General features: G+C 48.6%; 115 protein-coding genes and 2 pseudogenes (1 of these 117 only partly in view). 48 read left to right on the forward strand and 69 right to left on the reverse strand.

What is annotated here, in order from left to right:
- Both CHL76_RS06260 and iolC read right to left on the reverse strand, forming a co-directional pair.
- Window positions 1–175, reverse strand: a 175-nt coding sequence (locus tag CHL76_RS06260) for an aldehyde dehydrogenase family protein (protein WP_143747445.1), incomplete at its 3' end; no start/stop codon positions are given.
- An 85-nt stretch (window positions 176–260) separates the two neighbouring features.
- Complete coding sequence (iolC, locus tag CHL76_RS06265; protein WP_079474620.1) at window positions 261–1,262, reverse strand: 5-dehydro-2-deoxygluconokinase; 1,002 nt, start codon at window positions 1,260–1,262, stop codon at window positions 261–263.
- Window positions 1,263–1,520: 258 nt separating this feature from the next.
- Here iolC and iolG point away from each other — a divergent pair, with 258 nt between their 5' ends.
- The 3 genes from iolG to CHL76_RS17185 all read left to right on the forward strand — a co-directional run bounded on the left by iolG (window position 1,521) and on the right by CHL76_RS17185 (window position 3,611).
- Entirely contained in the window at window positions 1,521–2,546 is a 1,026-nt protein-coding gene (gene iolG, locus CHL76_RS06270) for an inositol 2-dehydrogenase (RefSeq protein WP_079474619.1), read from the forward strand.
- 15 nt (window positions 2,547–2,561) lie between these two features.
- Entirely contained in the window at window positions 2,562–3,359 is a 798-nt protein-coding gene (gene iolB / locus CHL76_RS06275; protein WP_079474618.1) for a 5-deoxy-glucuronate isomerase, read from the forward strand.
- Between the two features lie 99 nt (window positions 3,360–3,458).
- A complete protein-coding gene (locus CHL76_RS17185; protein WP_179124021.1) occupies window positions 3,459–3,611 on the forward strand; it encodes a hypothetical protein in 153 nt (50 codons plus the stop codon).
- A 19-nt stretch (window positions 3,612–3,630) separates the two neighbouring features.
- Here CHL76_RS17185 and allB read toward each other — a convergent pair whose 3' ends face one another.
- The 10 genes from allB to CHL76_RS06325 form a co-directional block, all read right to left on the reverse strand.
- A complete protein-coding gene (gene allB / locus CHL76_RS06280; protein ID WP_079474617.1) occupies window positions 3,631–4,965 on the reverse strand; it encodes an allantoinase AllB in 1,335 nt (444 codons plus the stop codon).
- Between the two features lie 15 nt (window positions 4,966–4,980).
- Window positions 4,981–6,234: a pyridoxal-phosphate-dependent aminotransferase family protein gene (locus CHL76_RS06285; protein ID WP_079474616.1), complete on the reverse strand. Its 1,254-nt coding sequence runs from the start codon at window positions 6,232–6,234 to the stop codon at window positions 4,981–4,983.
- A gap of 14 nt (window positions 6,235–6,248) precedes the next feature.
- Window positions 6,249–7,490, reverse strand: a complete 1,242-nt coding sequence (gene allC, locus CHL76_RS06290) for an allantoate deiminase (protein WP_079474615.1) — start codon at window positions 7,488–7,490, stop codon at window positions 6,249–6,251.
- 27 nt (window positions 7,491–7,517) lie between these two features.
- Window positions 7,518–7,868 (reverse strand): hydroxyisourate hydrolase, encoded by a 351-nt coding sequence (uraH, locus tag CHL76_RS06295; protein WP_079474614.1) that lies wholly within the window; start codon window positions 7,866–7,868, stop codon window positions 7,518–7,520.
- Window positions 7,869–9,446 (reverse strand): factor-independent urate hydroxylase, encoded by a 1,578-nt coding sequence (gene pucL, locus CHL76_RS06300; protein ID WP_079474613.1) that lies wholly within the window; start codon window positions 9,444–9,446, stop codon window positions 7,869–7,871. It abuts the gene before it with no gap.
- A 14-nt stretch (window positions 9,447–9,460) separates the two neighbouring features.
- Window positions 9,461–10,771, reverse strand: coding sequence for a nucleobase:cation symporter-2 family protein (locus tag CHL76_RS06305; protein ID WP_079474612.1), 1,311 nt, complete (start codon window positions 10,769–10,771; stop codon window positions 9,461–9,463).
- Window positions 10,772–10,928: 157 nt separating this feature from the next.
- Window positions 10,929–12,548 (reverse strand): PucR family transcriptional regulator, encoded by a 1,620-nt coding sequence (locus CHL76_RS06310; protein ID WP_158219089.1) that lies wholly within the window; start codon window positions 12,546–12,548, stop codon window positions 10,929–10,931.
- A gap of 146 nt (window positions 12,549–12,694) precedes the next feature.
- A complete protein-coding gene (locus CHL76_RS06315) occupies window positions 12,695–13,303 on the reverse strand; it encodes a TetR/AcrR family transcriptional regulator (RefSeq protein WP_079474610.1) in 609 nt (202 codons plus the stop codon).
- Window positions 13,304–13,331: 28 nt separating this feature from the next.
- On the reverse strand, window positions 13,332–14,936 hold the full coding sequence (locus tag CHL76_RS06320; protein WP_079474609.1) for an ABC transporter permease: 1,605 nt from the start codon (window positions 14,934–14,936) through the stop codon (window positions 13,332–13,334).
- A complete protein-coding gene (locus CHL76_RS06325; protein ID WP_094908137.1) occupies window positions 14,933–15,832 on the reverse strand; it encodes an ABC transporter ATP-binding protein in 900 nt (299 codons plus the stop codon). Before CHL76_RS06325 ends, CHL76_RS06320 begins: the two co-directional genes overlap by 4 nt.
- A 165-nt stretch (window positions 15,833–15,997) precedes the next feature.
- Here CHL76_RS06325 and uvsE point away from each other — a divergent pair, with 165 nt between their 5' ends.
- On the forward strand, window positions 15,998–16,957 hold the full coding sequence (gene uvsE, locus CHL76_RS06330; protein WP_079475051.1) for a UV DNA damage repair endonuclease UvsE: 960 nt from the start codon (window positions 15,998–16,000) through the stop codon (window positions 16,955–16,957).
- A 36-nt stretch (window positions 16,958–16,993) separates the two neighbouring features.
- Here uvsE and CHL76_RS06335 read toward each other — a convergent pair whose 3' ends face one another.
- A complete protein-coding gene (locus CHL76_RS06335) occupies window positions 16,994–17,968 on the reverse strand; it encodes an NAD(P)H-quinone oxidoreductase (protein ID WP_079475050.1) in 975 nt (324 codons plus the stop codon).
- A gap of 195 nt (window positions 17,969–18,163) precedes the next feature.
- Between CHL76_RS06335 and CHL76_RS06340 the strand changes: the two genes are divergently transcribed.
- Together CHL76_RS06340 and CHL76_RS06345 are read left to right on the forward strand one after the other, a co-directional pair.
- Entirely contained in the window at window positions 18,164–19,255 is a 1,092-nt protein-coding gene (locus CHL76_RS06340) for a nitric oxide synthase oxygenase (RefSeq protein WP_079474607.1), read from the forward strand.
- 111 nt (window positions 19,256–19,366) lie between these two features.
- Window positions 19,367–19,696: a four-helix bundle copper-binding protein gene (locus CHL76_RS06345; protein WP_079474606.1), complete on the forward strand. Its 330-nt coding sequence runs from the start codon at window positions 19,367–19,369 to the stop codon at window positions 19,694–19,696.
- 45 nt (window positions 19,697–19,741) lie between these two features.
- On the opposite strand, the gene aroA is transcribed toward CHL76_RS06345, so the two are convergent.
- The 8 genes from aroA to CHL76_RS06385 all read right to left on the reverse strand — a co-directional run bounded on the left by aroA (window position 19,742) and on the right by CHL76_RS06385 (window position 26,848).
- Window positions 19,742–21,088, reverse strand: a complete 1,347-nt coding sequence (aroA, locus tag CHL76_RS06350) for a 3-phosphoshikimate 1-carboxyvinyltransferase (protein ID WP_079474605.1) — start codon at window positions 21,086–21,088, stop codon at window positions 19,742–19,744.
- A gap of 77 nt (window positions 21,089–21,165) precedes the next feature.
- Complete coding sequence (locus tag CHL76_RS06355) at window positions 21,166–21,462, reverse strand: DUF3995 domain-containing protein (RefSeq protein WP_079474604.1); 297 nt, start codon at window positions 21,460–21,462, stop codon at window positions 21,166–21,168.
- Window positions 21,463–21,530: 68 nt separating this feature from the next.
- Window positions 21,531–21,872: a YolD-like family protein gene (locus tag CHL76_RS06360; protein WP_079474603.1), complete on the reverse strand. Its 342-nt coding sequence runs from the start codon at window positions 21,870–21,872 to the stop codon at window positions 21,531–21,533.
- Window positions 21,873–21,991: 119 nt separating this feature from the next.
- Complete coding sequence (locus CHL76_RS06365) at window positions 21,992–23,320, reverse strand: 6-phospho-beta-glucosidase (protein ID WP_094908138.1); 1,329 nt, start codon at window positions 23,318–23,320, stop codon at window positions 21,992–21,994.
- Window positions 23,321–23,392: 72 nt separating this feature from the next.
- Entirely contained in the window at window positions 23,393–24,787 is a 1,395-nt protein-coding gene (locus CHL76_RS06370) for a glycoside hydrolase family 1 protein (RefSeq protein ID WP_079474601.1), read from the reverse strand.
- 90 nt (window positions 24,788–24,877) lie between these two features.
- A complete protein-coding gene (locus CHL76_RS06375) occupies window positions 24,878–25,183 on the reverse strand; it encodes a PTS lactose/cellobiose transporter subunit IIA (protein WP_079474600.1) in 306 nt (101 codons plus the stop codon).
- A 21-nt stretch (window positions 25,184–25,204) separates the two neighbouring features.
- Window positions 25,205–26,524: a PTS cellobiose transporter subunit IIC gene (gene celB / locus CHL76_RS06380; protein ID WP_079474599.1), complete on the reverse strand. Its 1,320-nt coding sequence runs from the start codon at window positions 26,522–26,524 to the stop codon at window positions 25,205–25,207.
- 12 nt (window positions 26,525–26,536) lie between these two features.
- A complete protein-coding gene (locus CHL76_RS06385; protein ID WP_079474598.1) occupies window positions 26,537–26,848 on the reverse strand; it encodes a PTS sugar transporter subunit IIB in 312 nt (103 codons plus the stop codon).
- Between the two features lie 227 nt (window positions 26,849–27,075).
- Here CHL76_RS06385 and CHL76_RS06390 point away from each other — a divergent pair, with 227 nt between their 5' ends.
- The 6 genes from CHL76_RS06390 (at window position 27,076) to CHL76_RS06415 (ending at window position 34,495) form a co-directional block, all read left to right on the forward strand.
- Entirely contained in the window at window positions 27,076–28,911 is a 1,836-nt protein-coding gene (locus CHL76_RS06390; protein ID WP_233133236.1) for a BglG family transcription antiterminator, read from the forward strand.
- A gap of 258 nt (window positions 28,912–29,169) precedes the next feature.
- A complete protein-coding gene (locus tag CHL76_RS06395) occupies window positions 29,170–29,730 on the forward strand; it encodes a copper resistance protein CopC (protein WP_079474596.1) in 561 nt (186 codons plus the stop codon).
- A complete protein-coding gene (locus CHL76_RS06400) occupies window positions 29,727–30,818 on the forward strand; it encodes a copper resistance D family protein (RefSeq protein ID WP_094908139.1) in 1,092 nt (363 codons plus the stop codon). Before CHL76_RS06395 ends, CHL76_RS06400 begins: the two co-directional genes overlap by 4 nt.
- Window positions 30,819–30,924: 106 nt before the next feature.
- A complete protein-coding gene (locus CHL76_RS06405; RefSeq protein WP_079474594.1) occupies window positions 30,925–31,563 on the forward strand; it encodes an ABC transporter ATP-binding protein in 639 nt (212 codons plus the stop codon).
- Entirely contained in the window at window positions 31,560–32,348 is a 789-nt protein-coding gene (locus CHL76_RS06410) for an ABC transporter permease (RefSeq protein ID WP_079474593.1), read from the forward strand. The genes CHL76_RS06405 and CHL76_RS06410 overlap by 4 nt, the downstream gene beginning before the upstream one ends.
- 137 nt (window positions 32,349–32,485) lie before the next feature.
- Complete coding sequence (locus CHL76_RS06415; protein ID WP_079474592.1) at window positions 32,486–34,495, forward strand: methyl-accepting chemotaxis protein; 2,010 nt, start codon at window positions 32,486–32,488, stop codon at window positions 34,493–34,495.
- Between the two features lie 39 nt (window positions 34,496–34,534).
- Here CHL76_RS06415 and CHL76_RS06420 read toward each other — a convergent pair whose 3' ends face one another.
- The 5 genes from CHL76_RS06420 to CHL76_RS06440 all read right to left on the reverse strand — a co-directional run bounded on the left by CHL76_RS06420 (window position 34,535) and on the right by CHL76_RS06440 (window position 39,832).
- Window positions 34,535–35,332: a sulfite exporter TauE/SafE family protein gene (locus CHL76_RS06420; protein ID WP_233133238.1), complete on the reverse strand. Its 798-nt coding sequence runs from the start codon at window positions 35,330–35,332 to the stop codon at window positions 34,535–34,537.
- 120 nt (window positions 35,333–35,452) lie between these two features.
- Entirely contained in the window at window positions 35,453–36,022 is a 570-nt protein-coding gene (locus CHL76_RS06425; protein WP_079474591.1) for a DJ-1/PfpI family protein, read from the reverse strand.
- Between the two features lie 90 nt (window positions 36,023–36,112).
- Window positions 36,113–37,114 carry a LacI family DNA-binding transcriptional regulator gene (locus CHL76_RS06430; RefSeq protein ID WP_079474590.1) on the reverse strand — a complete coding sequence of 334 codons (1,002 nt, stop codon included), beginning with the start codon at window positions 37,112–37,114 and terminating at the stop codon, window positions 36,113–36,115.
- An 18-nt stretch (window positions 37,115–37,132) separates the two neighbouring features.
- A complete protein-coding gene (locus CHL76_RS06435) occupies window positions 37,133–38,638 on the reverse strand; it encodes a UDP-glucose--hexose-1-phosphate uridylyltransferase (protein ID WP_079474589.1) in 1,506 nt (501 codons plus the stop codon).
- 15 nt (window positions 38,639–38,653) lie between these two features.
- Window positions 38,654–39,832 (reverse strand): galactokinase, encoded by a 1,179-nt coding sequence (locus CHL76_RS06440; protein ID WP_079474588.1) that lies wholly within the window; start codon window positions 39,830–39,832, stop codon window positions 38,654–38,656.
- A gap of 144 nt (window positions 39,833–39,976) precedes the next feature.
- Here CHL76_RS06440 and CHL76_RS06445 point away from each other — a divergent pair, with 144 nt between their 5' ends.
- Together CHL76_RS06445 and CHL76_RS06450 are read left to right on the forward strand one after the other, a co-directional pair.
- Complete coding sequence (locus CHL76_RS06445; RefSeq protein ID WP_079474587.1) at window positions 39,977–41,014, forward strand: potassium channel family protein; 1,038 nt, start codon at window positions 39,977–39,979, stop codon at window positions 41,012–41,014.
- Window positions 41,015–41,113: 99 nt separating this feature from the next.
- Window positions 41,114–42,079: a Gfo/Idh/MocA family protein gene (locus CHL76_RS06450; RefSeq protein WP_079474586.1), complete on the forward strand. Its 966-nt coding sequence runs from the start codon at window positions 41,114–41,116 to the stop codon at window positions 42,077–42,079.
- A 60-nt stretch (window positions 42,080–42,139) separates the two neighbouring features.
- On the opposite strand, the gene yidA is transcribed toward CHL76_RS06450, so the two are convergent.
- On the reverse strand, window positions 42,140–42,955 hold the full coding sequence (yidA, locus tag CHL76_RS06455; RefSeq protein WP_079474585.1) for a sugar-phosphatase: 816 nt from the start codon (window positions 42,953–42,955) through the stop codon (window positions 42,140–42,142).
- A 226-nt stretch (window positions 42,956–43,181) separates the two neighbouring features.
- On the opposite strand from yidA, the gene CHL76_RS06460 reads away from it, so the two are divergent.
- On the forward strand, window positions 43,182–44,201 hold the full coding sequence (locus CHL76_RS06460; RefSeq protein ID WP_079474584.1) for a zinc-dependent alcohol dehydrogenase family protein: 1,020 nt from the start codon (window positions 43,182–43,184) through the stop codon (window positions 44,199–44,201).
- A 278-nt stretch (window positions 44,202–44,479) separates the two neighbouring features.
- On the opposite strand, the gene CHL76_RS06470 is transcribed toward CHL76_RS06460, so the two are convergent.
- Together CHL76_RS06470 and CHL76_RS06475 are read right to left on the reverse strand one after the other, a co-directional pair.
- The gene (locus CHL76_RS06470) at window positions 44,480–45,271 is read right to left on the reverse strand and encodes an SDR family oxidoreductase (protein WP_094908140.1); all 792 of its coding nucleotides are present in this window, start codon (window positions 45,269–45,271) and stop codon (window positions 44,480–44,482) included.
- 35 nt (window positions 45,272–45,306) lie between these two features.
- Window positions 45,307–46,005 (reverse strand): TVP38/TMEM64 family protein, encoded by a 699-nt coding sequence (locus tag CHL76_RS06475; protein ID WP_079474581.1) that lies wholly within the window; start codon window positions 46,003–46,005, stop codon window positions 45,307–45,309.
- Between the two features lie 205 nt (window positions 46,006–46,210).
- Between CHL76_RS06475 and CHL76_RS06480 the strand changes: the two genes are divergently transcribed.
- The 3 genes from CHL76_RS06480 (at window position 46,211) to CHL76_RS06490 (ending at window position 50,433) form a co-directional block, all read left to right on the forward strand.
- Window positions 46,211–47,419, forward strand: coding sequence for a multidrug effflux MFS transporter (locus CHL76_RS06480; RefSeq protein ID WP_079474580.1), 1,209 nt, complete (start codon window positions 46,211–46,213; stop codon window positions 47,417–47,419).
- 209 nt (window positions 47,420–47,628) lie between these two features.
- Complete coding sequence (locus CHL76_RS06485) at window positions 47,629–49,341, forward strand: bifunctional metallophosphatase/5'-nucleotidase (protein WP_079474579.1); 1,713 nt, start codon at window positions 47,629–47,631, stop codon at window positions 49,339–49,341.
- A gap of 123 nt (window positions 49,342–49,464) precedes the next feature.
- Window positions 49,465–50,433, forward strand: coding sequence for a S8 family peptidase (locus CHL76_RS06490; RefSeq protein WP_079474578.1), 969 nt, complete (start codon window positions 49,465–49,467; stop codon window positions 50,431–50,433).
- A gap of 61 nt (window positions 50,434–50,494) precedes the next feature.
- Here the strand turns inward: CHL76_RS06490 and CHL76_RS06495 are convergent, their stop codons facing one another.
- From CHL76_RS06495 to CHL76_RS06500, 3 genes are all read right to left on the reverse strand, one after another.
- Window positions 50,495–51,214, reverse strand: a complete 720-nt coding sequence (locus CHL76_RS06495) for a Na-translocating system protein MpsC family protein (RefSeq protein WP_079474577.1) — start codon at window positions 51,212–51,214, stop codon at window positions 50,495–50,497.
- A 277-nt stretch (window positions 51,215–51,491) separates the two neighbouring features.
- On the reverse strand, window positions 51,492–51,656 hold the full coding sequence (locus CHL76_RS16980; RefSeq protein WP_158219090.1) for a hypothetical protein: 165 nt from the start codon (window positions 51,654–51,656) through the stop codon (window positions 51,492–51,494).
- Window positions 51,657–51,753: 97 nt separating this feature from the next.
- On the reverse strand, window positions 51,754–52,083 hold the full coding sequence (locus CHL76_RS06500; protein WP_079474576.1) for a hypothetical protein: 330 nt from the start codon (window positions 52,081–52,083) through the stop codon (window positions 51,754–51,756).
- Between the two features lie 233 nt (window positions 52,084–52,316).
- Here CHL76_RS06500 and CHL76_RS06505 point away from each other — a divergent pair, with 233 nt between their 5' ends.
- On the forward strand, window positions 52,317–53,513 hold the full coding sequence (locus CHL76_RS06505) for a DUF418 domain-containing protein (RefSeq protein WP_094908141.1): 1,197 nt from the start codon (window positions 52,317–52,319) through the stop codon (window positions 53,511–53,513).
- 33 nt (window positions 53,514–53,546) lie between these two features.
- On the opposite strand, the gene CHL76_RS06510 is transcribed toward CHL76_RS06505, so the two are convergent.
- Window positions 53,547–53,735, reverse strand: a complete 189-nt coding sequence (locus tag CHL76_RS06510) for a hypothetical protein (protein WP_079474574.1) — start codon at window positions 53,733–53,735, stop codon at window positions 53,547–53,549.
- A gap of 18 nt (window positions 53,736–53,753) precedes the next feature.
- Window positions 53,754–53,996, reverse strand: a complete 243-nt coding sequence (locus CHL76_RS06515) for a hypothetical protein (protein WP_079474573.1) — start codon at window positions 53,994–53,996, stop codon at window positions 53,754–53,756.
- 118 nt (window positions 53,997–54,114) lie between these two features.
- Between CHL76_RS06515 and CHL76_RS06520 the strand changes: the two genes are divergently transcribed.
- From CHL76_RS06520 to CHL76_RS06535, 4 genes are all read left to right on the forward strand, one after another.
- Window positions 54,115–54,888 carry an ABC transporter ATP-binding protein gene (locus CHL76_RS06520; RefSeq protein WP_079474572.1) on the forward strand — a complete coding sequence of 258 codons (774 nt, stop codon included), beginning with the start codon at window positions 54,115–54,117 and terminating at the stop codon, window positions 54,886–54,888.
- Window positions 54,885–56,546, forward strand: a complete 1,662-nt coding sequence (locus CHL76_RS06525; protein ID WP_094908142.1) for a putative ABC transporter permease subunit — start codon at window positions 54,885–54,887, stop codon at window positions 56,544–56,546. Before CHL76_RS06520 ends, CHL76_RS06525 begins: the two co-directional genes overlap by 4 nt.
- A gap of 143 nt (window positions 56,547–56,689) precedes the next feature.
- Window positions 56,690–57,571: a TetR/AcrR family transcriptional regulator gene (locus tag CHL76_RS06530; RefSeq protein ID WP_079474570.1), complete on the forward strand. Its 882-nt coding sequence runs from the start codon at window positions 56,690–56,692 to the stop codon at window positions 57,569–57,571.
- Complete coding sequence (locus CHL76_RS06535) at window positions 57,568–59,043, forward strand: MDR family MFS transporter (protein ID WP_079474569.1); 1,476 nt, start codon at window positions 57,568–57,570, stop codon at window positions 59,041–59,043. Before CHL76_RS06530 ends, CHL76_RS06535 begins: the two co-directional genes overlap by 4 nt.
- 46 nt (window positions 59,044–59,089) lie before the next feature.
- Here CHL76_RS06535 and CHL76_RS06540 read toward each other — a convergent pair whose 3' ends face one another.
- Window positions 59,090–59,959, reverse strand: a complete 870-nt coding sequence (locus CHL76_RS06540; protein ID WP_079474568.1) for an NAD(P)-dependent oxidoreductase — start codon at window positions 59,957–59,959, stop codon at window positions 59,090–59,092.
- A 147-nt stretch (window positions 59,960–60,106) separates the two neighbouring features.
- Between CHL76_RS06540 and eutB the strand changes: the two genes are divergently transcribed.
- Entirely contained in the window at window positions 60,107–61,069 is a 963-nt protein-coding gene (eutB, locus tag CHL76_RS06545; RefSeq protein WP_094908143.1) for a hydroxyectoine utilization dehydratase EutB, read from the forward strand.
- A gap of 18 nt (window positions 61,070–61,087) precedes the next feature.
- Here the strand turns inward: eutB and CHL76_RS06550 are convergent, their stop codons facing one another.
- On the reverse strand, window positions 61,088–61,675 hold the full coding sequence (locus CHL76_RS06550; protein WP_079474566.1) for a hypothetical protein: 588 nt from the start codon (window positions 61,673–61,675) through the stop codon (window positions 61,088–61,090).
- A 168-nt stretch (window positions 61,676–61,843) separates the two neighbouring features.
- Here CHL76_RS06550 and CHL76_RS06555 point away from each other — a divergent pair, with 168 nt between their 5' ends.
- Complete coding sequence (locus CHL76_RS06555) at window positions 61,844–63,055, forward strand: cytochrome P450 family protein (RefSeq protein ID WP_079474565.1); 1,212 nt, start codon at window positions 61,844–61,846, stop codon at window positions 63,053–63,055.
- Window positions 63,056–63,111: 56 nt separating this feature from the next.
- On the opposite strand, the gene speB is transcribed toward CHL76_RS06555, so the two are convergent.
- The 6 genes from speB to CHL76_RS06585 all read right to left on the reverse strand — a co-directional run bounded on the left by speB (window position 63,112) and on the right by CHL76_RS06585 (window position 68,770).
- Window positions 63,112–63,987 (reverse strand): agmatinase, encoded by an 876-nt coding sequence (gene speB / locus CHL76_RS06560; RefSeq protein WP_079474564.1) that lies wholly within the window; start codon window positions 63,985–63,987, stop codon window positions 63,112–63,114.
- Window positions 63,988–63,989: 2 nt separating this feature from the next.
- Window positions 63,990–64,829, reverse strand: coding sequence for a polyamine aminopropyltransferase (speE, locus tag CHL76_RS06565; RefSeq protein WP_079474563.1), 840 nt, complete (start codon window positions 64,827–64,829; stop codon window positions 63,990–63,992).
- A 60-nt stretch (window positions 64,830–64,889) separates the two neighbouring features.
- A complete protein-coding gene (locus tag CHL76_RS06570; RefSeq protein ID WP_079474562.1) occupies window positions 64,890–65,438 on the reverse strand; it encodes a YwhD family protein in 549 nt (182 codons plus the stop codon).
- A gap of 52 nt (window positions 65,439–65,490) precedes the next feature.
- Entirely contained in the window at window positions 65,491–65,994 is a 504-nt protein-coding gene (locus tag CHL76_RS06575; RefSeq protein WP_079474561.1) for a YwgA family protein, read from the reverse strand.
- 71 nt (window positions 65,995–66,065) lie between these two features.
- Entirely contained in the window at window positions 66,066–67,379 is a 1,314-nt protein-coding gene (locus CHL76_RS06580; RefSeq protein WP_079475048.1) for an HD domain-containing protein, read from the reverse strand.
- A 146-nt stretch (window positions 67,380–67,525) separates the two neighbouring features.
- A complete protein-coding gene (locus tag CHL76_RS06585; protein WP_079474560.1) occupies window positions 67,526–68,770 on the reverse strand; it encodes a dicarboxylate/amino acid:cation symporter in 1,245 nt (414 codons plus the stop codon).
- 214 nt (window positions 68,771–68,984) lie between these two features.
- Between CHL76_RS06585 and CHL76_RS06590 the strand changes: the two genes are divergently transcribed.
- From CHL76_RS06590 to CHL76_RS06600, 3 genes are all read left to right on the forward strand, one after another.
- Window positions 68,985–69,851 carry a lipoate--protein ligase family protein gene (locus tag CHL76_RS06590; protein WP_416171860.1) on the forward strand — a complete coding sequence of 289 codons (867 nt, stop codon included), beginning with the start codon at window positions 68,985–68,987 and terminating at the stop codon, window positions 69,849–69,851.
- Between the two features lie 133 nt (window positions 69,852–69,984).
- Window positions 69,985–71,331, forward strand: coding sequence for a sugar porter family MFS transporter (locus CHL76_RS06595; protein ID WP_079474558.1), 1,347 nt, complete (start codon window positions 69,985–69,987; stop codon window positions 71,329–71,331).
- A 109-nt stretch (window positions 71,332–71,440) separates the two neighbouring features.
- Entirely contained in the window at window positions 71,441–72,307 is an 867-nt protein-coding gene (locus CHL76_RS06600) for an MBL fold metallo-hydrolase (protein ID WP_079474557.1), read from the forward strand.
- A gap of 46 nt (window positions 72,308–72,353) precedes the next feature.
- Here the strand turns inward: CHL76_RS06600 and pta are convergent, their stop codons facing one another.
- The gene (pta, locus tag CHL76_RS06605) at window positions 72,354–73,358 is read right to left on the reverse strand and encodes a phosphate acetyltransferase (RefSeq protein ID WP_079474556.1); all 1,005 of its coding nucleotides are present in this window, start codon (window positions 73,356–73,358) and stop codon (window positions 72,354–72,356) included.
- Between the two features lie 360 nt (window positions 73,359–73,718).
- Here pta and hemQ point away from each other — a divergent pair, with 360 nt between their 5' ends.
- Window positions 73,719–74,468 carry a hydrogen peroxide-dependent heme synthase gene (hemQ, locus tag CHL76_RS06610; RefSeq protein WP_079474555.1) on the forward strand — a complete coding sequence of 250 codons (750 nt, stop codon included), beginning with the start codon at window positions 73,719–73,721 and terminating at the stop codon, window positions 74,466–74,468.
- Between the two features lie 402 nt (window positions 74,469–74,870).
- Window positions 74,871–75,476, forward strand: coding sequence for a trimeric intracellular cation channel family protein (locus tag CHL76_RS06615; RefSeq protein WP_079474554.1), 606 nt, complete (start codon window positions 74,871–74,873; stop codon window positions 75,474–75,476).
- A 139-nt stretch (window positions 75,477–75,615) separates the two neighbouring features.
- Here CHL76_RS06615 and CHL76_RS06620 read toward each other — a convergent pair whose 3' ends face one another.
- The 3 genes from CHL76_RS06620 to CHL76_RS06630 are packed head-to-tail and all read right to left on the reverse strand — an operon-like array spanning window position 75,616 to window position 77,893.
- On the reverse strand, window positions 75,616–76,773 hold the full coding sequence (locus tag CHL76_RS06620; protein ID WP_079474553.1) for a cation:proton antiporter: 1,158 nt from the start codon (window positions 76,771–76,773) through the stop codon (window positions 75,616–75,618).
- 5 nt (window positions 76,774–76,778) lie between these two features.
- Complete coding sequence (locus CHL76_RS06625) at window positions 76,779–77,276, reverse strand: cation:proton antiporter regulatory subunit (protein ID WP_079474552.1); 498 nt, start codon at window positions 77,274–77,276, stop codon at window positions 76,779–76,781.
- A 32-nt stretch (window positions 77,277–77,308) separates the two neighbouring features.
- The gene (locus tag CHL76_RS06630; RefSeq protein WP_079474551.1) at window positions 77,309–77,893 is read right to left on the reverse strand and encodes an NADPH-dependent FMN reductase; all 585 of its coding nucleotides are present in this window, start codon (window positions 77,891–77,893) and stop codon (window positions 77,309–77,311) included.
- A gap of 170 nt (window positions 77,894–78,063) precedes the next feature.
- Between CHL76_RS06630 and CHL76_RS06635 the strand changes: the two genes are divergently transcribed.
- The 3 genes from CHL76_RS06635 to adhP all read left to right on the forward strand — a co-directional run bounded on the left by CHL76_RS06635 (window position 78,064) and on the right by adhP (window position 81,142).
- On the forward strand, window positions 78,064–79,362 hold the full coding sequence (locus CHL76_RS06635; protein WP_079474550.1) for an arsenic transporter: 1,299 nt from the start codon (window positions 78,064–78,066) through the stop codon (window positions 79,360–79,362).
- 266 nt (window positions 79,363–79,628) lie between these two features.
- On the forward strand, window positions 79,629–79,910 hold the full coding sequence (locus tag CHL76_RS06640) for an iron-sulfur cluster assembly accessory protein (protein ID WP_079474549.1): 282 nt from the start codon (window positions 79,629–79,631) through the stop codon (window positions 79,908–79,910).
- A 215-nt stretch (window positions 79,911–80,125) separates the two neighbouring features.
- Window positions 80,126–81,142 carry an alcohol dehydrogenase AdhP gene (gene adhP, locus CHL76_RS06645; RefSeq protein ID WP_079474548.1) on the forward strand — a complete coding sequence of 339 codons (1,017 nt, stop codon included), beginning with the start codon at window positions 80,126–80,128 and terminating at the stop codon, window positions 81,140–81,142.
- A gap of 90 nt (window positions 81,143–81,232) precedes the next feature.
- Here the strand turns inward: adhP and CHL76_RS06650 are convergent, their stop codons facing one another.
- The 5 genes from CHL76_RS06650 to CHL76_RS06670 form a co-directional block, all read right to left on the reverse strand.
- Window positions 81,233–82,612: a sigma-54-dependent transcriptional regulator gene (locus CHL76_RS06650; RefSeq protein WP_094908145.1), complete on the reverse strand. Its 1,380-nt coding sequence runs from the start codon at window positions 82,610–82,612 to the stop codon at window positions 81,233–81,235.
- 270 nt (window positions 82,613–82,882) lie between these two features.
- On the reverse strand, window positions 82,883–83,689 hold the full coding sequence (locus tag CHL76_RS06655) for a ZIP family metal transporter (RefSeq protein WP_244897337.1): 807 nt from the start codon (window positions 83,687–83,689) through the stop codon (window positions 82,883–82,885).
- A 139-nt stretch (window positions 83,690–83,828) separates the two neighbouring features.
- Complete coding sequence (locus tag CHL76_RS06660; protein WP_079474545.1) at window positions 83,829–84,176, reverse strand: YflT domain-containing protein; 348 nt, start codon at window positions 84,174–84,176, stop codon at window positions 83,829–83,831.
- An 88-nt stretch (window positions 84,177–84,264) separates the two neighbouring features.
- A complete protein-coding gene (locus CHL76_RS06665) occupies window positions 84,265–84,717 on the reverse strand; it encodes a hypothetical protein (RefSeq protein WP_079474544.1) in 453 nt (150 codons plus the stop codon).
- Window positions 84,718–85,229: 512 nt separating this feature from the next.
- Window positions 85,230–85,490, reverse strand: a complete 261-nt coding sequence (locus CHL76_RS06670; RefSeq protein WP_079474543.1) for a metal-sensitive transcriptional regulator — start codon at window positions 85,488–85,490, stop codon at window positions 85,230–85,232.
- Window positions 85,491–85,721: 231 nt separating this feature from the next.
- Here CHL76_RS06670 and CHL76_RS06675 point away from each other — a divergent pair, with 231 nt between their 5' ends.
- Window positions 85,722–86,357 (forward strand): class I SAM-dependent methyltransferase, encoded by a 636-nt coding sequence (locus tag CHL76_RS06675; RefSeq protein WP_233133247.1) that lies wholly within the window; start codon window positions 85,722–85,724, stop codon window positions 86,355–86,357.
- Window positions 86,358–86,376: 19 nt separating this feature from the next.
- Here the strand turns inward: CHL76_RS06675 and CHL76_RS16985 are convergent, their stop codons facing one another.
- The 10 genes and pseudogenes from CHL76_RS16985 to CHL76_RS06710 form a co-directional block, all read right to left on the reverse strand.
- Window positions 86,377–86,544 carry a hypothetical protein gene (locus CHL76_RS16985; RefSeq protein WP_158219092.1) on the reverse strand — a complete coding sequence of 56 codons (168 nt, stop codon included), beginning with the start codon at window positions 86,542–86,544 and terminating at the stop codon, window positions 86,377–86,379.
- Between the two features lie 33 nt (window positions 86,545–86,577).
- Window positions 86,578–87,126: a DUF2812 domain-containing protein gene (locus tag CHL76_RS06680; RefSeq protein ID WP_079474541.1), complete on the reverse strand. Its 549-nt coding sequence runs from the start codon at window positions 87,124–87,126 to the stop codon at window positions 86,578–86,580.
- Between the two features lie 172 nt (window positions 87,127–87,298).
- Window positions 87,299–87,502 (reverse strand): helix-turn-helix domain-containing protein, encoded by a 204-nt coding sequence (locus CHL76_RS17250; protein WP_233133248.1) that lies wholly within the window; start codon window positions 87,500–87,502, stop codon window positions 87,299–87,301.
- 49 nt (window positions 87,503–87,551) lie between these two features.
- Window positions 87,552–87,854, reverse strand: a pseudogene (locus CHL76_RS17445) (hypothetical protein); the annotation flags it as partial.
- A gap of 148 nt (window positions 87,855–88,002) precedes the next feature.
- A complete protein-coding gene (locus CHL76_RS06690; RefSeq protein WP_307725199.1) occupies window positions 88,003–89,025 on the reverse strand; it encodes a sodium:calcium antiporter in 1,023 nt (340 codons plus the stop codon).
- Between the two features lie 223 nt (window positions 89,026–89,248).
- On the reverse strand, window positions 89,249–89,668 hold the full coding sequence (locus tag CHL76_RS06695) for a DnaJ family domain-containing protein (RefSeq protein ID WP_079474538.1): 420 nt from the start codon (window positions 89,666–89,668) through the stop codon (window positions 89,249–89,251).
- Between the two features lie 62 nt (window positions 89,669–89,730).
- Window positions 89,731–90,798 (reverse strand): NAD(P)H-dependent flavin oxidoreductase, encoded by a 1,068-nt coding sequence (locus tag CHL76_RS06700; RefSeq protein ID WP_079474537.1) that lies wholly within the window; start codon window positions 90,796–90,798, stop codon window positions 89,731–89,733.
- 156 nt (window positions 90,799–90,954) lie between these two features.
- On the reverse strand, window positions 90,955–91,476 hold the full coding sequence (locus tag CHL76_RS17450) for a methyl-accepting chemotaxis protein (protein WP_371862269.1): 522 nt from the start codon (window positions 91,474–91,476) through the stop codon (window positions 90,955–90,957).
- 15 nt (window positions 91,477–91,491) lie between these two features.
- Window positions 91,492–91,869 (reverse strand): annotated as a pseudogene (locus CHL76_RS17455) (PAS domain-containing protein); the annotation flags it as partial.
- Window positions 91,870–92,000: 131 nt separating this feature from the next.
- Complete coding sequence (locus CHL76_RS06710; protein WP_079474535.1) at window positions 92,001–93,095, reverse strand: GGDEF domain-containing protein; 1,095 nt, start codon at window positions 93,093–93,095, stop codon at window positions 92,001–92,003.
- Window positions 93,096–93,270: 175 nt separating this feature from the next.
- On the opposite strand from CHL76_RS06710, the gene CHL76_RS06715 reads away from it, so the two are divergent.
- The 10 genes from CHL76_RS06715 (at window position 93,271) to CHL76_RS06760 (ending at window position 100,214) form a co-directional block, all read left to right on the forward strand.
- Entirely contained in the window at window positions 93,271–93,801 is a 531-nt protein-coding gene (locus CHL76_RS06715) for a TetR/AcrR family transcriptional regulator (protein ID WP_094908148.1), read from the forward strand.
- A complete protein-coding gene (locus CHL76_RS06720) occupies window positions 93,801–94,112 on the forward strand; it encodes a DMT family transporter (protein ID WP_079474533.1) in 312 nt (103 codons plus the stop codon). The genes CHL76_RS06715 and CHL76_RS06720 overlap by 1 nt, the downstream gene beginning before the upstream one ends.
- 16 nt (window positions 94,113–94,128) lie before the next feature.
- Entirely contained in the window at window positions 94,129–94,494 is a 366-nt protein-coding gene (locus tag CHL76_RS06725) for a DMT family transporter (protein ID WP_079474532.1), read from the forward strand.
- Between the two features lie 170 nt (window positions 94,495–94,664).
- Window positions 94,665–95,705, forward strand: coding sequence for a DUF6612 family protein (locus CHL76_RS06730; RefSeq protein ID WP_143747446.1), 1,041 nt, complete (start codon window positions 94,665–94,667; stop codon window positions 95,703–95,705).
- 131 nt (window positions 95,706–95,836) lie between these two features.
- Window positions 95,837–96,577: a class D sortase gene (locus tag CHL76_RS06735; protein WP_094908150.1), complete on the forward strand. Its 741-nt coding sequence runs from the start codon at window positions 95,837–95,839 to the stop codon at window positions 96,575–96,577.
- A gap of 155 nt (window positions 96,578–96,732) precedes the next feature.
- Window positions 96,733–97,038, forward strand: a complete 306-nt coding sequence (locus CHL76_RS06740; RefSeq protein WP_079474529.1) for a PadR family transcriptional regulator — start codon at window positions 96,733–96,735, stop codon at window positions 97,036–97,038.
- 17 nt (window positions 97,039–97,055) lie between these two features.
- Window positions 97,056–98,231: a chromate transporter gene (locus CHL76_RS06745; RefSeq protein ID WP_094908151.1), complete on the forward strand. Its 1,176-nt coding sequence runs from the start codon at window positions 97,056–97,058 to the stop codon at window positions 98,229–98,231.
- Window positions 98,232–98,354: 123 nt separating this feature from the next.
- The gene (locus CHL76_RS06750) at window positions 98,355–99,281 is read left to right on the forward strand and encodes a prenyltransferase (protein WP_094908152.1); all 927 of its coding nucleotides are present in this window, start codon (window positions 98,355–98,357) and stop codon (window positions 99,279–99,281) included.
- Between the two features lie 96 nt (window positions 99,282–99,377).
- Window positions 99,378–99,569, forward strand: a complete 192-nt coding sequence (locus tag CHL76_RS06755) for a YwbE family protein (protein WP_079474526.1) — start codon at window positions 99,378–99,380, stop codon at window positions 99,567–99,569.
- Between the two features lie 96 nt (window positions 99,570–99,665).
- Window positions 99,666–100,214: a GNAT family N-acetyltransferase gene (locus CHL76_RS06760; RefSeq protein WP_094908153.1), complete on the forward strand. Its 549-nt coding sequence runs from the start codon at window positions 99,666–99,668 to the stop codon at window positions 100,212–100,214.
- Between the two features lie 160 nt (window positions 100,215–100,374).
- On the opposite strand, the gene CHL76_RS06765 is transcribed toward CHL76_RS06760, so the two are convergent.
- Window positions 100,375–101,508 carry an alcohol dehydrogenase catalytic domain-containing protein gene (locus tag CHL76_RS06765; protein WP_079474524.1) on the reverse strand — a complete coding sequence of 378 codons (1,134 nt, stop codon included), beginning with the start codon at window positions 101,506–101,508 and terminating at the stop codon, window positions 100,375–100,377.
- 93 nt (window positions 101,509–101,601) lie between these two features.
- Window positions 101,602–102,660, reverse strand: coding sequence for a sulfotransferase family protein (locus tag CHL76_RS06770; RefSeq protein ID WP_079474523.1), 1,059 nt, complete (start codon window positions 102,658–102,660; stop codon window positions 101,602–101,604).
- A gap of 241 nt (window positions 102,661–102,901) precedes the next feature.
- Here CHL76_RS06770 and rpiA point away from each other — a divergent pair, with 241 nt between their 5' ends.
- A complete protein-coding gene (rpiA, locus tag CHL76_RS06775; protein WP_094908154.1) occupies window positions 102,902–103,585 on the forward strand; it encodes a ribose-5-phosphate isomerase RpiA in 684 nt (227 codons plus the stop codon).
- Window positions 103,586–103,643: 58 nt separating this feature from the next.
- On the opposite strand, the gene CHL76_RS06780 is transcribed toward rpiA, so the two are convergent.
- Entirely contained in the window at window positions 103,644–105,674 is a 2,031-nt protein-coding gene (locus tag CHL76_RS06780; protein ID WP_094908155.1) for a heavy metal translocating P-type ATPase, read from the reverse strand.
- Window positions 105,675–105,812: 138 nt separating this feature from the next.
- Here CHL76_RS06780 and CHL76_RS06785 point away from each other — a divergent pair, with 138 nt between their 5' ends.
- Both CHL76_RS06785 and CHL76_RS06790 read left to right on the forward strand, forming a co-directional pair.
- Window positions 105,813–106,349 (forward strand): macro domain-containing protein, encoded by a 537-nt coding sequence (locus tag CHL76_RS06785; RefSeq protein ID WP_094908156.1) that lies wholly within the window; start codon window positions 105,813–105,815, stop codon window positions 106,347–106,349.
- A 172-nt stretch (window positions 106,350–106,521) separates the two neighbouring features.
- Window positions 106,522–106,842 carry a hypothetical protein gene (locus tag CHL76_RS06790; RefSeq protein ID WP_094908157.1) on the forward strand — a complete coding sequence of 107 codons (321 nt, stop codon included), beginning with the start codon at window positions 106,522–106,524 and terminating at the stop codon, window positions 106,840–106,842.
- A 41-nt stretch (window positions 106,843–106,883) separates the two neighbouring features.
- Here CHL76_RS06790 and CHL76_RS06795 read toward each other — a convergent pair whose 3' ends face one another.
- The 5 genes from CHL76_RS06795 to CHL76_RS06815 all read right to left on the reverse strand — a co-directional run bounded on the left by CHL76_RS06795 (window position 106,884) and on the right by CHL76_RS06815 (window position 111,068).
- Window positions 106,884–107,780: a DUF5996 family protein gene (locus tag CHL76_RS06795; protein ID WP_094908158.1), complete on the reverse strand. Its 897-nt coding sequence runs from the start codon at window positions 107,778–107,780 to the stop codon at window positions 106,884–106,886.
- A gap of 53 nt (window positions 107,781–107,833) precedes the next feature.
- The gene (locus CHL76_RS06800) at window positions 107,834–108,241 is read right to left on the reverse strand and encodes a VOC family protein (RefSeq protein ID WP_094908159.1); all 408 of its coding nucleotides are present in this window, start codon (window positions 108,239–108,241) and stop codon (window positions 107,834–107,836) included.
- Window positions 108,242–108,278: 37 nt separating this feature from the next.
- Entirely contained in the window at window positions 108,279–108,692 is a 414-nt protein-coding gene (locus CHL76_RS06805; RefSeq protein WP_094908160.1) for a VOC family protein, read from the reverse strand.
- 59 nt (window positions 108,693–108,751) lie between these two features.
- Window positions 108,752–109,552, reverse strand: coding sequence for a helix-turn-helix domain-containing protein (locus tag CHL76_RS06810; RefSeq protein WP_094908161.1), 801 nt, complete (start codon window positions 109,550–109,552; stop codon window positions 108,752–108,754).
- Window positions 109,553–109,712: 160 nt separating this feature from the next.
- Window positions 109,713–111,068, reverse strand: coding sequence for an aspartate aminotransferase family protein (locus tag CHL76_RS06815; RefSeq protein WP_079474516.1), 1,356 nt, complete (start codon window positions 111,066–111,068; stop codon window positions 109,713–109,715).
- Window positions 111,069–111,294: 226 nt separating this feature from the next.
- Here CHL76_RS06815 and CHL76_RS06820 point away from each other — a divergent pair, with 226 nt between their 5' ends.
- Window positions 111,295–112,353 carry the 5' portion of an MFS transporter gene (locus CHL76_RS06820; RefSeq protein WP_094908162.1) on the forward strand. Its footprint extends 189 nt past the window's final position, so only the first 1,059 of its 1,248 coding nucleotides appear in the window; its start codon is at window positions 111,295–111,297; its stop codon lies off the right edge, out of view.

Below are 112,353 nucleotides of genomic sequence, written 5' to 3' on the forward strand. Positions count from 1 at the left end.
GGTACGCCGCTTTCGACGCCTCCACGGCCTCGTTCACTTCGTCCTTCGAGGAAAGCGGGACGCGGGCGATCACCTCACTGGTGGCCGGATTGTACACCTGGTCGGTGGCGGACCGGGAGGTCACCCATTCGCCGCCGATAAAATTTTTTAAGGTCGTTACTGCTTGTTCCTGCATATCTTCATCGTCCTTTCTATATAAACGGATTGTAGAATTGCTTTTTGAAGTATTTCATATGATTATACCTGAGCACCCTGCCTTCTTAAGACTTTATGGTGCCTTTTCTCACACTTTCATCAATAAATTTCTGTACTTCTTCTGCGTTCGGCATTGCTTCTGAGCAGCTGTGCCGGGAAATGACAATGGCTGCGGACGCTCCGCCAAAATCCATCGCCCGATTAACTTCCCACCCCTGCATCAGACCGTAAACAAAGGAGGAGGCGTAGGCATCTCCGGCCCCGAACGTTTTCAGCACTTCGGTTTCAAAGGTTTTCCCGGTGAAATAGTCTCCGTCCTTCGTGTAGGCAAATGAACCTTCGGCCCCGTGTTTAATCAGCACAATTTCTGCCGAATGGTTAAACCATTTTGCAGCGGTCTTATCGTCGCTGCCGTCCATTTCGGACTCCATATTTTCCATCATATTGAACTCGTCTCTTGTGCCAATAATTAGATGGCTTTTTTCAGCCAGCAGGTTGTAGTACGTGGCGGTTTCTTCCTTGGATTTCCACGTTGCCGGGCGAAAGTCAATATCAAACAGCACCTTCGTTCCGTGCTTGTGCGCATATTCTGCCGCCAGGAAGACCGCTTCCCGGGAAGGGCTCGCAGCAAGCGCCGTACCGGAAAACATGACCGCGGATGTATTTTTAATGTATTCCTCGGAAATTTCGAGCGGACTGATTTTCAAGTCCGCCACGTTGTCTCTGTACAGTAGTATGCTGCAGTCCTCCGGACTGATGATTTCCGTGAAGGCAAGCCCGGTGACCGCCCCCGTATTGTCTGTTTTTACATTTTCCGTATTAATGTTGTTTTTTTCAAAGTAGCTGCGAATAAAATTACCCATCTGATCGTCTGCTACCTTGCCGATGAAGCCGGTGCTAAGACCCAGTCTCGAGGCTCCAATCGTAATGTTGGCCGGAGAGCCTCCCACATATTTCGTAAACGTCCGCGTTTCTTCCATCGGACGGTTGATTTCGTTCGCGTTCATGTCAATCGTCAGCCGGCCCATGCCAACCAGATCCCTTGAACGGTTTTTTGGAAATTCCATTAAAACATAACCACCCTTCGTTGTTTTAATCGATTTATGGTTAAGCGCTTTCCTACTCTATACGTTTGATTCTAAAGAAAGCGCATTCAGATGTAAAGTATTTTTTTGATTTTTCTTTAATTTACATTTAGAGGCATACGACTGCTATATGTTTTCTGAGAAATCTCATTCTTTGATTGATGTAAGCGATTCATTAATGTATAATTCACATTAAAGTTAAGCGCTTTCTTCAAACTACATTTTATGGGGGCCCCGCATATGGTTAATATAGGTGTTATCGGCGCCGGCCGCATCGGCCGGCTGCACATTGAAAATCTTCACCTCCTTCCTGCCACTGTCCTCCGGGCAGTCGCAGATATCAACGCCTCTGCTCTAGAAACGATCGAGCAGGCTTTCTCTCCGCAATATGTAACTTCCAGTGCCGAGGATATTCTTCATGACCCTGAAATTGATGCCGTTCTCATATGCGCTGCCACCTCAGAGCATATTTCTCTGATTGATAAGGCCATTCAAAACAAGAAACACATTTTTTGCGAAAAGCCAATCAGCTTTGACATTAAAGAATCACGCCGGGTCGTCAAGGCGGCCAAAGAAGCAGGGCTCGTGTTTCAGATTGGCTTCAACCGCCGTTTTGACCCTTCCTTCCAGCAGGTGCGGATGATGCGGCTTAACGGCCAGGTTGGCACGCCTGAAATGCTGCAGATCATTTCACGCGATCCTTCCCCGCCTCCAATGGAATATGTGGCAACATCCGGTGGGTTGTTCGTGGATATGACCATTCACGACTTTGATATGGCACGCTATATTATGGGAGAAAATATTGCAGCGATTTCCGTGCACGGCGGTGCGCTGATCGACAAACGGTTCAATGATTACGGTGACATTGATACGGCTGTTATTTCTTTAACGTTTGAGAGCGGGGCCGTCGGCGTGATTGAAAACAGCCGGCGCGCGGTCTACGGCTATGACCAGCGTCTTGAGCTGTTTGGCTCCAATGGGGCAGCCACGGTGCCAAACCAGCCGACCCATCAAGTGGAATGGTGGCAGGACGATTTTATTAAATCGGAAAAGCCGGTGCACTTTTTTCTGGAACGGTATCAGACAGCGTTCGAGCGCGAGATTGCGATGTTTACTGAATCCGTGCAGTCCGGCACTCCGGCTGTGTGCACCGGTGATGACGGCATTGCCGCCCAGACGGCTGCCCTGGCTGCAGCACAGGCCTGGAAAGAAAAGAAAACCGTATATATTGCTGATGTAGAATCCGAAACAATTGAAATCTCTTAGAAAGGAAGTTTATGTATGCCAAATTTAGTTGTAAAACCAGACATCACTGCACAAAAAATTCACGACGTCACCCCGGAAAGCGCCGGCTGGAAATATGTCGGCTTCCAGGTATACCGTGTGCAGGAGGGTGAAAGCATTCAGGCTGACACTGGCGATAACGAAGCATGCCTCGTGCTTTTGAGCGGTAAGGCAGACGTCCAGACTAACAATGACTCCTTTGAAAATCTTGGAAAACGCATGAGCGTGTTCGAAAAAATTCCGCCGTATTCGGTATATGTCCCGGCTAAGGACCGCTTTGAAGTAAAGGCGAATACAGATATTGAACTCGCCGTCTGTAAGGCCCCGGCAACCGGAAAGTATAACGCCCGCCTGATCGGCCCGGATGATGTAGGAACAGAAGACCGCGGCTCCGGCTCGATGTCCCGGAGAGTGCATAATATCCTTCCGGACTCTGAAGAAGCCGAGAGCGTGCTGGTGGTGGAGGTATATACGCCGGAAGGGAACTGGTCGAGCTACCCGCCACACAAACACGATACTGAAAACCTTCCGCACGAGTCCTATCTCGAAGAAACGTATTTTCATAAAGTGGACCCCGAACAAGGCGGATTCCTGATTCATCGCGTTTACGATGATCCGAGGGACCTTGATGAAACGATGGTAGTAAACAGCAACGATGTCGTGATGGTGCCCAAAGGCTACCACCCGGTGGCGGCTCCGGCAGGCTACCAGGCTTATTATTTGAATGTAATGGCCGGACCGGTGCGCAAGTGGAAGTTCCATAATGACCCGGATCACGAGTGGCTGTTGAAATAAGTTTTTCCGCTTCCAAATGAACATTCATTTGGAAGCTTACTTTTGGGCAAATAAGGATATATACTATACAACGATTGTTTCATGGAAAGGAGTGTTCAGATGGCTTTTCAAAAGCTCGCACGTACGATTTTAAAGGCAAACCGTGTTTCCGGTGATGTAAAGGCAGCCAAAAACGGCTCCCTGGGAAAACGCCTTGCGCGCCGCTCCGCCAACCGTGCAGCACGTAAATTCATTAACCGCCTTCTGCGCTGAAAAAGTGGCTGCCGGATTATTATTCCTGCAGCCACTTTCCTTTTCTTTTTGTAAATGTATCAGTTTTTCCGTTATAAATTTCCAGGCCCCGCTGCCATACCGAATGGATCCGGTACGGAAAACGATGTCCTTCAAACAAGCTGTGTTTATGACGCATATGCATCGTTTCGCGCCCTACTGCCGTTTCTTCATGAAGATCGACCAGCACAAGGTCTGCATCCTTCCCTTCTTCGAGGCTCCCTTTCTTATGCAGGCCAAAACGCTCCGCGGGCTTCTCTGCGGTCCAACCTGCTGCCTGTTCCCACGGCAGGCCGTGCTTCGCCGTGAGCTCGAGCACGCTTAACAGCGTGTACGGACCACTCGAAATACCTCCCCACGCTTGCCACAGTCCACCTTCCTTCAACTTCACCGGACACGGGGAATGATCGGAGGTCACCATATCTATGTCTCCCTGCTTCCACCTGGACACCAGTTCCTGCTGCACCGGGGCCTCCCGTAATGGCGGCGCGCATTTTGCTTCAGCCCCGTGCGTTCGCAGCGCTTCGTGGTCAAACATCAAATAGTGGGCACAGGTTTCGAGCGTCACGTCCTGCCCGGCTGCTCTCGCACGTTGAATCACCTCCACCGCCTCAGCAGAGCTGATATGCACGAAGTGCAGCGGACAGCCTGTCTGCTTCGCAAAAACAAGGGCACGTTGCACTGCTTCAAGCTCTGCTTCTACCGGCCTCGAGGCTAAATAATCATCCGCTTCCGTACGCCCCTCTTCCTCAAGCTGCCGGCTGAGCACACTCACTACCGGTGCACTTTCTGCATGAAGGCCAAGTATCCCGCCGTGTTCCGCGATTACCTGCATTCCCTGGAAGAGCGTTTCATCATCCGCCCGTTCAAACTCCGGGTTGCCGCTCGGCGACATGAAGGCCTTAAACGCACGTATCCCCTGTGCTGCCATAGCTGGAATATGCTCTATTCCGCCAGGCACCAGCCCGCCCCAAAGCCCAAAATCCAAAATAGATTTCTTCTGGCCGAGAGCTGCTTTTTCTTCTGCGTTTTCGGTGGTGATTGTAGAAGGAATACCGTTTAACGGCATATCCATATAAGTAGTAATGCCACCCGCTGCAAGCATCCGGGACCCTGTTTCAAAGCCTTCCCAGTCCCGCCCAGGCTCACTGAAATGAACGTGAATATCCACCGCTCCCGGCATTACGAGCATTCCATCAGCGTCTACTACGCTTTGTGCTTTGGCTTCATCAAAAACGCCATGGGCTGCTATTTTTCCGTCCGTGACCGCCACTGTGGTTGCTTCTGTCCCACCGGGGCGGACGACGGTTCCATTTTTAATCAGCAGATCATACATTTCTTAAGTGTCCCCCTATACTTCAGCCGCTGCTTTTGTATCTTCTTTCTGCATGTAAAAGGAGAGCGCTGCCTGCTGGGAAGTGCCGGGGTTTACCGGGGCTCCGGCGTATAAAAGCACGGATTCGAGTGCTCCGAGCACGGCCAGGACATTTTCCTTCCGGCAGCTATAGCCCATGGAGCCGATGCGCCAGATTTTCCCGTGCAAAGGTCCGAAGGACGAAGCAATTTCAATTCCAAACTGACCGAGCAGTATTTTGCGTACCTCATCTGCATCAATGTCTTCCGGCACGTTGATGCAGGTGACGACTGGAAGCTTCGACTCACCTTCTACAAATAGCGACAGACCCATTGCTTTTAAACCAGCCGTCAGCGCTTCCTCGTGATAGCGGTGCCGGGCGAAACGGGCCTCAAGCCCTTCGTTGACGATCAGCCTTGCGCCTTCATGAAGCGCATAAACCATCGACGTTGCTTCGGTATGGTGATTCAAACGGCGCGGGCCCCAGTAGTCCTGCAGTTGGCTCAGATCAAAATAATTACTCCGGATCATCGGTGCCTCCGGCTGTTTATCCGCTTCTGTCGCAATTCCCCGCTCCACTTTTTTACGTGCCTGAAAGCGGCGCCCGAGACGCTCATTGTACGTAAGCGGAGCCATTCCGGACGGGACGCTGAAGCATTTCTGCGTACCGCCGATGACCGCATCGAGACACCATTCATCTGTTTTAACCGGCACTCCACCGATCGTTGCCACTGCATCCACCACAATATAGATTCCGCGTGCCCGGCAGGCGTGCCCGATTTCTTTAAGAGGCTGAATGCAGCCAGTCGACGTTTCGCCGTGCACCATCGCGACGATATCTGGCTGCACTCGATCCATTTCCTCGATGATTTCTTCCGGGGAAAAGACCGTGCCCCATTCCTTTTCAAGCGTGTGGATCTCTGCGCCGTACCGTTCGGCGATCTCGGTCAATAAATAACCGAACCGACCGTAAATAGGCACGAGCACGCTGTCCCCCGGGTGGATCGCGCTCGCAAGCACTGCTTCAATACCAGAACGGGAAGTACCGTCCACCGGAAAGGCCCATTCATTTTCGGTTTGAAAGATGCGGCGCAACAGTTCCATCGTTTCATTCATAATATTTGTAAAAGCCGGGTCAAACTGTCCGACCACCGGGGTGCTCATGGCACGGAGCACTCGGGGATCTGCCTCCACCGGGCCCGGAGTCATGATCGTGCGGAGCGGCGGCTGGATTTCGTGATGATAGTCCATACTTACTCTCCTTTCTAATACGCTAAACGAAACAGGGTTTCTTCAAGCACTTTTACTCCCTGCTCTAAATCACTGGATTTGGTATATTCCTTTGGCGAATGACTTACACCGGCTTCGCTTGGCACAAACAACATCGCGGTCGGATAATAGCTGCCCATGACCTGGGCATCGTGCCCGGCCCCGCTAATCATCAGCCGGGAGGGAATATGAAGGCTTTCAGCAGCTTTGTACATCGTTTCATATACATCTTTGCTCATCGGCACCGGCTCCACTTCCATCCAGCAATCTGAAGAAACTGTCATGCCAAACGATTTTCCCGTGGTGGTATACAGTTGTTCAAGCTCCCGTTCAAATTCATCGAGCAGCGTATTGCTGTGATGACGGACATCCAGGCTGAAAACGACTTTAGAAGCGATCACGTTCGGTACATTTGGCGTAATTTCCATTTTGCCTACCGTGGCCACCATGCTTTCATCTTTCCGCCTGGCCATGGCGGTAATATTTGTAATCAGTTCACTTGATAACACTACCGCATCCTTGCGTTCCGGCATGGGAGTGGTTCCGGCGTGATTGCTTTCTCCTTCCACGGTAATGTGGTACCTGCGCTGCCCGACAATATCTGACACTACTCCCACCGAAGCATTCGACTTTTTCAGTGTGCCTCCCTGCTCTACATGAAGCTCAATGAAGGAGTCTATGTCTTCACGCTTGAGCGGAAGTGATGCCGGGGCTTCAAATTCGCATGCCCGCATCGCCTGGCCGATAGAAATACCGTCTGCATCCTTTAGGGCCTCCGTTTCACCTTCTGGCAGCCTCCCAGTGATATGGCCCGATCCCCAGAACGTGATCGGAAAGCGGCTGCCTTCCTCCTCACAGAAGGATACAATTTCAATGCTCTGTTTCGGTCTCCCGTAGGCCTGCTTTAGCCTTTCTACGGCCAGTACAGCAGCAGCCACGCCGTACGCACCGTCATATTTACCACCGTTTACGACCGAATCAATGTGAGAGCCGGTCATGATGACCCTATCCGTTGTTTCTGTGCCTTCAAAGCGTCCAAATACGTTTCCCACAACATCATAGCGGGCTTCAAGGCCCATGGCCTCCATTTTTCCCTTTACTGCTTCCTGTGCCTGCTGCCATGAGTCATCGTATAACAGCCTTGTCACACCGCCGTCTTCTGTTTTCCCAAATCCGGACAGCCACTGCAGCAGCTGATCGATTTGATCCTGCATTATGTTTGAAGATTGAACAGCCATACGTTCCCTCCTTGGTCTGGCTCTGGATCAGCTTCCTCTATATGTCTGGTAGCCGTAGGGAGATAACAGGAGCGGAAGGTGATAGGACGTTTCGTCCACCGAAAGCGTGACGCGGAGAGCCACCGTTTCCAGAAAATGCGGCTCTTCCTTCGTCCATCCTTTTTGCCGGAGATAGTTCCCTGTTTGAAATTCCAACTCGTATGCGGATGTTTGAATATCATCTGCCTGCAGCAGAGGTTCATCCACCCGGCCATCTGTATTGGTAACCCGTTCGGCCTCTTTAATTTTCCGGCTGCCGTCCAGGCGGTACAGCGTTAACGCTATACCAGCGCCTGGGGTTCCGGATGCCAGATCAAGCACATGTGTAGTGAGTCCCATTTATTCCTCTCCCCCGTGGTTCAGGTCTTCCCGGTGTACAGAAAAGCGCTGGAACCCATACGGCCGTCGCGGCTCCGTATAAACCTTACCATCACTTCCCGGAATGTCTTCGACGACAGTATCCCACGTATGGTTCTGTGATTCGAAGGAAACCTCCTGAAGCTGCGGGAACCGCTCAAGCACTCTGCGCCCAATGTAATAAATCAGCTGTTGAATCGAAGCCGTCTGTGTTTCGTGGAAGACAGCAGCTGCAATATCCTTCACCTGTTCAGCTGCTACGTAGCCCGGGCCGTTCTGGCCAAAGGCCGTCTCCGGCGTTTCATAGATCCAGCCAATGTTCAAATAAATAAACAGCGGGCGGTTGGCATCTTCGGGGAGCGTCGTATATTCATCCCGTATAAAGCCGACAAATGAATTGTCTACTACTTTAACGAGCTGGACATCCTTTACATAACTCTCCTGGTCGATAATTTCCGGAGCCCCAAACGATGTCCGCCCTACTTTCACCATCGCTGCCGTATTTTCGTTACGAGACTTCTTAAATACTACGCCACTTTTGTATCCCGTATTGTCTACGTTCACTTTTTCAAATGGAAGATGGTCGGCGTACACTTCCGCAGTTTCGACATGATCATATTTTTCGAGAAACGCTTCCCCTACATAAGCCAGGAACCCTTCCACTGTAGCGCCCTCGTAGCTGCCCAGATGACGCTGGATAAAGTTTTTCATCGAATCTGTGGCGATGACCATACTGTTATCTCCTTCAGTAAAACTAGGCAGAAAGGCTTCACCGGTGATATTAACAGAAACATTCAAGCCAAAGATGGTGTTATTTGTGCCTTCGTAGGGAGATTCCGGTATTGGCGTGATATCTGTGAAAGGTATGGAGAAGGTCCGGTAGGCAAATACATCGCCTTTGCCGTAGCTCATTGTTCTCCGTTTTTTACTTCCTGTTCTTGTGGCCGTCTGCGATATGCTGGCCGGCTCCGCCGCAAGTGCTGCAGAAGGGCCGCTCTGCTCTCCAGTCCGGACCTCTTCTGTTCCGACTCTATCTTTTGATTCAGTTTTCGTTTCCATTTGTTCTCCTTCAATGATAGCCTCGAGCCGCAAAAGAGCTATTCGGTGAATTTCCCGGACAGCCTGGCGCTCTTCTTCCTCCTGGGAATGCTCCATACGCGTTCGTACTGCCTCCAGGATATCCTCTGTAGTTTTTCCTCTTACCGCCATAATAAACGGCATGCCAAATTTGTCCTGATAACGCTCGTTCCATATACGCAGATCTTCCCGCTGTTCTTCTTCCATTTCCGTTAAACCCGCACTTTCCTGCTCGGAGGTGGATTCTGCACTCATCGGTTTCTGTTCTCCAAGGGAAGGGTGCGCCTGGATCAAGGCCCGCCGGTTTTCTTCTCCGGACGTCATGACTACGCCTGCCATACGCTGATGCAGGTCTTCTACAGATTCCATTGGCCTCACTGGCTCAACTGCTTCAGCCACCCATGGAGAATTTTCATACACTCCTCCGAAAGTGTCGATAAATTCCCGGCGGGATAATTGGTTTACTTGTTCAATAGTTAGCATACACTACTCCTCCTTCAAGCTTTGCTTTGTTTTTCTTCATTATATACATGTTCCCCCTTCCACTGTGTGTTAAATAAGAGATTAATGAAAATTGCGGCTAAACTACCAGTGATAATACCGTCCCCGAAGATAATAGCGAGCCCTTCCGGCAGGCTTGAAAACAGCTCAGGCACTACTGTAGCCCCCAGTGCAAGCGACACAGAGCAGGCAACCACCAGCTGGTTCGACTGTTCGTTAAAATCGACATCGCGGAGCATCTGCAGGCCAGCCACGACAACCATGCCAAACATCACAACGGTCGCTCCGCCAAGCACCGGCGTTGGAATGATGACAACCAGAGCGGCAACCTTCGGAATTAGGCCCAGAACGATCAGCGTCACCGCCGCAGAGAAAATTACGTTTCTCGTTTTTACTTTTGACAGCTCCAGCAGGCCTACATTCTGGGCAAAAGTGCTGTAGGGAAAAGCGTTGAACAAGCCGCCGATAATGACTGCGAGCCCTTCGGAGCGGTAGCCCCGGACCAAATCGTCTTCGTTCAGCTCACGATCTGTGATGCGCGCGACCGCATAGTAAGCGCCGGTCGTTTCAACAACGATTACGCTGCATACAAGGATCATCGTGATAATCGGCCCAAGTTCAAATGTCGGCATGCCGAAGTACAGCGGCTGCGGAAAATGGAACCACGAGGCTTCCATCACTTCACCAAAGGAGACCTGCCCCATCACCGCTGCGGCTGCCGTGCCGCCGGCAATTCCGATCAACACTGCGAGCGATCGCATAAACCCGGTAAACATCCGGAATAAAAGAATAATCACCGCAAGTACTCCAACGGATAAAAGCAGATTGAAAAGGGAGCCGAAGTTTTCGCTTCCCTCGCCGCCAGCCATATTTTTAATGCCGGTAGGAATAAGCGAAAGCCCGATAATTGTTACGACTGTGCCGCGGACAATCGGCGGGAACAACTTTTGTAATTTTCCAAAAAATCTAGCGAAGATAACGACAAACAGCCCGGCTGCTAGAATCGATCCGTAAATAGCTGTCACGCCGTAATTGGTGCCAATACTAATCATTGGTGTCACTGCTACAAATGATACCCCGAGCATCACAGGAAGCCCGATACCGATATGTTTTCCCCTCCACAGCTGCAGCAGGGTCGCTATACCACAGGAAAGCAGGTCGATTGCTACTAAGTATGCCAGTTGTTCTGCTGAAAGCTCCAATGCGCGCCCTACGATAAGCGGAACGAGTATCGCTCCGGCGTACATTGCAAGCACATGCTGAAGTCCCAATGAAAAAGTCCGAAGCCCGTTGGTTCCGTTAGCCATGATTAGGTGTTCCTCCTTTTATTGATATCTTACTATCCATCTTATAGGAGGCCCGGACACGATTCATCAGGCGTTTTATATAAAATTTTGAAAAATATTTAGTTATTCTGTCCATAATCTTCAAGAAAGCAACGCCCTCTGCGCAGATTATCTTACATTACTCCGAGGAGAGAACGTTCTGGACCCTTAGCGCCAAGCGCAGCCGCATCGTCGTTTCGGGATTTTTCAATGATACCCCTAAACGCTCCTCGCATTTTTCCAGGCGGTACAGCACCGTATTGCGGTGAATGTAGAGCCGTTTTGCCGTATCAGCCACGTGGCAGTGCGACTCAAGATAGACAGATAACGTCTGCACGAGCCCCTGGTCCTCCTGGCTTCCCTCAGTTAGTTCTTGCAGCACCGAGTGGCTGAACGAGGCCAGTTCTTCGGTAGGCAGCAGGCGGAGCAGCTGGGCGATATCTTTTGTGTAATAGGAGCGGATAAAGCTTCGTTCCCCGGTGAGCTGGCTGTTATACAGGGTGTTTTCTGCCTCTTTGTAGGACCCCGGAATATCAAGAAACGATCTCGCTGTATTTCCAATGCCAAAGGAGATCGAGCGCCCAAAAAACAATTGAATTCCCTCCTGCAGCTGCTCCAGAGCTTCAATCGAAGCTTCTTCTGCTTCTGTCTGCAACTGCTCTACTTCCCATAAAATAACGCACTGTCGCTCTTTTTTAAAAAACCAGGCCGGAGTGCGCCATTTGTCCAATTCGCCTTCAATGTATTCATACATATGATCCATTTCCCGCTGCTGCTGGGTGTAGGTGACTGGAAGCCGCGGCTCGGAATCAAGCATGCCGACTGCGCAGCCGTAATTACGATTGTTGGGAAGACCCATTTCTTCCGCACGGTTTCGGGCTTCTTCGTCGGATGAATAACCTCCATTAATGAAATTTTGAAAAAATTCATCACGGGCTCTTCGTTCATATTGAGCGATGGCGCTCTGTTTCATGCGTTCGAATCCAATAACGTTCACGGCCTGGTCTATGATAAGTACAAGACCGTTATCATAAATAGGAATTTCGCCGCCAATTACCAGGCAGCCGCTGCGCTTTTCGTGCGTTCGCACCGGAAACAGCGTATACGTCCGCCCTGTGTCCCACACGCAAAAGCTGCTGTACGTACTGCCATTTAAAAATAAGTCCTGTTTTGCCCGCCGATGCGCTTCGAGCACTGCCTGTACGCTCTTCATTTCTTCGTCTGCATAGATCGAACGGTCATATGCATCCAGCAGCAGCACTGGAAAGCCTATGTAGTCGCATACTTCTTCAAGAAGTGCTGTCAGGCCTTTTCCATGCATAACATGATCAGTGAGCCGCTGATGAATATTTAACGCTTCGCGCAATTCTCTTGTCCGTACCGAAAGCATATCATTGAGCATATCATTAACCATCGCCCCGAGACCGATGTCTTCCGGCAGGGCAATAATAGGAAACTGCAGTTCATCTGCTTTTTCGATCACGCTCTCTGGCAGCTTCTGCAGAAACCGCTCAATTTTGAGGCCAATGCCCGCGCATCCCACAGCGTCCATCCGCTCGATGAGCAAACTCAATTCTTCGGGACGGTCTTTGTAATGATACCCGGTCGTCACCAGCAGATCGTCCTCCTGCAGATAATCGACAATATCCGGCGCGTCCATCATGTTCACCTGCCGGATCTCCCGGATCTCCCCGTCTTTTCCGGCAAGCAGTGTTGCATCTTTCCAAACCGGGCGCTGCAGCGTTTCTCCTATGTTCACCGTTTCCGCCTCCTTGTGATACATATCCAATCATTTTTAATACGATTGGTTATTTTGTCTTTTACTGTAGCAGAAAAAGTGAACCGGCCGCCAGTGCAAATATCAGCTGTTAAAAAAAGGCCGCCGGGACCCGGCAGCCTTGTCGCTTATCTTTTGACGATACCGTACAAAAACAAATCGTAAAAATGGGTCTGGTATTCTTCAAGCGTCATGCCGCCCTGCACATCCTCCCCCTGCTGAATCCGGTAGGCAATCATCTGCCGAAGCGAGATCGCGTACGACATAAAAAAATCAATATTTATATTTTCCCGAAGAATCCCCTGTGCTTTTGCCACCTCCACCAGCTCCCGGAACACCGGCATGACTATTTTTTCGCCCCGGCTGCTGTAATCGGACAGTACATGCGGATAATCCTGCATTAATTCCGTAAGAAAGCTCGATTGAAAAAACGATTCGTACTCCTTCATATCAAATATCTTCAAAAGCATATCCTCGGTCATCCCGTGCTTTCTGCTTTGCTCAATCAGTGCTTCCATCTTAGCTTTGGATTCCTGCATCACTCCATCGAGCATTTCGCTTAAAATGCCTTCTTTGTCTGTAAAGTATTTATAAAATGTGGCTTTGCTTGTACTGGCTTCCGCGCACAGCTGCCCAATAGTGACCACTTTTATCCCTTCCTGCAAAAACAGACGGTGCGCGGTTTCGACCAGATCTTCCTTTTTTCTCGTAGACCGTCGTTTTTTGTTATATGTCACTGCTTATTTCCCCATTTCTTTCCTCTCTTTAAATGATCAAATCTCTTTTTCTAATTGTATACATTCCGACGACCGTAAAAACAGCGAATACCGAGAAAAGAATTACCGTCGACCATGCTGTCCAGTCCTCTGCAGGCACGCCCGGGATTTGGGCATATGGCGAAACGTCATTCACCCAATCCGGGAGTTGAAGCAGCGGTCCAATCAACCCGATCAGGGTAAACGCCGTATACACAAGCCACACGAGTGACAGAGCTTTCGGCCACAGGCCCATCAGCAAGGCTGCCAGTCCAATGAATACCCAGACAGCCGGCGTCTGCGCGATAGCAGCGAAAAATACCTTCCACGCGCCTTCTGCGCTGTCAGTGTAGTAGCCGTAAAGCGTTCCGGCGCCGATGCCGCTGATCACGAGCAGCATGAAACTTCCTGTGCAGGAAATGAGAAGATAATCAAGCATCCACCGCGGACGAGGTACAGACTGAACCAGCAAAATTTCTCCCCGGCCGCTCTTTTCCTCCCGGGTCATTCTGGTCATTACCTGCAGAGCATAGCCCGCCGCGAGCATCGCGAGAAATGCCATATAGGTGGCAAATAGTGATTCGGCAAGCGTAGCTCCTTCTGCCTGCACGAGAAATTCTTCCCCAATTGGATTATCTGCAAAGAAGTCAGCAGCTTCTTCACTTACAGCCCCCATCGCCACTCCGTACAGCGCCGCACCGGCTGCCCAGCTAAGAAAAACCCATCGAAACAAAAAGCTCTGCAGCCCAAGCAGGTGCGTTAATCCGCTTCCCGCCCGGGCCTTCCCGCCCTGGACGCGTAAGACCCCGGCTGCGTCGTCCCGGCGGTAGTCTATATACATAGCTGCCGCTGCAAGTAATACAATGCCGCCGGCAAACAAGCCGAGCGGCCACCAGCGCTCATCCACAAAAGCCCGCATCGCCTGACCCCACCCAATTGGAGACATCCACCGCCATGCATCCACCCCGGCTACATCACCAATGGCCCGAAGCAAAAACGCCAGTCCAAGCAATGCAGAACTGATACCGGTTGCCGCTCCGGCACTTTCACTCATTTGTGCCATAAACAGACTGACAGCACCGAATATAATTCCAACGCCAGCGACCCCAAGTCCAAACGCCAACGACCCGTTCCAGCTGAGCCCCTCTATCGTATATGGCATACCAAAAATCACAACAGCAGCGACAAAAAGATTCGCAAGCACCATCAGCAAAAAAGCGGCAGTGGTTACACTGATCCGGCCCACAACGCCCGCTTTTATAAGCTCAGAAAGTCCGTTCTCTTCTTCTGCCCTTGTGTTGCGGACGATCATGAAGATGCTCATAAATGCAACAGCCACCGCCACGTATAAAAACATTTCATTCGTAATCATCGCGCCGAACGTATAATTCTCAAGGCCGTACCCCGGACCAGCCATTGCCCGCAGAGCCGGACTTTCCAAAAGCAGGGCCCGTCCCTGCCGGTCTTCCTGCGTGGGATACGTTTCCGGAAAGCTCAGAATACTGAGCAGAAACAGCACTGAAATTGAAACGGCCCAAATGGGCAGCCGCACTCTTTCTTTCCGGAGCATTACCAGAAACAGCCTTCCCGTTCCTATGAACATTGACATGTTCATCGTCCTTCCCCTGCCTTCGATTCATAATGGCGAAGAAAAATCTCTTCAAGCGTCGGCGGCCTTGATTCCAATGAAACCACGCCTGCCCCCGCGAGCTCCTGCATGACCGGTGCAAGGCCTTCCGCATCTACATAAAAGTGTACCTTTGCCCCGTCTGCTTCCCACTGGTGGACATCGCTGCGCCCCGGTAAAGACGTCACCGGCTGCTTCGTTTCCGCCGTAATAGAAATACGCGTTAAATGCCGCAGCTCCTCAAGCGTGCCGGTTTCGATAATTTTTCCCTCTTTAATGATACTCACACGGTCACACAGCTCCTCCACCTCTGCGAGTATATGGCTTGAAAGGAGCACCGTTTTTCCTTCCTCCTGCAGCTCCCGCACGCATTCCCGGAAGATGGAAGCCATTAACGGATCCAGACCCGAGGTCGGCTCGTCAAATATATATAAATCCGCCTCCGAGGCGAATGCTGTAATAAGGGCAAGCTTCTGCCGGTTACCCTTTGAATACGTTTTACTTTTTTTCCGCGGATCAAGCTGAAAACGCTCAATCAGCTGCTGGCGCTTCTCTTCATTAAAATCACCGTGCAGCTTCCCAAGAACATCGATCACCTGGCCGCCGGTTAGATTCGGCCAGACGTTTACGTCACCGGGTACGTAAGCTATCCGTTTATGAATATCTACTGCCTCGGTCCACGCATCTTTGCCAAACAGCTTCACTTCACCGCCGCTTTTTTTCAGCAAGCCAAGCATCACTCGGATCGTCGTAGACTTCCCAGAACCGTTCGGGCCTAAAAATCCTACTGTTTCTCCGCGTCGGATCGTCAAATCCACATGCTCAAGCGCTACGTGCTTGCCAAAATATTTTGAAACACTCTCTAATTTTACCAGCTCATCCATGTTCGCACCCCTAAATTGAACTTTTTAATCATTATCGTTTAAACTATTTTACTATATTCGTTCAATTAAGTCACGATTATTTAATGGATTTTCTGCTTTGAAGACTACGGCCATAAGTTTTTGGGTATGTGTAACAGAGAAATGAAATTGGAGGCAGTATGTATGATCACTTTACGGCTCGGATACGTCTCCCAGGCTCTGGCTCTCTGGGACGCTTCTCCGGGGAAAACAATGACACTGACGCGTTGGAAAAAAATGGACCGGCACAGCGGAGAAGAAAAGCTGCGGGAGGTCACTCGTTTAAATCTGGAGCACACCATCCGCATGCTTCATTACAATATCGCCCACGATATTCCTTTGTACCGTTTTTCTTCCTCGCTTGCCCCTCTTGCTACTCATGACGACGCTGCCTGGGATTATATAACCCCTTTTAAAGATTTGTACGGAGAAATCGGCAGACTCGTGCGTGAACACAATATCCGTTCCAGCTTTCATCCGAATCAGTTCACGCTGTTCACAAGCGACAAACCGGAAGTCACTGCCAATGCCGTGCAGGATATGGAGTACCATTACCATATGCTTGAAGCAATGGGGCTGGAACAAAGAGCGTGGATTAACCTGCACGTCGGGGGAGCCTACGGGGATAAAAAAGCGGCAGTAGCGCGTTTTCACGAAAATCTAAAGCAGCTGCCGGAAAAGATTAAAGCACGGATGACACTGGAAAATGATGATAAAACCTACACAGCAGAAGACGTGCTCGCTGTCTGTGAACAGGAAAAAATCCCAATGATGTTTGATTATCATCACTTCGAGGCTAATCATTCCGAGAATGAACGTCTAGAGGAGCTGCTGCCCCGATTTATCGATACGTGGGCACATACCGACAGCCGGCCGAAGGTTCATCTTTCCTCGCCGAAATCGTCTGAGGCCTTTCGCAGCCATGCCGATTACGTGGATCCGGAGTTCAATCTTCCGTTTCTGCAGGCCTTAAAGCAGATCGGCGAGCCCATTGACGGGATGATTGAAGCAAAGCAGAAGGACTACGCGCTTCTGCAGCTCGTCCAGGATCTCGCTTCACGTCGGAATGTAACCCGGACCGGCGGGGCAGAGCTCCAGTGGAAATAAAGAGCTAAAAAAAGAGCCTGGACGCAGGCTCTTTTTTTACCATTCCAATATGATTTTTCCAATGTTTTTATTGTCCTGCATATGGCGGTGCGCATCCGCAATCTGTTCAAATGAAAACACCGTGTCGACAATAGGGCGGATGGAGCCGTCCTCAAGAAGCGGCATTGCGTGCTTCACGAAATCCCTGCTCAATTCGGCTTTATACTCATCGCTCCGCGGCGTAAGCAGCGTCCCGGTCAGCTGCACGCGCTTCATCAGCAGCTTCATCAGGTTTACGTTTGGCACATTTGCCCCGCCAAGCACGCCAATCAACACCCAGCGCCCGTCGGTTTGAATGCTCTTCAGGTTCTGCTCCCAGTAGGAGGCTCCGACAAAGTCCAAAATTACGTTGACGCCCTGATTGTCAGTAGCTGCAAGCACTTCTTCGTCAAAATTCTGTTCTTTATAGTTAATGCGTACTTCTGCGCCGAGCTTTTGGGTAAATTCCAGCTTTTCCGCTGATCCGGCAGTGGTGAGTACACGGGCTGAGGAAAGCTGGCTGGCCAGTTGAATGGCCGCCGTGCCTACACCGCTCCCGCCGGCATGAATTAGGACGGATTCATCCTGATTCAGGTGCCCGATCCAATAAAGCGTCTGGTAGGCCGTTAAGAACACCTCCGGCACGGCGGCTGCTTCGGCATACGTGAATGCTTCCGGGATTCGCATTACCCGGTCAGCCCGCATGACAGCATACTCCGCGTAGCCGCCGCCATTTACCAGCCCCATTACCCGGTCGCCCGGTGAAAAAGGGTTCTCAGTGCCTGCTTCTTCCACCACGCCTGCCACTTCGATGCCGAGCACCGGATTTTCAATATATCCAGCCTTACCTTCCCGGTTTAAAATATCGGTCCGGTTCACAGCTGCTGCTTTTACCTTGATCAGCACCTCATCCATCTCCGGCTTCGGTGCTTCACGGTCCTGAATCTGCAGTACCTCTGGCCCGCCGGTTTCTGTGGTAATTACTGCCTTCATTGCTATCACTCACTTTTCTTCAGTCTTCGCTTACAGTATTCGCTTCCTTAAAGCACGTGTCAACTCACAAGTTTATCTGTCGGTGCTACAGCTATTTATTACCCGGGAAATTGTTTTTGTAAGATTGATTTTTCGATAATAGCAGCTAATACCTTTATACTGAAAAAAAGGCAAAAGCTGAGGTGCAGACAAATAATGACCAATATCAAAGCATTAAAACAGGACGCATACACATTTTTGGAGCAGTATTACCGGGAAACAGACCAGCCCCTGGAAACATTTCAGGCGCGCTGGCAGGAGGTAGAGCAGGAGATTGAAGCCACCGGACATTATGAACATACGTTCGAAGAGCTATCATTCGGAGCGAAGGTCTCCTGGCGCAACAGCAACCGCTGCATCGGGCGGTTCTTCTGGAAAAGCCTGCAGGTTCTTGACTACCGGAACGTGCGTACTGGAGAGGAGGCGGCTGAAGCGCTCCACCACCATATTCGTTACGCAGAAAACGGCGGGAAAATTATTCCCACGATCTCTGTCTTTCCTTCTGTCAAAAACGGGCTGGAGCGGATGCGCATATGGAACTACCAGCTGATCCGATACGCCGGCTATGAGCAGGACGGGGAAATCATTGGCGACCCGCAGTCCGCTGCTTTCACAAAATACTGTGAATCACTAGGGTGGAAAGGGGCAGAAACATCATTTGACCTTCTTCCCCTGGTTATTCAGGTAAACGAAGGCGCCCCCCAGTGGTTTCCGTTAAAAGCCGAAGAAGTACTCGAAGTTCCGATTGCCCATCCGGATAGCAATGCTTTTTCCACACTCAATTTAAAATGGTATGCCGTGCCGATTGTTTCGGATATGAAAATGGAAATCGGCGGTATCACGTATACGGCCGCCCCGTTTAACGGCTGGTACATGGAAACGGAAATTGGCGCCCGGAACCTCGCAGACGAGGAGCGCTACAATATGCTTCCACGGGTTGCAGATGTGCTTGGCATCGACCGGACGTACGCGGGCAGTTTATGGAAAGACCGGGCGCTTGTCGAGTTGAACCGGGCCGTGCTTCATTCGTACAAAAAAGCAGGCGTCAGCATGGTGGATCATCACACGGCCTCTTCGCAGTTTAAACGATTCGAGCACCAGGAACAAAAAGCGGGCCGGGAAGTAACCGGCGACTGGACATGGCTGATTCCGCCGGTATCCCCTGCTGCTACTCATATTTTTCACAGCTCCTACCGCAATATCATGCACACGCCAAACTTCTTTTACCAGCAGCATCCCTATAAATAATGATCTAAAGAAGCAGGCAAAGCCTGTCTGCTTCTTTGTATTTTACGTTTGAATAAATACCCCTTCCGGGAACCCCTATACCAACACCTGATACTAGAAAGGATGATAAAGATGAACGCTGCCCAGAAGGAATGCCTCGAAGCCTGCATCGAATGTATGAAGCAGTGTAATCAATGCTTTAACGACTGCCTGCAGGAGGACGACGTGAAAATGATGGCCGAATGCATACGTCTCGACCGCGAATGTGCAGATATTTGCGCCCTGACGGCTAAAGCCATCCAGTCCAGCAGTCCATTGATGAAGGAGACCGCTCAGTTGTGTGCAGAGGCGTGCAAAGCATGCGGGGATGAATGCGCCAAGCACGACCACCAGCATTGCAAAGACTGCGCAGATGCCTGCTACCGCTGTGAAAAAGCCTGCCGGGAGCTTGCTGCCTCTTAATGCCATGCACGAAAGCCCTCTCCAAAAACAGAGAGGGCTTCTTTTTTATGAAAATTTAATCGGAACACCGGCTGCTTCAAACAAATCATAGAAGGTTGGACATGTTTTCGACACGCATCCCGGGTCTTCAATATAGATTCCGGGCACCTTCGCTCCCACTAGCGAAAGCGCCATAGCTACCCGGTGATCATCGTACGAATGAAGCGATACGCCGATCGGGGTGCCCGGATATACTTTCAGCCCATCCGAGTATTCATCCACACGGATGCCCATCTTCTGAAGCTCTGTACACGCTGCGTGGATGCGGTCGGATTCATGGTGACGAATATGCTCCACATCCCGGATGGTAATCGGCGCGTCAGCAAACGGAGCGAGCGCCGCAACAGTCAACGTCTGATCAGACATTTCCTTCATGCTGAGCTCAAACCCGCCTGACAGCTGTTCCGGGCCTGTAACTTCGATGTAGGTGCTGCCTTTTTCCACATGGCAGCCCATTTTTTCAAACACGTCCACCATACCTATATCCGGCTGGTTCGTGTCCATTGTTAAATTATTAATACGGACCGTTCCGGCTGTCAGCGCTGCCAATGCCATAAAATAACTGGCCGTCGAAGCGTCTGCTTCAAGCGCCATGCTCCGGCCTTGAAAATTCTTTGCCGGCACCTGCATGTCGGTTAAATCCTCATTGTACGTGACCGGGACGCCGAACTGATTCATTAAATCGAGCGTAATGTGCACGTAGGCATGCTGCACAATGTAATCCGGGATTCGGATACGCAGGCCTTCCTGTGTACAAGCGCCCGTCAGCAGCAGGCCGCTGATAAACTGGCTCGATAATTTACCGGAAATGGTTACTTCTTTTCCAGGCAGCCCGCCCGCGTGAATTTCAAGCGGATAGAATCCTTTTTTATCTATGTAATGAACGTCTGCCCCGAGCTCCTCAAGGGCTTCCATCAACGGCTCTACTGGTCGTTCGCTCATTCGCTTGCTCGCTTCAACCTTGTAAACGCCGTTTCCGGCTGCTGCAAGCGGGCCTGGAAGAAAACGGGCCGTGGTGCCGGCTGCGCCAATATAGAGCTCGGCTTCCTCCTCGGGCCACCGGCCCCCGCATCCGTGAAGGGTGACCGTATCTCCGTCCACTTCGGATTTCACGCCAAGCGCACGCAGAGCGCCAAGGCACCAGTACGAGTCATCGCTTTTTAAAATTCCGGCCAGCGTGGACGTGCCTTCTGCCAGTGCTGCCATAATCAGCGCCCGGTTTGTAAAGCTTTTACTGCCCGGCACTGTTAAAGAGGTCTGAATCGAGCCGGGCGAAACTGGAGACACGTGCACCTTGTCTACATCCGTTAATGAGGCCCACGGCGAGCGGGCCCGAAAATCTGGTGTACTCATTAAGCATCCGTCCTCTACATCTTTTTCTACATTACACCATGAACCAGTACCGTGCGCAACCAGCGTTTTTTGAAGATCTACACCACACCGGTAAGTGCCGGGCTGACCATAAACCAGAGCAGCAGCACTGCCATAATAATCCAGCCGCTCAGCTTCATCCATCCCGGCTCACGGCGCGAAAAAGCAATCATGCTCATGAATGCACTGAGCGCAAGCAACAGAATGCCAATCGTCAGCAGCGACCCAAATAACGGCACAAAGGGGCTGTTGTCGGGAAGAGAAAATACGGCAGACACAATGACAGATACAGCAATCAGTCCGACGCCTCCCAGGGAAGACGTTAAGGAAATTCTGCTGAATTTTTTATCCTTCATTTCATTCGCTCCCTTTTGGTTTCTTTTCTTGTCTTCCTTTCCCTTACGCCTATTTCAAAAACGTGCTTTTACGTTTCCACATCCATAATGTCCTGCACGCCTACATACTGGATGCCCCCGCCTGCTTTCATTTTTATTGTTTTATTTAATGCATCAAGATGGAGGATCTTTCCCCTCATTTTTATTTCCGCATAAGGGTCAAACACGTGAAGCGTTACTGTCGAGCCGGACACCAGAGCGTCCTGAAGACGGCGGGAAAACTCTTCAAGCTGCTGCTCATCCCAAACGGGCCTGAACTTCATCCGGTCTTCTTTTTGATGACGCAGCCACATTTCCCGGTGTTCCGGCAGAATCATCCGGCTGGATTCCCAGCGCATATTCGACCCCGGGGTCAACTTGTTTTCTTTCATCCATAACGCCTCCCTTTGTTTCAGTATACACGAACATTTGTTCTTTTTGTGCTTTATCTTTAAAAACAGGAACTTTTCTCTAACAAAAAAGGCCCCCGCTTCAGGAGACCTTCACTGCTTCATACCTTTTCGCTTTGAAAGAACTGCGGCAGATGCTCCCGATGGGCTTCGAGCATGTCATCAAGTATCTGCTTTGCTTTTGTATCAGACGGAACGAGAGGATTAATCGTCATGGCCAGAAGAGCTGTTTCGTAATTTCCCGTTACCGCCGCTTCGGCAGCGACCCGTTCAAACGATTTGATCTGCTGCACCAGTCCGTGGACAGCTACCGGCAGCTCATCAACAGCAATCGGCCTCGGGCCATCTTTGGTAATAACGGAGCTGATTTCCACCGCTGACTCCGCCGGTATACCGGCAACAGCGCCACGATTCCTCGTATTGACTGGCTGAATATCCCGGGTGTCATTATAGATTGAATTGATCAGGCTGCAGGCCGCTTCGCTGTAATAGGCCCCGCCGCGTTGTTCCAGCTGCTCCGGCTTTGTCCGGAGCGTTTCATCAGCATAGAGGGCAAACAGCTCCTCCTCCACCCCCTGGACGACCTCAGCCCGGGTGCCGGTTTCCTCGGCAGCTGCCTGTTCCTCGGCCAGCATTTCTTCTGTTTTATAGTAGTACCGGTGATACGGGCATGGCAGCACCTGCAAAGCCCGGATAAATTCGGGCTCCCACCCGAGTGCCGCAATATTTTTCATGGTGGAAACGTTCGCCGGATCCGCTACTGCTTCGAGCGCCTGCTGCTTTATATTGTTGCCATCGAGATAGATATTAAGTCCGTAAACCATATGGTTCAGTCCGGCAAAATCAATACGTACACGGTCGCCGTCTACTCCAAGCGCTTCAGCCACTCCCATCTGCATTCCCACCGGGACGTTGCAGAGGCCGACAATGCGTTCATGGTTCGTATAGCGCAGCACCGCTTCTGTCACCATGCCAGCCGGATTCGTAAAGTTCACAAGCCACGCATCCGGGCACAGCCGCTCGATGTCATGCACAATGTCAATAATAACTGGAATGGTCCGCAGTCCTTTAAACAGCCCGCCCGGCCCGTTCGTCTCCTGGCCGATCACGCCGTAGGAAAGCGGGATCCGCTCATCCTTCGCCCGGGCTTCAAGCATGCCAACCCGAAACTGAGTGGTGACAAAGTCCGCGCCCGGCAGCGCTTCCTCCCGGCTGTAGGAAAGGTGCACGGTCATATCGATACCCGCTTCAGCTGCCATACGCTGGGCGAGTTTTCCTACGATCTCCAGCTTTTCTTTTCCTTCCGGAATATCCACGAGCCACAGCTCTTTCACCGGCAGTGCGTGATGCCTTTTAATAAATCCCTCCACGAGCTCAGGCGTATAGCTCGAGCCCCCGCCGATCGTTACAATCTTAATACCTTTCTTCATCGTCTCGCTCCTTTTTTCTGCGTGTTTCTATACAGACCAGGCCGCCTGCGGATAGACAGACGGCCCGTAATGCTATTTTTCAAATCCGTTATTTTTGTGGACGGCAGTGATCCAGTAGGCACTCTTTTTCGGCGTACGCTCCTGCGTGTCGATATTGACGGAAAAATAGCCGTAGCGGTTTTTGTAGGCATTCATCCACGACCAGTTGTCGATAAACGACCAGAGATGATACCCTTTGGCATTAGCCCCCTCTTCGATAGCCCGGTGCAGCCATTCAAGATGGTCCTGGATGAACTCAATACGGTAATCGTCCTGAATCATGCCGTTTTCCATAAAACGGGCCTCGTCCTGGACCCCCATCCCGTTTTCAGAAATGAACGACGGAATATTTCCGTAGTTATCACGGAGATTGATCATAATGTCGTATACACCTTTCGGGTAAATCTCCCATCCACGATAAGGGTTCATTTTCCGGCCAGGCATTTCGTAGTGGTCAAAAAACCATTCGGGTAGTATCGGAGCACCCGGGTTCGGCAGGTTTTCCTTCGCTTTGACCCGGCGCGGCTGGTAATAGTTCACGCCCAGCAGGTCGACTTTCCCCTCTTTAATCAGTTCTTTGTCTCCGCTCTCGGTATCCGGAAGCACTCCGTGCTCTCCGAGCAGGTCAATCAGCTCTTGAGGATACTCCCCGAGCACTGTGGGATCGAGAAAGCTCCGGTTAAAAAATAAATCGGCAATCCGGGAAGCCTTCAGATCTGCCGGATGGCTGCTTCTTGGATAGGAAGGGGTCAGGTTCAAAATAACGCCGATTTCCCCGCCGGTTCGGTCTTTTTCACGAAAAGCTTTCACCGCAAACACGTGAGAGAGAAGCGTATGATAGCCCACCTGGGCCGCCCGCTTCATGTCGACCACGTTAGGATAGTGAAAGTCGTACATGTAGCCGCCCTCCACCGGAACAATCGGTTCATTGTGGGTAAACCACTTTTTTACCCGGTCGCCGAACAGATCAAAGCAGATGCTGGCGTAACGGCCAAAGTGTTCCGCTACAGCTCTGTTTTCCCAGCCGCCCATCTCCTGCATCGCCATCGGCATATCAAAATGATATAAACAGACAAACGGTTCTACGCCCTTGTCGATCATTTCGTCGATAACGTTGTTATAAAAGTCGACCGCTTCCTGATTCACTTCTCCGGAGCCGTCCGGGATCAGCCGGGACCAGGAGATCGACAGGCGAAAGGAATTAAAATGAATGTTCTTCATCCGGGCGATGTCGTCCTTGTACTGATGATAAAAATCGGATGTGGTGCCAGGGCCCACCCCGTCAAAAAAGCGATTCGGCTCTTCGTCAAACCACTGGTCCCAAATATTCTTTCCTTTGCCGCCTTCCTTCGCGGCGCCTTCAATCTGCGTGGCGGATGTGGCCGCCCCCCACCAGAATCCTTTTGGAAACGTGAACTGTTCTGCCATGGTTAGTACCTCCTAGAATAATCGTTCCTGTATGTTTATCACAAAAAGCAGGGCCCCGGCTTTTCTCTTTCTGCCGGGTCCCCAGGATACTTAACGCGTACGGTAGACTTCTACAATCTCTTCCGCCAGGTCTCGGACCGTCATGGAGGTCATCAAATGATCCTGCGAGTGAATCAGCATGACGTTGACGGAAAAATCCTCACCGCTTGCTTCTTTCGTGAGCAGGTTGGTCTGGTAGGAATGTGCTTTCCCGAGCTCTTCCCCTGCTTCCTTGATCAGTTCTTCTGCACGGTCGAAATTGCCGGCCTTTGCTTCCTGGATCGCTTCCATGGCGTTTGCTTTGCCGTTGCCAGCGTATAATATAATTTGAAACGCCGTTTCTGTTAACGCTTCCATAGTTTCCACTCCTATCCTGATTTAACCGCTTTTTTGCTTGTTGTCTGCATTTGTCGTTTCTTTTTCTGCTTCTACTTCGTTCCGGAAATACTGGCGGTCCAGAATCCGAAGGAACGGGAACCAGATGATAAACACCACGGCCAGGTTAAACAGCTGCAGCACAGCTCCCTGCCAGGCGTTTCCAGTAGCTAGAAATCCACTTAAGAAAATCGGGGTGGTCCATGGAACGATGATACCTGCCGGCTTTGGCACCAGGCCGATCGACATCGTTACATACGTTATGACTGCAATAACGACCGGAGCTACCAGCCACGGGATTAATATTAACGGATTCATGATGATCGGCAGACCGAAAATAATCGGTTCATTGACGTTAAAGAACCCTGGAGGGCCGCCGACTTTGCCGAGCTGTTTCGCCTGTTTACTGCGGGCGAGCATAAACAGCCAGAGCACAATCGCAAGCGTCATCCCGGAACCGCCCATCCCTACAATAAAGGTATCAATGAACTGTTTGGTGACCACGTTTGGCAGTTCTTCTCCTGCCTGGAAGGCACTCAAGTTCTGTTCATTCAGCGCGTACCAGATTGGGTCGAACACAGAGTTAACCAGAATCTGCCCGTGCAGGCCGAAAAACCAGAAGATCTGGATCATCAGAACAGCAATGATCGTCGCCGGGAGTCCGCTGCCAAGCGCGGTTAACGGCTCCTGCAAAACGGTATAAATAAAGTTCTGGGCAGAATCAAACGGGGTAAGGCTGAACAAAATACGGATAGCGAGAAAAACTGATAAGGTCAGAGCGATAGGAATCAGCGCACTGAACGATCTTGACACTGCCTCCGGAACCCCGGCCGGCATTTTAATCGTCAAGTTTTTTTGTACGAAGTAGCGGTACAGCTCAGCCGCGAGGAACGCGGTCAGTATGCCAACAAACATGCCTTCGGCTCCGAGGGTGGATGTTGGTATAACCCCTTCTACACCCTCGAAGGTCTGCGGTGTTAGTATGATAAAACCAGCAAGGGCTACAACCCCGCCGTAAAGTGCTTCCACGCCGTAAGAAGCTGTTAATTTATACCCTATACCGATGATAACAAAAAGCCCCATAATACTGAGCGTGGATGCCGACGCCGGGCCAAGCGCTGCCTGATAGGCTGCATAGGCGTCTTCCCCAATCAGCTGGTCCAGAAAAGGAAAATTAGCGATAACAACTAAAATAGAGCCAAAAATGATTAACGGCAGGGCAATCAAAAACCCGTCGCGCAAAGCCGTCAAATGACGGTTGTTATTTAATTTCTCCGCGATCGGCATCAGAATATTTTCCAATACCTCCATAAAACGATTCATGTGTCTTCCTCCCTATTTTTGCTCGTTTAACAGCTTCATGGCGTGATCAAGTACAGCTTTTCCGTCTACACGTCCGTAAGCAACGGCATCAATAATATCAAGCGGGATCCCCTGCTCGTCGGCAACCTTGCCGAATTTTTTCTTCATAAAGCGCATCTGCGGACCGATCAAAAGTACATCAGCCTTTTTAATTTCTTCCGGTGCTTTATCCTGGGCTGCTGCCCATATTTCTGCCTGAACCCCCTGCTCATCAGCGGCTTCTTTCATTTTTGAAACAAGAAGGCTTGTCGACATTCCGGCGGAGCATGCTAATAAAATATTCATTGATATTCCTCCAATTAAGATAAAATGATGTGCGGTTGATATATTCAATATAATAAAAGAGCGCTTTCATAGATAGGGAAGGTTCTTCCGCTAGGAAGCGGAAATGATTTGTACTTCTTTCCTGCTTCTTTTGTGCTACTTTTATAGTATCCCTACTTGTGCGCTGTAGATAATGAAAATTTCTATAGCGCTTACATACATGTTTACCTTAAGGGGGTTAAAGAGACATGACTACACGTAGCAACAGTATTTTAAGAGAATTAGTTGCAAGCGGTATCCCGGTGACTGGAAGCTATCTGGCTTCTTTGCACGAGGTGTCAAGCCGGACTATCCGGGAGGACATCAAAGGACTTCAGACAACGCTCGAGTCCCATGGGGCAAAAATCGAAGCCATTAAGGGGAAAGGATACCAGCTGAAAATTATAGACAATGATAAGTTCCGGGCATATGTAAAGGAGTATTTACAGCCGGCAGCTCCCGACTCGCAGACTCTCCCTAATCTTCCTGAAGAGCGGGTTGCGTATTTGATACAGCGGCTTCTTCTCGCCAGTTCCTTCATCAAGCTGGATGAGCTCGCCGATGAAATGTTTGTCAGCCGGTCCACCGTGCAGAACGATTTGAAAAAGGTACGGGACATTTTAAAGAATTACAGTATTGCCCTGGAGCGGACGGCCAATGACGGTCTCCATCTTCAAGGAAGCGAGATGCGCATGCGGTTTTGTATCGCGGAGTATATCTTTGACCGCCAGAACGAACAGCCTCGCCACGACCAGTCGTTGCCGTTTCTCCATCTTTCCGAAGAAGAACGAAAAAGCATCTGGAGCATTATTTTAAAGCAGATAAAAATGCAGCATATATCCCTATCCGATATTGCCCTGCACAATTTATTCAACCATATCCTGATTGCCTACCAGCGCATTCAGGACGAGTATTACGTATCGATGTATCACGCAGAATTTGACGAACTGACGCAAAAGCGTGAATACCAGGTAGCCAAAAATATGGTCACAGAAATCAACCAAACCTGGGAGGTGTCGTTCCCGGAGGAAGAGATTGCCTATATTACGCTTCATCTGCTTGGCACCCGTCTATTTGACAATGAAGCAGGAACAGCAGAAGCAGTAAAAAATTCCCTTGATACGGATACCTACAAAATGGTCGCTTTTCTGCTCCAGCATATCGATAGGGAACTGCATTTAACACTCCAGCACGACCAGGAGCTCGTCATTGCCCTGGCCCTTCATCTGCAGCCTGCGATCAGCCGATTCCGTTACAATATGAATGTGCGCAATCCGATGCTTGCTGATATTAAGGCTGGCTACCCGCTCGCCTTTGAAGCCGGGGTCATCGCCGGCATCGCTCTCGAAGAGCATTACGATATTCGTATTGATGAAAACGAAATCGGCTATTTGGCCCTCCATATCGGTGCCGCGCTGGAACGCAGTAAAATGGAAACAGCTCCTGCACGCTGTCTGATCGTCTGCGCCTCTGGCCGGGGAAGCGCCCAACTCCTCTACTACCGGCTTCAGGCAACATTCGGCAGGCGGCTTCACATTCAGGGGACGACAGAATATTACCGTCTGCGGGAGATGGATTTTGATCATATCGACGTCATCATCAGCTCGGTCCCCATTTATGATGACCTGCCGGTGCCCGTGCTTCAGGTCAATACGATTTTAAGCGAAACGGATCTTCGTATTATTGAAGGGTTTATTTCCAAAGAACCCGCCATCCGTATGTATTTACGGGAATCACTCGTCTTTTTGCATCAATCATTTTCCACCACAGAGCAAATACTCCAATTTTTCGAACGGGAGCTGGATGAGCGGAATTTAATTGATGATGGTTTTCTTGATTCTGTTCTTGAGCGGGAAAACGTGGCTCCGACAGCCTTCGGGAATCTTGTGGCCATCCCTCATCCAGTTACGCCAAAGACCGAAGAAACCTTTTTAGCCTTCTGCACGCTCGACAAACCTGTCCGCTGGGGTGAGCGTCCCGTCCAGCTTGTCTGCCTGCTGAATTGTAAAAAAAGACAGCACCGAAGACCTGCAGGAAATGTATGAGCTGCTGGGCCGGGTTATTGAACAGCCCAAGTTAATCCAGCGACTGTTAAAAGCAGAAACGGCCGAAGGATTTTTGCAGCTTCTTTCCTCCTCCTGAATTGTGCAGGCAAAGAAATTCCTTGCCCTGCTTTTTTTCTGCCTGAAAAACGATTTTCGTAAATTATTCACATCTTTTTCTCCTTTTCGAACTTATTCTTTGGTATAAAGGGAGAAGAAGTTAATAATCACGGTCTCGTTTATATAAAAGGAGGAAAATTTATGCGCCGATTAATTGCCTGCCTAGCCGCCGGCTTTCTGCTCTCTCCTGCAGTGGCCGATGCCCATACACACCTCGAAAGCTCCGAGCCTGAAGAAGGAGCCACCGTGGAAGCACCGGAAGAAATCACGTTTTATTTTGACGGCCCTATTGAAGACTACAACGGAGTCACGGTCAAAGACGCAGAAGGAAATGATGTGGAAACTGCTGACGTTTTCATCGAGCCCGAAGACCAATTGAATGTGACCATGGAAGATCCGCTCGATGCGGGAGAATACGAAGCATCTTTTGATATTGTCAGCGAAGACGGCCACATTATGGAGGACAGCTCTTCCTTTACTGTAGAAGAAGCATCCGAAGAAGAAACGGCCACCTCTGATGATGCCTCCTCTTCTGAAAACAACGCGGAAGGAGCGGAGGAAAACGCCGACGGTGAAACCGAAAGTGCCATTAATGAAGAAGAAGCCGGCTCCGGGTTCGGCATAACCATTGGAGTAATCGGCCTCGGTCTCGTAGTCGCCATTGTGGCCCTATTCCTGTTCCGCCTTAAGCGCCGGACATGATTCTTGCAGCAGGTAACGCTCTGCAGTATTTGTTTTTTGCTGTGCTCGCCGGTACGCTTGTGCTTCAGCTTATCCCTGCAACGCACCGGCCGGCTCTTTCTATTCCATTTTTCGTTCCGGCGGTTGCCGCAGCCCTGCTTCCTGTCGTTTCTTTTGTGCCTATCGCAATGCTCGCACAAACGGTGGCTGCAGGTAGAGACATGCCTTTTTTTGGCGCCCTCGAGCGCATACTGTTCCAGTACGAAGTAGGCCAGAGCTGGGTAGTGCTGTTTGTCCTGAGCTTTTTCCTCCTCGGGATATTCATTCTTTTTTTTCATTCCACCGGAATGTCCAGAGCTTCTGCCATCGTTGGCCTGGTTCTTATCATGGGTATGATCGGAGCTTTAGGTGCCTCCGGCCACGCCGCCAACGCTATCCCGCTCATCGGCGGGACGCTTCATTTTTTCCATCTGCTTGCGGTGAGCCTGTGGATTGGCACGCTTTTAATGGTCAGCTGGTTTGCCATTTCCTATAAACAATGGGCTTCTTTTTTGGAATGGTTCACACTGATCGCTATCATGTGTGTCATCATCATTGCCTTTACTGGCGTAATCATGGGGCAGCTGCTGACAGACCCATTTATCGGCTCCTGGGCTCTTCCTTACGGCGAAGCCCTTGTCTGGAAGCATTTGTTTTATATAGTTATCCTTATGTTTGCACTTTTTAATGGCATATTTATCCGCAGGCGCCTGCAGCAGGTCACAGATTATAATCCACGACAATGGCTGCGGGCAGAAAGTCTGACGGCCGTACTTATCTTTGTTATTACTGCTTTTATGACCGAACAGGAGCCAAGCGGCAGCCTGCATTATGAAAACCCGGCCTTTTTATTTCATGTGCTCTACCCTGCTTCCGTGCCCGACAGTGCTTCCTTCCAGCTGCAGCTGCATCCCATCACCATTTTAAGTGTGCTGTTATCCATCGGGTTTTTATATTTGATGGTGCAGAGCTTTCATCGCGGACGCTCGCCGCTCAGCGTTTTTGCTCTCGGCTGTATGTTTGTGCTGAGTGCATATACCGGCCTCGTATATATTCTCGATTTTGTCTGAGCAGGCATTCTGTCCAAGCGCTCATGGAAATATTCATGAGTGCTTTTTTATTTACGCATCGATTATTTCCCGGCAATAATCTAAATTAATGAAAGGGGGCCGTTTTATGTTTCAGTTGGACAACGTAAAGTATAAAAACATTATTAACACGAAACAGCTGACCATCCCCGCGGACACCATCACCGCTGTCACGGGCCCAAGCGGTTCGGGAAAATCAACACTTCTGCGTCTGCTCAATTACCTGGTCAGCCCGGACAGCGGCACTGTTTCCTACCATGGAAAACCGTTCTCCGCCTGGGAGCCCACAGAATTGCGCAGGCAGGTGATGATGCTTCCGCAGCAGCCGGTGCTGTTCGGGGAAACAGTAGCTGAAAACCTTCAGGCCGGAAGACTATTCAGCGGCAGGGAGGAAGTTTCTGAAGAAAAGCTCACTGCTGCGGCGCAACAGTGCATGCTGAATAAACAGCTCAGTGACTCTGCCGAAAATCTGTCCGGCGGAGAACAGCAGCGTCTCTCCCTCGCCCGGCTGCTTCTTGCCGGGCCCGACGTCTATTTGCTGGACGAGCCGACGTCGGCGCTTGATGAAGATATGGAATGGAACGTCATGGAACGATTTCTGGCCGAGGCCCGGCGTGCTGCCAAAGGCGTTATTTTCGTCAGCCATGCAGCGGCGATGGCTGACCATTTTGCCGACCATACCATCCAGTCAGATTCATTTACCAGAGGGGGAGGCTTGAAACCATGACTGAAAACACCTCTATTATCGAGCTGTCGTTCTGGCAAATTCTTGCCGCCTACGTGTTTATCGTTCTTCTGCTCGTCATCGTGCGCTGGCGGAAAATCCCCCGGGAGAAAGAAATACTGATTTCTTCGCTCCGTATGACGTTTCAGCTGCTGTTAATGGGATACGTGCTCATGTTTTTATTTGAAAACCCGAGCCCCTGGCTCACATCGCTGATTGTCCTTTTTATGCTCAGCTTTGCAATCTGGAATATTTTCCAACGCGTCCGTGGTCCTCTGAGCCGGGAAATGAAACGGGCGATTGCTGTATCGATGAGCATCGGCACCATTCTGAGCCTGCTTTACTTCAATTTTGTCGTTATCCAGTTTGCACCGTGGTTTAATCCGCGTTACTTTATTCCAATTGCCGGCATGATTATCGGCAATTCCATGACTGGTATTACACTTGGGGTCCAGACGCTCACTGAACACCTGCACAGCCAGCGCTCCCGGGTGGAAGCTGCACTAATGCTCGGGGCAACGCCGAACCAGGCTACCCGTAAACTTGTAAATCAGTCATTCGATGCAGCCATTCTTCCAACGATTAACAACATGGTCGGCGCAGGAATCGTGTTTTTGCCCGGCATGATGACCGGACAGATTATTTCCGGCGTCAATCCGGTGACAGCGATTGGCTACCAGATTGCCATTCTTTTGGGCATTACCGGAGCCGTAGCTCTCAGCGTAATTTTATTTACCCAGCTCGGCTACAAAACGTATTTTAACGACCGCATGCAGCTGAAGGATTGACCGGCAAGCTGCTTGTTGTAGGTGGGCAGAGGCGTGTAATTCTCTCTTTCTACCTTCCTGAAAAGCTTCACTTTTTTTTCATTCGCCCGATATGAATAAGAGAAGGTATTTGTTTACATATTGGGGAGTGGATAAACATGAAGGAAAAATTATTACAGCTGAATCTTCGAAAAAAATTACTTATTTGGTTGTTAGCGATTGGCCTGCTTCCGGCTGCTGCTGTCGCTTTTTTTGTCTTTCAGGAAAGCAGCAGTGTCGTCGTTGCCGAAGAAGAAGAAAAACTGACCATGGCTTCGGAAGCCGCCGCAGAGGGGATGGACCGCTGGCTCGTTAAACGGCTCGATGAAATTGTGCTCGCTGCGGGAACCCAGGACATGCAAAGCGGTGACACAGATACCCGTCTCAGCCTGATGAATCAAATCATTGACCGCGACGAAACGTTTGAAACGGTCGTATTCACCGAACCGGATGGCATCGTGGAAGCGCACACTACCGAAGAAAATATCGGAGAGCTTGACCTTAGCGACAGAGACTATTTTAAAAATGGCATGAACGGCGAAACGACGATTTCAGATGTTCTCACCTCCAATTCCACCGGCAACCGTATCGTGGTTGTGGCTTCTCCGGTGACTGCCTCTAACGGGGATATCACCGGTGTCATGTCCGCTTCTGTTAATTTCGACGCTTTAATGGAGCGCTATGCTGGGAGCGGTGATGAAAGCAGCGCTGTGCCAATTCTCGTCGATAACCAAAATGTGATTCAGCTTCACCCGCAGGAGGATCTGATCGGCCAGCCGGTCGGCCAGGCTGATATCAGCAGTGAGTGGCAGGCTTTGCTTGCCGGAGAACACGAAGAAGCTTCCTCTACCACGCTGGACAACAGCAATGAACAATTACTCGTATCCGCCTCTCCCGTTCAGGACGCAGGCTACAGTATTTTCTTCCTGACCCCAATGGAGGAGGTTCTCGCAGCAACCGACGGCCTGAAATGGACGGTGCTTACCATTATTGGGGCGGCGGTTCTATTAATTACCGGTGCCGCTTTCCTAATCGCCGGCCGTATTACAAAACCGATCCGTTTAATTACTGAACGGGTGAAGCAGGTAGCCGATGATGACTTAACCGGAGAAGACATTGAGCTGAACCAGCAGGATGAAATCGGCCAGCTCGCCACACATTTTAACCGGATGAGCACCAGGCTGAAGGAGCTGATCGGCCAGTTTGATATGAGCTCCCGGCTGCTTCAGGATTCATCAGAGCAGCTGTTGTCAAATTCCAATAAATCCAGCCAGGCTATCACCGAGGTCAATGCTTCCCTGCAGCAGGTGGCGTCCGGCTCCGAACAACAGTCTGTAAGCATCAAAGAAAGTACAGGAGCCATGGAAGAAGTTTCTAAAGGGGTTCAGGAAGTGGCAGGCAGTACGACCTCCATTTCCGAGCATGCGGCCTCAACGACAGAAAAAGCGAACGATGGTCTTGTTACTATGAGCGAGGCGCTGGACAAGATGCAATCCATTCATACGTCCGTCGAACGTTCCAATGAAGTAAATCAGACGCTGAGCGCCCGCTCCAGGGAAATTGAAAACATCTTGAACGTCATCACCACCATTGCAGAGCAGACAAACCTGCTTGCTTTAAATGCAGCTATTGAAGCTGCAAGGGCAGGAGAGCACGGCAAAGGATTTGCTGTTGTCGCTGAAGAAGTCCGAAAGCTTGCTGAGCAGTCCAGGGATTCTTCGTCCCAGATCGCCTCAATCATTACTACAATTCAAACTGAAATTCAGGATTCCGCCGTTTCCATGGAGCAGGTCACTGGCGAGGTGCAGGACGGCCTGCAGATGACTGAACAGGCTAAGGCTGCTTTTCAGGAGATTTCAGATTATACGAATGAAGTAAGTGTACGCCTTGAAAGCGTAGCAGCTACTTCGGAGCAGATGGCAGCAAGCTCACAGGAAATTACTGCTTCTTTCGATGAAATTTCGGCCATTTCGGAGCACAATGCCGGCACCTCTCAAAGCGTAGCCTCCGCTTCGGAAACGCAGCTTCAGTCAGTAGAAGAGATTGACGCTCTCGCAGAAGCGCTGAATATGATGTCCAAGGAATTAAACACAATCGTATCGCACTTTAAGACCGAAAACGAACAGTGAATAGTAAAAATCCCGACTCTATATAAGAGCCGGGATTTTTTACGCTGTGCCGAAGATCAGCCTTAGTGAAACAACTATGAGACTGGCAGCCAATACACGCAGAATAATTGCCCCCGGCAGTTTTGCTGCAAGCGCAGAACCAGCCTGGCCGCCTATTAAAGCACCAATTGCCAGCCAGAGCACACTTTCCCACTGCACATGGCCAAAATAAGCATGGGCTCCTGTCCCCACTGCCGCCGAGAGCACCATTAAAAACATCGATGTTGCTGTTGCAATATGGGCAGGGAAAGCGAGCAGCATTACCATCGTCGGTACCATGACGGAGCCTCCCCCCACGCCAAACGATGTCGAAATAACGCCAACACCGAGAGCAATCGACAGGCCGATCCATCGATTGTACGAGTATTCATATGTATGGCCGCTAAGGTCTGTAAATGTCCGCCTGGTCGTGGGCCTGCCGGCGCTTCGCTGTTTGTTTTTCGGGCGGAACAGCAAAAACAGGGCCATACAGAATAAAAAGATACCAAAAGCGGTATAAAATGTGTCGGTATCGAAAAACTGGGTCAGCCACGCGCCAAAAACTGCGCCCGGCATCATGGCGAGCGCAAAATAGACTCCGCTTTTATAATCAATCCGTTTTTGCTTCGAATACGTCCATGTGCTTGAAATAGCAGTAAATAATAGGACAGCCATCGAAGTTCCGGCAATATCCGAGGCCTGCATTGGAAAAAACAGTGCAAGTATCGGCACTATAATAAACGCCCCGCCCAGGCCGACCAGTGAACCGCAAGTAGCAGCTAAGACACCTGTCAGCAGTAATAAAAGAGCTTCCATCATCTCCGTGCCTTCTTTCTTTTATGTAATCCAGCTCTATTTTAGCACGAACATGTCTCCGACTGCCTCCCAGCACGCAAAAAACCAGCCGGTTTGTGAAAGCCGGCTGGCATAGCACTCGTTTTACGTTGTCACCGGAGCCTCGTTCACCTGTTTCACAAACTCCCGCATAATGGCAGGCAGATCCGGCCACGCATGCCCGGAGACCAGGTTTTTGTCCACATAATCCATTTCATTGACGTATTCCGCGCCCATGCTTTCTACTTCCGGTTTGCAGGCCTGGTAAGCGGTCATCTTTCTTCCTTTTGCCACCTCAGCGATCGGAGTCAGTACGAGGCTCCCGTGGCACATTACCGCAATCGGTTTCTCCTTTTCAAAGAAATGCTTCACGATTTCAAGCAGGTCATTGTTCATCCGGATGTGCTCCGGCGCTCTTCCTCCTGGGATGATTAACGCATCATAATCAGAGGCCTTCACATTTTCAAAAGCAACATTCGCTTCGATGCCGTATCCCGGCTTTTCCGTATATGTCTCCCAGTCCTCAAAATCGTGTATCACCGTATGCAGCTTTTTGACACTGGCCGCCGCCAGATCCACGTGATACCCCTCTTCCATACACCGAAAATACGGGTAGTACACTTCCAGCGCTTCTACGGCATCGCCGGCCACGATCAATACTTTTTTCGCACTCATCGTACACGCTCCTTTTTTGATTAATGGCAAACTTACTTTAGTTCTATACCCTTTTTTCTGTAATTGAAATACGTTTTTGTGTAAAAAGGTTTAAGCTCTGCCGCAGCTTTCTCTTTTTTGCAGTTCAGTCGCTACCAGAACCGTTTTGGGAATCGTTCTTCTTCCATCAAGTCTTTCGAGCAGAAGATCTACTGCCGTTTCTCCCATTACTTCTGTGTAAACCTTCACGGATGTCAGCGGCGGGTAAACAAACTTTGCTACACTGACGTCGTTGACGCTCACGACGCTGATATCGTCCGGCACTCTGATCTGCTCTTCGTGAAGTGCACGCAGACACCCGACGGCCATCGTGTCATTTGCCACAAACAACGCTGTCGGCCTGGCCTCCGGATTCATGGCGGCCAGCTCATTTTTTATTAATTCATAGCCGTCCTGCACAGTAAAGCGTCCTGTGCGTATCCACGGAGCTGCGTCCCGGCCCTGTGCATCCATCAGCTGTTTAAATGTTTCCTCGCGGGGGTCTGGAATGATGGCTGTTTCCGATGGATAGGTTTCCCGTCCTCCAAGATAACCGATGCGTGTATGCCCAAGCTCCCAAAGGTATGAAAGAATTTTTTCTGTGACACGCTGGAAATCGGCAATAACAGCGTCAAACATTTCTTCCCCCGGACTGGAATCCACAAAAACAAGCTGCGTGCTTACTTGCTGAAGAAGACCTGCCTGCGCTGGGCTGAATTTACCTACCGCAATAACCGGCTCGCTTTCGGATGTCTCCTGCTCCAGAAACTCCTCCAGAAGCAGGCGCCTGGCCCGGATTCCCAGTTCTTCGCAACGCTTTTCAATACCCAGCCTGATGGACAGATAGTACAGGTCTTCGAGTTCTTCCTGTTCGGTGTACCAGTAAACGATGGTAAGCGCCTGTACAGCCTGTTTACGTTTTGCGTGCTTCGTATAATTCAATGCTTCTGCGGTCTGGAAAATACGCTGCTTTGTGCTTTCCGCTACTGACAGGGTATTATCGTAGTTTAACACCCGGGATACAGTCGCTATCGACACACCGGCTTCCTTTGCAATATCCTTTATCGTTGCCATGTCATCAGCTTCCTTTTACTATTCTTTTAGCTTTAAAGGGAGGGCCTGCAAAAACTGGCGGAGCCCGCGGCGCCCTTCTGGTGTTTGTTTGAAAACACCGGCATGGTGCAGCACTTCCATGAATTTTCTCCCGACGCCCTGCTCGACTCCCTGTCGTACTTCAGCCTCTGGCCGTCCCTGAAGCTGTTCACGCAGCTCTTTAGCCCACGCCTCATGCTGGCCGGGGACAGTCTCTGCTGCTCCTGCAGCAAATGCAGCAACCTGCTCGAGCTCACCGAGCAGCCGCTCCGGGAGCACGGCCAGCCCCATCACTTCAATCAAGCCTATGTTCTCTTTTTTAATATGATGCACTTCTTCATGAGGGTGAAACAAGCCGTATGGATGCTCTTCTGTCTTCCGGTTGTTGCGCAGCACTATATCCATTTCCCAGGCGCTGCCGTTTTTCCGCGCAATCGGCGTTACTGTATTGTGTGGTTCACCGTTGGAGTAAGCTTCTATCCCAAGCTCCGTATCAGTATAATCCTGCCATGTTTCCCGTACAACTTCCGCCGCCTCGATGACGCTTGTTTGATCCTCGGAGCGAAGCCGCAGAACGCTCATCGGCCAATGAATAATTTCTATAGTCAAACCGGAATGTGCCGGTGCCTCAAATACGGCCTCCGGTTCCGCTTTTTCCAAGGCGAAGGTGTACCTTCCGCCCTGGTAGTGGTCATGGGATAAAATCGATCCGCCCACTACCGGAAGATCAGCGTTCGACCCCATAAAATAATGCGGAAACTGCTCTACAAATCCAAGCAGCCGGGTAAAGGTGGCCCGGTTAATTTTCATATTCCGGTGGTATTCACTGAGAAGAATGGAATGCTCCGGGTAATAAATGTAAGGAGAATACTGCAAATACCAGGTTTCCCCTTCAAGCTCTGTCCGGATTAACCGGTGATTCGAACGGGCGGGATGGCCGATCCGCCCCGGGTATCCTTCATTTTCTTTACACAGCACACATTTCGGATACGAAACCGACGCACCCTTCTGCTTTTCTGCTTCAATATCGCGCGGGTCTTTTTCCGGCTTGGATAAATTAATCGTAATATCAACCGTTCCATAGGAAGACACGTATGGGAAGTGAACGTTTTTGGCCACGCGGTCCATCTGAATATAGTTGGAGGCCCGGCTCAGCCAGTAAAAATAATCGGTAGCTTCAGCCGGGTCTCGGCGGTACTTTTCTTCAAAGATTCGCTGCACCTCGGAAGGCAGCGGAAGGAAGATGTTCATGAGATCTGCTTTAGCCTGTTCCCGCTTGTCGAGCAAATCTTCCACGATCCCTGCCTCCACCATATAAGAGGTGAGCTGCCCGAGCAGTTCCTCAAACGGCTGTGGCCCGGCTGCTGCATTTTCATCAATCGCTTCGAGATGAAGTTCCCGCAGCAGCTGATTACGTGCATACGCCTTATCTTCTGCATGAATTAGGTTATTCTCTTCTGCCCAGTCGACGAGCGACATGATGACTGAATCCACCTGGATGGCCATAGAACCTCTCCTTTTCTACTTTTGCCCGGCCCCTGCCAGCTCCCGGGCCCCACCACCAGCGGCAGCTTTATAAAACGAAGCTTTACGGCCGGTCTCTTTTTCATACACCGCAGCAATAATCTTCTCTGCCTCTTCCGCCTGGTCATGTTCGACAAATGCTATCGCACAGCCGCCAAAGCCGGCCCCGGTCATCCGTGCGCCTATGACACCCGGCTGCTGCTGGGCCGTTTCGGCCAGCGTATCGAGCTCGAGGCCGGTCACTTCATAGTCTTCCTTCAACGAGCGGTGCGACTCATTGAGCAGCCGGCCAAACGCTTCATAATTTTCCGCTTTCAGCATTTCCACTGCCTGTTTTGTCCGGTCATGCTCGTAAATGACGTGCCGGGCTCTTTTCCGGACCGTTTCATTGTTGATCTCATGGCTGAGCTGGTTCCACTCCTCTACCGATAACTCACAAAGGCCTGTAATAGGCCGGTGCTGCTGCATTTCTGCCAGCGCTTCTTCACATTCTGCCCGCCGTTCATTATAGGCTGAGCCTGCGAGCTCCCGGGACTTATTTGTATTCATAATCAAAATAGTATATTTTTTTGTTGGCAACGGGGCGTAGTCATATTCAAGCGACGCACAGTCAAGCAGCATGGCGTGCCCGTCTTTACCAAAACCGATCGCAAACTGGTCCATGATACCGGTCTGAACACCGATATACTTGTTTTCCACCTGCTGAGCATACTGAACGAGAGTTTTCATGGAAAGTCCCCATCCTTCGCACTCATTGAGAAGAACCGCTGTGGCCAGCTCGATCGATGCTGAAGAAGACAATCCGGCACCGTTTGGGATATTTCCGGAAAAATAAATATCATAGCCGGTTTCAGGGTAATAGCCTTCTGCAGCCAAAACGGCAAATACTCCTTTTGGATAGTTCGCCCAATCATCTTCCGGCTGAAAAGAAAGGTCGTCCAATGGTAGCGCTATCACTCCTTTGTCCAAAAAATTACCGCTCACAAGCCGCAGCTGTCGGTCGTTCCGGCCTGCCGCTGCTGCATATGTCCCGTTTGTAATAGCACACGGAAAAACAAACCCTCCATTGTAGTCTGTATGTTCGCCAATCACATTAATACGGCCGGGAGCAAAAAACAGCCGTTCTGCCTGGCGGGAATACTGTTGTTCAAATTCTTCCAGTACTGCTCTATTCATGGAAGTTCCTCCTTTAGTCTTTTCATCATTATAGCGGAAAGCAAAGCAGAAATAAAGTTTTTACTAAAAATTTTACTTTGTAAGTTTGAGATTTTCCGGACATTAATAGGGGTAATAGTACTTTAGCAGGGAGGAGGCCACAGGATGTTTTTTAATAAATTTTTTGAGCGTTTAATTAATGTGAATACAGCTGTTATTTTTTTAATCACTGCCCTGGTAATTGGGGGCAGCTCCTTTGCAATTTACTACATAGAACCTGAGGAATTCGGCAATCCGTTTAATGGCTTCTGGTGGGTGATGACCTCTGTCACAACTGTCGGATTCGGCGATTACGTGCCGGACACGGTTCCCGGAAAACTGTATGGGGTGTTTCTGTATTTGGTCGGTATCGGCCTGATTTCTATTGTGATCAGTAAGATTATTGATTTTATGTATGTGTATAACCGCAGAAAGGAGCTGGGGAAGTTGGTCTACAACGGAAGAGAGCATATTGTGATTGCCGACTGGAGCAAGCATGCAAAAATCGCTATCCAGGAAATTTTAAATACGGAAAAAAATATTGAGATCGTGCTCATCGATCAATTTGAAGAGACTCCTTATCACCACGACCGCTTGTTTTATGTCCGCGGCAACCCAGTCGAAAAGGAAGTACTGGAGCAGGCCAATATCAACGAAGCCCGGGCGGTATTTATTTTTCCAAATGAAATTACCATCAGCGGAGAATACATTCATGATCCTTCTTACATCGATGGGAAATCATTATTAATTGCTACAAGCATCCAACGGCACTTTAAAGACATTTACACTATCGTGGAGGTCAAAGAACGAAACAATATTCATAATTTTACTCATGTGGAGGTGGATGAGTTTATTGTGAGCTCGGAAATGATCTCGCAGTTGGCTGTCCGTTCCGCCTTCAGCCGGGGCACCTCCAGGATCGTCTCACAGCTGTTATCCAAAAGGCACGGGGAAGATTTATATGAAATACCTAAACGCCCCTCCTGGAGGACGTACCGCGAAGCTTATATGGATCTGCTCGAAGAAGGGGCCACTCTCGTCTCAGACCACGATGACTTAAACATTAACCATAAGCTCGACGAACATATTCCGGAGGATGCCCAGCTTTTCGTTATCTGCCATGAAGATACGTACCATAAAATCAGTGGAAAAGAGGCAAAATGAATTTCACCTGCCCTGTTTAAATTGAAAATTATCCCCTTATAATTCTCTAACTGCGATATAATAGCCGGGTAAACTACTAAATGAAAAGGTGTGAGGCGTATGAGCTTTAACTGGGGCATTATCGGCACCGGCAATATTGCCGGGAAATTTGCTGAAGCATTAAACGATGAGCAAGGCGGGATACATTCTGTCTGCTCCCGCACAATGGATAAAGCTGAAAGCTTTGCAAGTGATTTTAACATTGAGCATCCTTTTGACTCGCTAGACAGATGCCTCGAAGACGAAGCGCTTGATATCGTCTATATCGCCACTCCCCATACGAACCATTATGAGATCGCCAGGCATTGTCTCGAAAGCGGGAAGCATGTGTTTTGCGAAAAGGCGATCACCGTTAACAAGCAGCAGCTCGACGAACTGACAGCACTCGCTTCCGAACGGAGCCTGGTGCTGCTTGAAGCAGTGACGCTGTATTACCACCCGCTTCACCGGGAGCTTCAGCAAAAAATCGCAGATGGGGTAATTGGCAACGTGCGCTCTATTAACGTGACGTTTGGCACTATTAAAGAGTATGACACGACCAACCGCTTCTTTAACCCGGATCTCGCCGGGGGCGCGATGCTCGATATCGGTGTCTATGCCCTCTCTTTCTCCCGTTTTTTCCTTGAAGAGCAGCCCACTGAGATAACAACCATTGGGGAAATGGCGGGGAGCGGCGTGGATGACCAATCCGGCATCGTCCTAAAAAACAACCGGGGCCAAATCGCTGTCGTCCAGCTTTCCTTCAGCTCCAAACTTCCCAAAAGAGGAATCATCGCTGGCGATAAAGGGGCGATTACAGTCGAGAATTTTCCGCGTGCCGACGAGGCAGTCATCGAGTACACTAACGGAGAAACCGAGCGCGTTACCCAGGGCGAGGCTTCAAAAGCTCTGCATTACGAAATCCGGGAAATGGAACGCTCTGTCTCCAGCATGGAGTACGCCCCTCTCCTTCAGTACTCTTCCGATGTGATGACACTGATGGACGAAGCACGCCGGCAGTGGAACTTCCGGTATCCATTTGAATAAAAGTATTTCCCGGGAAATACGGCAAAAGCCTTTATCCACATGGGATAAAGGCTTTAATACTTAAAGGGCATGCAGCAATACATTGTTGATCGCTTCTGCCACGCCGTTTTCATTGTTTGTGAATGTAATAATATCGGCTGCCGCCTTGATTTCCGGGATGGCGTTGCCCATTGCCACTCCGCACCCTGCTGCCTTTATCATAGATAAATCGTTGCCGTTGTCTCCAATGCACATTACTTCCTCCCGGGTGATACCGAGCCGGGCAGCCAGATCCATCACTGCGTTGCCTTTACTTGCTTCTGGATGAAGAAATTCCAGGAAATGCGAGGTACTGCGCATAATCTCGTTTCTGGCTCTAATTCCCGCCGGCAGTAAAAGTTCTGTCCGGTCGATGTCTTCTTTGTCACCGACAAACATCACCTTCGGCAGCGCCACAGAGGGCCCGACTTCTTCAAGCGTACGAACGCGGAGCGGTATATTATTTAAATACGCATCAAGCACGGTATATCGGTCAATGTCCTTCTGCGGCGTGTAAATATGCTCTTCACTAAAATATTGCATAGCTATTGGCAGCTCCCGGCTCAGCACTTCAAGTTCCCGGACATCCTCATAGAGCATATCAAGCTGATTAACAACCTTTTTTGTAAACGTCTCCTGAACAAGCGCCCCGTTAAATACAGCAATATAGTCTCCTTCTTCCCGAAGCGACAGCTCGTCAATGTAACGCTGGACACCCGGAAGCGGACGCCCGGTACACAGCACGATTTTGATGCCGGCTGTTTTTGCGTTCCGGACAGCCTGGATAACCTCGGGCGTCAATGCATGCTGATCATTCAGCATAGTTCCATCCATATCTACGGCGATTAATTTATACATGTCAACCTCCCACTTATTCAAATGTGCCTCCCCGCCCTGCTTCAATCCCGCGATTCATTCTTATACATTCAGCTTAATAGAGTTTCTTGTGTTTTTACAGTACAACCCTTAATATTGCTTTCCAATTATTTTTTTAATTAAAATCAAGCTGCTTTCTTTTAAAAAATCGTTTTCCAGGGAATGAACAGTAAGGAGTTCGAGTTCAAACATCCGAGGAGGCTATACGATGGCATCAGCACAAAACCGGGCTTTTCGGCTTCGTGAGCCGAGAAGCATAGAGAATTTAGAGATGACAGAAGAATCAATGCCGCAGGTCCAGCGAGGAGAAGTGCTCGTCCGGGTGAAAGCTACTTCCTTAAACTACCGGGACCTCGCTATGGTCGAAGGCGGTTATCCGGGAGAGCTGCGGGAAAATCTCGTCCAGCTGTCAGACGGCGCTGGGGAAATTGTTGAAGCAGGCGAAGATGTGCGCCGCTTCCGCGTCGGAGACCGGGTAGCCGGCAATTTCACGAGGGAATGGTTCGGCGGAAAGCGCCCTTCGTACATGGAGCCGTATGGCACACACAGTAACGGCTGGCTGACGGACTATAAGGTGATCGACCCCGAAGAGCTCGTTCGTTTGCCGGACCACCTGACGTACGAGCAGGGAGCCACGCTTCCATGCGCAGCGGTGACCGCCTGGAATGCTCTGCACGGCCCTTCCCCGGCTGGACCGGGAGATACGGTGCTGACGCTTGGCACTGGGGGCGTTTCTGTTTTCGCCGTACAGCTCGCGAAAATTCTCGGCCTTCGTGTTATTTCCACCACTTCGAGCAGCTGGAAAGAGAAAAAGCTGCAGGAGCTTGGTTCTAACAACATTATCAATTACAACGACACGCCCAACTGGGGAAAGCGGGCAGAAGAGCTCTCCAACGGCGGCGTAAATCGTGTCGTCGAAGTGGTCGGCCCTGCTTCGTTTCATCAATCCATTGAAGCCGTCGCCCCCGGCGAAGAAGTAGCTTTAATCGGTGTGCTTACAAGAACCGGGGACAAAATCGATTACTACGACCTGTTCGGAAAGGCTTCCACAAGAACGATTGGTGTCGGCAGCCGGGATATGTTCGAGTCCATGAATCGAGCCATCGCTGCCCATCAGCTGACGCCGGTAATTGATACAGTCTATCCATTCGAACAGGCCCAGGAAGCCTACCGCCACCTGAAAAGCCAAAACTTCTTCGGCAAGATTGTTATTTCCCACGACCAGTAATAAAACAAGCGGAGCGCTTCTGTTACGCGCTCCGCTTCATTTTTCTTCCTAATCCATCTGAACCGCCAGGAGAAGGTCACTTTGGCACATCTCACAGCCGCATCCCCGTTTACGTTACATAATAAGAACATGACTTTTAAAAACCGCTTCGTCAAATCGGCCAGAAGTGAGAGGGTGGCCACAAAAGCCTATCTGCCGGACGCTGACATCTTCTCGCTTTTCTATATGAAATATGGCATAAGCGTTATCCGGCAGCGAAGAGGGTACATTTTCCCGCCTTAAAGCGCCTTTATCAGTCCGCCGTCCACGAGCAGTGTCTGGCCGGTGACATAGGTATTAGCGAAGGATCCGTAAAAAACGACCTGGCCAGCAAACTCCTCCGGATACCCGTAGCGCCCAAGCGGGATAGCTGCTTCCGACTCCCGGCGTACGTCCTCTGCTTTCTTACTCTCCTGTTCAGCCTTTCTTCCGTCGATCTCTGTTACCCGGTCCGTGGCTATTTTTCCGGGGCCCAGGGAATTAATGAGAATGCCATGTGGTGCAAGTTCCTGGGACAGGCTTTTGGCAAGGCCCATCAAGCCGGCTCTGAACGTATTCGATAAAATTAAATTGTCCAGCGTCTGCTTCATTGAAGAAGACGTAATGTTGACGATTCGTCCGCCCCCACTTTGCTTCATCGATGGCAGCACTGCGCGTATTGCACGCACGAAGCTCATCAGATTTAAGTCAAATGCCCTCTGCCAGTCGTCGTCATCGAAGTCCTCAAATGTGCCAGCAGGAGGGCCGCCGGCGTTATTGACGAGCACATCGACCGCACCGAATATTTTCATCGTATGTTCCACAAGCGCTTTAATCTCTGCTTCCTTCGTAATATCACAAACATAATAACCAACCCGACCGCGGCAGCTTAGAGATAGGAGCTCTTTTTCTGCCTCTTTCAGGCTCTCCTCCGAGCGGCCCGTAATCATGATATTAGCGTCTTCTTTCGCAAATGCCGCGGCCGATGCTTTTCCAAGGCCCCGACTCGATGCCAATACCAGTACTGTTTTTCCCGCAAGCTTCAGATCCATGCTTTTCTTCCCTTCTTACTGCGGACCGGTGGTGTTCATACCGGCGGCTGCAGCTGTTTGGTTTCTTCTTTCAATTCTTCTGTATCAAATTTGTTTTCTACGTTCTGTTTAAGCACAAAGCCGAGCACAGCTATTACCACTGCCACCACACCCAGAATAATCATTTTCAATGGCTCGAAGGAAAGAATGCTCGAGCCAAAAAAGCCCAGCAGCACAGCCCTAGGTATAGTACCGATCACGGTGGCGCCAAGGTATTGCCTCCACCCAACATCCAGACGAGCACTGAGAGAGGTCAATAAATCATAATGAAGCACCGGAATGAGCCGGAGCATTAATAAAAATTTGAACCCGTGATCCTCGAGCTCTTCTTTGATTTTGTCCAGTTCCTCCATGTTTTTATCACCTAAGTCTAAATCGCCCGCCTTACGACGCTTCGTGAAAAAAGAAACGGTGGCGCCCAGCACGGCTCCAAGAAAAATGAGGACAGCTCCCAGCCAGTGTCCGAACAAAAACCCGGCGGCCACGGCGATCACTGGGAGAGGAATCAGCAGGTACGGCCGGATTACAAATAACAGCAGCAGGACGACAGGGCCAAAAAACCCGATGCTTTCCATCCATCCTTTTACATCTTCAGGGTTGAGATGCAGATAAAAGCGGGAAAGCATTAGAAGTAGAATAGCGGCACCGACCGTAATTGTCAGCCTCAGAGCATAGTGTTTTAATTTTGCTTTCATAACGCCTTCCTCCTAAGTATCTATCTTTATTATAACGGAGAAGCGAGGCATTACGCCTTATTTCCCCAAAAATTATACCTGTAAAAGCATTTTATTTTTATGATATGAGCAAAAAACTTTCCATCTTTTCTTTTTTTAGGTAAGCTGAACCAGATTTGAGCATTTTCATCTATTTCATTTTCAGCTAGAAAGGCGGCTTACATATATGAACCAATTAACCGGCTTCAAGCGGGCCCGCTTTGTTGTCCTGCTCGGAGCACTTGCAGCACTGATTCCTTTAACTATTGATATGTACCTTCCCGCCCTTCCTGATATTACCGCTTCCTATGAAACCAGTGCTTCCGTCGTACAGCTGAGTTTAACGGCCTGTCTGCTCGGGCTCGGTGTTGGCCAGCTCGTCGCTGGGGCTCTCAGTGATGTGTATGGCAGGCGCCGGCCGCTCATTATAGCACTAATCGTTTATATTGCAGCGTCAGCTGCCTGCATTTTTGCGCCGAACATTTTCATTCTGATCGCCGGACGTTTTATACAGGGCTTTGCGGCTTCAGCCGGACTCGTTATTTCCCGGGCAATTGTCCGGGATGTCAGCAGTGGAGCTGAACTCACAAAGCTGTTTGCCCTGTTGATGCTTGTCAACAACCTTGTGCCGCTGCTCGCCCCTTCTATAGGGAGTGGAGTGCTCCTTTTCACCAGCTGGCCCGGTATCTTTTTAACGCTTTCTGTACTTGGCACTATTCTGCTCCTGATCACAGCGTTCCGGTTAGGTGAGACCCTTCCTGTAGACGACCGCGTGCCAAGCAATCTGGGGACTACCTTCAGCAATTTTGTATCTCTTCTTAAAGACCGGCAGTTTTCAGGATACGCTCTCTCCCAGGGGTTTATGATCGGCGGTATTTTTGCCTACGTGGCCGGTACCCCGTTTATCTATCAAAATATATACGGCGTGTCCCCGCAGGTGTTCAGTATTCTGTTTGGATTAAACGGGCTCGGCCTTCTTCTGGGCACGTTTATGGTCGGCCGTTTTGCCTCTGTTATCTCTGAAAAGATATTTCTTGAATCCGGACTTGTGATGGCCTTTATCGCCGGTCTGGCTTTGCTTGTGGTCGTTATTTTTGAAGGGCCGCTCTGGGGCATTGTGCTCCCTATTCTGTTTTTTGTTACCTCTATCGGCTTTGTCGCTACTTCTTCGTTTTCCCTTGCGATGGAAACCCAGAGCCATGTCGCTGGCAGCGCTTCGGCACTTTTAGGCCTTCTGCCATTTGTGCTTGGTGCCGTTACGGCCCCAATGGTGGGCATTGCTGGCGAAGATACCGCCGTTCCCATGGGGCTGACCATCTTTCTAATGAGTGCCCTGGCTCTCGCAACCTACGTATTCATGGCTAAACGCGGAGGACCGGCAGAAAAGCCGGCTTAATAATCTAAAAGAATCGCGACTTTGGATGCAAAAAAATAGCGGAGGCAGACGCAAATTTTTCCAAAGACTGTAGTATTAGTCTGCCGAAACCTGGGTATATCCTCTGCCTTTTCCCCTCTGTTTACAAGCAGTAATTCCTGCTTATTGGCAAAAGATCAAAATTTTCTTACATTTTAATCGGTGCTTTTATACATATCAGGGGGGATTACATGAACAACTCATATTTACGGTGGGGAATTGCCGCCGGCGCTTCTGCTGCTTTTGTGCTGCCTGCAGCTAATGCCGGCGCAGCCGGGGGAGAAACGGAAGTCACAGTCATTCACGCCAATGACATTCATTCATCCATTGAGGATATGGGAAAGCTTGCCGGCTATATTGATGAGAAAAAAGCAGAATCAGATCACGTCGTGTTTGTCAGTCCCGGAGATATTTTTAGCGGTGACCCTGTAGTTGATTTGCAGGACGGCGCTCCTATGGTCGACTTAATGAACGATGTCGGACTTGAAACGATGACGATCGGCAACCATGAATTTGATTACGGTCAGGAAGTCTTCGCCCGGAATGAAGCAGACAGTGATTTCACCTGGATTAGTGCCAATACCTCAGTTGAAGACAGCTCCATTCCTATTGAAGAGCCCGCCGCCTATGACGAAATTAACGTTAACGGCATCGACATTGCCCTTCTTGGATTGACCCAGGCGCCGCCTGGTACAGCGCCTGATGGCATCGAAGGACTTAGCTTTGACAACAACTATGCAGGGGTGGCAGAGTCGTACGAAACCCTTGGAGAAAACGCAGACCTATTTATTGCTCTCACCCACATAGGCTATAGCGAGGATGAGCAGCTCGCAGAGGACGTGGACTTTTTTGATGCCATTATTGGCGGTCATACGCACACTGTTCTTGAAGAGCCAGCTGTCGTAAATGGCACCCCTATTGCCCAAGCAGGTTCAAGCCTCGATTTTATTGGAGAAATGACCTTCACCCTGGATGATGAAACCGGAGAAGTAACAAATACTGAAGGACAGCTGCATGATATCGAGAGCATAGAAGCGATGAATGAAGACGTTCAGGCGAAGGCGGATGATTATATAGCAGAAGCCGATGAACTGCTGGGAGAAGTCATCGGGGAAACAAATACCGGCCTGTCTAGAGACAGCCGCTATGAGGAAGACGCCCCTCTTGGTAACTTCTGGACCGACTCCATGCGCTATACTACGGATACAGACGTGGCTGTTTATAACAACGGTGGCCTACGGGCTGGCATCGAGCCTGGTGAAATTACTGCAAGAGATATTTATTCCATTGAACCGTTTGGAAATAATATCGTTGAAATGAATATGACGGGGGAAGCTCTTGAGGATGTAATTGAACAGTCCTACAATCGCAGCGAGCAGGTGGACCTGCAGACGTCCGGGCTGAACTACACTATTTACACCACTGAAGACGGAACATTTAACGGAGCCGGGCTCACTATTGACGGGGAGCCGGTAGAAAGCACAGAAACCTACTCGGTCGCTCTGCCAAATTTCCTCGCGGACGGCGGGGACGGCTATAATTTCGAAGGAGAAATTATCCAACCTGACGCCGGGCTTGTGACCAACAGTATGATCACCTATGCTGAATTCTTAATGGAAACAGAAGGCGCCGTGGATTATGAAACAGAGGGACGGATCGCCCTTGAAGTCGGGGAACCGGCCATTGAAGAACCGGAAGCCCCCGTTGAGAATGTAACAAAAGAATGTATTATCGATGAAGTTCATGAACTAGTGCCAAACGGCAATCCAAATAAAAATGACTCCGGCTTTAACCGCGGCCAGCTGATTTCTATACTCCAAAAGTATAAGAACGGGAAAGACGTAGAAGTCCCTGCTGCAGCAGAGCCGGCAAAGGAATGCATTGACCAGGCTCAGGCGGAGTAACAACGCAACAAGATGCAGGACCGGGTCCCCCCGGTCCTGTTTTTTTCAGTGGTTTACTTTTCCCTTCGATCATGCCTTTTTATACCAGGTAACGCTATTACAGCCTAATAAGGAGGCATTATTATGAGTTATGTATCTTTAGTTCCGTTCCGGAAAGAAAGCGGTGTTTCTGCAACATCTTACGTGCCAGCTGGGGTGGAAATGATCGAAGCACCATCGCAATGGAAAGAAACGTCTCAGGGAACGGGCAATATTATCGCAGTTATTGATACCGGCTGTCAGACGGATCATCCAGATTTGCAGCATCAAATTGTCGGCGGACGTAATTTCACCAGTGACTACTACGGGGCCCCATCCATGATTGAAGACAACAACGGCCACGGCACCCATGTGGCCGGCACCATCGCCGCTGCAGGCAACGGCCTCGGTATAGCCGGGGTTGCACCAAAAGCCAGGCTGCTGATTTTAAAAGCACTGAACGGAGCCGGGAGCGGAAGCATGCAGGGAATTATTGAGGCTGTCCGCTACGCGGTCTCCTGGCGCGGCAGCAACGAAGAACAGGTTCGCGTGATCAGTATGTCTCTTGGCGGTCCACAGGACGTGCCTGAGCTTCATGAGGCCATCAAAGAAGCAGTTGCAGCCGATATCGCTGTTGTCTGCGCCGCTGGAAATGAAGGAGACGGGGACGCAGGTACCGAAGAGTTCGCATATCCAGGTGCTTATAATGAAGTCATTCAGGTTGGGGCGGTAAACTTTTCCACCAAGTTGACTCCGTTCACAAATACCAATGACGAAATTGACCTGGTGGCCCCGGGAGCTTCAATTCTTTCGACTTATACAGGAAGCTCTTACGCCAGGCTAAGTGGTACGTCCATGGCAGCCCCCCACGTTTCCGGCGCCCTTGCTCTTGTAACTAACTGGGCCGAATCAGGGTTTGGCCGGCGTATTTCTGAGCCGGAGATGTATGCACAGCTGCTTCGCCGCACTGTTCCTCTCGGTTATCCACTTAGCGCAGAGGGCAGCGGTCTGCTGAAGCTAGGCATTGTCGAACGTCTAGCTCAGACAATCCAAAGCGAAGTCGCCGTCCGCTAACCCTGCGGGTGTATAAAAAAGCCAGGCCGGGTATCGGTCTGGCTTTTACATATTCATAGAGCTATTCCACCGCCGGCACAGGGTCTGTAACAAATACGACCACACTCGTATCGTTATAAAAATCCCAGTCGACGAAAATATCACGGACCTTCGTACCGAACAGGCTGTCAAAGCGCATCTCATTTAACAGCTGCTTTTCCAGGTGGCGTTTTGCTGTTTTTAAGGTTGCCCCGTGGCCCAGATTGATTAATTCTTTTTCAATCAAAATTAAAATACCTGTCCGGACAGCTATCAATGTTCGTTCGTTAACCTGATACATTGCAATATCGTCAGGAATTTTTTCTGTTTTAGCACTGACATCATTTACTTTTCTTTTAATATTTTCTTCATACTCCAGTTTCTTTTTCTCTTTTTTGGTTTTGAGTTCTTGGGAATTCAGGGCAGTAATCATCCCTGAGCGGTTTTCAATATTCCAGTCAAAGTAAAATTCCCATCCCTCTATATCCACGGTTCTGGAAAGGTAGTGCTTCACTTCCGGAAGAATCTGCTCCATCATAGTCTCACGGAGTTCTTCCACCGCTTCCTGGTTTCTTTGGCCCATAATCACTTCCTCCATAGGAGAAAGAAATTTACGAATATGCATCACGATACAATGAGGATCAATACTGACGTAGACCGATTCAGGCCCCTTCCCAAAGTGATCCCGCAATAATTTTCCGAGGTAGCTTCCCAACTGCTTCTGTTGTTCTTTGAGATCTTCACTTGAGTGATTTTCAGCCATCCCTGCTCCTCCTCTTAATATCTCCCTATTAAATTTAAAGGCCCTGATTAAGCCCCTATGTATTTGTTTTAAAAATAAAGGCCTACCTCCCCGGGAAGGTCGGCCGTTGTGCCTACAAATACCACCTTAATAAATGATATTCTATAGTTACATTCCCACCCCGGCGCTTCGTTCAATCATTTAATTTCAATAATCTGCGTTTAACTTGCTTTATTGTTAAATGAAACCCACATAAAAAAACCGGAAACTTTTTCAAGTCCCGGTTCTTTTTCTGTATTCATCTCATACTCCGTACATCAAAGCGGTTCCTCCGTTCATTTGCAAGCAGCCGGTGAATGCTTTCCTGCTGGGTGCGGACGTGCGCGGCCCGCTGGGTTTTTATCGTAAAAATCATGGCGGAAAAAATAACTCCAATCAGCAGTCCGATCAAAAAAGCAAACATGATAACCCCTCCCAAATAGTGGTAAAATGTGAAAATTACCATAACAAGGACGTAGAGGCAGCAGTCTTAGAGGCGGATTCCCTTTATGTACGAATTTCTATATTTTTGGTTCGTAGAATTCTACGCGCAGGCCCTCAAGCGTGAGTTCTTCCGGATTCCATTCTCCTTCTTCAAGCAGGCCTTCCCGGGTAAAGACGAGGGAATCCTGGTCCTGAAAATCTTCCAGCTCCCAGTAAAGCACCCGCTGTTCTTCCTGGTAGATCTCAAGATACGCGGCGTTTGAATGCTCCTTTGCGTGCCCTTTAAATAAGCCAAAGGGAAAGCTTTTTTTGGACCTTTCTTCCATCTTACTAAACTTGAACTTATGCGTTTCATCAATTGTGCCATGCATTTCGTCTTCAAGAATGTTAATTTCTATTGTTCTCAATATATCTCTCCTTTTCTAAACGTGTTTCGGGAGGCGTGCGCATCGGTATATGATAAAGCGCTCCTGTATTTTTATATTCTCTATCAATGTAGAGAAATGACATATTTGCCGTACTTTCTTACTACCCTTATTTTTCTTCCAGTAATCTTTCTTTCAGGAATTACCGCAACCTTTGCTTCATCTGTGCGTAGTTTTGGTATACTGTATCCAGTTCCTAAGAAGGGGGCACTCATATGCCGCAGGCAACTGCTTTAACAGAACGTATACATACGATCGACATGCTCCGTGGTTTTGCCCTGCTCGGCATTATACTGGCAAACATGGCTGCGTTTAAAGCGCTGGGCTTCAGCCAGTACGCAGACATGGTAAACACCAGCCTCACAGAGACTACAGCAGCCGATCAGGCTGTCAATACGCTGCTGGATTTTTTTGTCATTGGAAAGTTTTATCCCTTGTTTTCTTTTTTATTTGGTCTCGGATTTTATATGTTTTACCAGCGTCTGACGGAAAAAAACTTTTCTGCTGACCGTATTTTTCAGCGCCGGCTTCTTTTTTTGCTGTTTATTGGAACGATTCATCTCGTATTTTTGTGGTCGGGGGATATTCTCCATTTATACGCGGTGACCGGCTTCTTTTTGCTTATGTTTACTTACAGAAGCAGTAAAGCAGTTTTAACTTGGGCGCTCGGGCTTATCTTTGCTTCGGGATTCTTTATGACGCTCCTTCTGACTGCTGCTTCTGCAGGAACCGCCTCTATGAGCCCGGAGCCCGCTGAACGGTCTGTTGCTTCGGGTATTTCCGTCATGAAAGACGGATCCTACATTGATATTTTAACTTACCGGCTGAGTAATGAAGTCATATTCGTTTTACTGCAGCTTCCGTTTTCTGTGCCATTTATTCTCGGGCTGTTTCTGCTCGGTTTTTATTTCGGGCGCCGGAATATGTTCACAGAGGCGGCAGCCCATTTGAGAACATGGAAGCGTCTCTTTATACACAGCCTGTGGCTGGGACTCATTTTAAATGCTGTCGTTACAGCTCTTAAACAGGAATGGATAACCCTCCCCGGCGGAATAAGTGCCGGCCTTGGAGACGGCTTGAATTACATTGCCGGGCCGGTGCTGACCCTGTGGTACGTTTCTTCTTTTGTACTGGCCGCAAAAAGTCAGAGTCTTCGCCATTTTCTTCTTCCTTTCGCCTCTATGGGCAGGCTTGCTTTAACAAACTACCTGATGCAGACAATTATCGCTGTACTTTTATTTCATGGATATGGACTGGGACTGTTTGGAGAGGTTTCTGTTACCGGAGGGTTTATTACCGCGCTGGTTATTTATATTGTTCAGCTCGCCGGCAGCCATTGGTATATGAAAAAATTTTCCCAGGGGCCAATAGAATACCTGTGGCGCAAATGGACCTATGCCCGAACAGCGTAAATCAAAAAGGCAGCTGTTTTAGTTCAGCTGCCTTCATTGCTCCGGTTCTTTCATAATGTTTTTGTTCCACCAGTCTGCTGCCTGCTTGCGAAACACGAGCAGCGTGCATCCAAACAGGCATAAAATCGCAGGAATCCAGTTTGGCACACCGGCTAAAATAAATAAAAACACGCCAATGCCATTAATAAGCGTTGCCAGATTCATCACTGTTTTCGGTTTCAATGCGTCTCCCCCGTTTGGCTATGTTAATTTTTCCGTTGGATAAAACTCAATTTCCCGGCTTTCCCCCGGTTCGAGGTATTCTTCGCAAAAATGATCTACAATGTCTCTTAAGGAATCGGAATCTGATGCAGCGTAGCGCTCCTTTAAATAGCTGTTCACTTTTTCCTTCTGTTTCCGGTGCGCTTTTGGCACCATCAAAAAGCCAATCATTTCACCGTCCGATGTGCGGTCCAATCTATCCGCCAGTTCTCCATAGGTCATTTCAGCTCTCCGCCCCCTTATGCACTTTATTTTTATCATTTCCATTATTTTCTACATCGTTTATGATGAACATAACTATTCGTATGCCCACAGCATATCATATAAAGGAGTGCCCGACATGCCCGATTCTCCCGCGGTAGAAGCAAAACAACTGACAAAACGCTTTAAGGAGGCGACCGCTGTACACCCGTTGAATTTCGAAGTTCATGCTCATGAAATATTCGGTTTTCTCGGGCCAAACGGAGCCGGTAAAACAACGACCATGCGGATGCTCGCCGGCCTGCTCGAACCAAGCGGCGGGGACGGGTGTATTCATGGCAAATCGATTAAAAGTCAGCCACTCGAAGCGAAGCAGCAGCTTGCCTACCTGCCTGATAAACCAGATATCTATCCAAAGCTCACCGGGTGGGAATTTCTTCAGTTTATTGCTTCTGTATTTAAACTCGATAAAAACGTATGGATAGAACATGCCCGGAGCCTGCTGCAACGATTCGATTTAACAGAAAGCGCCGGAAGGTTGATGGAAACGTATTCACACGGCATGAAACAGAAAATGGCTTTAACCGGGGCCCTGATTCATCAACCGTCCGTTATTTTTCTCGATGAGCCGACAGTTGGCCTCGATCCAAAAAGCTCCCGTGACCTCCGGACTATTCTGCGCGAGACAGCAGCAGACGGTACTGCTGTTTTTTTCTCTACTCATATGCTGGACGTTGCTGATCAGCTCTGTGACCGGGTCGGAATCATTCATGAGGGAAGACTTTTGCAGACCGGCACGCCTTACGCCCTTAAACAGGAGCACGCCAGTTATGCTGAAGCCACCCTTGAAGATGTCTTCCTGCGCATGACAGCACAAAAGGTCTCTCAAGGCTCTGAAGGAGAAATTCCGTGATAAAGACGCTCTGGTATTATCAGAAAACCACCATGCGCCACCAATACGAGGCTCTGCCGTCCGGGCGCAAAGTATTATACATTACTCTCATAGCCCTGGCCCTGTTTATTATGATTCCCTTTGGTCTTGGAGCGGCTGCGGCCGGGAATGTTTTTTCCCCGGAAAGCTTACGTGCAGTTATCGTTTATTTGATGCTAAGCACACTTGCTGTCATCACCTTTGTGACTATGCCGCGTACCTTTCAATTGTTGTTTGGGTCAAAGGACATAGAGTTTTTATTTACGCTTCCTGTTCCTTCGAGGCATCTTTTTGCCATGCAGTTTTTCACCGGATGGGCCGGTTTCCCTCTGCTTTCATTTTTGTTATTAACCGGACTGAGCATTATTATTGGAGCTGTTTCCGGCGCTCATGTTCTCTTTTACCCGGCCGCTACTCTGCTTTTCTTTGGCCTTTCTGTTTTGGGCGCAGGTCTCTCGTTTCTATTGAATCTGTTTCTTGTATATATTCTGCCGGCCCACCGCGCCCAGCAGCTGACTACTATCATCAGCTTCATATCTGCAGCTCTGTTTATCCTGGCCTCGCAGACGCCAAATATCGTCATGCAAAACGACAGCACCTCTCTTACTATTGAAGAAGCGCCTGAGTGGCTGCCTACGCAGCCGGTGGCTGCAGCTCTTTTTGCTTCTTTTCAAGGGGAAGGCTCAGGAGTCGTTTACACAGCCGCCTGCCTGGGGGCTTTAGCTGTCGCAAGCCTCGGGGTCCTCTGGTTTGCCGAGAAGCACTACATGTCTTCCTGGCAGCGGGCAACCGAGCCTGTGAAAAACAAAATCAAATCCACCCGTCCCGGGGAAGCCCGTTCTGTGCCCTATGCCATTGCCTTTAAAGAGTGGCGGGCTGTGCAGAGAAATCCTAAAGAGTGGACCACCTGCTTTACATTTGCTCTCATTCTGATTTTAATGTTTATCAATTTTTTTAGCAGCGGCTCAGCGCTTGCTTCGCCCTGGGCAAATCCCGCCTCTGCCTGGAGCAGTGTGCACGTTATGCTCGGCCCTGCCATTTTACTGGGCCTGCAGCAGTTTGCCGCTGCCGCGTTTGGCAGAGAAGGTGAGTCCCGCTGGATGCTTCGGGTTCTTCCCGTCACTCCCCGGCAGATTGTCCTCGGGAAGTTTCTGGCTCACTGGATTATGACAGGAATGACGCTCGCAGGCTTAGAGCTGCTGGCCTTTCTCGTCTTCGGATGGAACATTATATTATTTTTCGCCGGACTAGTACTGACGCTTTCCCTCACAGCTGTCGCTGCAGCTTCGGGTATCTGGGCTGGCGCTTCCGGAGGCACATATGATGAGAAAAACCCGCAAAAGCGAGTGCGGTTTGATACTGGCGTCATTTCCTTTTTTCTTAACATGCTGTATCTTCTTCTTTTCTTTATACCTGCCTGGATGCTTTTAAGCGCTGGCCTTTCCCTGCAGGCCAAATGGAGTGGTCCCGAACCAGCTTTTCTTCCTTTATGGAACACTGCCCCCTGGCAATGGATCACTCTGCTTGGAGCCGGAGGAATTCTTTCTGCCTCAGGACTTGCGCTGCTGCTCGTATATTTACATCTGCGGCATGGTACAAAAGAGCTCACCGAACGTGGTGTCGATTATTTAGATGCATAAATCTGCCGCTTTGCCGGCAGGTTTTTTTATTTAAAACCTCCAAGCTCATTACTTGATTCCTCGCATAGCAAATGCTACGATACTCTTTGTGACTAAACGTTCACTAAAAGTAACCAATCAGTCAAAAGGGGGCCGAACATTGCATGACAGAGCGCAAGGACGAACTTTTGGACGCAGCTCTGCAGCTGTTTGTGCAGCAGGGATTTCACTCCACTTCCATTCAGCACATTACAGCGGCCTGCGGTATATCTAAAGGCGGTTTTTACAAGCATTTCGACTCTAAGGAAGCGATGCTTTTGGAACTGCTGCGTAAAGTGCACGAAAACATGCTCCATGAGGCCGAAAATTATCAGGGAAAGCAGCATGAACCTGAACTCAAGCGGCTTGAAGGCAAAATACGCATCGAGCTGGAAAAATTCACGGAGTACCGTCCACTTTTTCAGATGCTCTTTACAGAATTTCCTCCCCATACGGAAAACAAAATTTCCAACTACTTAAACCGTATGCGCCGCTTTTTTCAGGAATGGCATGAACAATCGCTTTTAGAAGCTTTTGGCCCCCGGGTGCGTCCTTATGTCAGCGATTTGGCTGTCATCCTCGAAGGCATCATGCACTCCTATTTAACACTCATGACCTGGCATGCTCCCACCCTTCCGCTGAATCAATTATCTGCCTTTATTGTCGAGAGGCTTCACTCCATCGTAAAAGATGACAGTGATTTACAGGCCCAGCTTCCCAGAGGGTGGGCCGGTGGAGATGAACCCGTACAGGGCATGGAAAGTATTCGCTGCGAAGCCGAGGCACTGCTCTTATTTGTAAAATCCCGTTATTCGCAGGGTGATTTGCCTGAAAAAACGCTCCAGACGACCGACATGCTTCACAAGGAATTCAAAGCGGATATACCACGGGAATTCTTGATCGACGCCTTACTACACCAACTGCAGCACCACGCGGTTCTCCATACACATACGCAGAAGCTAAGTGTAAAATGGAGCGCATGGAAAGGAGAGAAACACGTATTATGAGTTCTTCATCTTGGGATATCCCCACCGGGCAAAAAGCAGCTATGATTACGGCTCTGCTGCTCGGCGCCTTCATGGGAATTATCAATGAAACACTGCTTGCCACTGCCCTCCCTTCAATTCAGGACGCTCTCGGAGTCACCCAGGGGACCGTCCAGTGGCTGACCACAGCCTTCTTAATGACAAATGGCATTATGATTCCGATTTCCGCCTTTTTAATCGAACGCTTTACCACCAGAGGTTTATTTTTAACCGCTATCAGCCTTTTCGGGGTTGGTACTGCCATCGCCGCCATCGCCCCGTCGTTTCCGGTGCTTCTCTTCGGACGCGTCATTCAGGCTTCGGGTTCAGGCATTATGCTTCCGCTTTTAATGACGGTGCTTTTGGCCATCATTCCAGTGGAACGCCGAGGCACAGCGATGGGCATGATCGGAATTGTTATTTCGTTCGGGCCCGCTATTGGGCCAACGCTCTCTGGCTTTCTTCTTGAGCACTTTCCTTGGAGGGCCTTGTTTATTACCGTGCTTCCAATCGTCGCGCTGACAATTATTACAGGTGCCATCTTTTTGAAAAATGTAACCGAACTGGGCAGCCCGAAGATTGATGTGTTATCCATCATTCTTTCTTCATTTGGCTTTGGTTCCTTTTTATACGGCTTCGGCACGGCTTCAGAAAGTGGATGGAGCAGCCCAACCGTTCTCACCGCCGTGATCGTCGGTGCCTTGATTATCGGATTGTTTATCTGGCGCCAATTTACGTTAAAGTCGCCGATGCTCGAATTCCGCGTGTTTCAATTTAAAATATTCAGCCTCGCCATTGGAATCACGATGGCCGTGTTGATTTCATTAATAGGAGCAGAAACGCTTCTGCCGCTGTTCATGCAGAACGTTTTAGGCTTTACGCCGCTTGAATCAGGCTTAATGCTGCTGCCGGGAGCGATTGTGATTGGGATCATGTCGCCGATTACCGGTCGCCTGTTTGACGCCTTCGGGGCAAAGTGGCTTGCCATCACTGGCCTTTCCATTGTCACTATTACTACTTTTATGTTTACAAATCTTTCCCTGGAAACGTCGTTTACGTATTTAACCATCGTGTATGCCATCCGTATGTTCGGGCTCGCCTGCGCTTTGATGCCGGTAATGACCTCGGCGTTAAACCAGCTGCCGATGAGATGGTATGCCCACGGTTCAGCTATGGCGAATACGTTGCAGCAAATTTCAGCTTCTATCGGCACGGCTCTTTTGGTTACATTTGTAGCCTTAGGCGCCCAGCAATACCAGCCTGACGCCTCGACCTCCGCAGAAGCGGCTCCCCAGCTCGCGCAGGTAGCAGGATTTGAATGGGCCTTTATGGGAAGCACGGCTCTTGCCTTTGTAGCTCTGGTACTTTCTCTTTTCTTAAGCTCTCCAAAAAGAGAAAAGGAAATGACCCGGGCCGCAAACGAAGAACAGCAGAGCAACGCCCCGGCCAAATAGTAAAAAACCCCGGCAGACCTAATAAAAAGGACTGTCGGGGTTTTTTTTATTCGCTTCCTTTAGACAGCAGCTGATATACTGCCGCAAAGTCTTCATCGCCCATGCCATACTGCTTTGCCAGCGCATAAGCCTCCCGCACCGAGCCGGTGACGGGCAGAGAAATGCCAGCCTGGTAGGCTGATTCCTCAAGCAGGTGTAAATCCTTATAGGCATGCTTCAATGGAAACTGAGTTTCATAGCTGCCGCTCAAAAGCATGTCCCGCTTTCCGGCTACGGCAGGTGCTGTCGTCGGCACCTGGAGCAGCACATCAAGCGCCTGCTCCTTGTCGAGCCCGAGCCCTTCCGCTGCGTGCAGTCCTTCCGATAAACTGGTCATCGCATGCATCAGCGTTAAATTCACGGACATTTTCATCGCGGACCCGCTCCCGGTGCCTCCCATATAGTGGACATTTTTGCCCATAATTTCGAGAAGCGGCTGTACCTTTTGTACATCCTCCTCACGGCCGCCGGCAAGAAACACCAGCTCGCCCTTTTCAGCGGGGCCTTTAGATCCGGATACCGGCGCATCCACCAGGCGCATTTCTTTCATTTTTGCAGTTTTGGCCATCTGCCGGGTAAATCCGGGGTTAACTGTGCTCATATCCACCCATATTTTCCGGCTCGTTTCGCCGGCAAACAGACCGTCAACGCTATTTGCGATTTCCTCTACTGCTTCAGGGTTCGACAGCATGGTGAATACGACATCCACCTTGGAAACCAGCTCTCTCGGCGTTTCCCTCCATCCAGCTCCTGCATCGAGCAGGTGCTGTGCCTTCTGCTTGGTACGGTTGTAAATCGTAACCTTCTCCCCGGCATCCATTAAATTTTTTGCCATGTTTGAGCCCATAATTCCTGTTCCAATAAACCCAACTCTCACACTACTTCATCCTTTCTACGCACGCTTCTATTTGAGTGTTCCCTATCCGCCATCTGGCAAACGTCTGCCAGAGCATATTGTTTTCGCTTCTCCGCTTATGTTTAAATAAGTATAATTATTAATTTTGCTGCAGCAGGAGATGATTCTATGTTAACACTTCAGCACGCTTGGGAAGCAAGACAGCGTCTACGTCCGGTACTTCCCGAAACACCGCTTCTTTTTTCACAGCCGCTGACAAAGATTACAGGCCAGCCCGTCTATTTAAAACTTGAACAAATGCACATGACAGGCTCCTTTAAGCTCCGGGGGGCAACTAACATGATTCGCTCCCTGCCTGCAGATCAACGTGCCCAGGGCGTGGTTACGTTTTCCACCGGTAATCACGGCTTCGCGGTGGCCACCGCAGCCGCCGCTCTCGGCATCCGCGCTGTCGTATGTGTTTCAGAAAACGTGCCGGCAAATAAAATTGAGGCCCTCAAAGCAAGCGGCGCTGAGCTGCATGTAGAAGGCAGCGGCCAGGACGAAGCGGGAGAAGTCAGTGCCCGCCTCGTGGAGGAGGAAGGACTGACTCTTATCCCCCCTTTTGACCACCCTTCCGTCATTGCCGGACAGGCAACGATGGGACTCGAAATCATCGAACACCTGCCCTCCGTGAAGCACGTGCTCACCGGGCTGTCCGGCGGCGGCCTGCTTTCCGGCCTTGGGCTTGCCTTAAAGGAACAAATCTCTGATCTTGAGCTTGTCGGTTTGTCTCTCCGGGAAGGGGCTGCTATGGATGAGAGCCTGAACATCGGCAAGCCGACCTTGGTGCCGGAGGCCCCTACCCTTGCCGACAGTCTGCTTGGAGGCATTGGCTTGGAAAACCAGTATACTTTTTCCATGGTTCAGCACTATGCTGACCAGCGTCTCCGGCTGCATGAAGACACGATCGCCCGGGGCATGGGATTTTTATATGATAAGCATAAAATGGTCGTCGAAGGCGCAGCTGCCGTTGGTGCTGGCGCTCTTTTAGACGGGCTCGTAACCGTTAACGGTCCCGCCGTCCTTATCATTTCCGGCAGCAGTATAGATGTGCACACACACCGCGAAGCCGTTGCTCCGTACATTTAAACAGGCTGCTGACTGCGGTTATATTTTCTTTTCTTCCCGCTGGCGTGACCGGTACGGAGACAAAGAAAGCAGATCCATTGTATCCTGTTTTTTTGTTTTCTCCCATTCCTTCCGGCGCTGCCCGAACCATTTACGGTAATTTTTGTTTCCCATCTGCTTTTTCAAAAAGGAAAGGCTTTGAAGCGGCCCCTCTTCGGTGCTCAGCGCTGTCAGCTGCAGCTGGAATGCCTCTTCCTTCTGCAGCCATGCGTTCATCTGCCGGGGGGACATCAATACGTACGGCACCCTTCCTTCGTATAGACGGCGGTAAAGCAGCAGCCGGTAGTCCGCCCGGATGAGCCGGTCGGCGTCCTCTTTCTGCTCACGGAATTTTTCCGGAAAACGGCGCGTGATTGCTTTTGCTTCCCGTTCCTCCGCCTCAGCCCGCTGTTCAATATAAAGGGGCGCATCAGCCACATAGAATGCACGGCTTCGATAGCTTTTGAAAAACGGAAGCTCCCGTTCATAAGCAATGTAGCCATGTTTATCTTTTTCTAAATCATCGTTGCGGTATAGCCGGCGGCATTCGAGTTCATTCCATTTACGCTTCCATTCATGATAGATCATAATTTGCTCTACCTCCGCAAGGGATGGATTTTCCTACATTCTAATTGTTTCTTCTTCAAACAACAATGATGACGCTTTCGAAAAAACGGGAATAACATTAACCTGTCCCCGTCTCTTTAAATGCGCGGATGCTTTCTTGTCAAGCCTACTATAAAGGAGCCGATTACAATGAATAATGAGTTCAACAGCAAAGATGCCGGCTTGTTCACCCACGCCTTTAACCAGAACCCGTACCCTGCCTTTCAATCTCTCCGCCAGCATGACCCGGTACACCAGGCCTTAATGCCCGATGGCCATTACGCATGGATCATCACCCGGTACGAAGATGCTGTTGCTGTTCTAAAAGACACACGTTTCATTAAGGATTTCACTGTTTTTTTAAATGAAGCAGAACGCGCTGAAGCACAGAAAAATATTTTTTCGCAAAATATGCTTTTTGCGGACCCGCCGGATCATAAAAGACTGCGCGGACTCGTTCAGCAGGCATTTACACCAAAAATGATCGAAGAGCTCCGGGGCAGGATTACAGAAATTGCAAATGAACTGATTGATGATATGCAGGGCCGCTCCCAAATCGATATTATCGACGATTTTGCTTTTCCGCTTCCGATCATTGTTATTTGCGAAATGCTTGGCGTGCCAAGCGAGGACAGAGATAAATTCCGGACCTGGTCCAACACTCTCGTCGAAGCGTCCAACGACCCGGGAAAGGCTGAAAAAATTCAGCAGCATACGGAGGAATTCACTTCCTATCTTAGGGAATGGATAGCCACCAGACGGGAACACCCGGAGGATGACATGGTCAGTAAACTCATCCAGGCAGAGGAAGCAGGCGACCGTCTTTCCGAGCAGGAGCTTTACGGCGTCGTTTCGCTGTTAATTATCGCCGGGCATGAAACAACGGTAAACCTCATTTCAAATGGCCTATTTGCTTTAATGACGCATCCGGAGCAGATGCGCACGTTACGGCAGCAGCCCGGGCTCATCCGCCCGGCCATTGAAGAAATGCTCCGTTTCGAGGGGCCTGTTGAATTCAGCACCGACCGCTGGGCCGCTGAAACCGTAGAAATCCAGGGAAAGACAATCCAGAAAGGGGACCACGTGCTTGTCGCTCTCGATGCAGCCAATCGCGATCCCGAAGCATTTGAGGATCCGGACGTTTTCGACATTACCCGCGGCCAAAGCAAACATCTTGCTTTTGGTAAAGGCATGCATTTCTGTCTCGGGGCCCCGCTTGCCAGAGTTGAAACGGAAGTCGCTGTAAATACGCTGCTCGAACGCTTTCCTGAACTCCAGCTGGATACGTCTTCTGCTGAACTGGAGTGGCGCCCCGGCATACTCATGCGCGGCCTCACGGAGCTTCCCGTTCGTCTGGCATAAATAAAAGTCCGGCAGGCCTCGTAGGGGCTTGCCGGACTTTCTAATGGCCAGAACTTCTATTTTGTCCAGCCAAGAAGCATTTCCCGAATGCATTTTCCGGCCACAATTGCGGTCTGGTCGCCGCTATCGTAAGGCGGGGAAATTTCTACAATATCGGCCCCGACCACATGAACTCCGGAAGCAGCAATTGCATGAATGGCCTCCAGCAGTTCTTTTGACGTAATGCCGCCAGCTTCTGCCGTCCCCGTGCCCGGAGCATGCGCCGGGTCTAATACATCAATGTCAATCGATACATACACCGAGCGGCCCTGCAGTTCTTGCAAGTCCCGCTTTAGCGGCTCTGCTACTTCAAACGGAGAGAAATGCATGCCGGATGTGCGGGCATAATCAAACTCTTCTTTTTCCCCGGAGCGCACTCCGTAGGAGTACACGTTTTCCGGCCCTATTTTTTCACAGATTTTCCGCACCGGGGTGGCGTGGGACAGCGGCTCTCCTTCATAGTCTTCCCGAAGGTCTGTATGCGCATCAATATGGATGAAAGCAACGGACGGATCATGTACACAAGCCGCCTGCATAACCGGCCAGGTAACCAGGTGTTCGCCGCCTATGCCAAGAGGGAATTTGCCATCTGCAAAGAAACGGCCTGCCGTTTCTTTAATAATCTCTATACTTTTGGCCGGATTCCCGAATGGAAGCATCATGTCTCCTGCATCGTGATACGAATAATTTTCCAGATGCTTATCCAGATAAGGACTGTACTCTTCAAGGCCAATAGAGGTCTCCCGGATCCGGTTCGGGCCAAAACGGGAGCCCGGCCGAAAGCTGACCGTCCAGTCCATTGGCATACCGTACAGCACTACGCTGCTATCCTCATAGGAAGCAGAGCTCCCGATAAACACCTTTCCAGTATAAGCCGGATCAAAGGCGTCCATCATTACCCCTCCTTCCGTTCAAGGCCACGCTGCACAAAAGCCGGCAGCGCAAATGCTGCTTCGTGTATATCCGCCGTATAGTAGTGAGTATCCAGCTCTTCAGCCCGGCGCCGGTGCACCTCTTTGGGCTTGTACTGCTTTGAACCGATGGTAAACGTCCACAGGCCGCTCGGATACGTCGGAATGTTGGCGGTATACACGTCGGTATGAGGAAATATTTCTTTTACGTCGTTATACACCGTCCGAAGCAGGTCCGCGTGGAACCACGGATTGTCCGTCTGGGCGACAAAGATGCCGTCGTCTTTTAGTGCCCGGTGAATTCCTTCATAAAAACCTTTTTCAAACAGCTTCACGGCCGGACCCACCGGTTCTGTGGAGTCTACCATAATCACATCATACGCTGATTCACTTTCTGCGATATGCATAAATCCGTCGGCCACCTGCACGTCCACCCGTGGATCCTCAAGCGCCCCGGCGATGGCAGGTAGATATTTTTTTGAATACTTCACCACCTGGCCGTCAATTTCCACCAGCGTAGCTGCTTCTACCGAGGGATGCTTCAGCACTTCCCGGATAACGCCGCCGTCGCCACCGCCGACAACTAGCACATGCTTTGGCTCCGGATGTGCCGCAAGCGGCACGTGGGCCATCATTTCATGATAAACGAACTCATCCTTTTCTGTTGTCATGACCATGCCATCGAGCAGCAGCATGTTTCCAAACTCTGCTGTTTCCACTACATCGAGCTGCTGGAAATCGGTCTGCTCAGAATGCAGTGTTTTCGTAATACGGGCCGTAATGCCGAAGTGCTCCGTTTGTTTTTCCGTAAACCACATTTCCATGAACGTTCCTCCTCTTTTCACAGACGAAACGTGCGGGAAACATTCCCGCACGCCCAGTTTTTATTGCTCCGCCGCTCCGCGGAAAGCCTCATACAGCTCTTCTGTCGAATTGTCCCACATGTTCCGGTTAAATGCTTTTAGATATTCCTGCAGGATGTAGCGGGAATGCTCATCCATATGCGCGATCGCTATGCGTCCTTTGATTGCTTTATCCAAGTTGTTTACATGCTCCGGCATACTTTTGTATGCACGGCGGGCTTTTTTATCTACGAGCATCTCGCAGGCGCCGAGGCCGGCATAATATGGGCCATTTTCACCATGCTCTGTGGACACCCATACGAGCCAGTACAATTTGCCGTCCGGCACGTTGCTTTTATCCGGCCCGAATTTCACCCGCTTTTCCGGTTCGGATCTGGCGTGCAGCGCTCCCATATCAATGAAAGCCGCATCTTCCGCTGGATCGATAAAGACGGGGGTCACATTATCGAGGCTGAGGGCGCCGGCATTAAAGCCGCCGTCCCCTTTAGTGGCGTCCCCGCTTAAAATATTAAACTGGCTGCCGCGTTTCTTTTCAGCGCCCTTATTATTATCTTTACTGAATTCACTCATTCGTAAAAAGCTCCTCCTTTAATCGTTCCTTATCCTTATCGTACCTGTTTTCTTACTGATTCTGCAACGATTCAATATATTCCCAGCCCTCTTTGAATTCTTCGGGGCGGTAATTCTGGCTTTTTTTCAGCTCGGCCACCCGGGTTTCCACTGCTTCATTGGGCAGGTGATCAAAATAAAGCATCGTGGAAACGAGCTCTAAAAATCGGGCACTCTGGTTATTCAGGCTCTGCAGTACAGGCTTTGCCCGCTCGGCCGGCCAATCGAGCGGAAACTTTTCCAAAAAAGAAGCCCCGTCTTCTGAAAGCTCGTACCGGTACTGATAGTAGCCGGCTTTTGTCTCTTTGCACTCTGTAATAAGGCCAAGGCCGCACAGCTCTTCGAGACGCAGCGTCAGCTCCTCTGAATAAGGCCCGTACATGCGGAACGTATATTTTTCCTGGAAGGGAAGGTTCAGCTTTTTTCCAATGTACACGATTTTTTGGAGTTTTTTTCGTCCAATAACTTCTTCGGTATCTTCAAGCAGGGCCATGATTTTGGCATGATCCGGTAACATAATGTGCTGCACCCCTCTCTTTCTGTTGATTCTGTATGTATCTTCCGGCTTCAACCGGAAGGACGGCGCGGTTAACGTTCCACTTTCCCTAATTTCAGATGAAGGATGTCCTTAATCTGCTGCTTTGTATCTTCTTGGCCGGGCTCCTCAAGAACTTCTGAAGGGTAGTATAACTTGTGATCGGTTCGTTTTTTACCTGAAATTGCTTCTACTACATCCGATTCTCTCGACAATTCGCGAAGGCGGCGGTCCGGCATTAAAAGATGAATCGGCACCCGGTCCTCTTCCTCACCAGGGCGGTAGAAATCATAAGGCAGGTCTGAAGAAGAATCGACGACCAGATAATAGGCAGGATCCACCCCGAGATCTGCAAACAGCTGTTGCAGGCGCAGCCATTCGTTCATCATAAAATGCTGGTCAAATTCCACATATTTAAACAGCCGCCTGTTCATGAAGCGACGGCACAAATCCTGCAAAATCGCATCTTCTTCCTTTTGCCACATTAAGAAATAGTACATCGCAACCGACTCGTCGAGGTCCAGGTAATCTTCGAGCGTAATGGCCCCGCGGAAAAAGCTTTCAAAGTGGTGCGGAGGATATTTGAATGGGTACTCCTCGTTTTTAAGGTCTTTGACGCGCTGCAGGATTTTGGTCAGTATTACTTCTGCGCTCCGCGTCACCGGATGAAAATATACCTGCCAGTACATTTGATACCGACTCATAATGTAATCCTCCACCGCATGCATGCCGGTCGCCTTAATTACCACCTGGTCTTCTGTCGGTCTCATGACCCGGAGTATGCGCTCCATATCAAAATGACCGTAGCTGACCCCGGTGTAAAAGGCATCCCGCTGCAGATAATCCATCCGGTCGGCATCAATTTGGCTGCTGATCATGCTGACAATCAATTTATTCGGATGGGTTTTTTCGATCACATCTGCAACCTGTTGGGGAAAATCCTCTCCCATCCGCCGAAGAACGGTATTTACTTCTGTATCCCCTAAAATGATATGGCGCGTCCATTCTTCATGATCTGTGTTGAACACTTTTTCAAACGAATGGGAAAACGGACCGTGACCGATATCATGTAGGAGCGCCGCACTCAGGCAAAGCAGTCCCTCATTCCCATTCCAATGCGGACGGCCTTCAAATACTTCGATAATTCTACGCATTATTTCATACACGCCCAGGGAATGATTAAAGCGGGTATGCTCCGCTCCGTGAAATGTCAGAAACGTCGTTCCGAGCTGGCGTACACGGCGCAGCCGCTGGAATTCTTTTGTCCCAACCAGATCCCAAATAAGCTCATCACTAATATGAATGTAGCGGTGGACCGGATCCTTAAACACTTTTTCTTCTGGAAGCTTCTTGTTTCCAACCGGCATGGTCATTGCGTTCCTTTCCGTTTCTGTTTCAGCGGGCCCGCTGATCGTGTATCTAATACTATTATTATAGCAATTTCTTTCCTGGCTTAGCAAAAAAAGCAGCCATAACAAATACCGGCAGCATATGCCGCCGGTACTTGTTAAAATCATTCCGCTCCAATGTGTTCAATGTCTTCTCCCCGTTTCCGCTTCTCCGAACGGTCGATGACAAACGCACATACGGCGTCGCCTGTTACGTTCAGGGAAGTCCGGAGCATATCAAGAAGACGGTCAATACCGATAATCAGGGCAATACCTTCGACTGGCAGCCCCACCTGGGTAAGCACGAGTGAAAGCATGATCAGTCCTACGCCCGGCACGCCGGCAGTACCGATGCTTGCCAGTGTTGCCGTCAGAATAATCACAATTACCTGGGTAAAGGAAAGTTCGATGCTGTACGCCTGCGAAATAAATACTGCCGCCACGGACTGCATAATGCCGGTACCGTCCATATTAATCGTCGAGCCAAGCGGCTGAACAAAGCTTGATACCGGCTTGCTTACCTTCAGCCGTTCCTGGGCCATCCTCATCGAAATCGGCAGCGTCCCACTCGAACTCGATAAACTGAAAGCCACAGCCATCGCCGGGAAGAATTCTCTAAAGAAAGTGAGCGGATTGCCCTTGCCAAGCAAAGAGATAGCAAGAGTGTAAACTACAGCTGCCTGGAGCACGAGAGCAAGAATAACTGCAAGACCATACATTAGAATGGACTGGAGGCCTCCCAGTCCCGCTTCGCCAATTGCAGAAGCAATTAAGGCAAAGGCGCCAAACGGAGCTGTGTACATAACAATTGTAACCAAAAACATAAGAATGTCGTTTAATTGTTCGAAGAATTTTGTCACCATCGATACCTTACTTCCAAGCATGGCAAGGGAAATACCAACAAAGATACCAAAGGCAATAATCTGCAGCATGTTCGCTTCTGCCATCGCCTGTACCGGATTGTCCGGAATAATGCCAAGCAGGGTGTCAGTAATGGAAGGCGCTTCTTCTGCGTTATAGCTGGCGTTTTGAATATCAAAGTCTCCGCCGGCCCCCGGCTGAAGCACATAAGCAACAATAACACCGATGGTCAGGGCAATCGCGGTCGTCACAAGGTAAAACGCAATCGTCTTGCCTCCAATCCGCCCTAGATCTCTTGGGTTCAAAGCCGCTGCCCCGAGTGTAATCGAAACGAACACAATCGGTACTACGAGCATCGTAATTAAATTAAGGAAAATTTCGCCGATAGGATATAGCACATATGTATCCAACGGATTGTACACGCTGTCCGGACCAAAGCTTAGAATGATCCCTGCAATCACACCTGCGACGAGCGCGATTAAAATCCAAATCGTTAATTTTTTGTTCATGACCAGGTCCCCCTCTTCAAATATAAATATTATGAATATTCTCTCTATGTTGTTTTTGGGCCCCTCCACTAAAAACTCTTTCAGGCAGATACCGTAATTATACTGTTCATTATCCCATTTGGAAAGGAAAAATCCTGGTTTCTTCTATTATTTAGCAGTATGTAATACCTTACATAGAAATAGCAGTGTTATAATAAAACCGATCAAAATGAAAATGAATAGAATCGGGGTACATAAAATGGAAATGAGAGATATTTTTACAGGGAAGAGGTGGCGGTGGATCGACCATTCCACTACAGGATTAAGTATGGATCCATTGCAATCTTTTGCCTTTGATGATAATTTTTGTGTGAGTCTTGGAGAGGGTTCTTCCCCTTCTGTTATGCGTGCCTGGGTGCATGCCCCCACTGTTGTCCTGGGTATTCAGGATACCCGGCTGCCGGCTGCGGCCGACGGGCTTGAATATCTCCGGGAGCAGGGATACGAAGTGATTGTACGCAATTCGGGAGGCCTTGCTGTCGTGCTTGATGAAGGAATTTATAATCTATCCCTTATTTTTAAAGAGGAACGCGGGTCTTCTATCCATGCCGGCTATGAATGGATGTGGGCATTTATGCAGGAGGTATTTGCTGACAGTCCGGGCTATATTGATGCCTATGAGATCGTCGGCTCGTACTGTCCAGGGTCTTATGATTTAAGCATCGGCGGAAAAAAATTTGCAGGCATTTCGCAGCGCCGTATCCGGGGAGGTGTAGCGGTGCAGATTTATTTGGCGGTTACCCGGAGCGGAGCTGCCCGTGCAGAGGTTTTACGGGAATTCTACGAGCGGGCTGCTAGTGCTCAGCCAGATATAAAGATCACCTGGCCAGCCGTTGACCCTTCTGTAATGACTTCTCTTGAAGAGCTGTACGGTACTGCTTTTTCCATTCAGGATATCAACAGGCGGATGCAGCAGACAGCAGAGCGCCTGGGGGCTTCTGTGTACGAAGATCAGCTTACAGAAGACGAACAGGCCCGCTTCAATCACTATTACGAGCGGGTGCTTGCAAGAAACAAAAAAGCGACCCAGCCACGCTCATAAGAAAACCTTATACAGCCTAAAACACAAGTTGTTTGTGGCTGTTTTCTTATGAATTTATTGAATGGAAATGTTTGGGCCCCCCTTAAACGTGGAAGAATTCTGTCAGGACAAAAAAATTAAAGGTGGGTGTATTATGTCTAACGGCTTAAGCAAAGGCTGGATATACTTTTTTGGAGCCCTGGGTGGTTTGCTGTACGGTTATGAAACCGGTGTTATATCCGGCGCTTTGCTTTTCATTAATCAGGACATTCCTCTATCGAACTTTCTGCAGGGCGTCGTCGTCAGCTCTCTACTGGCCGGTGCTATTGTAGGGGCCGGTTTGAGTGGCTATGTCTCGGATAAGTTCGGGCGAAGACGGGTTGTATTTGTAATAGCACTTGTATACTTAATTGGTTCATTGACTCTTGCCTTTTCTCCAAACGCTGGTGTACTTATTACCGGGCGTATTATTCTCGGCCTGGCAGTCGGCGGCTCCACTGCGCTGGTACCTGTTTACTTGTCAGAAATGGCTCCAACAAGTCAGCGCGGGGCCCTCGCGTCTTTAAACCAGCTCATGATCACGCTTGGTATTCTACTTGCGTACATCGTGAACTATGCCTTTACTCCAATCGAAGGATGGCGCTGGATGGTTGGGCTCGCAGCTGTGCCTGCGATTCTGCTTATGATCGGCGTGCTCTTCATGCCGGAAAGCCCGCGTTGGCTGATTAAGCGGGACCGCGAACAAGAAGCCCGAAACGTCATGGGCATGACGCGCGATCAGTCGGAAATTGAAGATGAAATGAAACAAATGAAGGAAATTGAAAACATTGAAGAAGGCACCGGCGACCTTCTGAAAGCAAAATGGCTGCGGCCAATGCTTGTGGTTGGCTGTCTGCTCGCTGCCTTTCAACAGTTGATTGGGATTAACTCCGTCATTTACTATGCGCCGACCATTTTTACAGAAGCAGGACTCGGCAATGCCGCATCCATTCTTGGAACAGTCGGCATCGGTACAGTAAACGTACTGATGACGCTCGTAGCAATCGCAACAATCGACAAGCTCGGCCGGAAAAAGCTGCTTTTGATCGGTAACGTTGGCATGGTCAGCAGTCTTGCCATATTATCCATCACCTTATTCAGCGTCGAACTGACTACTTTCGTTGCCTGGCTGATTGTGGTCTTCCTTGGCGTGTTTATCATGTTTTTCTCCGCCACATGGGGACCGGTTGTATGGGTGATGCTTCCAGAACTGTTTCCAATGAAGGCACGCGGAGCGGCGACTGGTATCACGACACTAGTGCTGTCGCTTGCTAACTTGATTGTTTCCTTAACTTTCCCGATTCTATTAGGTGCTATAGGTATCAATTGGGTTTTCGTTATCTTCGCTTTTATGGGCGTTCTTGCTTTCTTATTCGTACTGCGGTTTATTCCAGAAACCAAAGGACGCAGCCTCGAAGATATCGAACAAGATCTTCGCGGAGGAGCTTCCTCCAAAGCGTGATCACCTTTGTAGACGGATGCTCATGTGGGCATCCGTCTTTTTTGTGGTTTTAATTATACAGGGCACGGAAATACGTATCATACATACTCATTTCTAAAGGAGGAGCATGATGAGCGAAGAAACGAACGAAAAGCTTTATAATCCAATGGCAGACAAATATCTGCCGATGACATCGGTGAAGAGTGGCAAAGAGCACACTGTGGCTCCGGGGGTTCATGCTTATACAAATAAAATTGTTAATATCTGCACCGTGGAGCAGCATAACAATAACAACAACTGGGTGCTGATTGATACGGGTATGCCTAAATCTTCAGAAAAAGTTATTCAGGCAGTCGAAGACTTATACGGAACAAACAATAAACCAAACGCTATCATTCTAACCCACGGCCATTTTGACCATGTGGGCACCGTGGTGGAGCTCGTTAAAAAATGGGATGTCCCCGTTTACGCCCACCCGGAAGAAATGCCTTATCTGACCGGACAGAAAGCATATCCAAAAGCGGACAGCTCTGTAGACCGCGGACTCGTTGCGAAAATGTCGCCAAGGTTTCCAATTGAACCAATCGATTTAGGAGACGTTGTGCAGCCTCTCCCATCCGATGGTTCCGTCCCATATTTGAATGAATGGAAATGGCTGCACACACCTGGGCACACGCCGGGGCATATTTCATTATTCCGGGAAGAAGACCGGACGCTTATTGCCGGTGACGCTTTTGTTACCGTAAAACAAGAGTCTCTTTCCCGCGTAACAACGCAGAAGCTTGAAATCCACGGCCCGCCAAAATATTTAACGATGGACTGGAGTGCAGCTAAAAAGTCTGTCGAGAAGTTAAACCAGCTCGAGCCGGCAGCTGCCGTTACGGGCCACGGCATGCCAATTCGCGGCAACGCGCTAAGCGATGGACTTCAAAAGCTTGCAGATGACTTTGATAACCTCGCCGTACCGGAAACACAGACGCACGACACCCGGCAATAGCACAAAAAAGCCTTCCGGAGAAAACTTCCGGAAGGTTTCTTTACTTTTATGATCCTTTATTTGCCACTGCTTCACGTTCGGTGATAGCCTGCTTGGCAGTGATCAGGGAAAGCTTATAAACATCGTCTATGCTGCAGCCTCTTGAAAGATCGTTTACCGGCTTGTTCAAGCCCTGGAGAATCGGGCCGATAGCATCATAGCCACCGAGACGCTGGGCGATTTTATAGCCAAGATTTCCTGACTCAAGGCTTGGGAAAATAAATATATTCGCCTCGCCGCGGAGCGGAGACTCCGGTGCTTTCTTCTGAGCTACAGCCGGGACAAACGCAGCATCAAACTGGAACTCCCCGTCGATAACAAGGTCTGGACGAGTCTCCTGGGCCGTTTTTGTCGCCTCAGACACCTTCTGGGTTTCCATGGAGGCAGCCGAGCCTTTGGTAGAGAAGCTGAGCATCGCTACTTTTGGATCGATATCAAACGATTTCGCCGTTTCCGCGGTGGAAATAGCAATCTCTGCCAATTCGTCAGCGTTTGGCGATATATTAATAGCGCAGTCTGCGAATACGAATTTCTGGTCTTCTTTCACCATAATGAAGACGCCGGACGTTTTTTGAATACCTGGCTTCGTTTTAATAATTTGAAGCGCCGGACGGACGGTATCTCCAGTAGAGTGGGCGGCCCCGCTGACAAGTCCGTCTGCGAAATCCATATATACGAGCATCGTGCCAAAATAATTGACGTCTGTCAGCTTTTCTTTTGCTGTCCGCTCTGTCTCTTTTCCTTTTCGGCGGGCTACAAAAGCTGCTACAAGCTCGTCCATTTTTTCATACGTTTTTGGATTGAAGATCGTAACGTTATCCAGAGAGACACCTAAATTCGTGGCACGCGTTTCTATTTCCTGTTCATCTCCAATGAGAATAGGTGTGAGGACATTCTCTTCTCCCAAACGCGAAGCTGCCTGAACAACACGGTCGTCGTCTCCTTCCGGCAGTACGATGGAAGGATGCTCTTTTTTCACCTGATCGTAAATGGATGCGAAAAGATCGCTCAACAAAATACCTCCTCTAAATATTGTAAACAAGTGTATATCGTATTGATTTTATTGTAGTAGTTTTTCAGATGTTACGCGAAGCTTTTGAAGCCTGCCTCAAGATTGTCTATTATGAAAATGCCTGTTTCGTTTTCATACATTAGCATACTCCTTCTGCCGTGAAAAATAAACCAAGACGAATAAATTCAATGATTTGTAAATTTTCACACTTTTGACTTCTTTTAATTCCTGGCACAGAGGGCATTAACATTTACCAAAGGCGGCTGCTCCTGTCACAAATTGCTCAATCATATTCGTTTTGGACGCTCGTGTACTATGGTATAGTGGGCAACGGAAGGTTTAGAAGAAGGAGGAATCAAGATGAGCGAAGCTTCTCAAACACTGGACGGCTGGTACTGTCTCCACGACTTCCGCCACTTTAACTGGCATGCATGGAAGCAGGTGCCAAGCGAAGAGCGCGACCAGATGGTCAACGAATTTCATCGTATGATTGAAGGATTCCAAAAGGTCGAAGAGGCTGAAAAAGGAAGCCATGCTTTATACACAATCGTCGGACAAAAAGCTGATTTTGTTATTATGGTGCTTCGTGAAACGATGGAAGAAATTCATGATATTGAACTTGCTTTTGATAAATCCGGGCTGGCAGCTTACACCACCCCTGCCTATTCGTACGTTTCCATTGTGGAGCTTGGAAACTATACGCCACCGGAAGATGACAGTGATCCTCTTGATAACCCGTGGATCCGTGGCCGCATTTATCCTATTTTGCCGAAATGGGAGCATTTCTGTTTCTACCCGATGGATAAAAAACGGGAAGGCGAAGACAACTGGTACTCACTGCCGATTGATAAACGCCGCGAACTAATGAAGGCCCACGGCATGACCGGACGGCAGTATGCTGGAAAAGTAAAACAGATTATTACCGGCTCTACCGGCCTCGATGACTGGGAGTGGGGAGTTACTTTATTTGCTCATGACGCTCTTCAGTTTAAAAAGCTCGTATACGAAATGCGTTTTGATGAAGTTTCTGCCCGTTACGGGGATTTCGGAGCGTTTTATGTCGGAAATATTCTCGAACCCGAAAAGATTCAGTCTTATTTTTCCGTATAATAGAGCAAACCGCCAACAAGCGCATACGCTTGTTGGCGGTTTTTTGTCTCTTGAGAGAATTCATGCAGCTTCTATTTCCCGGGAAATAGTTTAATTCTAAAAGCCTTTCACGCTTCTTCGGACACTGTATTCTTTCTACAATGTCTTCTACCGAATGCATACGGCATGCATACGGCCCGTCCATATTTTTATAAATGTATGCTTCCCTGGCTGCTGAAATATTAACCACCCTTTGGACCATCGAAACAGAAAGGTTCCGGCTCTTTTCACACCAGGTTCCAGGTTGCTATTTTTACAGTTAAAGCTTATAATCATCCTCGGACTAAAATTGTATGTGCCGTCGCTGCCTTTCTGGCGGCGATTTTTATATGAAGACGCATCATCCAGAAGAGGAGGAGCCGTATGACCTGGGATATGCTGACCGTAATCGGCACCATTGCGTTTTCCATCAGTGGGGCGATTGTTGCAATGGAAGAAGACCTTGATATATTCGGGGTATTATTTTTAGGATTTATTACTGCTTTTGGCGGGGGAGCGATTCGAAATATTTTAATCGGGGTTCCTGTATCCGAACTTTGGAGCCAGGGATTGTTTTTTCAAGTTTCTTTCTTTTCAATTTTGCTGTTCGTGTTGTTTCCAAACATCTTAATGAAGCACTGGCATAGCTGGGGGTCATTTTTTGATGCTATCGGCCTTGCTTCCTTTGCGATGCAGGGGGCCCTCTTCGCTGTGGAAATGGGGCATCCGCTCAGCGCTGTTATCGTGGCAGCAGTACTCACGGGCAGCGGCGGCGGGCTAATTCGCGACGTATTGGCCAACCGAAAGCCAATGGTGCTTCACTCCGAAGTTTACGCGCTTTGGGCACTCGTCGGCGGGCTGTTTATTGGAATGGGCTGGGTTACCGGCGGCTTTGGTCTCTTCTTATTATTCGTGCTGCTCGTTTCCGGACGTGTATGCTCCTACCGTTTTCAATGGAAGCTTCCCCATCGCACTATTCCATCCATGTAGTTCCTCCTGCCGGTCCCCGGCAGGTTTTTTATACCGTACGGGGCTTTAATGGTTATTATAATAATACATAAAGCAGAAGTTAAAAATAAATCCATGAAAAAAGAGGCGCTCTATACAGAGCAGCCCTCCACACTTTCATTTATGCTGTTTTTTTGCTTCTTTTCTTGCCGTAGATGCCTGTAGCAATCTCCGGGGCTTTCTGGAACAAATATACTCCGATGAGAGCGGAAAGAAGAATAAAAATACTACTGAAGGTCCTTAGCGTACCAGTGGCAAGCGCCGCAATAATAATGGAGAATTCTCCGCGCTGAGTTAAAGACAAGCCTGCACGCAGGGCTACTTTGGACGACAGGCCATATAGCTTTCCACCTGCGAAGCCGACGATTATTTTAGCAGCCAACGACCAGGCGAGCAGTACGAGAAGCATTGGAATCATCGGTACTCCTTCCCCCACCTCAATGGTTGTTCCGAAGTAAACGAAAAACATCGGCAGCAGCAGGTCGCGAAAACGCACCACTAACCCTTCGAGCACGTCGCTTCGCTTGACTTCGGCCAGAATAATGCCTGCCAAAAAGGCGCCCAGCACTTCGGACAGATTCAAGTATAGGGCGATACCTCCATATGTGAGCGCAATACCAAATACGAAAAGGAGAAAAAAATCTTCATCCATATAGCGGTCCACGAATGAACGCAATTTTCGGAAAATAAGTATTCCGAGCAGTACAGCTCCTGCGACTAATATAATAATTTGAACGAAGGTCCATCCCAGCGTGCCGACAGTAACCCCGCTGCCGACAGTCATACTGACAAGCACTGCCACCAGCACCGGCGCAAATAAATCTTCAAAAATAAGAAGGCCAAGGATAAATTCCGACTCCGGACTGGCCATTCGTTTAGAGTTCTCAAGCATTTTAGCTGTAATCGAGGAACTCGTGGCATAGACGACTCCACCTATAATCAATGCTTCAAGCCATCCAAGCTCAAACAAAAGCGCAATACCAGTCGTGACCCCGAAGCTGAGGACAATATCAAGAATACCAGCCCGAAAAACTTTGGTGGCAACACGGATAAGCTGACGGACCGGAAATTCCATTCCCAGCATAAAAAACAGCAGGACAATCCCGATCTCCCCTGCAAAATACAACAGATGCGAATCTGCCAGCCAGCTGCTGACGACAATTCCAATCAATAGATAGATAATGACGTCGGGGAACCGCATTTTAAAAGAGAGCCATCCCCCGATAAACAGCACGAGCAGCATCAGCCCCGCAGCAAGCAATTCAGGCATTTCCGGCATAAGAACTATCCTTTCGCCTTACAAACTTCTTCAAAGCGACCAATAATGTCTTTTTTTCCGACCACAAGAAGTGTGTCCCCGGCCTGAATGATGAAATCATCCTCGGGTTTCGGAAGAATATCCTTATCTCTCATGATGCCAACGATAGAAACTCCCTCCGGTATTGAAGTCTGGGCTTCTTCCACCGAGCGTGTATCCATCTGGGAGCCTTTTTTCACTTTAATCCAGTCAACTAACATTTTCTTTCTCAATAAACGGAAGCGCTCAAAGCTTTCTTCATCCACCGGTTCATCGTGAACGCCTAGCAGGCGGGCACCCAGTTCCTTTGCTTCATCGGATGTGAATATAGTGGAAAACAGCGCCTCGTCATCGTCTTCGTCTTCAACGAAATAAATTTCTCTTTTACCGCTGTGGTGTACAATCATGACCGTAGTGATACCGTCCCGGTTTTCAAACGATACTCGTTTTCCTACTCCAGGCAGGTCATGTTCTCTGATTCTCATTTGCCATTCCTCCTGTGCCTTTTCTTTATCCGTCAAAAACGGTGCATCCAGCTGTCAAACGCCTCCACGAATTTTCGTACGTGCCGCGTTATTTTTTCATCTTCAAGCATACCTGAATCTTTGTTCGTTTTTTTTGCCACTCCTGCCACCAGCATTTTCGGCCCGGGCATCACATAGGCCTCGGCTGCTGTAAGTGTCTGCCGGACCTGGTACTGCGATAAGGCCGTGCCGCCACTGCCGGGAGTTGCTCCGGCAAGCGCAAAAGCACGGTGGGTCAGAGCAGAATGGGCAGGTGGACTCGACGCCCAGTCCAGGGCATTTTTTACCACCCCCGGCATCCCATTGTTGTATTCCGGGGTCACGATAATGACTCCATCGGCACGCATCATTGCAAGCTTGAGCTTTACTACGGCTTCAGGGGTCCCCACTTCTTCTACATCGGCATGATAGAGCGGAATATGATGCAAAAATGCTTCCTCAACTTCCCAATGCTCCGGAAACTCTGCTTTCATCAAATCCAACAGCTTTCGATTGTAGGATTCCTTCCGCAGACTCCCGCAGATTACTGTTACGTTCATCTGTTCCCCCGTCATAAACTTCACCGCCTTTACGATCACCTTCTAGCCTCATTATACATTTTTTCTACTCTTTTACTCTAGCAATCATACTTTTTTTAAAAGATTAGAGACGTGTTTTGACTTCTCGGTTTATTTACATTAGCATATGCTTATATAATAAAATCAATAAACGGAAGCCGCATCGTTTTCGGCCCCGCCTGGAGGTACTTATGGACACCCTATTCGCAATCATTATCTTTCTTATCACACTTGTATTAGTTATTTGGCAGCCGAAAAACTTAAATATTGGCTGGTCAGCCTGTGGAGGCGCAATTATCGCTCTCATCGCAGGGGTAGTGAGCTTCGGTGACGTTGAAACCGTCATCGGAATCGTATGGAACGCTACCCTCGCCTTTGTTGCTATTATCATTATCAGCCTGATTTTGGACAGGATAGGCTTTTTTGAATGGGCCGCTCTGCATATGGCTAAAATCGCCGGAGGCAGCGGCCTGCGGATGTTTATTTACATAATTCTGCTTGGAGCTGTTGTGGCAGCACTTTTCGCCAACGACGGAGCCGCCCTGATACTAACGCCGATCGTGCTGGCGATGGTCAGAGCGCTCGAGTTCAAAGAACGTATGATTCTTCCGTTTGTCATGGCCAGCGGCTTTATCGCCGATACCGCTTCCCTGCCGCTGATTATCAGCAACCTCGTCAATATTGTTTCCGCCGACTTTTTCGGTATCGGCTTTATTGAATATGCTACCCGGATGATTATCCCGAATTTCTTCTCTATCGGGGCAAGCCTTCTTGTTTTGTACCTTTTTTTCCGAAAAGATCTTCCCGGACGGTATGACGTCAAGAAAGTCAAAAATCCAAAGGACGCGATTCGGGACGTCAAAATGTTCCGGCTTTCCTGGGTGGTGCTCGCGGTCCTTCTCACCGGATACTTCGTCAGCGAGTTTGCAGCGGTCCCCGTTTCTGTTATTGCCGGTGTCGTGGCGTTATTCTTCCTGTTGATGGCCCGCCGCAGTCCGGCCGTTGAAACGGGCAAAGTATTAAAAGGAGCTCCCTGGGATATTGTTTTCTTTTCAGTAGGGATGTACGTCGTCGTTTACGGTCTCCAGAATGCCGGGCTTACCGAGCAGCTGGCGGTCGTGATACAGGCTGCTGCTGATCAGGGATTATTTGTCGGAACACTTTCGATGGGCTTTATTGCCGCTCTCTTGTCCTCTATCATGAATAACATGCCGACAGTGATGATTGACGCTCTGGCTATTTCAGAAACAGCTGTGTCCGGCACGGTACGCGAAGGCCTTATTTACGCCAATGTGATCGGCAGCGACCTTGGGCCAAAGATAACACCAATCGGGTCACTCGCTACTCTGCTGTGGCTTCATGTGCTGCGACAGTTCGGCTTTCATATTTCCTGGGCTTATTACTTTAAAGTCGGTATCATTTTGACCATTCCTACGCTGTTTATTACTCTTGCCGGCCTATACGTATGGCTTTTAATCATTGGAAACTGAGCGGAAAACGATCGACTATTTCCTGGGAAATATAACGTGTTCTATGTTCGAAATAGGGGCATCCGCCATGTTTCCTGTATGAATTATTTGAATAACAGCGGTTTTGTTGTTACCCTTGGCAGAGTTGCAAATAATAAAGATCCAGCGCCCGGCTTCGCGCATTTTATGCTTTGCGGAGAGCAGGGGATGTATTCAGCAGTTTGCAGAACCAGAAAAAAAGGTATAGCTATATTCTATACAGGTTTAAAAACAAAGGAGGCTCACCCTTGGAAATTACAAACGGTGCTAAAGCAGTACTAGAACCACTTATGGAAGAAAACAACATGGATCACCTTCGCGTAGCAGTCGAAGAGATGGAAGATTCCTCTCAAATCGGCCTTGTGCTTCAGGATCCGCAGGAAAACGACCAGGTGGTAGAAGCAAACGGCATTAAAGTAGCAGTCGACAACCGGGTTACTGACTTGATGCAGGACGTTACACTCGACACGCAGGAGAACGATGACGGCGAAACACAGCTCGTGATGGCCGGACTTCCGGAAGCTGAATAATTAAACGCCATCAAGCAGTTCTGCTTTTAAAGCAGAACTGCTTTTTTTCATTTCAACGCTGATTTTTGTCCGATCGGGCCGAAATTTCGGCTTGCTTATTTAACTCTCCTTACCCCGTCACCATTCCAGGCACCTTTTGTAGTGCCTACATTGTTGGCACGCTCCTTGCATATATTTAGGATGCATCCTGCAAAATTACAAGGAGGGGTCCACTCATGAAAGCAGCAGTAGTTAATGAATTTCATCAAAAGCTGGAAATCAAAGATATCCCAGTACCCGAGCTTGATTACGGGGAAGTGCTTGTCAAAATTCATTCCTGCGGGGTCTGCCATACCGATTTGCACGCGGCTCACGGGGACTGGCCGGTTAAACCGAAGCTTCCCCTTGTGCCGGGCCACGAAGGTGTAGGCACTGTAGAAAAAGTCGCGGAAGGAGTCAAATCCATCAAAGCCGGAGACCGCGTCGGCATTCCATGGCTCTACTCTGCATGCGGTGAATGTGAATTCTGCCTGTCCGGAAGAGAAACCCTGTGCCAGCAGCAGTTGAATGCCGGCTATTCCGTCGACGGAGCATATGCGGAATACTGCAAAGCGCCGGCCCACTATGTAACAAAAATTCCGGACAGCCTGGATTTTGATACAGTAGCCCCGCTCTTTTGTGCTGGTGTTACGACCTATAAGGCGCTCAAAGTCTCTGAAGCCAAGCCAGGCAGCTGGGTTGCTATTTTTGGCATCGGCGGCCTCGGGCACGTAGCTGTACAGTACGCAAAAGCTATGGCTTTAAACGTCGTCGCTGTCGACATTCGCGATGATAAACTGGAGCTCGCGAAGGAAATGGGCGCAGATATGACTATTAACAGCATGAACGAAAATCCGGGAAAAGTGTTGATGGAAAAATTAAACGGAGTGGAAGCGGCTATCAGCACAGCTGTCAGCCCCAAAGCGTTTGAACAGGCTTACTCTACGGTCAAAAGGGGCGGAAATTTAGTTATTGTAGGTCTCCCTGTGGGAGAGCTTCCCATCCCAATTTTCGATACGGTGTTAAACGCGGTAAATGTGAAGGGCTCCATCGTCGGCACACGCAAAGATCTGCAGGAATGCCTTCAACTAGCGGCCAAAGGCAAGATCCGTCCGATTATTGAAACAAAGGAACTGGATGACATTAACAATGTATTTGATTCAATGGAAAAAGGCGACATCAACGGCAGAATTGTACTCAAAATTCAGGACTGAGTACCTGACAGATTTATGAAACACTTACACACGGCTTAACCCGGGCGGGCTCCTCTTCCCGCCGGGTTTTGCCCCATTGTGCTGCCACAGTTATTCATTCAGCCAGTAGCGCAACTTTCGTGTATTTACCCCGAGTATCTCCGCAGCCTCCCGGCGATTTCCACGCGTAATCATTAAAGCATGGTCGATAATATCCCGAACACTTCTCTTTTCTTCATTTCGTATATTTTCGATAATGCTTTCAAGCGATAAATAGTTTTCCTCTTCAAGCTCCTGCTTTTTCTCCCTGAGCCATTCCCTGGATACAATATGGTTCTGTGCAGCAGTCCTCCTGACCGGGGCCCTCATATTTATATGCCGGCGCTCAATTTTCCCGTCTGCCTCCGCAGCCGCTCTCACTAATACGTTTGTCAGCTCACGAATATTACCCGGCCAGCAGTGAGCCTGCAGCGTTTCCAAAGCTTCTTCACTAAGGACTGCATCTTCTGAAATTTCCTTATAAAGGATCAAACGGCTAATCTCGGGGATATCTTCCTTACGCTCCCGCAACGGGGGCATTGTCAGACGCACGACATCAAGCCGGTACAGCAGATCCTCACGAAAGTTTTCAGCTAATGCAGCAAGGTGTAAATCCTGGTTTGTAGCAGCGATAATGCGGGCTTGGGTTTTGATCGGACGCTCCCCGCCTACCCGGTAAAATTCTTTCGATTCAAGCACCCGCAGTAGCTTCACCTGGGTTGATAAGGATGCTTCGCCAATTTCATCGAGTAAAAGCGTACCCTCTGAAGCCATTTCAAAATACCCCTTCCTCATTTTTTGCGCTCCAGTAAACGCTCCTGCTTCATGACCGAATAGCTCACTTTCAAGTATCTGCTCTGGCAGGGCGCCGAGGTTCACCCCAAGAAACGGGCGCTCCCTGAGACCGGAAAGCTCATGAATGAAGCGAGCAGCCACCTCTTTTCCAGTCCCCGTTTCCCCATCGATTAGGATCGTCAGTGGCTTCTGCGCAAAGCGCGCAGCCAGCTGGATGACCTTCTGCATTGCTTCACTTGTTCCCATTATCATACCACTTTGTGCGGCCGCCTGTTCAATTTGGTCATCGGCTTCAAGGTTCTGCTTCGGCTGCTGTAATTTTTCTTCAATAATGCTGATGTCTTCAAACGGTTTTTCAATATAGTCCTCGGCTCCAAGCTTGACCGCTTCTACAGCTGTGTCAATCGTACTGTAACCCGTCATGACAATGCAGCGGCAGGAAGGCTGAGTCTGTTTCAGGTCTGCGAGCAGCTTCAATCCATTCGTGTCGGGCAGCTTTAAGTCGATAAATGCCAGTTCATACAAATGGTTCTGGCCGCGCAGGCGTTCGTATTCTTTTCCATCATGGGCAAGGTCAATATGATGGCCCTGCTCTACAAGCAGGTAACGGAAAAACGTGCCGATATCGTAGTCGTCGTCAATTACTAATATTTTCATGTTTGCCCCCTTTTTCTAACGGCAGCTTCAACTGGAAAATAACCTCTTTGCTTTATTAACACCGCATTCAGTACTTTCTTTCCAGCAAGGAGAAAAAGAGCAGGTTTTGTACAATCCGGTCCCTTTCCCTCGTAATCTTCAATCTTTCCTCCGTTATTGAGACCGCTTACTAAATATGTATTTATTATCGCTCAGCCCCAGCGATTGTGCAAAGACTTCCCACGTCTTTAAGTACAAATAAAAAAGCACAGAGCGCCCCTGTGCTCTGTGCTATCCTAAAGCTACATCCAGCACCATCATAACGCTGAACCCGATCATCAGACTGAAAGTAGCCAGCCGTATGTTCCCCTTTTCCTGCGAACCCGGAATAACTTCCTTCGCCACGACAAATATCATTGCACCCGCTGCAAAACTGAGAGCAAATGGCAGCAGCGGCTGAATTATGATTACAGCAGCAGCACCAATCACTGCAGCCACCGGTTCCACAAAACCAGACAGCTGTCCATAAAAGAAGCTTTTCTTTTTCGATACTCCGTCCCGCCGCAGCGGCATCGAGACTGCAGTGCCTTCCGGAAAGTTCTGAATACCGATGCCAAGAGCAAGAGCTACGGCTCCCGCAAGCGTTGAGCTGCTGAATTCTGAGGCCAGTGCCCCGAACGCAACACCTACAGCCAAACCTTCAGGAATGTTGTGCAGCGTAATCGAAAAAACAAGCATTGTCGTCCGGTGCTTGGCGTACTTATCTTTTATCTCTGTAAAATACGTATCCTCGTTCATCATCGGGATGACTCTATCCAACAAAAGAAGAAACACGCCGCCAAGCAAAAAACCAACAACAGCCGGTAAAAAAGGTATCTGTCCCTGCTCTTCTGCCATATCAATGCCTGGAGAAAGCAGCGACCAGAAACTTGCAGCAATCATAACCCCTCCGGCAAATGCCAGCAAGCTGTCCATCAGCTTCTGGTTATTTCTATTCGTAAAAAACACTACTGCAGCCCCCGCCGCGGTCATGCCCCAAGTAAACAAAGAGCCGATTAATGCCTGTAGTGTAGGATGCAGCTCCGCAAACCATTCCATAATACAATCCCCTTTTTGCTCTATTAAAAAAAGTTTCCCTAAGGAAAATCTAACATTATTCTATTCCTTGAAATGGAAGCTTGTCAATTTATAAACGGAAAGCCGCCCCTGGTACAGGAAGCGACTTCGTTTATTGCTATTAAATAATCGTGTTGACGCCTTCGGTATCTGTCACGATAAGAAGAATTTTCCCCTCATCGAGTTCATCCTCATATTCGTGGGCTTCTTCCTGTGATAAACCAATTTCCTGTAATTTGTTGCGAAGCTCATCACCTTTTTTGCTGAACATATTTCCTACTGCGTTTTTTAATCCTTCTTCTTTCATTCCGACGGTATTGGCATTCGCATTTTCTGCGATACGTCCGGTACGATCGTTATCATGGGTCATAACGTACACGTTCTTTTTATCGATACCCTTTTCAGCCAGACGCTGAACGTCCTGCTGCAGTGCTTCATCATTGGTATATTCTCTAACAAATGGTTTCATAAAAGCCTCCTTTTGCTGCTTACTGCTACTCTTAATAAACAATTCTGGCTTTATTTAAACCGGCTGCCGTTAAACTCTTACTTTTCACCTATAGAGCGTGCGGTTCCATATAGTCCAAAAACTTTGTTTCAAATAAGTGGACATTATAATTAACCAGGCCTACCACCGTTTTTGTAATAAAGGAATCTTCATTGGCCTGGCCCGGCTCATAGTTTGATTTAATAATGCCATATTCTTTAAATGTGTCATTATGAATGTTTTTCAAATCCTCCCTGGCTTTTTCCAGGTCTTTCACAGTGTAAGTCACCTGTGATCCTGCTTCGCAACAGTCCGGAAACCTTCCCCGGAGTAGCTCTGCCGAACGTTCCATAATGTTCAGAATGATTTCTGATTTGTGTCTCTGCGATTTCATCGTTTCAGGCTGCATTTGCTCAATGTCTTTCATATGGTGCTTTTCCTGGATAATTATATCATCCAAAAAAAGAATAATTGCATGAATCTTGTCGGAAATAAATACTACTTCCTGGTCCTCTCTCTGCATTATGAAGCCACCTTTATTAGATTTTAGTTAACCTGTGCCTGTTGCCCTAAAATCTATACCCTTTTTATCCTTTTATCATACGGTGAATTTTATAATGCCTCCGTCCATTTGCAATACTTAATAAACGAGGCTTGTCATTACATTTCGGTTTCAAAGGCTTCCCCGCCGACAGTTTTAAAACGTCACAATTTTATCCTAAGGCAGGGATAGTGTTCCACGTGAAACAGCTGTGTGTAGAAAATCAACTACTCTCAGCTGAGCAGTTGATTTTTTGCACTATGGCTGAAATATTAAAACGTCAAAAAACAACCTTTGGCAAAAACAAGTGTTCACGAAGATCAGGAACGTATGCCATACTAAAAAACCGCGCTCTTCTATGAAGAGCACGGCTGCGCGGGTTGTTGCAATTAAACAGGCTGTTTTATTTTTTGCTAGCTGCCGGTCTTTTCTTTGCCGGTCTATTTTTATGGCTTAGCCTTTACTTTCCCTACATACACATTATATAAATATATTTACCTGCTTTTAACCAATAGATTGACAGCTTCCTGAATCAGCTCTTCGCTGTCTTCTCCTTTCTCTATCTGCTCACGAACGCATTCTTCCAGATTTGTGCTTACTACAAGGCCAATCGTGCGGTCAAGCGCTGTGCGCGCAGCATTCATCTGGGAAACGAGCTCCTTGCAATCCTTTTCTTCTTCCATCATGCGCAGAATGCCCCGGACCTGGCCTTCCACCCGTTTTACCCGGTTTTTCATCTGATCATTGTATTCCATCAAAACTTCCTCCTTTCAAATAGATTATTTATATGTCTGTCATTTATCTTTTCATTACCCTAAGGGGTATATAAAAAATATAAACGCCACTGCTGAATTTGTCAAACATATGTATAAATACAACAGCCCACGCACAGCCGTTAGCCTTTAAAATGTTTTCGATCCTTGCAATCCCCTTCTTTCTTTCTATATGATAAAAGAATAAGACTATACAGATAGCGGTGACTGAGCGTGTTAGAAGACACAGGAGAACGAATCATCCCTTCAAAAATGAAACCGACCAATGGTATGCTGCTCGAACATATGGCCCGTTATTATTTTGCCATGCCTTATGCCAGGGGGCGTTTGCTCGATATTGCCTGCGGGGTCGGCTACGGAGCCCAAATGACAGCGAAAGGAAAAAAACGCGAAGTGGGTCATGTTCTCGGCGTCGATATTGATGCTGAGGCAATCACATTTGCCCAAAAACACTATTATCATCCCCAGCTTTCCTTTCAGACCGGAGATGCACTTGACGAAAATCTTCCAGCACGAATAGGTACATTTGACACCATTGTTTCTTTCGAAACCATTGAACACGTGCCTGATGACCATACCTTTATGAAACGCATGTATGCCCTGCTCCGGCCTGGAGGTACGCTCGTCGTTTCTACGCCATTCGGCCGGGGAAGAGACAGACCCAGCAATTCTCCTTTTCACTACCACCAGTTAACCCTGGAGGAATGGAAAGAACTTTTAACCGATAAAGCCTGGCCCTGGCAGGAGTTGCAGCTTTATTACCAGCAGGGCGTCGCTTTCGAACGGTCCGCTCGTCCGGGTGTCCACTATCCTTTTGGCGTCGCTGTATGCATTAAACCGGAGAAATAAACACAGCAAGATCCCGTGCCTATTCCGGCCGGGATCTTTTTCTAAGCTCATTTCTTTCACGCAGTATCGCCAGTTCTGTTACGAGCTTCTTCTGGTCTTCATATGAAATATTTCCTTCAAGCAATGATTGAATTTCTTCCAGTCTTTCCCTGTCCTCTTCGTTTAAATAGCGAAGCTCTTCTTCCATGAAGGTCGTCCTTTCATGTGCAGGATAAAATATTTATTCTGGGCGGATACTGATAATCTGTTTGGCCTGACTGATGATGGTAAGCGTCCGGAGCCACCGGACCACTGTAAAGGCTACTATCCCCGTGAACAGTGAAAGCATAAAAAAGGCAAAATTCACCGCCATGCCCGGCAGGTTCAAATCAGTTATTACCAGGAGTAAAAAGATTATAAACAAAAGAACACTGATGGCAGCCATAATCCCCCACCGTCGGCACTTTTTCCGGTATTCCTCTAAAAAGTAAAGCGTCCAATGGTCCTGAAAGGAAGAAGCGTCTTTTTCCCCTTCGAATATGTGAAGAACTGGAGAAGAGCAAAGAAGCGTCCACTCATCTTCAGAAATTTTTCGCAGTCCCTGATAGTCTTTCGACATAATGAACTGGTATTCCTTTTCTTCTTCTCTTACTTCTGACAACGAATACCCGAGCAGAGAGCAGTCCTGGACCTGCCATCCTTTTTGACGCTGCTCCTTCAAACGGCTTTTTTCTTTGTCATAAGTAGTGAAAGGCATAAAAGAAAATAAAAATTTGGTTTCTCTTCGCAAGTAACTATACACCTCCTGTATATGAAATACACACAGTTGGAATTTAATAAGATAAAAACGATGAAGGGCAGATTAGCGCCGGGGAAGATCATAAGATTGAACGAAGTATATATCTTTATGCTACCATGAGCTATCTGCAGTCACAAATACTCTACCTGCCGCCGACTTCGGTTCAGGCGTTCTCCGCTACTTTTCCCATAAGCCTCAGAAGTCTTTCTTTTTCTTCCTTTGTAAACTCTTTTGTCATAATTTCTGTCCATTCCTGCATTGTTTCCACGACTTCTTTTTCTATTCTCCAGGCCGCACCAGTAAGAAAAAGGGTCTTTTCTCTCCGATCTGAAACGCTGTCTTTTCGGTAAAGATACCTTTTTTTCAAGTCTTTTTATTGCGCGCGTGACGGTGGCTTTGTCCATCACTATCTGCCTTGTGATATACTCCTGCGATACATTTCCCTGTTCATACAGCGTTAAAAGTACAAGCCCTTCTGTATTCCCTAAACCAAAATGATTGAACCGTTTATCGATATACTGGTGAGTAAAACGCTGAATAATGGCAGCCCATTTGCCAACAGAATAAATTGTTATGCTATCTCTTCTCCTCCGAAACTGTACGGCCCTGGAAAGCTTTAAACAGAAAAACAAACGCTGCTGCGACCGCTGTGATTCCTGAAAAGGCATAAATAAATTGATTGGGGCCGAGCGGTCTACCCGCCAAACGACCGATAGCATTCAGCACAAGCGGAGACAAAAACTGCCCAAAATACATAAAGCTTTGCACTGTTTTCCTTTGGCCAGCGCATTAATAATTAGTTGCACGCGCAATTAATGTGCCTGTCTATACTTCTCCAGCATAAAAAAAGCAGGCCGCAGCCTGCTTTTACGCACTCTCGTTATAAAATAAAATAGAAGCAATCATAATCATATAGCCAGTCACTACCACTAGCGAAGGGAGCATGTAGGTAAACGCATTTCTGGTCCGGTCCCTTTTCACAATGATCATTACGAGCCCCGTGAGTACGAACCCGGCTACAGCCACCACCGTGGTCTGGTTGCTCGTATCCACCCAAATACTCCCGCCGCGGTAAAAGGCGTCTCCGATCGCTGTTACGAGTACGTTGAAAATATTGCTTCCAAGAATCGTACCAATCGCCATATTCACATTGGCAAGCCTCAGCGCTACAAATACGCTAACAGCATCCGGCAGGGAAGTGGCAGTTGCGACCAGAATACTGCCGACCGCTGTAGCGCTTATTCCCGTAGTAGTCGACATAATGTCTCCGGATATAGACAGAGTGCTTCCGGAAATAAAAATAATCACAGCAAACGTGATAAATTTAATAATGGTTCGCCGGATGTTTACATTTTGATCCGGCGAAGCTGTTTTTTCCTCTTCAGCAGTATCGTTCTGCTTTTGGGATATATAAAACATGCCGCCGAGGTAAATAATAACTACCAGTAAGCTGATAACACTTACGCCAAAATAGGAAAGCGGGTAGTGAAGTATTAGGCCGCCGGCCGTCACTACGCAGAGCAAAAGCGCAATGATGGCTGTATAAAGATGATCATCTGATACTTTAAGAAATAACCGTTTGTTTCGAAAGTAAATATCCAGTAAAAACAAAAAGAAAATATTAAAAATAATACTTCCAAGTCCGTTCCCTACTGCGATATCGGCGTTGCCAATCACACTAGCCGAGATCGTCGCGGTTAATTCAGGAAGAGACGTTGCAACGGCCAGAAGGATAGTACCCGCAAGCAGACCGCCAATTTTCGTATTTCTGCTGATAATATCTGCATAGCCTGACAATTTCACAGCTGAAAACACTGAAACTGCAGCAGAAAGTATAAATGCAACGATTGATAAAGTAGCAGTAATAAAGCATTGACTCCTTCCATCTATTTACAAATCACAGCTTCGCACTTTTAATATTAAAGAACTCCTTCCCGTTTTACCCTCTCGAATATGATAGTAACCTTCATTCTCTTATTCTCAGGAGGCACTACAGGATATTTAAATATTTAAAATAGTAAAAAGCTTTTATCCCTGCAATGACTCCAAACGAAAAATATTATAAACATCTCCGAGGTTGCACGCGAAACTATCACATGGTTTTCAGGCCAGCCTAACGCCAGTTCTCATATTGGCCCTGGATACTGTCTATTTCTATTAAACAGCGCTGCAGACCCGGCGTTGGGCAAAGCTGGTTGTAACGACGAATTTTTTTATTTATTTTGCTGATTTCTTTTTTTATACGGTGTTCAGAGGCCTTTTTATACAACTGCTGGTTCAATACTTTCTCGAGCTCTTCCCGTATTTCCCGCTGAAGCCGAACCCACGAAGGCACAAATCCATTTCGCTTTAAAAGCGTATCAAAGGTGTCGTTCTGCAGATATTCTTTCGAAAGCGGCTCCCCACGTCCCTGCAGGTTGTCAAAACCGCCTTTTTTTTCGTGCTCCCGGATTAATTCACCAATCGGGTCGCGGTACGTTAGTCCTTCTTTTTCATCAGCCAGCTTCTCATTATATTCCTTCGATAACGCCATCTGTTCTGCTCCTTTATTCTAATGATAATTTTATTTTAACAAACAGAGCGCAGAGAGTCCTTCTAGAGACTTTCCCAGGCTTCTTCCGCCTCTTCCATAAGACGCTTAATCATGGCAGCTGCCGGCTCCTGTACACTAAGGCGTGTTCCTTGGCCGCTCCATAGAGACATAAATGCAGACTCGTTTTGCCTGGCCGCTTCCCGGCGAATTGGCTGGGTAAGCATGTTCTGGACTGGATACGGCGGCCATTTGTGATCAAGCGCTTCCATCCACGCCATCATTTTATTCGTTATTCCCCTGGCCGGCTTGCCGCTGAATATAGTAGTAATGGCAGTGTCAGTTTCTTTACTCGTTAATACAGCCTGCTGGTGGGCGGGCGGGGCACCGCTTTCCCTGCATGTTAAAAACGCAGTGCCCATCTGCACGGCTTCCGCGCCCAGAGCATGCGCAGCCAGAACACCACGACCATCCATAATCCCCCCAGCTGCAATAACTGGAATATCGACTTTATCTACGACCTGCGGTACCAGGGCCATGGTTCCTACCATCGCTTTCTCAAACGATTCTGCAAAGGTACCCCGATGTCCGCCTGCTTCACTTCCCTGGGCCACCACTGCGTCCATTCCTGCCTGCTCATTCCGGGCAGCTTCCTCCACGGAGGTGGCGGTGCCGATCAAAAAGACGCCGTGGGCTTTCAGCCGCTTCATTTGTTCAGGAGAAGGAAGCCCAAAGGTAAAGCTGCAGATTTCAATTTTTTCTTCTATAACAACTTCGAGCTGTTCTTCAAAAAAAGAGGGCAGCTTTTCGGGCACTGGTGCAGAGTCTAAATTTAACTTTTTATGAATCAGGGAGAGCTTTTCATTGGCTTTCTGCACATCTCCAGGAACCACTTCCGGGGTTTCCGGCACAAAAACGTTCACCGCAAACGCACCCTCTGTCTGCTTTTTAACACGTTGGATGGCAGAACGAAGATTCTCCGCGTGCATATACCCGGCTCCTATAGTTCCAAGTCCGCCAGCTTTTGTGACTTCTGCTACTAACTCCGGGGTAGTGATCCCGCCTGCCATCCCGGCTTGAATAATGGGTTTTTCAATTCGAAGACGCATAAGTAATTCAGGACGTGCCGCCATGTATGCTCTCTCCTTTATGACAATGTTTTATACAATTAATTGGAAATGTATTTATTATATCACGACACCAGACACGCCTGAATCTTTTGCATCGAGCCTAAAGTTTCAGTATGCGTTTTTCGAACAAAAAAACAGGGGGCATAAGCCCGCTGCTTTTTACAAAATATTCCGAAATTGTTTTGCCCGTTCTTCCAGGCTCCTCGCTGCTGTGCCAATGTGTTCAAATTCTTCCACAGCCTGTTTGATGTGCTCCTGGCTGTTTTCCATCCCCTTCTGGGAACGGAGCGTGCCTTCGCTTATTTTACTTACTTCCCCGGTGATGCCCTCAACGTGCCCGTTTACCTCCTGGATAGAGGAATGGGCCCTCGTCGCCAGTTTCCGTACTTCATCTGCCACCACTGTAAACCCCCGGCCATGTTCTCCGGCCCGTGCCGCTTCAATGGCCGCATTTAAAGCTAACAAATTCGTCTGGTCTGCTATCTCACGAATCGTTTTTACGATGCCGCGTATAGAATCTGCCTGCTGTTCCAATGATGCGAGAATCACCAGGTTGTTATTTGCTTCTTCCACCACCTGATGAGAGCTTTCGGTGATATCACGGCTTTTTATCATCCCGTCCTCCGCTCTTTTCAACAGCTCCTCAGACATACTTTGTACGGAATTCGAAACTTTTGTCATCTCATTCTCCCGAAGTGTAATGTCTGTCGCTGCCTTCAATACGGCATGTACTTTCCCCCTATCATCAAATACGGGCATATACGTAGCTTCAAGCCTTACCAGCTTGCCGCTTCTCGTCATCCGCTGGATTTTATCCTGAAAAGATTTTCCCGCGCGCAGATCCTGCCAAAATTTTTCGTAATCCCGGCTTGAGGCGAAATCCGGGGTACAAAACTGCCGGTGGTGCATACCAGCCATATCTTCTTCATGGTATTCCATTGCAGCAGCAAAATGGCGGTTCGCCCACAAAACTCTTCCATTGAGGTCGAATTCAATTAAAGCAAGCGATTGCTCAAGCGCACGCAATACCTGGGACGCTTCTAAAACCTGGTCATTGTTTTTTATTGTTTGCATTACTATTACCTCTCTAGTTCTTTTTAATTATATATCATTAATACTTTATACCCATTAGGCTATTTTAAAAACACTTTTTTTAATACATATTTATAAAAAAGTCTTAATTATTCAATAACAATAAAAAAGACCTATTCTTTAAGGTCTTTTTTCGAATACATACATGTCTGGTTACGGCCTTGATCTTTTGCCTGGTACAAAGCTTCATCCGCCTGTTTAAAAAGCTCTCTCTCCTCCACAGCAGTATCAGGGAAAGTAGAAACTCCGGTTGACACAGTAATGTTCAATGTCCGGTGCTCTGTTATGAAAGGATATTTTTCCACCCGCTGACGTATGCGTTCAGCGATACCAGCTGCCCTAAAACCGGAACAGCCGAACAATATGATTGTAAATTCCTCCCCGCCTTTACGATATACAGAATCCTCAGGCCGGACCATTTCGAGAAGCACCGCGCCGAGCTGCCTTAGGATGTCATCTCCGGCTGCGTGACCGTATTGATCGTTAATATCTTTAAAATGATCGATGTCAATAATGAGTAGAGATACTGCCTGCTTTGTTTTCGAAGCCTGCTCCAGTTTTTTTGTTAAGGAATAAGTGAAGCTCCTTGGATTATCAAGGCCCGTAAGAGGATCCTTTAAGGATTCTGCACGGTACTTGTGAAGCAGCTGGTTGGAATAAGTCAGCCGCTTTACCATATATACAGCTGCGAATACTCCAGCAAATGAAACAAACCAATAACTGAGCGCTACTTCTGTATAAAGAGCGACAGTGTTTAACTGATAAAGCATGATAACGAGAAAATAGAGATTGGAGCTGAGAAGCATATAGAATGCTGCAAGCCACGGGTCCCGTACCGCACGGGCGATAAAAACCGATACCGCCGTGCTGAAAATAATCATGCTGAGCGGGTACAAAACGATTACTCCCCCTCCAAATGCGAGACGGGAAAACGAAATAATAACCGCAGCTGTGACTGCAGGCATCCATCCTCCAAACAAAGCACTGATCATAATTGGAATATGGCGAAGGTCGATCAGCGTGTATTCATTAACCTTGATGCCAAACTCGATTAAAACCATGCCGAGCAATCCAAAGAGCACGCCAGTCATCAACCTCACCGGTGTAGTAGTAATGTGTGAAAAAGAGTGCTCCCGGAATACTTGATAATAAAAGAAAAGGAATGACACCAAAATAGTTAAATTAACAAAAAGCTGACTTAACACCATGGCCCCCTCCCATCATTCAGTCCCCGTGCACGAATGTATCCCGTGGTTCGATCCTTTTAAGATGTAGTTTCTACGCTGGTTTGGGATACCTGGGCTTCTTTTTCGCCTTTTCACCTTTTCTTTGCTATACTACTTACTATACCGTCCAGACTGTTAACTATAAGGAGAATTAACAATGAGCAAACGAGTAGATATTATGCACGCTGCTGCCCGTATTATCCGCAGGGAAGGGTTTAACCGTCTTACGCTCCATGCGGTGGCAGAAGAAGCTGATGTAAGTAAAGGCGGCCTGCTTTATCATTTTCCTAATAAAGAACAGCTCATTTATGAGATGAACGCTTATGCGCTTGCACGCTTTCATGAATTAATTGAAGAAAAACGCCATGTGGCGGGAAGTTATATTAAAGCATATGCAGAAGCAACACTCGAAGAGCTTCGTTCAGGCAGTAATTTTTTAATAAATGCGAGTCTGCTGGCCACCCTTGCTGATCATAAAGAAGTGCTCGACCTTTGGAAAAAATACAACGAACGCTGGGAGACACTTTTTGCTTCTGACACCTTTCATGCTGATGATGCTTCCATGATCCGGCTGTTAAGTGACGGTATTTGGTTCTCCCATATTTTTGAGATTAACACCATGCCTCTTTCACAGGCTGAACGCCTGCTTCAAAATCTTTTGAACCGTCTCGGCGAAGGAGAGCTGTAATGGTTTATGCGCTCATTATTATCTCTGTCGTTTGCGAAGTATTTGCCTCCTCCATGCTGAAGCTTTCGTATGGTTTTACCCGGCTGCTTCCCTCTCTCGGGTTTGCAGCGGGTATGGGCATTGCTTTTTATCTGCTTGCTCTAGTTCTTCAGACTCTCCCTCTTGGTGTTGTTTACGCTACCTGGAGCGGCCTTGGCACCATATTGACTACCGGCATTGGAGTTTTTTATTTCAGGGAAAAAATGAACAAAACGAACGCCGGAGGCATTATTTGCCTGGTAATCGGTATTCTTATGATGAATTTAGGATGAAAGGAAGGGACAAATTATGCGTGCTGCTCTTCTATTATTGGCCGCCATTTTATTTGAGGTCGTTGCTTCTACGTCTTTAAAGCTCTCCGAAGGATTTACCAACCTTATTCCCTCTCTAACTGTTTTTATAGCATTCATTAGTGCTTTTTTCTTTCTCAGCCTTGCTTTAAAATCGATCCCGCTGTCTGTCGCTTACGCTATCTGGGCAGGACTTGGCACGGCTTTAACAGCCGGAGCAGGCATTGTGCTTTTTCAGGAATCATTCGGATGGATGAAGGCCATCGGGCTGTTTTTAGTTATTTCCGGCCTTATCCTGCTTCATGTGAAGAGTGGCCGCCGTAATAGAAAAGGCAAGTATTTTCCCCGTGCCCGGCACACTTAAGCTTCGTTTTTAAAAACCCGCAGTCTCCGTGAAACATGGATATGCGGGATTTTTTTCTCACATTTTTACATAAAATTTTAAAAAAAGCGTTTACTCCCGACATTTATAAGGTAAAATTACCATAGAATACCAGAAGCCAGTATTTTTTCACATAAGCTTTTGATGAATACATGAAAGTAAAGAAAGGACGAATAATGATGAAAAAGTGGATTACAGGAAGCAGTGCCGGTGTTTTAGCACTTGGCGTAATTGCCGTGCCCGCTCAAGCGGAGGAATTGAATACCGGTGACATTTTACAGCAGTCAAACGAAACGATGGCTGAACTTGACAGCTATTCTGCCACTACAGAAATTTCACAGGAAATTACAAACGCCGCCGGTAAAGGTGAAACAATGACAAACAGCTCCACCTCGGAGCAGGATATTACAATGGATCCTTTCGCCCTCTACCAGACAACTAACACAGTCGATCCAGTCAGCGGTGAAGAAGTGTCTACAGAAATGTACTGGACAGAAGACGGTTACTACGTCGAAATGCCGGATGGCAGCTGGACTATGATGCCCGCTGATATGATGGGGAGCATGGAAGAGATGACTACAAGCCCCGGCATGCATATGGAAGCATCGGAAGCCTTCGCTGAAGAAATGGACATAGAGGAGACAGAAAATTCCTACGTACTCACCTACGAAGGAAGCGGTGAAGAAATAGAAGAAGCGGCCAGTAAAATGATGCAGTCTGATATGGGAAGCGGCATGGCAAATGAAGAAATGCTGGAAGAAACGTGGAGCATGATCGATATTAAGGATGTCTCCATGAGCTTAACCCTGGATAAGGAAACGCACTACATGACAGCGAGCACTATTAACCTGGATGCTTCTTATGATATGGAAGAAATTACAACAGACATGAAGCTGACAGCTGATTCCACTTATTCCAATTTCAACAGCGTGAGTGATATTACTGTTCCAGAGGAAGTTATGGACAACGCTGTACCGATGGATGAAATGGAAGGCATGGATGGAATGAACGAGATGGAAGAGATGCCTGAAGAAGGCATGGCCGGAGAAGACGCTTCCATGGAAGAAGACGCTGAAGGCGGAGAAATGCCTGAAACAGCCAGCTCCCAGCCGGCTTATATGGCTGCCGGCCTGGCCCTGAGCGTGATTGCCGGCGGGGCACTGCTTTGGACCAGACGCCGTCAGCAGGCATAATACACTTTTAACCACGCAGCAGCCTTCTCCTTCTCGGTGAAGGTTGTTTTTTTCTTTATTGAACGTGTATTATGGAAATAATAGTAACGTCTATTATGGTCCGTTATGTCCCTTTACTGGAGTGAACATATATGGAAAAAATATTTATTGCGATGATTGTTATCGGCCTGAGCATCACCGGCTACTTCGGTTATCAGTGGTTTGACGCCAGAGCCGGAGTAGATAAAATCTCTACGAATGAAGAAGATGTCATCGCCGATTCTTCGGACGATGCACCGAAAACCCCGGATAAAAATGTTTCTGAAGGGGAGAACGATTCCTCCGGCGAAGATGCTGCCGAAGAGCCTGAGGCCTACACGCTGCCTGAAGGAGAAAATTCAGACAGCGGTACAAGCGAAGTCCCCGCCTCTGAAAACAACGAAACTCCACCAGTGATGAGCGATGAAATAGAAAAATGGAGTAAAGGCGAAAATGTAGCCAAATTAAAAATCCCGGAGCTTGGAAACTCTTATTCTGTCTATTGGGGTACAGACGACGAATCGCTTGACCAGGGCGTTGGCATGTATGTCAGCGAATGGACAACCACTCCGGCGGAGTCCCGCCATACAGTACTCAGCGGTCACCGGGACACGGTTTTTACGGGACTCGACAACCTTGAAGACGGGAACTCTCTCATCGTCGAATATGACGATACCCAATACGTTTACCGGCTGCAGAAAACATGGGTGACGGATGCAGAAGACCGCTCCGTAATTGTTGATAAAGAGGAACCAACGCTTACGCTTACTACCTGTTACCCTTTTGATTATATCGGCAGCGCTCCTGACCGTTACATTGTAGAAGCCACACTCGAACAGACAAACAGCCTGTAAGCATTCAGAACGGCTCCGCCGGCCAACCGGCAGAGCCGTTTTCTCATTTCTTCAGCATCGATTTAAATGTATATCTCCCTCTTGCTATAATGAAATTGAATTGTTATTCTATCGATATCGGTTTTCGATATCGAATACCGAAAGGATGATTGATCATGGAAGACAAAACACTTCGTAAGCTTTTCTTAGGCTTTATTCATATTCATATTCTGCATCACGCCTCCGAGCATCCCATTTACGGGCAGTGGATGCTCGAAGAGCTGCAGGAGCACGGCTATTCCATGAGCGCAGGCACTCTTTATCCCATTCTTCATACAATGGAAAGTGACGGTCTCTTACACAAAGAAAACAAAAACGTAAACGGAAAGATCCGCAAATACTACACCACTACCGACAAAGGAGGCCGCATTTTGCAGGAAGCCCGCGCAAAAGCTTACGAATTGTTTAAAGAAATTAAGTAAGGATAGGAGAGAACAGCATGGAAAAAACCCTGGGCCAAAAATGGATGGAAATATTTTTAATTTCCACACGGCTGGGCCTGACTTCTTTCGGAGGGCCCATCGCCCATTTAGGCTATTTTCACGAAGAATACGTGCGGCGAAAAAAATGGCTCGACGAACAGAGCTATGCGGACCTGGTCGCATTATGCCAGTTTCTTCCCGGTCCTGCGAGCAGCCAGGTGGGCATCGGAATAGGGATCATCCGAGGCGGGCCCGTGGGAGGATTTATTTCTTTTCTAGGGTTTACCCTCCCCTCTGTTATTGCCCTGGTGATATTCGCCCTCCTGCTTGAAGGGCTTGATGTCAGTGATGCCGGCTGGCTTCAGGGGCTTAAAATCGTGGCGGTGGCGGTAGTGGCCCACGCAGTATGGGGCATGGCGCAAAAACTCACTCCCGATCTTCAGCGTCGTACCATCGCTCTGCTCGCCATGAGCGGTACACTTTTATGGCAGACCTCTCTTGCACAGGTGCTAGTCATACTCGCAGCAGGCGGTACCGGCTGGCTGCTGTACCGCTCGGCCCAGGAGGCAGATTATACGGCAGTCATCGAAACCGTATCGCGCAAAACAGGGGTTTTCTGTCTGACTCTCTTTTTTGTTCTGCTCGCTGTCCTTCCGCTTGCGCGGGACTGGACCGGTTCTACCTTCATTGCCATGTTCGACAGTTTCTACCGGGCCGGAGCGCTTGTATTTGGCGGCGGCCACGTGGTTCTTCCTCTGCTGGAACGGGAATTTGTCCCAACCGGGTGGATGAGTGAAGAGACGTTTCTCGCAGGCTACGGAGCGGCCCAGGCTGTGCCGGGGCCTTTATTCACCTTCGCTTCTTATCTGGGGACTGTCCTTTCTGGCTGGCAGGGTGCCCTTATCGCTTCTGCAGGTATTTTTCTGCCCGCGTTTCTGTTAATCATTGGAGCTTTGCCTTTTTGGTCCCTGCTCCGTAAAAACACCCACATAAAAGGGGCTTTAACCGGCGTGAATGCCGCGGTCGTCGGCATCTTGCTTGCTGCCTTTTATAATCCAATCTGGACGTCATCAATTACGACCTCGCTTGACTTTATACTCGCTGCTTTTTTGTTTACAATGCTTGCTTTTTGGAAGCTGCCGCCGTGGGTCATCGTATTGAGCGGGGCAGCTGCAGGCGCTGTTCTTTTATGAACAGCGTTTTTTTAATGCTGTTTTTCAGTACATACGCCCAGCTGCTGTACGAAGTCTTCAAGAAATGGGATACTGGTACCAGAAAAAATTGAAATTATCAGGAACGAAAAAGGAAAGATGTGAATGGCCAACCAATTCGCCGGTACGCTGCGCAGTGCCTGGATGCTCGTCCGTGCCATTGCTGTTATCTCTTCGAGCATTGCTACCATCGTTTCTACAATGCTGCCGCTGTTTTTGTATTCGTCGCTCTCTATTCCTTATTTAACAGCTATTTTTATTCTTTTGGCCATCGGAGCTTTTCTTATCCACGGGCTTCTCACTCACGCTTTTAATGATTACGCTGACTACCTTTCCGGGACCGATGCACATAGCCCGGCTATCCTTTCCGGGGGCAGCCGGGTTTTGCAGACTAACGCCATGTCGCTCAAATCATTGTGGCTGGTGGGAAAATGGCTCGCTATTTCATTAATTGGCGCTGCCGTACTTTGCTTTATTTTTGGCTATTTTAAAGTAGGCGTGCTTCTTCTTATCGGAGTCTTCGCAGCTGCTTCTTACTCCCTGCCCCCACTCAGTCTCAGCTACAAACCATTTCTCGGAGAATGGATCAGCCTTTTTCCATCCATATTTTCTCTTGGCATCGGTGGAGCCTGGCTGGCACTCGGCACGGTGCCCGAGTGGGCCCTGCAGAACGCGTTTATCAATGCCATGATCTGTCTTGCCTGGGTGATGGTCCATCATATTCCGGACCGGGAAGCAGATATGCAGGCCTCTCCCGAAAAGCGAACCACTGTAGTATGGTTCACCCGTAAATTCGGCTCTCCTTATGCCCATATGCCTGCTGTATGCTATTTAGCAGTCTCGGCTCTATCCATTTTCTGGCTCGGGAGCGAACGCCTGGAGGCCGCTATCGGGCTTGCCATACTTATGGCAGCGTCCCTTATACTCGTCAGCCGCATGGATAACTCCAACCCCGAGCATGTATCAGCTGTTGAAAAGACTCTTTTACTGATTGCCATGATAAACGCTGGGTGGCTGGGTATTTTTATTTAGAATCGGCAATGCAGCGATTTAGAAAGGGAATTTGTTGTTTTCTCTTTTTAATTGTCTGCTATAATAAAGCATCACCTTTGAAAGGAAGGGTATACTATGGACGGCACAAAGCGTAAAGATGTTGCCCCGGGAGCGGAAGTGGATATTGTCTTAAAAAAAGATCAGCGAAGCGGCGCACTGACCCGCGGAGTAGTCAAAGATCTGCTCACCAATTCCCCAAGCCATCCGCACGGCATAAAAGTCCGGCTTGAAGACGGCCAGGTCGGCCGCGTCAAGCATATTCATTAGAATGAAAGCTCCTCTCTTTGCTCAAAGAGACGGAGTTTTTTCATTTTATAAAACGAAAATAAACTATATTAATATATCAATGACAGGAGGCTTATAGTGAAATTCCAGCAAAAAGGAAGGAGTACGGAGCGGTTAATCCTGCGCCCGTTGCAGCCGAATGACTTCGATAACTACAAGCAGGCACTCTCGGAGCGAAAAGCACCTCAACATTTTTATGATCCTGGACGTCCCAAAATCAACCGCTTTACTAAACGGCAATTTACAAATATGATTCAGCAGCGCGAGGATATGGCTGAGCAGGACCGCACTTATGTATACGATATTTTCCACAAAAACGGCAGCCACCTGGGGCATGCAGACATCACTACCCTAATACGCGAGGAATTCCAGTGGGGGATGCTGGGCTATATTATCCATAACCAGCACTGGAATCAGGGTTTTGGCAAAGAAGCTGTACGTGAGGTTCTAAAGGCTTCTTTTGAAGATTTGCATTTTCACCGGATTGAAGCCCACATTAATGTAGATAACGAGCCCTCCATCTCTATTGCAGAAAAAGCCGGGATGGAATATGAATGTACACGCCATAAGTTCATTTATGAAAATGATACATGGACAGACAACCTTATTTATTATAAGAACTCATAAATAAAGTGTTTCACGTGAAACATTTTATTTCTTATCTAGTTTCATACTTTCACACGCATCTATATTTTATTCTTCTAATCAATTAACACTTTATCACCATAATAAATGCGGGGCCCTTATATTCGCATAAGGACCCCGCATTTATTATATTAGTATTATTTTAAGGCTTCAAAATCACTTTAATGTTTCCGTCTTCTTTTTCATCAAAGATACGGTAGCCTTCAGCCGCATCTTCTAATGGAATAGGGTGTGTGATAATATCGGTCGGGTCAAATAGTTTGTTTTCAATCATGCGATACAGGCTAGGCATCATGTGGATGACCGGCGCCTGGCCCATCGTAAGCGCGACGTTTCTCGTGAAGAAGTCACCGATTGGGAAGCTGTTGGCTTCTGTGCCGTAAACACCAGTCAGCTGTACTACTCCGTTTTTCTTCACGGACTGAGAAGCTGTCACAATCGGGCTGATGGTACCAAACTGATTGTCACTCTCGGAACCGAATGTTGTGTCCGGCGGCACGGTACCATCCATGCCTACACAGTCCACTACTACATCTGCCCCGCCTTTTGTATTTTCATGAAGAAGCTTGCCTATTTCTTTCGTATCGCTGAAGTTGTACGTTTCCACATTGTTTGTTCTTCTTGCATGCTCAAGACGATGAGGCACCTGATCCACAGCAATAACTCGGGAAGCCCCTTTCATCCACGCAAACTTCTGGGCCATTAATCCGATCGGCCCGCAGCCTAAAATAATGATCGTATCCCCATAAGTCGCTCCACTGTTTTCAATGCTCCAGAATGCAGTAGGCACGACATCAGAAAGGAACAATACGCTTTCGTCCTTCAGTTCACTGTCTTCCGGTACTTTAAAGGAAGTAAAATCAGCATACGGCACGCGCAGATACTCTGCCTGGCCGCCCGGGAAGTTACCGAAATCCTCAGAAAATCCGAACAAACCGCCCATTTCAGCATGCGGGTTTGAATTGTCACACTGGCTTTCCATTTGGTGAGTACAGTAATAACATTCCCCGCACCCAATGTTAAACGGGATGACAACGCGGTCTCCTTTTTTTAATGTTTTGACATCAGAGCCGACTTCTTCTACGATCCCCATTGGCTCATGACCGACAACATAATCCTCCGGAGCTGGAATACCGCCTTTATATAAATGCAAATCCGATCCACAAATACCACTGGCTGTAATGCGTACAATCATGTCATCGCTGCGTTCAATTTTCGGGTCTGCGACTTCTTTGACTTCCATGTGTTCTTTGCCTTGAATCGTTACTGCCTTCATTATTTTAGACCAGCCTTTCTGTTATTTTGATCTGTGTCTGGAGTTACTGGTTTTAAATACTCTTTCCGTTTATATGACTTCGTAAACTTCGAGTTATTCATATCCTAAATAACGAAGGGCCGGCTGCACCGCTTTTTCGAGCGTCGTTATTTTCTCTTCTGGAAGACCGGGCCACGTATCAGGCTTGGGATTGATGCGGCTGGCACCCGCCTTAATCCATTCTTCATTTTCCTCTCCCGATACAGAGGGCGGGTTTATAAATGCAATCAGGCTCCGTAATTCTTTTTCAGGCTGTTGCAGTAATTCTTCGTATCGGAGCCAGTGCTGCTGAGCCTCCGGAAGGCTTTCGATCACCCGGCCTGCATGCAGCAGTGATTTTGAAATCCAGGACCCGAGTTCATTGTAAGGTATCTCCACCTGGTGCAGCTTTTCAAGTTCAAAATAATCTGGATGCAGCCATTGATAGACACCAAGCTTTTCGGCCTCGGTGGAAGGGTCTGAAGGATCAAGCCCTGTATCTTCCATCGCTTTTAAGATGGTTTTTCCCATTTTCATCGTCTGAAAACGGTTAAAAGCTACAGCAATTTCACGGGGGTCCCGGTATAAAAAAATAAATTTTGCGTTCGGGAACATGTCTATTAAGTATTCCACTGCGTCTGTAGAAAACCCGGAACGCTCGACACTGGTGTCGCCTCCAAAACGATCCTGCATCCATTCAAACAACCGCAGATACTGCTCTGATAGCGAACCTTCCGGAAAGGCCGGTACCACTGCTTTAAGCTCTTGATACAGCTTGTCCGGCTCATTAGTTAAATGAGGAAGAGTGATTGAAGCAATAGCCGGCAGCCCTGTTTTTTCGTTAAACAGAGAATTTTCTTTTCTTTCATAGAGAATTTCTTTATTGTAAAGCCCTTTCTTTTCATACGGGGCCAGGCGTACCGGTTCTTTTTGGGCAAGCAGCTCCCAGAACTCTTTGCCTGTCCAAACTTGTTTATCGAATCCCTTCCATCCTTCCCCGCTGATCCCGAAATTGTAATGGACAGAAAGAATCATTTCGGACAGGCTCACAAGTTTAGGATGGAGGTTAATGCAGTTGGACACGGCTGTTGATCCGCTTCTTCCGGTGGAAATAATAAACACTGGTTCAGTCATTGAACACCCTCCTTTTTATCATGATACATTCACCTTTTCCTCTACCCACTTTTATCGTGATTATGACGTCCGAAGCTGCTTTCAGATTATTTCAGTGCAAGAGGAAAAATATGAGCAGGAGAAGGCTCCTCTGACGAAATCAACAGCTTGGGCTGCATCCGGAGGGTTTGGCTTTCGCCAGGTTTGACCAAACGCCGAAAAGGAAATAGCCTGCTTAAATACATCCTAAAGGAGCTTTCTTATGTCCAGGGAACAGCAAAAACAAGATGCAGCAGCGAAAGCTGTTGAGTATATTCCAGATAATTCTATTGTCGGCTTGGGCTCCGGATCCACTATGTACTGGGTTATGCAGCAGCTCGGAGAACTGGTGCAGCAAGGGATGCATGTCCAGGGTATCCCCTCCTCCCCCACTACAGAACAATGGGCCAAGGAATTTCACGTGCCGCTCGTGTACTTTTCTACCGAAATTACGAAAGCAGATGTGGCTATTGACGGGGCAGATGAAGTGGCCCCCGGCTTTCATATGACTAAGGGAGGCGGCGGCTCCCTGTTAAGGGAAAAAATTATTGCTGACGCCGCAGATAAGGTGATTATTGCTGTGGATGAAAGCAAAATTGTCCAACAGCTCGGCTCCTTTCCACTGCCGGTCGAAGTCACACCCTTCGGATGGCAGAAAACAGTACGTGACATCCAATCGCTTGGCTGCGACCCTGTCCTCCGCCGAAGCCATGGTGCTCCATTTGAAACAGATAACGCCAATTACGTGATTGATTGTGATTTTCAGTTGATCGAGCGCCCGGATGAGCTGCACAACCAGCTAATTCAGCTGGTCGGAGTTGTAGAAACTGGTTTATTTGCCGATCAGGTAGATATCGTCATTGCAGGTACAGACAGCGGAGCAGAAATGTTCGAAAATAAACGATAAAATCAACCATTATAATTCCGTTAACAAACCCGGAGGCAGAAAGCCTTCCGGGTTTTTCCTACATTCGCAGCAACTGCGCATTGATAGCGACTACCACCGTACTGATACTCATTAATAAAGCCCCGACAGCCGGACTGAGCAGAATGCCAATTGGTGCCAGTACTCCGGCGGCAAGTGGAATAGCTGCAATATTATAGCCGGCAGCCCACCAGAGATTCTGTACCATTTTCCGGTACGTTTTCCCGGAAAGATCAATAACGGAAAGCACATCGAGTGGATTGCTCTGTACAAGCACAATGTCGGCCGTTTCCATGGCGACATCTGTGCCGCTGCCAATTGCAATACCGATGTCTGCGGTCGCGAGTGCCGGCGCGTCGTTGATGCCGTCGCCCGTCATCGCCACCTTCCGCCCGGACTGCTGTATTTTCTTCACCTGCTCTGCTTTATGATCCGGCAGCACTTCCGCGTAGACCTCTTCAATACCGAGCTGGCCGGCTACCCAATCTGCTACCCGCTGATTGTCCCCTGTAAGCATAATCGATTTGATTCCTTGTTCATTTAGGCGCTTCACGGCTTCTTTGGCAGAATCCCTTACCATGTCAGCGAGCGCTATCATACCGGTCAGTTCTCCATTGACCAGTACAAATACCACCGTTTTTCCTTCTTCTGCTTTTTCCTGGAAAGTTTTCTCATCATACGCCAGCTGCTGGTCTTTCATATAGCCGGGACTGACAATTTTCACTGCAGACCCGTTCACAGATCCTTCGAGTCCCTGACCGGTCATCGTTTGGAAATTTTCTACCGTGTGCAGCTTGATACTGCGAGCTTGGGCTTCATTAACGATTCCTTCCGCCAGCGGGTGCTCCGATTCCTTCTCCACAGAACCGGCAAATTCAAGGACCTGCTCTTCTGAATGGCTGTTGCTTGGCACGATATTGGTTACGCCAAAGCTTCCCTGTGTCAGTGTTCCTGTTTTATCAAAGATGACCGCATCAAGCTTCCGCGCACTTTCAAATGGCGACCGGTTACGAATTAACAGTCCCTGTTTTGCAGATAATGCCGTAGAGACAGAGACGACAAGAGGAGCTGCGAGTCCAAGGGCGTGCGGACAGCTGATAACCATCACCGTCACGGCCCGTTCTACTGCACTGTCTGTCGAACCGCTTACCAGCCGCCAGATAACAAACGTCACGATACCCGACCCGAGCGCAGCATAAAACAGCCATTTAGCTGCCCGGTTTGCCAGGTCCTGAGCCCGCGACTTGGACTCCTGTGCCTCCTGTACAAGCGTAACTACCTGCGAAAGATACGTCTGATCGCCGGTTTTTGTTACTTCAATTGTTAAGCTTCCGTCCTGGTTGACTGCTCCTCCAATTGCTTCATCCTGCTCGTTCTTTTCCACGGGGAGCGACTCCCCGGTCAGCATGGATTCGTCCACCGAGGACCTTCCTTTAATAATCGTGCCGTCCACCGGCACTTTTTCCCCCGGCTTAATAAGCAAATGGTCTCCCTGTTGAAGTTCGTCCACGCTAACTTCTTCTGTATCACCGTCTGCTTTCACCCGGCGGGCTTCATGAGGCATGAGCTTAATCAGCTCCTGCAGGGCGTTCGATGCACCCATAATCGAGCGCATCTCGATCCAGTGCCCGAGGAGCATGATATCAATTAATGTAGCAAGCTCCCAGAAAAACTGAGTGCCTTCCCAGCCAAATACCACCATCGTGCTGTAGCCGTAAGCTACGACGACAGCAAGTCCAATCAGCGTCATCATTCCCGGACTTTTTTGCTTCAATTCGTCTACTGCTCCGGTTAAAAACGGCCATCCGCCGTAAAAAAATACGACTGTTGCGAGTCCGAAAAGAATCCACTGATCAGAAGGAAAAGCCCAGTCCAGGCCGAGGAACCCCTGGATCACTGGGGTCAAAAGCAAAATAGGAATGGTCAATATGACTGATACGAAAAACCTTCGCTTAAAGTCAGCAATCATAGCGCTATGGTGCTCGTGATGATCATGACCATCGCCGTAACCTTCGTGTTCTTCATGCTCTTCATGATGCCCCTGTCCATGGTCGCCGTGCTGATGTGCCATTACTCCGCCTCCTTTAATATAACTCCTATAAATACCCTACCCCTGTATAAAAAATGATAAACAAAAGACTCTTCGCATAACAAAGCAAGGATAAGGGAAAAGAGCTCTGCAAACTACGTATTAGGAGGCGACAATTTTATGCAGACCGAATATCAGGGTATCATCATCGAATCTGTTAAAGGCGATATTACAAAGCAGGACGACCTCGACTCTGTAGTCAATGCCGCCAATGCCCAGCTTTTAACCGGCGGAGGAGTCGCCGGTGCCATTCACCGGGCGGCAGGTCCGGGGCTCGAAGAAGCCTGCAAACCGCTGGCTCCTATTTCTCCCGGGGAAGCAGTAATTACGGAAGGATTTCAAATGCCAAACGATTATATTATTCACTGCCTCGGTCCCGTCTACGGCGTCGACAAGCCTTCAGACGAACTCCTTCGTGCCTGCTACCTTAATACTATGCAGCTGGCCGAAGATAAAGAGATTGCAAGCATTGGATTCCCAGCCCTCTCCACTGGGGCCTTTGGCTATCCCCTTGAGGAAGCTCTTGAAGACTTTATGCCTCCCTTTTTAGACAGACTTTCTCATGCTGCTTCTGTCCAGCATATCCGGTTTGTGCTCTTTAGTGACCAGGACGCTGCCGTCTACGAAAAATATATCGAGCAGGCTGTTTCGCCCTAACCTCTCTAAGAACCAAGGACCGCAGCAATAAAAAATAACTGTCACTAAACTACTGGTTCGTGACTATTCGGCTAAGGTGCTCCAACTTTCGAATTGAATCTGCCGCTGCTGGTTACGTTTCCTTTTACGAAGGGAAAATAGAGACATATCTTTCTTTGAAAGGAGACTATATATGAAAAAATTCTTTACTGTCTTCGGTCTCGCAGCTCTATTTGTGACAGGATCGGCTGTTCCGGCGCACGCTTCTGAAACTCCAACAACTGTCCAGCAGGAGCAGAAACAGGAATTCACCCCTTATGAAGCGGTTCAGACGGTGCATGATCAGAAAGGCACAGAAGCAGAATTAAAAGTTGACCAGTATCCTTCCAGCAATGAAGAAGGCCAGACTTACTATCAGGTAGAGGCGTTGAATCCTTCGCTTATTGAACAGGGAGAAGATGGCCTGCTTCAGACGTACCATGTATATGAAGATGGGCGCATTCTGGTCATATAAATATTAACCCCGTGCAGCCAGTGCTGTGCGGGGTTTTTCTACTAAATGGTAGGAGGTTTTTTCATCAGGAGGGGCCGGTAAAAATATTCAGGGTCCTTCCAGCCAAGCTCGGCGTGCAGAAAAGCAAACGTAGTGCGGAAAAACTGCTGCACAGTCGAGCCAGCAAAGCTGTCTGTAAGAGGAAGAAAGTATTCGCTCGCCTGTGGATCGTAATAGGCTTCTTTAGGCTCGATTGCCGGGCTGTTTAAATCCTTTTGCTGAAAAGGGTATGGCAGGACAAAAAAGGAAGGATGGTCTGTATTATCATCACCGGGCCAAAACCCAAGCTCGATAAACTGTTCATCAAAAGCTGCCTTTTCAATCGTTTTATCTTCGGGAAACGGCTCTGGAATATTTTCCACGATGAGCGTCGAGACGTCAAAGGTGCCCCAGAATAAACCCGGTTTAATTTTGCGGCCTCGCAGTGGTCCGATAAAAGCTAATTCTTCCTGATACGCCGCCTGCATCATTTTAAGTCCCTTCATGGCCTTTTCAGCATCGTACCGTTTATGCACCTGATCTTCAGAAAGCCAAACCGTCACTGGCATCTCCTGTGGCTTGGGATAGATGCGCACGTGGATGCCTGCCTGATGAAGACAGCTGAAAATCCATTCGTAATACGTTTGAATAGGCGTTCCGTCTTCAAGCTTTGTGGTTTCCACAGTATCTTCCACAACCGCCAGAAGAAGGCTGTTCCGGATATCTATTTCGAGTTCAAAAGCTTTCCCGTCCTGGATCAGCATCCCTGTAGAGAAGCCATTTGGAGTAATCTCAAGCATCACGTGCGCCCACTGAGGCTCCTGCGGAGCTGTTTCGAGCCGTATCTTACCAAGAATCTGAGACAGAAGCTGCAGCGTCAGTTTTGTGTCCTTCCATTCTTTAAAAGGCATGATTTCCATTAAACGTTACCCCTTTCTCCCGGAAGCTTTTTTCGCTTTCTGATGACTTTTTGCTACACAGCGTCTTCATCCATATACATAACTTCCCAGAGATGGCCATCGATGTCCTGAAAACTCCATCCATACATAAACCCGCCGTCCATTGGCTCGTTGGACGGACGCCCTCCTGCATCCAGAGCTTTTTGAACAATCTCGTTCACCTGTTCTTTGCTATCTGCAGAAATGGCCAGGATTGCTTCCGCCCCGGTATTGGTATCAACTACACTTTTATTAGTAAACGTTTGAAAAAATGCTTCGTGAAGCAGCATCACATACATACCGTTCCCCAGTACCATGCACGCTGCATTTTCATCCGTGAAGCGCTGCTCAAATGAAAAGCCGACATTTTGAAAAAACTCCATGGAAGCTTCGAGATTTTTAACTGGAATGTTTACAAATATTTGCTTTGTCTGCAGAGCCATTATTCTTAAACCTCTCTTTCTTGACTTGATTTTTTCCTTAAACGACTATGTGCCAAAAAACACCGAACTGGTCTTTCAGCTGGCCGTAAGAGGAACTGAAGAATGTTTCTGCCAGAGGCATGATTATTTCTCCGCCCGGTTCAAGAGCATGAAACGTTTTGGCAGCCGAGGAAGCATCATTTACGCTGAGCGCAATGGACACCAGGCTTCCTGAAAGCTGTTGCTGGTCCGGAGCCCCGGGTAACGTATCGGAGAGCATTATCTCCATGTCTTTAATTTTTAAATAAGCATGCATGATTAGTGATTCGGTTCCCGGCGGTAATTCCATCCCTTCGACTTCCCCATAGGTCTGACGTTCGATCACCTCTGCCCCTAAAGCCTTTTCATAGAATGCGGCTGCCTCCCCGGCCTTCCCGTCAAATGTAAAGTACGGGTTCATTCCGATAATCATTGGCGTTCCTCTCCCCTCATATGAATAATTATCTTTACTATAGCACGGCCGCCGCTGCTTTATTTCTTACCGATTGCGGTTTCGGCCTGACGCCTCAGAAAATTATTCATTAACAGGGATAACGAAACGAGAATAGGAGGATCATCGAAGCGCGGCGGATACAAATATATATCCTTTTTTTCCAGCGGCCGTCCGGCTTCTACATGAAGCGCTTCTCTTGAGCGGGTGCGGAACGTATGGTGAGGGATTAAAATGTCATTCACCTTCATTTTCCAGGCAATTGACGTAGCCATTACATAATACACTCCTGGCTTTACACGCGGAATGTGATATTCATCTGCAGTATCGCAAAGCGTACCATAAAGCGGTACACCTTCCGGCATCGGACGGGGAAAAAGGCCGATTAATACAAAACCTTCAAAAGGGACTTCACTGTAAATACGGCCTTGAATACTCGTTTCCACCGTAGGAAGAGCCGGCTCTGCCCAGTGCCGTGTCGTTTTTAACGAAGAAAAAGAATTTTCTGCAGAGGCTGCGGAAACACGAAAGGCACCCGGCGTCATTCCCACCCTTGCAGCAAAGCTCGTAGTAAACGTCCCTACGCTTTGCTGGCCGATCTCCATCCCGATATCACGCACAGGGAAAGTGGTTTCAATCAGCAGTTCTTTGGCCCTTTGAAGTCGTAGTCCGGAAAGATAGTACAACGGAGGCACTCCAACACTTTTCTTGAACAGGCGTGAAAAATGATACGGACTGTAAGCGGCCTGGGCGGCCAGTCCGGTCAGGTCCAACGGTTCGTGAAGATGAGCGTGCATATACGTAATGGCATCATAAACAGCCGCCGAATATGATTGTTCCATCAAAACTACCTCCCGACTTGCGGCCTAATCCTGAAGATATTCTGTTTCATTCAAGGGGTTCTTTTATTAATTATATCAGAAAGCGATTTCATAAAACCTCTGGCTATGTAAATTTTTCCTTAAAATTGCCCCTGCCTCATGGCAGGGGCACAACTGTATTCTATCCGGGCTGTACCGCTTCTTTTATACGCTTTTTCAAGGTGGTAATGAGCAGTTGAAGATCTTTATCTTCAATGTTCAAAGGCGGGGAAAGAGTTAAAACATTGTTATGGTGCCTGGCAATATCAGACGTTTTGCCAACAATGACCCCATCTTTTTTGCAGCTTGCAAGAATTTGCTTCACGAGCTTTTCTGGTACTGTCTTTTTTGTCGTTTTGTCCTCGACAAATTCAATACCGGCTAACAGCCCCTGGCCCCGGACCTGGCCAACGTAAGGAAGCTCTTCCAAATCTGCCAGCGCCTCCAGCAGCTCTCTGCCCTTTTTCTCCGATCGTTCCACTAATTTTTCCCGCTCCATGATTTCCAGGTTTTTCACAGCGGCTGCGCAGGCTGCAGGGTGACCTCCAAAAGTATTTACATGGCGGAAATGGTCATAGGCTTCACTGCCGGTAAACGCCTGGTACATATCCTTTCGCACTGCGGTAACAGATAAAGGCATATATCCGCTTGTGATTCCCTTCGCCATTGTCACAATATCCGGCTTTACGTCTGCGTGCATAAATCCAAAACGCTTCCCAGTCCGTCCAAATCCACAAATAACTTCATCGCTGATTAAAAGAACACCGTAGCGGTCACAAATGTCCCGGACCCGTTTCATATAGGAAGTGTGAGGAACCAACACTCCGCCGCCGGTAATAATGGGCTCCATTATTACTGCCGCTATGGATTCTTCAGCTTCCCATAAAATCGCCTGTTCAATTTCATCAGCGCACGCCAGGCTGTACTCCTCGTAGGATTGACCTTCCGGCTTCCGGTACGGATCTGGAGGAGTAACGTGTACAAAGCCCGGCGGCAGCGGTTCATACCGGTATTTCCGCTGCGTCTGTCCTCCAGCCGCCATCGTTGCAAGCGTGCTTCCATGATAGGTCCGGTAGCGGGAAATGGTTTTATACCGGCTGCCTTCCCCAATTTGTTGAAAATATTGACGCACCAGTTTCAGGGCAGTTTCATTTGCTTCCGAGCCGCTATTGGAAAAAAAGTACATATAGCCGTCCCCGAGCCACTCATCAAGCTTTGCCGAAAGCTGTACGGCAGGAGTATGGCTTTGCGTTAAAGGATAGAATGGAAGCTTCAGCATTTGCTCGTAGGCAGCGTCGGCGATTTCTTTTCGTCCATATCCGGCATTTACACACCAGAGACCCGCCATGCCATCAAGGTATGACTTTCCATCTATATCAGTCACCCAAGAACCTTCTGCTTTCTCTGCCACCATGCCTCCCTCTGGATTGTAAGGCCTCATGGCATGCCAAACACTTTCTTCATCTTTTTTCTTTATTTCTTCCGGTTCCCAATTCATGACGATCACCCTTCCTGCTTTAAATGTCAGCGCATACAAAATGTGGTCTACCGTGATCTTCTCACGTCTCTACTGAAAAGAAAAGGTCCACTTCCGGGCCATTTATGAATAGAACCTGCCGCCCGTATTTTCAGCGGTTTTCAGAAGCATATTGATAACACTTCCATATTTAGGTAGTATCGCTTTTATACTATTATACTTTAATACTAGAAAAGAGAGAGTCGCGTTGACTAAGTTCCAGGCACTGCACACAAACATTAAAATACGCCTCATCACTGATTTTTCCATGGAATTTGTATTGATGGCCATTCTTCCATTTATGGCAGTTTATTTCAGCAGCCGCCTTGGAGCCGGCACTGCCGGGCTGTTGCTGGCATTTACTATGGCTGCAGGCATTGGTATCGGTTTATGGACCGGACATTTATCGGATGTTATCGGCCGTAAGCGTATCATCGTTACTGCTCAGGGCCTGCAGGTATTGAGCCTTGGCGTAATGGCGCTGGCGAGCTCCCCCGTATTTGAATCCGTATGGCTGATGTTTGCAGCTTTTCTTGTCGCTAACGCATGCTTTAACGCCTCTGATCCTCCGTCCGAAGCAATGATTATAGACTACAGCTCTGAAGCCGAGCGCCCCTACGTTTATCAGCTTGCCTACTGGCTTGGCAACGTGGCATACGCCTTTGGGGCTGTTATTGGAGGGCTGTTTTTTGAGAGCGGGCGCGTGTATTTATTTGTTGCTTTATTTCTTGTGAGCATATGTATTTGGTACGTGGTGGCTTTTAAATTAACGGAAAAAAAGCAGGCGGTTTCTTTTTCCAAGAAAGGTCTTCAAAAAACTCAGGCCCCTCTTACTATATGGAAACGGTACGCCGCTATACTAAAAGACCGGCGCTTTCTATTCTTTTTAATCGGTACCGTTTGTATCGCCAGCCTGGAATTTCAGCTGGACAAATACGTCGCTGTCCGCCTGGATGAACAATTTCACCTTATGCTTGGAGGATTTGAACTCACGGGAGTAAGAATGTTCAGTCTTATTATGTTTATTAACACTCTTGGCGTTGTCTTTTTTACCATGCCGGTTTCCGCACGGGTTTCTTCTTTAAATTATAAAAAAGTGTTAGCTACCGGTCTCGGAATCTACACTCTCGCCTTCGGATTTTTCGGGTTCAGCACTTCGTTTTTAGTTCTTATACTCGCTGCTGCAGCCTTCACCCTGGGAGAGATCGTTTATATTCCTGTCCGCCAGACGATACTCGCCGGCATTGTTCATGATGATTCCCGTGGT

This window comes from Marinococcus halophilus (assembly GCF_002265875.1).
GTDB lineage: Bacteria > Bacillota > Bacilli > Bacillales > Marinococcaceae > Marinococcus > Marinococcus halophilus.

What these genes read in the sequence shown, in the direction of transcription:
- iolC (WP_079474620.1), bottom strand. Translation starts at nt 1,262, where the DNA reads ATGGAATTTCCAAAAAACCGTTCAAGGGATCTGGTTGGCATGGGCCGG.
- iolG (WP_079474619.1), top strand. Translation starts at nt 1,521, where the DNA reads ATGGTTAATATAGGTGTTATCGGCGCCGGCCGCATCGGCCGGCTGCAC.
- iolB (WP_079474618.1), top strand. Translation starts at nt 2,562, where the DNA reads ATGCCAAATTTAGTTGTAAAACCAGACATCACTGCACAAAAAATTCAC.
- CHL76_RS17185 (WP_179124021.1), top strand. Translation starts at nt 3,459, where the DNA reads ATGGCTTTTCAAAAGCTCGCACGTACGATTTTAAAGGCAAACCGTGTT.
- allB (WP_079474617.1), bottom strand. Translation starts at nt 4,965, where the DNA reads ATGTATGATCTGCTGATTAAAAATGGAACCGTCGTCCGCCCCGGTGGG.
- CHL76_RS06285 (WP_079474616.1), bottom strand. Translation starts at nt 6,234, where the DNA reads ATGGACTATCATCACGAAATCCAGCCGCCGCTCCGCACGATCATGACT.
- allC (WP_079474615.1), bottom strand. Translation starts at nt 7,490, where the DNA reads ATGGCTGTTCAATCTTCAAACATAATGCAGGATCAAATCGATCAGCTG.
- uraH (WP_079474614.1), bottom strand. Translation starts at nt 7,868, where the DNA reads ATGGGACTCACTACACATGTGCTTGATCTGGCATCCGGAACCCCAGGC.
- pucL (WP_079474613.1), bottom strand. Translation starts at nt 9,446, where the DNA reads ATGCTAACTATTGAACAAGTAAACCAATTATCCCGCCGGGAATTTATC.
- CHL76_RS06305 (WP_079474612.1), bottom strand. Translation starts at nt 10,771, where the DNA reads ATGGCTAACGGAACCAACGGGCTTCGGACTTTTTCATTGGGACTTCAG.
- CHL76_RS06320 (WP_079474609.1), bottom strand. Translation starts at nt 14,936, where the DNA reads ATGAACATGTCAATGTTCATAGGAACGGGAAGGCTGTTTCTGGTAATG.
- CHL76_RS06325 (WP_094908137.1), bottom strand. Translation starts at nt 15,832, where the DNA reads ATGGATGAGCTGGTAAAATTAGAGAGTGTTTCAAAATATTTTGGCAAG.
- CHL76_RS06335 (WP_079475050.1), bottom strand. Translation starts at nt 17,968, where the DNA reads ATGAAGGCAGTAATTACCACAGAAACCGGCGGGCCAGAGGTACTGCAG.
- CHL76_RS06340 (WP_079474607.1), top strand. Translation starts at nt 18,164, where the DNA reads ATGACCAATATCAAAGCATTAAAACAGGACGCATACACATTTTTGGAG.
- CHL76_RS06345 (WP_079474606.1), top strand. Translation starts at nt 19,367, where the DNA reads ATGAACGCTGCCCAGAAGGAATGCCTCGAAGCCTGCATCGAATGTATG.
- aroA (WP_079474605.1), bottom strand. Translation starts at nt 21,088, where the DNA reads ATGAGTACACCAGATTTTCGGGCCCGCTCGCCGTGGGCCTCATTAACG.
- CHL76_RS06355 (WP_079474604.1), bottom strand. Translation starts at nt 21,462, where the DNA reads ATGAAGGATAAAAAATTCAGCAGAATTTCCTTAACGTCTTCCCTGGGA.
- CHL76_RS06360 (WP_079474603.1), bottom strand. Translation starts at nt 21,872, where the DNA reads ATGAAAGAAAACAAGTTGACCCCGGGGTCGAATATGCGCTGGGAATCC.
- CHL76_RS06365 (WP_094908138.1), bottom strand. Translation starts at nt 23,320, where the DNA reads ATGAAGAAAGGTATTAAGATTGTAACGATCGGCGGGGGCTCGAGCTAT.
- CHL76_RS06370 (WP_079474601.1), bottom strand. Translation starts at nt 24,787, where the DNA reads ATGGCAGAACAGTTCACGTTTCCAAAAGGATTCTGGTGGGGGGCGGCC.
- CHL76_RS06375 (WP_079474600.1), bottom strand. Translation starts at nt 25,183, where the DNA reads ATGGAAGCGTTAACAGAAACGGCGTTTCAAATTATATTATACGCTGGC.
- celB (WP_079474599.1), bottom strand. Translation starts at nt 26,524, where the DNA reads ATGAATCGTTTTATGGAGGTATTGGAAAATATTCTGATGCCGATCGCG.
- CHL76_RS06385 (WP_079474598.1), bottom strand. Translation starts at nt 26,848, where the DNA reads ATGAATATTTTATTAGCATGCTCCGCCGGAATGTCGACAAGCCTTCTT.
- CHL76_RS06390 (WP_233133236.1), top strand. Translation starts at nt 27,076, where the DNA reads ATGACTACACGTAGCAACAGTATTTTAAGAGAATTAGTTGCAAGCGGT.
- CHL76_RS06395 (WP_079474596.1), top strand. Translation starts at nt 29,170, where the DNA reads ATGCGCCGATTAATTGCCTGCCTAGCCGCCGGCTTTCTGCTCTCTCCT.
- CHL76_RS06400 (WP_094908139.1), top strand. Translation starts at nt 29,727, where the DNA reads ATGATTCTTGCAGCAGGTAACGCTCTGCAGTATTTGTTTTTTGCTGTG.
- CHL76_RS06405 (WP_079474594.1), top strand. Translation starts at nt 30,925, where the DNA reads ATGTTTCAGTTGGACAACGTAAAGTATAAAAACATTATTAACACGAAA.
- CHL76_RS06410 (WP_079474593.1), top strand. Translation starts at nt 31,560, where the DNA reads ATGACTGAAAACACCTCTATTATCGAGCTGTCGTTCTGGCAAATTCTT.
- CHL76_RS06415 (WP_079474592.1), top strand. Translation starts at nt 32,486, where the DNA reads ATGAAGGAAAAATTATTACAGCTGAATCTTCGAAAAAAATTACTTATT.
- CHL76_RS06420 (WP_233133238.1), bottom strand. Translation starts at nt 35,332, where the DNA reads ATGATGGAAGCTCTTTTATTACTGCTGACAGGTGTCTTAGCTGCTACT.
- CHL76_RS06425 (WP_079474591.1), bottom strand. Translation starts at nt 36,022, where the DNA reads ATGAGTGCGAAAAAAGTATTGATCGTGGCCGGCGATGCCGTAGAAGCG.
- CHL76_RS06430 (WP_079474590.1), bottom strand. Translation starts at nt 37,114, where the DNA reads ATGGCAACGATAAAGGATATTGCAAAGGAAGCCGGTGTGTCGATAGCG.
- CHL76_RS06435 (WP_079474589.1), bottom strand. Translation starts at nt 38,638, where the DNA reads ATGGCCATCCAGGTGGATTCAGTCATCATGTCGCTCGTCGACTGGGCA.
- CHL76_RS06440 (WP_079474588.1), bottom strand. Translation starts at nt 39,832, where the DNA reads ATGAATAGAGCAGTACTGGAAGAATTTGAACAACAGTATTCCCGCCAG.
- CHL76_RS06445 (WP_079474587.1), top strand. Translation starts at nt 39,977, where the DNA reads ATGTTTTTTAATAAATTTTTTGAGCGTTTAATTAATGTGAATACAGCT.
- CHL76_RS06450 (WP_079474586.1), top strand. Translation starts at nt 41,114, where the DNA reads ATGAGCTTTAACTGGGGCATTATCGGCACCGGCAATATTGCCGGGAAA.
- yidA (WP_079474585.1), bottom strand. Translation starts at nt 42,955, where the DNA reads ATGTATAAATTAATCGCCGTAGATATGGATGGAACTATGCTGAATGAT.
- CHL76_RS06460 (WP_079474584.1), top strand. Translation starts at nt 43,182, where the DNA reads ATGGCATCAGCACAAAACCGGGCTTTTCGGCTTCGTGAGCCGAGAAGC.
- CHL76_RS06470 (WP_094908140.1), bottom strand. Translation starts at nt 45,271, where the DNA reads ATGGATCTGAAGCTTGCGGGAAAAACAGTACTGGTATTGGCATCGAGT.
- CHL76_RS06475 (WP_079474581.1), bottom strand. Translation starts at nt 46,005, where the DNA reads ATGAAAGCAAAATTAAAACACTATGCTCTGAGGCTGACAATTACGGTC.
- CHL76_RS06480 (WP_079474580.1), top strand. Translation starts at nt 46,211, where the DNA reads ATGAACCAATTAACCGGCTTCAAGCGGGCCCGCTTTGTTGTCCTGCTC.
- CHL76_RS06485 (WP_079474579.1), top strand. Translation starts at nt 47,629, where the DNA reads ATGAACAACTCATATTTACGGTGGGGAATTGCCGCCGGCGCTTCTGCT.
- CHL76_RS06490 (WP_079474578.1), top strand. Translation starts at nt 49,465, where the DNA reads ATGAGTTATGTATCTTTAGTTCCGTTCCGGAAAGAAAGCGGTGTTTCT.
- CHL76_RS06495 (WP_079474577.1), bottom strand. Translation starts at nt 51,214, where the DNA reads ATGGCTGAAAATCACTCAAGTGAAGATCTCAAAGAACAACAGAAGCAG.
- CHL76_RS16980 (WP_158219090.1), bottom strand. Translation starts at nt 51,656, where the DNA reads ATGTTTGCTTTTTTGATCGGACTGCTGATTGGAGTTATTTTTTCCGCC.
- CHL76_RS06505 (WP_094908141.1), top strand. Translation starts at nt 52,317, where the DNA reads ATGCCGCAGGCAACTGCTTTAACAGAACGTATACATACGATCGACATG.
- CHL76_RS06515 (WP_079474573.1), bottom strand. Translation starts at nt 53,996, where the DNA reads ATGACCTATGGAGAACTGGCGGATAGATTGGACCGCACATCGGACGGT.
- CHL76_RS06520 (WP_079474572.1), top strand. Translation starts at nt 54,115, where the DNA reads ATGCCCGATTCTCCCGCGGTAGAAGCAAAACAACTGACAAAACGCTTT.
- CHL76_RS06530 (WP_079474570.1), top strand. Translation starts at nt 56,690, where the DNA reads ATGACAGAGCGCAAGGACGAACTTTTGGACGCAGCTCTGCAGCTGTTT.
- CHL76_RS06535 (WP_079474569.1), top strand. Translation starts at nt 57,568, where the DNA reads ATGAGTTCTTCATCTTGGGATATCCCCACCGGGCAAAAAGCAGCTATG.
- eutB (WP_094908143.1), top strand. Translation starts at nt 60,107, where the DNA reads ATGTTAACACTTCAGCACGCTTGGGAAGCAAGACAGCGTCTACGTCCG.
- CHL76_RS06550 (WP_079474566.1), bottom strand. Translation starts at nt 61,675, where the DNA reads ATGATCTATCATGAATGGAAGCGTAAATGGAATGAACTCGAATGCCGC.
- CHL76_RS06555 (WP_079474565.1), top strand. Translation starts at nt 61,844, where the DNA reads ATGAATAATGAGTTCAACAGCAAAGATGCCGGCTTGTTCACCCACGCC.
- speB (WP_079474564.1), bottom strand. Translation starts at nt 63,987, where the DNA reads ATGGACGCCTTTGATCCGGCTTATACTGGAAAGGTGTTTATCGGGAGC.
- speE (WP_079474563.1), bottom strand. Translation starts at nt 64,829, where the DNA reads ATGGAAATGTGGTTTACGGAAAAACAAACGGAGCACTTCGGCATTACG.
- CHL76_RS06570 (WP_079474562.1), bottom strand. Translation starts at nt 65,438, where the DNA reads ATGAGTGAATTCAGTAAAGATAATAATAAGGGCGCTGAAAAGAAACGC.
- CHL76_RS06575 (WP_079474561.1), bottom strand. Translation starts at nt 65,994, where the DNA reads ATGTTACCGGATCATGCCAAAATCATGGCCCTGCTTGAAGATACCGAA.
- CHL76_RS06580 (WP_079475048.1), bottom strand. Translation starts at nt 67,379, where the DNA reads ATGCCGGTTGGAAACAAGAAGCTTCCAGAAGAAAAAGTGTTTAAGGAT.
- CHL76_RS06585 (WP_079474560.1), bottom strand. Translation starts at nt 68,770, where the DNA reads ATGAACAAAAAATTAACGATTTGGATTTTAATCGCGCTCGTCGCAGGT.
- CHL76_RS06590 (WP_416171860.1), top strand. Translation starts at nt 68,985, where the DNA reads ATGAATAGAATCGGGGTACATAAAATGGAAATGAGAGATATTTTTACA.
- CHL76_RS06595 (WP_079474558.1), top strand. Translation starts at nt 69,985, where the DNA reads ATGTCTAACGGCTTAAGCAAAGGCTGGATATACTTTTTTGGAGCCCTG.
- CHL76_RS06600 (WP_079474557.1), top strand. Translation starts at nt 71,441, where the DNA reads ATGAGCGAAGAAACGAACGAAAAGCTTTATAATCCAATGGCAGACAAA.
- hemQ (WP_079474555.1), top strand. Translation starts at nt 73,719, where the DNA reads ATGAGCGAAGCTTCTCAAACACTGGACGGCTGGTACTGTCTCCACGAC.
- CHL76_RS06615 (WP_079474554.1), top strand. Translation starts at nt 74,871, where the DNA reads ATGACCTGGGATATGCTGACCGTAATCGGCACCATTGCGTTTTCCATC.
- CHL76_RS06620 (WP_079474553.1), bottom strand. Translation starts at nt 76,773, where the DNA reads ATGCCGGAAATGCCTGAATTGCTTGCTGCGGGGCTGATGCTGCTCGTG.
- CHL76_RS06625 (WP_079474552.1), bottom strand. Translation starts at nt 77,276, where the DNA reads ATGAGAATCAGAGAACATGACCTGCCTGGAGTAGGAAAACGAGTATCG.
- CHL76_RS06635 (WP_079474550.1), top strand. Translation starts at nt 78,064, where the DNA reads ATGGACACCCTATTCGCAATCATTATCTTTCTTATCACACTTGTATTA.
- adhP (WP_079474548.1), top strand. Translation starts at nt 80,126, where the DNA reads ATGAAAGCAGCAGTAGTTAATGAATTTCATCAAAAGCTGGAAATCAAA.
- CHL76_RS06650 (WP_094908145.1), bottom strand. Translation starts at nt 82,612, where the DNA reads ATGAAAATATTAGTAATTGACGACGACTACGATATCGGCACGTTTTTC.
- CHL76_RS06655 (WP_244897337.1), bottom strand. Translation starts at nt 83,689, where the DNA reads ATGGAATGGTTTGCGGAGCTGCATCCTACACTACAGGCATTAATCGGC.
- CHL76_RS06660 (WP_079474545.1), bottom strand. Translation starts at nt 84,176, where the DNA reads ATGAAACCATTTGTTAGAGAATATACCAATGATGAAGCACTGCAGCAG.
- CHL76_RS06665 (WP_079474544.1), bottom strand. Translation starts at nt 84,717, where the DNA reads ATGCAGAGAGAGGACCAGGAAGTAGTATTTATTTCCGACAAGATTCAT.
- CHL76_RS06670 (WP_079474543.1), bottom strand. Translation starts at nt 85,490, where the DNA reads ATGGAATACAATGATCAGATGAAAAACCGGGTAAAACGGGTGGAAGGC.
- CHL76_RS16985 (WP_158219092.1), bottom strand. Translation starts at nt 86,544, where the DNA reads ATGGAAGAAGAGCTTCGCTATTTAAACGAAGAGGACAGGGAAAGACTG.
- CHL76_RS06695 (WP_079474538.1), bottom strand. Translation starts at nt 89,668, where the DNA reads ATGGCGTTATCGAAGGAATATAATGAGAAGCTGGCTGATGAAAAAGAA.
- CHL76_RS06700 (WP_079474537.1), bottom strand. Translation starts at nt 90,798, where the DNA reads ATGGCGGCACGTCCTGAATTACTTATGCGTCTTCGAATTGAAAAACCC.
- CHL76_RS17450 (WP_371862269.1), bottom strand. Translation starts at nt 91,476, where the DNA reads ATGACAAAAGTTTCGAATTCCGTACAAAGTATGTCTGAGGAGCTGTTG.
- CHL76_RS06710 (WP_079474535.1), bottom strand. Translation starts at nt 93,095, where the DNA reads ATGGTGTTAAGTCAGCTTTTTGTTAATTTAACTATTTTGGTGTCATTC.
- CHL76_RS06715 (WP_094908148.1), top strand. Translation starts at nt 93,271, where the DNA reads ATGAGCAAACGAGTAGATATTATGCACGCTGCTGCCCGTATTATCCGC.
- CHL76_RS06720 (WP_079474533.1), top strand. Translation starts at nt 93,801, where the DNA reads ATGGTTTATGCGCTCATTATTATCTCTGTCGTTTGCGAAGTATTTGCC.
- CHL76_RS06725 (WP_079474532.1), top strand. Translation starts at nt 94,129, where the DNA reads ATGCGTGCTGCTCTTCTATTATTGGCCGCCATTTTATTTGAGGTCGTT.
- CHL76_RS06730 (WP_143747446.1), top strand. Translation starts at nt 94,665, where the DNA reads ATGAAAGTAAAGAAAGGACGAATAATGATGAAAAAGTGGATTACAGGA.
- CHL76_RS06735 (WP_094908150.1), top strand. Translation starts at nt 95,837, where the DNA reads ATGGAAAAAATATTTATTGCGATGATTGTTATCGGCCTGAGCATCACC.
- CHL76_RS06740 (WP_079474529.1), top strand. Translation starts at nt 96,733, where the DNA reads ATGGAAGACAAAACACTTCGTAAGCTTTTCTTAGGCTTTATTCATATT.
- CHL76_RS06745 (WP_094908151.1), top strand. Translation starts at nt 97,056, where the DNA reads ATGGAAAAAACCCTGGGCCAAAAATGGATGGAAATATTTTTAATTTCC.
- CHL76_RS06750 (WP_094908152.1), top strand. Translation starts at nt 98,355, where the DNA reads ATGGCCAACCAATTCGCCGGTACGCTGCGCAGTGCCTGGATGCTCGTC.
- CHL76_RS06755 (WP_079474526.1), top strand. Translation starts at nt 99,378, where the DNA reads ATGGACGGCACAAAGCGTAAAGATGTTGCCCCGGGAGCGGAAGTGGAT.
- CHL76_RS06765 (WP_079474524.1), bottom strand. Translation starts at nt 101,508, where the DNA reads ATGAAGGCAGTAACGATTCAAGGCAAAGAACACATGGAAGTCAAAGAA.
- CHL76_RS06770 (WP_079474523.1), bottom strand. Translation starts at nt 102,660, where the DNA reads ATGACTGAACCAGTGTTTATTATTTCCACCGGAAGAAGCGGATCAACA.
- rpiA (WP_094908154.1), top strand. Translation starts at nt 102,902, where the DNA reads ATGTCCAGGGAACAGCAAAAACAAGATGCAGCAGCGAAAGCTGTTGAG.
- CHL76_RS06780 (WP_094908155.1), bottom strand. Translation starts at nt 105,674, where the DNA reads ATGGCACATCAGCACGGCGACCATGGACAGGGGCATCATGAAGAGCAT.
- CHL76_RS06785 (WP_094908156.1), top strand. Translation starts at nt 105,813, where the DNA reads ATGCAGACCGAATATCAGGGTATCATCATCGAATCTGTTAAAGGCGAT.
- CHL76_RS06790 (WP_094908157.1), top strand. Translation starts at nt 106,522, where the DNA reads ATGAAAAAATTCTTTACTGTCTTCGGTCTCGCAGCTCTATTTGTGACA.
- CHL76_RS06795 (WP_094908158.1), bottom strand. Translation starts at nt 107,780, where the DNA reads ATGGAAATCATGCCTTTTAAAGAATGGAAGGACACAAAACTGACGCTG.
- CHL76_RS06800 (WP_094908159.1), bottom strand. Translation starts at nt 108,241, where the DNA reads ATGGCTCTGCAGACAAAGCAAATATTTGTAAACATTCCAGTTAAAAAT.
- CHL76_RS06805 (WP_094908160.1), bottom strand. Translation starts at nt 108,692, where the DNA reads ATGATTATCGGAATGAACCCGTACTTTACATTTGACGGGAAGGCCGGG.
- CHL76_RS06810 (WP_094908161.1), bottom strand. Translation starts at nt 109,552, where the DNA reads ATGGAACAATCATATTCGGCGGCTGTTTATGATGCCATTACGTATATG.
- CHL76_RS06815 (WP_079474516.1), bottom strand. Translation starts at nt 111,068, where the DNA reads ATGAATTGGGAACCGGAAGAAATAAAGAAAAAAGATGAAGAAAGTGTT.